The sequence below is a fragment of the Pedobacter sp. ASV1-7 genome (assembly GCF_040203335.1).
Taxonomy (GTDB): domain Bacteria; phylum Bacteroidota; class Bacteroidia; order Sphingobacteriales; family Sphingobacteriaceae; genus Pedobacter.
On the sequence record NZ_JBEHBV010000004.1, the window covers coordinates 1 to 115,343 of the forward strand.

Below are 115,343 nucleotides of genomic sequence, written 5' to 3' on the forward strand. Positions count from 1 at the left end.
ATTTAGTCCCGTAGCTCAGTTGGTTAGAGCACTACACTGATAATGTAGGGGTCAGCAGTTCAAATCTGCTCGGGACTACATTAAGGTATAATCTTAAGGGGGATTAGCTCAGCTGGCTAGAGCGCCTGCCTTGCACGCAGGAGGTCAACGGTTCGACTCCGTTATTCTCCACCATCACCGGTGCTTAATACAAAAGGCACAGAAATAGGGAACAAACCTGTATAGGAATGTACTCCGGGATAGAACAGTTCTTTGACATATTGGAAGAAGTTAAAAAAGAAGAGCAAACAACAATAGAGACGTTGTTTGGTCGAAGGAAAGAATGCAGTAAGCAATTACTACAAACTGACTGACGATTTAACAACAATCAAAAAAGCATTTCCATATGCGCAAAAGGGTATGGAGAGAAGAAAGTAATTAAGAGCACACAGGGGATGCCTTGGCTCTCAGAGGCGATGAAAGACGTGATAAGCTGCGATAAGCTTCGGGGATTAGCAAATATGAATTGATCCGAAGATTTCTGAATGGGGAAACCTGGCTAGTTGAAGACTAGTCGTACAATGTACGCAAACCTGCCGAACTGAAACATCTAAGTAAGCAGAGGAAGAGAAAATAATAATGATTTCCTAAGTAGTGGCGAGCGAACGGGAAAGAGCCCAAACCATATTTGTTACGGCAAATGTGGGGTTGTAGGACTACGATAAGATTATAATGCAATGAAGTGGAACAGGATGGGAAGCCTGGCGATAAAGAGTGATAGCCTCGTACACGTAAGTACCATTAGTCTAGTAGTATCCTGAGTACTGCGAGGTCGGAGACGCCTTGTAGGAATCTGCCGGCACCATCCGGTAAGGCTAAATACTCCTGAGAGACCGATAGTGAACCAGTACCGTGAGGGAAAGGTGAAAAGAACCCCGAACAGGGGAGTGAAATAGAACCTGAAACTGTGTGCTTACAAGCGGTCGGAGCGTCCAGGTGGCGTGACGGCGTGCCTTTTGCATAATGAGCCTACGAGTTACTCTTCTCTGGCAAGGTTAAGTGTTTCAGACACGGATCCGAAGCGAAAGCGAGTCTGAATAGGGCGTATAGTCAGGGGAGGTAGACGCGAAACCTTGTGATCTACCCATGGACAGGTTGAAGGTGCGGTAACACGTACTGGAGGACCGAACCGATAAACGTTGAAAAGTTTCCGGATGATCTGTGGGTAGGGGTGAAAGGCTAATCAAACTGGGAAATAGCTCGTACTCCCCGAAATGTTTTTAGGAACAGCGTCGTGGTGAAGTTAAATAGAGGTAGAGCTACTGATTGGGTGCGGGGGAGTCAAATCCTACCAAATCCAGACAAACTCCGAATGCTATTTAATATACACGGCAGTGAGGCGCGGGGTGCTAAGGTCACGCGCCGAGAGGGAAAGAACCCAGACCATCAGCTAAGGTCCCCAAGTTACAGTTAAGTTGAACTAACGAGGTCCGATTGCATAGACAGCTAGGATGTTGGCTTGGAAGCAGCCATTCATTTAAAGAGTGCGTAACAGCTCACTAGTCGAGCGATCGGGCATGGATAATAAACGGGCATAAAATTGTACACCGAAGCTATGGGTAATGTGTAAATATTACGGTAGGGGAGCATTCCAGCGGCAGCGAAGGTATGACGTAAGTTTTGCTGGAGCTTCTGGAAAAGCAAATGTAGGCATAAGTAACGATAAGGCAGGCGAGAAACCTGCCCGCCGAAAGGATAAGGTTTCCTGATCAACGCTAATCGGATCAGGGTTAGTCGGGGCCTAAGGAGAACCCGAAAGGGATATTCGATGGACAACGGGTTAATATTCCCGTACTTTTTATAACTGCGATGTGGGGACGGAGTAGTGACACTGCCGCGATCTGACGGAATAGATCGTTGAAGGCTGTAGGTATAGGACTGGTAGGCAAATCCGCCGGTCTTGCTGAAGGCCGATAGTACCGCAAACCTTCGGGGGCGTGGATAGTGCAGGTAATCAGACTTCCAAGAAAAACCGCTAAGCTTCAGGTTATAAAAACCCGTACCGCAAACCGACACAGGTATCCGGGAAGAGAATTCTAAGGCGCTCGAGTGATTCATGGCTAAGGAACTCGGCAAAATGGCCCTGTAACTTCGGGAGAAGGGGCGCTGGTAGCAATATCAGCCGCAGTGAAATGGCCCAGGCGACTGTTTAACAAAAACACATGGCTTTGCAAAATCGAAAGATGAAGTATAAGGCCTGACACCTGCCCGGTGCTGGAAGGTTAAGAGGGGATGTCATCCTCACGGAGAAGCATTGAATCGAAGCCCCAGTAAACGGCGGCCGTAACTATAACGGTCCTAAGGTAGCGAAATTCCTTGTCGGGTAAGTTCCGACCTGCACGAATGGTGTAACGATCTGGGCGCTGTCTCAGCCATGAGCTCGGTGAAATTGTGGTCCCGGTGAAGACGCCGGGTACCCGCAACGGGACGGAAAGACCCCATGCACCTTCACTACAATTTAACATTGACATTGGATGCAGGATGTGTAGGATAGGTGGGAGACTGTGAAGTGGCGTCGCTAGGCGTCATGGAGTCAACGTTGAAATACCACCCTTTCTGTATTCGATGTCTAACTTCACTTAGTGAAGGACATTGTTTGATGGGTAGTTTGACTGGGGTGGTCGCCTCCAAAAAGGTAACGGAGGCTTTCAAAGGTAAGCTCAATACGCTTGGTAACCGTATGAGGAGTGCAATAGCATAAGCTTGCTTGACTGTGAGGCAAACAAGCCGAGCAGGGTCGAAAGACGGATATAGTGATCCGGTGGTTCTGCATGGAAGGGCCATCGCTCAAAGGATAAAAGGTACGCTGGGGATAACAGGCTGATCTCCCCCAAGAGCTCATATCGACGGGGAGGTTTGGCACCTCGATGTCGGCTCGTCACATCCTGGGGCTGGAGAAGGTCCCAAGGGTTCGGCTGTTCGCCGATTAAAGTGGCACGCGAGCTGGGTTCAGAACGTCGCGAGACAGTTCGGTCCCTATCTGTTGTGGGCGTAGGAATTTTGAGTGGGGCTGACCTTAGTACGAGAGGACCGGGTTGGACTAGCCTCTAGTGAATCTGTTGTTCCGCCAGGGGCATTGCAGAGTAGCTACGCTGGGAATAGATAAGCGCTGAAAGCATCTAAGTGCGAAACTAGCCACGAGATGAGAATTCCATATAGGACCGTAGCAGACTACTACGTTGATAGGTTACAGATGTAAAGATGGTGACATCAAAGTCGAGTAATACTAATCATCCGAAGCTTTCAAGAGCAGTAAACTGTTGTTTGTTCTTCCTAACTTAACTTCTTTCAATAATATGTCACTTGTTTAGTAACAATAGCCATAATATACCGCAAGGATATTATGAGATATATCACTAAATATTTAAAAATATTTAGGTGCCTATATCGGTGGTGTCCACCTCTTCCCATTCCGAACAGAGAAGTTAAGCCCACCAGAGCCGATGGTACTGCGGTAACACGTGGGAGAGTAGGTCGGTGCCAAATCTTAAAGAAAGCCTTTCAGTTTACTGAAAGGCTTTTCTTGTTAATGGCAATTTTTAATCGCATGATTTTTTTAAGTTTTTTTCATGATATCAACACCTTCATTTTTGTTGACTACTTTGATTATCGAGTATGGGTTTAAAGACATTTTTTCTGTTCTCTTAAACTAAGCTGTTTCGATCTGTCATATCCAAACCAATTCTTTGACTTATTTTTTGTAATTATATAGTACTAAATTGTGAATTAGTGATACTCATCACAGATTTTGTGCATTTTTTGGTTATCTTTGATACAAAATTAAATTATAAAATAATGAGTTTTTTCGCAGAGAAAAGAGGGGAAGTGATGGTACACATTGAAGGTTATATGCTGGAAATGATGGATACATACTTAAAACCGATTGATACAAATTGGCAGCCATCTGATTTTTTGCCTGATTCGACTAGCGATACATTTTTCCAGGATATAAAAGCACTACGTGAGAAAGCAAATGATCTTTCTTATGATCTAGTAGCTGTTTTAATTGGAGATACAATCACCGAAGAAGCCTTGCCAACGTATGAATCATGGTTAGCCATGGTAGAAGGTGTAAGCCGTAGGGAAGATGGTGGATGGATGAGATGGAATCGTCACTGGACTGCAGAAGAGAATAGACATGGTGATTTATTAAACAAATACCTTTACCTTTCTGGTAGAGTTGATATGCGTCAAATGGAAATTTCTACGCAATATTTAATTGCTGATGGATTTGATATAGGTACTGGTCATGATCCTTATAGAAATTTTATTTATACTAGTTTCCAGGAATTGGCAACTAATATATCGCATAGACGAGTAGCATCATTAGCTAAAAAAGATGGTGATACATTATTGTCTAAAATGTGTGGTGTGATAGCTTCTGATGAAGCGCGTCATGCAAAAGCTTATAAGGATTTTATGACTCAGATTTTTAAAGTAGATCCGAATGAAGCTATGGTTGCTTTTGAAGATATGATGCGTCAGAAGATTGTTATGCCTGCTCATTTTCTTCGTGAAATGGGAATGAAAATAGGTCAAACTTTTGGACATTTTACTGATGCTGCACAACGACTAGGTGTTTACACTGCTATTGACTATGTAGAGATTATGCAGCAGTTGATTGAAGAGTGGAAATTGGATAGTATGAGAGATTTAAATGATGCTGGTGAAAAAGCACGTGATTACATCATGGCACTTCCAGCACGTTTGTTACGTGTTGCTGAACGTATGAAAGCACCAACTATGGATTATAAGTTTAGCTGGATACATGCTTAACAAAATATAGATATAAAAAGAAAGCCCGGATATTTACATCCGGGCTTTCTTTTTATTGTAGTATTCCTTTACATATTCCTGCGGTATTGTCCACCTACCTCATATAAGGCATTGGAGATTTGTCCTAAAGAACATATTTTACATACCTCCATAAGCTGCTCAAAGATATTATCTCCGGCAATAGCTGATTTTTGTAAGTTCTTTAGGGCAGTTTCAGATTTGTCTGCATTTCTATCCTGGAATAGTTTTAATGCTGTTATCTGGTATTCTTTTTCTTCTTCGGTTGCACGGATTACTTCTCCCGGAACTATTGTCGGTGAGCCATTTTTATTCAGGAATGTATTTACGCCAACTATTGGATATTGGCCAGTGTGTTTTAAAGTTTCGTAATAAAGACTTTCTTCCTGGATTTTACCACGTTGATACATAGTTTCCATTGCACCCAGAACACCACCTCTGTCATTTATTCGCTTAAATTCAAGCAATACAGCTTCTTCTACAAGATCTGTAAGGTCTTCGATGATAAAAGCACCTTGCAATGGGTTTTCGTTCTTAGCAAGCCCTAATTCACGATTTATGATGAGTTGTATAGCCATAGCTCTACGTACAGATTCTTCGGTAGGTGTAGTAATGGCTTCATCATAAGCATTGGTATGAAGTGAATTACAATTGTCGTATATTGCATATAAAGCCTGTAATGTAGTACGTATATCATTAAAGTCAATTTCCTGAGCATGTAATGAACGTCCGGAAGTTTGGATATGATATTTTAGTTTCTGAGATCTGTCGTTCCCTTTATACTTGTTTTTAATCGCTTTAGCCCATATACGACGCGCTACCCGGCCAATTACTGAATACTCTGGATCTATGCCATTAGAGAAGAAAAAAGATAGGTTAGGAGCAAAATCATCAATGTTCATCCCCCTGCTTAAATAATATTCAACAAAGGTGAAACCATTACTTAAGGTAAAAGCAAGTTGAGATATAGGATTTGCACCTGCTTCTGCAATATGATATCCAGAGATGGATACAGAATAGAAGTTGCGAACTTTTTGTTTAATGAAATAGCTTTGAATATCGCCCATCATCCTCAGTGCAAATTCTGTGGAAAATATGCATGTGTTTTGAGCCTGATCTTCTTTTAATATATCAGCCTGTACCGTTCCACGAACTGTGCTGATGGCATATGCTGCAATTTTCGAATATACATCAGGAGGCAATACCTGGTCACCAGTAATACCCAATAGCATTAGACCTAATCCGTTATTACCTTCTGGTAAATTGCCATTATAGGTAGGTCTTTTCTGACCTTTTGCCTTATAAATCTTGTTTATTTTTTCATCTACCTCTTTTTCAAGCCCATTTTCTATAATATATTTTTCACATTGCTGATCTATAGCAGCATTCATGAAAAAGCCCAATAGCATAGGAGCTGGACCATTTATGGTCATGGAAACAGATGTTGATGCTGCACAAAGATCAAAACCTGAGTATAGCTTTTTAGCATCATCAATCGTAGCGATACTTACACCAGAGTTACCTATTTTTCCATAGATATCTGGTCTGATGTGAGGATCTTCACCATAAAGCGTAACTGAGTCGAATGCGGTAGATAAACGGTGTGCTGGCTGACCTAAGGACACATAATGAAATCTCTTGTTGGTTCTTTCAGGACCTCCTTCTCCAGCAAACATTCTTGTAGGATCTTCACCATCACGTTTTAATGGGAATACACCAGCTGCATATGGAAATTCTCCGGGAACATTTTCAGTTAAAAGCCAGCGTAAGATATCTCCCCAATCTTCATAACGGGGAAGCGATACTTTAGGTATCTGTAATTTAGATAATGATTCATAAAATAAAGGTTGTTTGATTTCTTTATCACGCACTTTATAAATGAAATGTTCTTGTTTGTATTTGATTTTAGTTTCAGGCCATTGTCTAAGTAAGCGTTTACAATCACCGTCCAATTGTTCTTCAATGTGATTGTAAATATCCTCAAGAGGTTTGGTGAGTGTATTTCCCACTTGCAAATCTTTAGTCGCTTTCTCGTCTCTTGATAAATCAATAATCCCTTGAAGCTGGTAAAGTTTGCGGGCAATACTACTTTGTTTTTCGACCCATTCGTTATATGTCTGACTAGATTCTGCAATTTCTGCGAGGTATCTGATCCTGTCAGGTGGAATAATATAGATTTTCTCTGACTGCTCTGTAGTGAGTTCCATTTGCGCATCGAACTTAACACCTGTTTTTTCTTCGATCTTATCCATTAATGCGCTGAAAAGATTATTCATGCCAGGATCATTGAACTGCGAAGCCATAGTACCAAATACAGGAATGTTTTCGTCTTTGGCATCAAATAAATTGTGGTTGCGTTTATATTGCTTACGCACATCTCTTAACGCATCTAAAGCACCTCTTTTATCGAATTTGTTGATGGCTACCAGATCGGCAAAATCCAGCATATCTATTTTTTCCAATTGTGTAGCTGCACCGAATTCTGGAGTCATAACATATAGAGAAACATCACAGTGTTCTGTGATTTCAGTATCAGATTGTCCAATTCCTGATGTTTCTACAATGATGAGGTCATATCCGGCCGCTTTACAGATATCAATGCTTTCCTGTACGTTTTTAGACAAAGCAAGATTGGCCTGTCTTGTGGCCAGTGATCTCATGTACACCCTATTGTTGTTAATCGCGTTCATGCGAATACGATCCCCTAATAATGCCCCTCCAGTTTTACGTTTGGATGGGTCTACAGATATAATCGCAAGCGTTTTATCTTTAACTTCTATTAAAAAGCGTCTGACCAATTCATCTACAAGAGATGATTTACCAGACCCACCAGTTCCGGTAATACCTAAAACAGGTGCCTGATTGCTTAATGTTAGTTCTTTTAATTTATCAACAAACTGTTGTGCAGCTTCTGGGTCATTTTCTGCTACTGTAATGGCCGAAGCAATGCTTTTAATATTTTTTTCTGGTATTGATTTCAGTTCCCCATTAAGAGATTTAACCGTAATATAGTCAGTTTGCTCCAGCATATTATTAATCATACCTTGCAAACCCATTTTTCGACCATCATCTGGAGAATATATTCTTGTAATACCATAATCGTGTAGTTCAGCGATTTCTGAAGGAAGTATTACACCACCACCGCCACCAAATATTTTGATATGTGTAGCGCCGCGTTCCTTTAACAAGTCGTACATATACTTAAAATATTCGATGTGCCCACCTTGATAGGATGTCATTGCTATGCCCTGTACATCTTCCTGAATTGCACAGTTTACAACCTCATCAACCGATCTGTTATGCCCTAAGTGTATCACTTCGGCTCCCGATGATTGAAGGATACGGCGCATAATGTTTATTGTTGCATCATGCCCATCAAAAAGTGCAGCAGCTGTAACAAAACGGATTTTATGTTTGGGTTTATAGATTTGAATTTGCTCCATAGTAGGTTTTATAATCGGTATACAAAGGTAACAAAAACTGAGAGGAGGGAGGTAAAAATGGGCTTTACAATTACAAGCACTATAAAACAAAAAGCTGCTCTGGTTTTTGTTTCAGAACAGCCTTTGTATAGGGTTAAACTATTATTTTACTGATGTGTAAGTTCTGTAATGGGTTCGCCAATACAGCCGCTCGGCATTTGTATGTGTAACATAGCTGCTAGTGTTGCTGCTATATCGGTCATGTAATGTTGCTTATTTGTTTTTCCAGGTTTAACATTCCAGCCCATAAACACGCATGGAATATGTGAATCATACGGTGCCCAAGCACCATGAGTAGTTCCAGTTTTGCCTCCACTATAATAGTTGGATTTCAAAATATAATAAACATCACCACTTCTTCCCTGGTAATATCCATAAGTCAGTGATTTCTTAATCTGTTCAGGTAAAGTTGTTGTAGCTAGTTTACTTAAATCTACTGCATCAAAAACCTCATCCTGTTCTCTTAAAAGGTCTATAGCTAATGCTTTTATTGCATCAAAATCAGCTTTAGCTGCTTTTATAGCATTGCGATCAAAATATAGCTGACCATTACCAGAAGATTCAACTGCTTTTTTGATATTAAATTCTTTCTCAATTGCTGTATTTATACGTTTAATTACCGGGCCTTCACTAAATGGACCTCCAGGTAATTTGTTTTCCGTCATGAAACCAGCGACATGAGCTGCACCATGATCAGCAGAAAGGAAAAACAAGTAATTGCCTTTACCGAATTTACTGTCCAGATAATTAAAAAAACTTTCCAGCTCTTTGTCCAGTCTAAGGTAAGTATCTTCTGCCTCAACAGAGTTTGGACCATATTGATGCCCCACATAGTCTGTTGATGAGCAGCTTACTGCTAAAAAGTCAGTTGCATTACCTTGCCCCATTTTTTCTGCTGAAATAGCTAGCTTGGCCAGATCAAGAGTCATTGTATTTCCGTGAGGAGTACTTTTAATGATTTCATAGTTTTTACCTGCATAAAGTTTTAAAGGATGGGGAAAAGTTGGCGTCTCTTCTCCTCTTGTTTTCCTTTCGTAAGGCTTATTATCGGCTGTACTTTGTGTATAACTATCAATAGGATATAGGGTATTCCAGTTTTGTGCATAAAACTTGTCGGCAGGTTTTTGTTTGTTATAATCCTGAAGCCATGCAGGTAGTTCTTTCATATAATATGTACTGGAAATCCAGTCTCCAGTTTGTCCATCAAACCAATAAGCGGCATTAGCTGAATGTCCTGCAGGTAAAATAGATCCGCGATCTTTAAGAGAAACGCCTATTACTTTACTTTTAAAATTCGTAGCTAAGCGAAGCTGATCTGTAATGGTTGTGGTCAGCATGTTTTTTGGGGACATTACACCTGCTCTTGTACTGCTCCCAACTGATGTAACGGTGGAATCTTCAGCACAATACATATTTCTTTTTAATTTCCTGTCATACCATTCGTTTGCTATTATTCCGTTGATGCCAGGTGTTGCGCCAGTATAAATACTAGAGTGCCCACATGCTGTGATAGTTGGTGTATAAGGGATTAAGGTATTCTCAGCAGAAAAGCCCTCATTGACTAATCTTTTAAAACCTCCAGTCGAATATCTATCTGCATATCTATAAAGATAATCCCATCTCATTTGATCTATGATCAATCCTACTACAATTTTTGGTCTTTTTACTCCCTCAGAGGATACTTTTGCTTTAGTTGTTTTTTGTTGCGCAACAGATACCTGGCCGACCAGGATTAGTGCGGCAAATACTAAATAAATTTTTCTCATTGTGTGTTGTTCTGTGTTTAGATAAGCTAATTTATTGTTTTTTATAAGCTTATGAAACTTTCAGCTTTATTTTTTGTAAGAAAATTTAAGAAACTATAAGTAACGTTTGTTATCTTTTAGCTACTATAAAGCTTCAGCAACTACAAATGTGCTTCCCCCAATAAAGATCAGGTCATCTTTTGTCGCATTTTCTTTTGCTGCCTGAATAGCCAGACCAACTGAGTCGAAAAACTGTCCATTTAAACGATGTTCTTTGGCTTTTTGTGCTAACTCTGATGCTGGTAAGGCTCTTTCTAATTGCGGCTGGCAAAAGTAGTAAGTTGCATTTTTTGGCAGAAGTGCGAGGACGCCACTTATATCTTTATCTTTTACCATTCCAATAACCAAATGAAGTTGATTATGCTCGGTTTTGTGGATGTTTTGCATTACCTCTGTGATGCCGGAAATATTGTGCCCGGTGTCACAAATGATAAGCGGCTGTTCGCTTAATTTTTGCCACCTGCCTTGTAAACCTGTTAGTACTTTAACATTTTTTAAGGCGGCATAGATATGGTCATCAGATATTGAATAGCCTTTACTTTGTAAAAGGAATACAGACTCTAATACCGTAAGTACATTCTTTAACTGATAAAAGCCATTGAGATCAAGTTCAAGGTTATTATAAAGTATAGTTGGCCCTTTATATATAGAAGTGTTCAGATATTCTTTATTTCTTATGGAATGATCGGTATGTAATTTCTGGTCAGCAAAAGTAATCTGGCTATTTTTCTCTTTGGCTTTTTCAATGAAAATAGCTGCAACTTCCTCTTGTTTTTCGCCAATTACAACAGGTATTCCGGATTTAATAATTCCTGCTTTCTCCGTAGCAATCTCAGCAAGTGTATCTCCTAATATATTGGTATGATCCAAACTGATATTGGTAATTACAGATAACTCAGGAATAATGATGTTAGTAGAATCGAGTCGACCACCTAAACCAACTTCTATAATAGCAATGTCCACTTTTTCTTCGGCAAAGAAAGAAAAAGCCATGGCAACAGTAGCTTCAAAGAAAGATGGACTAACTTCTTCAATGATTGTTCGCTGTTGATTTATAAAATCAGTAACGAAGGTTTTGGAGATCATTTCTCCGTTTATACGGATACGTTCTCTAAAATCTTTAAGGTGAGGAGAAGTATATAGGCCTGTTTTATATCCCGCTTCCTGAAAAATGGCGGCCAGCATATGAGATGTTGATCCTTTGCCATTTGTACCACCAACATGGATAGATTTAAATTTGTTCTGCGGATTTCCAAGGTTTTCGCACAAGGCGATTGTATTGTGCAGATCTTTTTTAAAAGCAACAGCGCCAATGCGTGTAAACATTGGCAGCTTGCTGTATAAGTAATCTATGGATTCGTTGTAATTCAATTATTTCACTTTAAAGTTGAAAACCACTACACCTATCTGAACATCAGGGGCCGATTCCGATTGTGTTAATCTGGCTCCCATTACAGCATCTTTACATTTTTGCCATAATTCGCGGTCACTTAATGTAGTCCCTTTTACACCTGGAGTGGCATCAATAACAATACCGTTTTTATTAATCTTTATTCTTACTGCTATTCTACCTCTTTGTTGGCCATCGTCTTGTGGGATAACTAAGTTCGTAAACTTCCTTAAAGCGATTGGTGTTTCTCCAAAACCAGAACCACCTTCACCATAATTATTAGCAAGTGGATCTCCGTTAACGCTTCCCTGATTACCCGGTGTTGTACCTGTGCCATCACCACCACCAGTACCTTTATTTGCCTTACCTTTATATAAAGCATTTTGGTTGATAGCCGGTTTGGCTGGCTTGGTTTCTGTTGCTGTGGCAACAGGAGTAGATGTGCTTTTTGTAGATTTTGTTTTGACACTTACGGCATCTTCGGTGCTTTGTGTTACAATTTCCTTATCACTGCTTTGCGCTGTAGATGTTTGTGGAGTAGGTTCTTCTACCACAACTTTATCCGGAGCTTGTTTGTTCGCATTTGGATCAGCTGAAGGTTCCTCGATACTGGTATAATCAGTTCCCATACCTTCAACAGAAGTTCCATAGTTAACCACCATACCACCCATACCAGCTTCAACTTCTGGTTTAAAAGTACCGATAGCAATGAAAAAACTAAGAGCCAGCAACGCGGCCATAATTCCGGTTGATATGGCTAAGGCCTTTGGATAATTATTTTCTTCTTTTGGATAGGTCATTATTTCTTAGGTTCTACAGCTAGTACAACTTTCAGTTTTAATTTATTTGCTACATCAAATACCTGCATGGTGTTTTCAATAGAAACACCTCTTGCTACATAAAGTACGATAGTCAGATCTGGAGATGCTTTCTGGTAACTTTCCACTGTTGCTTGCATCTGATCAAGTGTAACCTTTTGTTTATCTACAAAATAATTTAATTTCTCATCTATAGATACTGTAACGGTTTTTTGTGCTGAAGATTGCTGTCCTGACTCAGATCTGGGTAGTAACAATTTCACTACTTGTGGGTTAACTACGGCAGAAGCCAACAGGAAAAACAGCAGCAGAAAGAACATGATGTCATTCAGGGCAGAGGTATGAACCTCTACTGTTCCTTTTTTTCTTTTGCGTAGATTCATTATTTACCCGGCTCCTCTAATAAATCAATAAATTCAATTGAATCAGTTTCCATTCTTAAAATGATACGCTCTACCATCATATTAAGGATATGGTACAATACATAAGCAATGATACCTATGATTAGTCCGGTTGCAGAAGTGATCATTTTGGTATATAGACCACCTGATATTGTTCCGATTTCGATAGCTCCTTTAATAGAAACATCGTGAAAAATAGCAATAACTCCAATAATCGTTCCTACGAAACCAAGCATTGGTGCGATACCCGCGATGATACCAAGTATGCCAATGTTTTTTTCAAGCTTAGATACTTCTAGTTTACCATTATTTTCAATTGCAGCTTCAATATCTTTAATTGGACGACCAATACGTTTCAGCCCTTTTTCCAACATTCTGGCTAAAGGGGAGTTGTTATTTCTGCATAGTGCAATAGCATTTTCTAATCTTCCTTCATGTATATATTGTTTGATCTGAAGCATCAGGTTAGATTCAGTTTTTGAAACTTTTCTGATAGTCAGGTATCTTTCTACAAAAATTACAAGTCCAAGGAAAGCTAAAAATGCAAGTGGAAGCATAACCCAGCCTCCTTTTAATAACAGGTCTATAAAATGTAATTCAGGAGGGGCTGTTGTAACACCTGGATTTAAGGCATTGGCGGTATCAGTAAGCTGGGTAATGGTATCAGTGGCACTTTGAATTAATGCGATCATAATTATTTAGGATTGTTTGTGTGTCTAACTTTTATTACATAAATGCCCGGAATTCTAGTTGTTTTCTTCAGGACCTCAAGTTCTTTTTTTGCTGCTTCCTCATTTGTAAAAGAGCCGATCGTTATTTTAACTCTTCTACCTGGCATATCAGCAACCTTTGCAGGAATACCTCTGGCTTTCATATCAGCAAGGAATTTATCTCCTTCCTTTTGATCGCGTAGGGAAGCTGCTATAATTTCGTAAGTGAATGTTGGTTCAGTAGTCACTACTGTCGCAGGTTTAACATTAGCCATTGAATCTCTTGCAGAATCAGCAGCAAGAATAGCTTTTTCATTACTTATTCTTAGACTATCTGCTTGTGCTATAGAATCTAATCTGGCTTGTTCAACATTTTCAATAACTGGTTTGCTATCAGGAACAATAACAGGCTGCTGTGTTGCTGTTGATTTCTTAAATAGACTATCAAAAATATCTGGTTTCGCCAAATATAAAACTGCAGCAAGTACAGCCAGGATAACTAATGCCAAAATTACTTTTAAATAAGAGGGCATTCCTGTTTTTTCTGAACTGGTATAATCAAGTGAAAAATGAACTTCCTCTGGCTTGTCAATGTCTTCAACAGGTTGTGCAATTGGAGACTCAATAACATCTTCGACAATATTCTCTGTTTTTTCTACAACAGGAAGCGATGGTGCTGTTGTTATAGGAGGAAGTCCTACTTCAGTTATTTCTTCATATACAGGCTGTTCATCATTTGCATTAAGATCTTCCGTCCCATCACTTAAATCTGCATTGTTGTTCTCAAGTTCAAGTTGTTCTTCTGTTACATGCGAGCCTTCTTCTATCGGAACTTCCACCGTTTCTGGCGTCTCTGTTCTTTCTGGTACCTCTTCAACCACCTCCAATTCCTCAGACTTAACCACTTCTGCTTCTTCCTGCACAGGTTCTTCAAGAACTTTCACCTTATCGGTATCAGGCTCGGCCTTTAATTGAGGCAGACCATAAAAATCAAAGCCCAGGTTACTATCTTGTTTTGGTATAAAAGTAAGACTACCTGAAGCAGTAGAGAATGTCCCCAGATCACCAAAATCAGATTCCTGATGACCTGAAAGTTCATCAAGAATATTTTGAGAAAACTGCTCTACAAAGTATGTAGAAGCATCAATTGAAATATTTTTATTCTTACTGATGAATTCGCTTAATAAGCTCTGCTCCTTTAAATCTGAAGTAAAGCTTAAAATATAACTTGGAGGCAAAAAAGAATGCGTATTAATATCATATCGCCCCGGAGATTTCTTTTTATAAATAGTACCCAATCCGGGAATTCCCACTTCTTTATGGGTTTTTATAAGTGTAGTCAGGTATGATAAGATATCCATTCTGGTAAAAATAAATTTTAATTCCGTACCAAGCAATTATTAATTGAAAAGCATTAGAATGAGTAAGCTACTCCTCCAAAAACATTTGTTCCAATTGCGTCATAGTATAAATATTTGCTGTATTTTTTACCCAGCAAGTTATTAGCTCTAATAAAGGCTGAAAACTTATTATTGATTTTATAACTTGCACCAGCACCAAGATCTACAAAACCTTTAACAGTAACTACCTGTTCATTTGCTAAATCAGGTAAAAGATAAGGATTAGCTGGTGCAGCAGTATAAATCTTAGCCTTGCTGTCGTCTTGAATAGCTACTGCAGCATTTAAAGTAATTTGTTTGGTTATAGCATACATAAAATCAGAGCTGACACGTAGTTTTGGTTTAAACCAGCTTTGCGTTTCAGCTGCAGGTTTATAGTCCTCAATGTTCAGCTTACCTGTCCACTTCAATGCGTCACTAACCTGTACAGAAATTTCACCTTCTAAACCGGTTAATTTCATAGTACCAAAATCGTAAATCACATCAAATTTGTTAAAATCAACAAAGTTGTTTACAAATAATGGCATGTTTTCAATTTGTTTGTGATAAAATCTTGCTTTATAGCCAAAACCAGGTCCACCAGTGCCTTTAATACCACCACTGATGCTTAGTTTCTCAATAGCATTCTGGATGTCAATATTGCTGTTTAAGAATTGATTTTCATCTGTCAGTAACTTTAATGAGTTACGGTTTACATCACCTTTAACTTCTCCAAAAATCTGCAGGTAATCAGGTATTAATGTAAAGTCAGCAGTTACAGCAGGGAAAATCCTGCTCGATGAGAATGCCCCAAACTCCTGAACAAAGTTTATTCCTGCATTAATTTTAATGCCATTTGTTTGTAGTCTGATATAAGGATTCAGTTTAAAAAGATTATTGCCGAAGCTAGTCAGTTCATCTTTGGTCTTTCCAAATTCAACCGAGCCCGCCAGTCCCAGATTTAAACTACTGATACGTTTATTAAGATAGGCATTTAGTACTATTGAACTCTCTTTTGCCTTATACTGATCATTCCAGAGATAACCATTCAATTTAGCTGCATAACTTAATGCATCCGGATCTTCTGTGAATTTATTTACAATCTCACCCTCAGCCTCAATAAAGCTCAATGCTTGTCGTGCCGGATCTGTATTAAATGTAGGCCTGGTTTTATCTATCCCATAGAAGTAAAAACCTTGTCTTTGAAAGTTTAATTTTCCCGAAAGGGTTACCTGGTCGCCTATACTTCTACCAAAAGCACTCAGTTGCTGTTGATTATAGTTTTGTTTATTCAGGCTTCCTGATTGACCGAAATGCTTAAAAAAGGCTCCTGCTTGTAAAGCTTCATCTCTGCCAATATTAACATATGCTTCCGCTAAAATTGTACTTGCAGAACCCAAAGCACCTTTAACATAATTGTTAACCAACTCTTCTTCTTTTTGAGCAGCCAGTTGCTGTGCCTTTAATTTATTGATATCTGAGTTAAGCTCAAGTTTTCTATCTGTCAGTTTATAATTGAATTTTGCTTTGTATGTTTTTACATCATTCAAATCCGGACTTCTCCTAAGCTTTACTGCTTCTGCCAAAACAGGTTTGTAAGGTCTTACTACTTCAATCTCTTCTGTAACCGCTTTTTCTTCTGCTTTTTTCTCTGTTGTTTTCTGATCTTGCGCAAAGGTACTTAGTGTCCCTGCTGCAATAAAAAATAGGGTTGTATATAATAATCTGGTCGATCTCATTTCACGGTCTTATTTAATTTTTTCCAATTTAGCTTTAGCAGTAGGGACAATATCATCCTTGCCTTCATAGTTATCTATAATACTTAATAGCGTGCTCTTAGCCTGTAAATTGTCTTTCAAAGCAACGTAATTATCGGCCAGTAATATAAATGCTTTAGCTACCCAATAATCATAAGATGGCATATTGTTGATCAGGTCAAAACAAGTTTTTGTTGATGTTTTATACTCATGTTGTCCATATTGGATCAAAGCAATATTATATTTTGCCTCTGCAGCAGCTAGTGTTTTAGTTTTACTAACTACACTGTTAAACGCTTTTAAAGCTTGAGGAGTATCTTCTTTTGCCAGGTAAGCCTTTCCAGCATACAGATCTGAGCTATTTTTCTCTTCTTCTGAAGCTTTATCAGATTCTTTGATCAATTGCACATATTTTAAAACATCATCTGGCATATTCAATTCACTATATGCTTTCAAAAGGTTGTTTAGTGCATAGGTGTAGTGTACTTTATAATCTGCTGTCGTTTCCAGGCGTTTTAGGTATACAATTGCTTCGTTATACTTTTTCTGATCCAGGAATAATTTGGAGATGCTTACCAATGAGCGTTCAGTATAGTCACTTGTCCAATCGTTAAGGATGTATTCATAATCAGCAACAGCTTCATCTGGTCGACCAAGTTTTACCAATGATTCAGCTCTGATAAACTTTGCTTCTTTATCATGGATAGCTTTAGGGAATTTATCAAAATAAGCATTTACAGCTTCAAACGCTCCCTTAGCATCACCTTTCAGGTAAAGATTATTAGCACCCTGGAAAATAATATTGTCTTGTTCTGCAGCAGAATAATTACCAAGTGGAGTAGTAGTGGCGTAATTGATAAACCCTTGCGAATCACCTCTGTCGACATAAATGTTTTTGATAGATTCTAATGCTTGTTTTGCTTCTTCAGTACTCGCATATTCCCTGATCACTTTTTTAAATGATTCTAGTGCAGCATCATCCTGATCCTGGTTGTATTGTACCAAACCTATAGTAACAAGTGCACGTGGTACATAGCTACTATTAGGATACTGGCTTACCAAACTAATCAAGTCTGATTTCGATTGATCAAGTTCTCCTTTGTTGAAATAAGTATAAGCCCTTTCAAAACCAGCATCATCTGCATAATTGGACGTTGGGAATTGTTTAAGCAGACTTTCCATGGTAGCGATTTTTGCATCATTCTGATTTTCCAATCCCTGAATCATACCACGTTGGAACAATGCATAGTCCTCACCTGTTGACCTATTGCCTATAATCTTATTATAATTTGCAAGTGCATTACCATAGCTTTTATTAACGAAATAGGAATCAGCTAATCTAATGGTTGCATCGTTTATGGTTTTCTGATCTTTATCATTACCCCTTAAAAAGCGTTCAAAATAATTAGCAGCTTTACTATACCGCTCATCTTCAAATGCGGAATATGCAAGGGCATAATTAGCAAAGTTATATACACCCGTTTTACTTGCGCCTGGCATATCAAGGAAAGTTTCAAAATGCTTTACTGCCTCACCAAATTTTCTAAGCTCATAACTTGCTTCTGCTTTCCAATAGGTGTTTAAAGCAAGGATTTCTTCATCCTGAGGGAATTTTTCAGATCTCAGGAACATGGATAACGCATTTGGAAATGCTCTTTCATTATAGAATTCCAAGCCTCTGAAATAAGTTACTTTCTGATAGGCCTCTTTAGCTTCTTCAGATTTGTTCTGTATAGGTTCTAAAATGTCAATTGCCGCCTGATAGTTTTTACTGGTTAACAGGATTTCACCAAGGAGTGTTTTAGCTTCGTTCACTTTACGTGATGATGGAAACTGCTTTAAGAAATTTTGTGTAGCTTCAAGTGCCTGTTGATTAAACTCAAGTTCGTAACTTAATCGTGCATAGTTAATCCAGGCTTCTTCTTGTACTGTTTTGTCGAAGTCAAGTCTGGATGCTCTGAAAAATGCGCTTCTTGCTTTCTCTTTATTTTTTAATTGAAGGAAAGAACGTCCAAGGGTATACATACCACTTTGCAGATAAACATCATCGGTATCCAGTTTTTCAAGTATACTAACAGACTCACTGTATTTTTTTAATTCAAATAATGAATATCCATATTGGTAAATAAACAAATTGTTTTTATTGTTTGATTTATCCTTTGCATAAAAATCCCTGAAATACTTTTCAGCATTTATATAATCAGATTTTGCAAAATATGAAGCTGCAATAAGACTAAGCATTTCTGCTTCATATTGCTGTTTTGATGTTTTTAAGATTGGAATAGCATAGTTAAGGACATCATCGTAACGCTCATCCAGGTAATACATTGAAGTAATGTAGTATGGATAACTGGCTTCGTAAGTAGGAGAACCTTTTAGTTTTTCGAAGTTGTTCAGTGCTGTTTTATATTCCTTGTTCAGGTAATTGATATAGGCAAAATAGTAAATTGCACTTTCCTGAAATGGAGACTTTTCTTTCTTTACGGTTTCAAATAAAGGTTCAGCTTTTTCAATATCCCCAAGATCAAAATAAGCATATCCCTGTTTAAATTGGTACTCTAAACGTTGTTTTCCGGAAAGGGTAGAGGGGTCTGTTTTTTCAAACCATTCCAATGCTTTCTTGTAGTTTTTTTGATCAAAATAAGATTTACCTACATGGAAGTAAGCAAGTTTTGTATTTGGATTTAAAGGGTAATCTTTGATAAAGTTTTGAAACAGGCTTTCTGCGTCTCTATTGCCCAATTCCAAGGCACATACAGCAGCATAGAACTTAGCATTTTCCTTAAGCATAGATAGTTCTGCATTGCTCTCAGATTGTGTGCCTGGTTTTTGTCTCAACTGCTCAACCAGTCTGAATTGTTGTGCTGCTGCAACATATTTCTCATTATCCAGTAGTTCCAAACCGGTTTGGTAATTCTTGTTCAGGTTAACTAGTACACTTGTTTGGGCATGTGCAGCTGTAAAGCCACCTGCTAACAGTAGCGGAATAAAAAGGTGTTTTTTTGACATCTGATTTCAAATATGGTTGGTACTAATATAAATATAGTATTGGGTCTTATTAACATAAGAAATTAACATGTGTTGATAACACAGGTTTAACGGATATAAAAGAAAGTTCGTATTGATCCTTAAAAAATATTTATAGACATATTAAGGGTCGACCGGTTTGCAGTTCTTAATCGTTTTGTGAAGCCAGTAAGTATAATACTGCCATACGTACAGCTACACCATTTTCTACCTGGTCAAGAATGATAGATTGTTTACTATCGGCCACATCACTTGTAATCTCTACTCCACGGTTTATTGGGCCAGGGTGCATGACAATGATTTCCTTATTGAGGTTGTCTAAAATCTGTTTATTCAACCCGTACATCATAGCATATTCTCTTAAAGAAGGGAAATATTTAATGTCCTGACGTTCCATTTGTATGCGTAGCATATTAGCTACATCACACCAGTTCAATGCTTTGATTAGATTGTGTTCTACTTTTACTCCTAAGCTTTCAATATGTTTAGGAATTAAGGTTGTTGGGCCGCATACCATCACTTCAGCACCAAGTTTTTGCAAACAAAGGATATTAGAAATAGCAACTCTTGAATGTAGAATGTCACCCACAATTACAACCTTTTTGCCTGCTACATCGCCAAGCTTTTCACGGATAGAAAAAGCGTCTAGTAATGCTTGTGTAGGGTGTTCATGGGCCCCATCTCCTGCATTTACAATTTGGGCTTTAATGTGTTTACTTAAAAATTGTCCGGCACCAGCATATGGATGACGCATAACCACCATGTCTACTTTCATAGCCAGGATATTGTTTACGGTATCGATTAGTGTTTCGCCCTTACTTACAGATGAAGATGATGCTGCAAAATTAATTATATCTGCAGAAAGTCGTTTCTCCGCCAGTTCAAAAGATAGTTTAGTACGGGTTGAATTTTCGAAAAATATATTGGCAATGGTGATGTCTCTTAATGATGGGACCTTTTTTATAGGTCTGTTAATTACATCTTTAAAATTATCTGCAGTTTCGAAGATAAGTTCGATATCATTCCGGTTAATATCTTTGATGCCTAAAAGATGTCGGGTTGATAATGTTTCTACTGCCATATTATTTATTGCTTTCTGATATTAAGATAACTTTGTCTTCTCCTTCTGTCTCTTTCCAGCTTACCCTCACTTGTTGAGAATCTAGTGTGTCAACTTGTTGCCCGATATAATCTGGTTCAATAGGTACATGTCTTGAAAAACGCCTGTCAATAAGTACCATTAGTTCTACTTTTGCAGGTCTGCCATAAGCCTGTAATGCATCTAGTGCCGCTCGGATTGTCCGACCAGTCCATAGTACATCATCAATTAAGATTACGTTTTTACCCTCAATAATAAAATCTATGGTGTTGCTGTTTGCTGATACGATGCCATCTTTCCGTCTGAAATCATCTCTGAAAAATGTAATATCTAAATTACCTTTTTGTATAGTGCTGTTGTTCAAGACTTGAGAAAGCTCATGTTTTACACGATCGGCAAAATAACTGCCACGTGGCTGTATACCAATTAAAACAGCATTAGAAAAATCGTTGTGATTCTCAATTAATTGTTGACAAAGTCGCTTAATTGTGATCTGGAATTTTTGACCGTCTAGCAGTGTTCGTTTTTGCATGGACTAAAAGATTATGCAAATATAGCCAAAATTTGTAACCCTAAATACATAAAAACGCTTTTAAATTTAAAAGCTGTAAAATGTATATGTAGTGCCTTGTGCTTAAATGCTTTATATTTAAATGAGATTATGAATATTAATTAGGGGTATAAATTGTTCAGGTAGCGTTTACTATAATTAATTCCCATTAGATCGTGACGCTTAAATTGGGTCTTTAGCCTTTTCTGAAAATCTGTATAGTTGCGTTTTTCTTTAGGGCTCCAAAGTACTTCACTGAGCGCGTCCAAACGAGGAAACAGCATATATTCTACTTTTGCTGGATTGGCAATGTATTCAGTCCATAAATTGGCTTGTCCGCCCCAAATGTATTTTGCTTCATTTGCAGTTAATATAGTAGGAACAGGATCATAATCATAAACATTTTTTAGTGGTAGATACTTAGCGGCTGTAAGTGAATCATCTTTTAAAAACTGGCTATGGTTAAAATACATCGTGTTTTCCGGTGTCATAATTACCTTGTGTTTCTGTTTTGCAGCGGCTATTCCTCCTTTTTCGCCTCTCCAACTCATTACTATCGCATTCGGTGCGAGACCGCCATCCAAAATCTCATCCCATCCAATAATGGTTTTACCTTTACTGTTCACAAATTTTTCAATCCGGTGTATAAAGTAGCTCTGCAGTGCACTTTCATCTTTCAGCTTGTTATCTTTCATGAATTTTTGTGAAACGGTTGATTGCTTCCACCAAAGTTTGGAAGCTTCGTCTCCACCAATATGAATGTAAGGAGAGGGAAAGAGTGCGATCATCTCTGTCAGTACGTCTTCCAGAAATTTGAAAGTAGGTTCAGTAGGCTGAAATACATTGTTAAGTCTGTTGAAAATTCCCCAGGTCTGTGCAACCTCATATTTTTTTGTAGGTTCAGTCCCAAACTCAGGATAAGCAGCTAGCACTGCCATACTATGCGCAGGTACTTCAATCTCAGGAATGATATTAATGTAGCGGTCTGCCGCATATTTAATAACTTCTTTTACTTCTTCCTGAGTGTAATAGCCACCATATCTTAAGCCGTCGTTCCCGGTTCCCGGATACAATCCTATAATTGTACCGTTTCTCCATGCACTGATGGCTGTAAGTTTTGGATGCTTTTTAATCTCAATTCTCCAGCCCTGATCATCTGTAAGGTGCCAGTGAAAGTTGTTGAGTTTATGTAGCGCCAGGTAATCAATGTATTTTTTTATAAATGTTATATCAAAGAAGTGTCTGCTTACATCCAGATGCATACCACGATAGGCAAATCGAGGGTAATCTATGATGTCGACGGAAGGAATCATAATTACCGAGGATGCAATAGGTGGATTTACAGGTAAAAGTTGTATAATGGTTTGTACTGCATAAAATATACCTTGTGGAGAGGCAGCTCCTGCATTGAGTTGATTCTTCAATACAGAAACAAAATATTTATCTGTATTTGTATATAGTTTTTGATTAACAACCAGGTTGATTGAGTTGCTACTTTTTACATAGTCCAGATTGCTGACTATTTTAAGGTTTAGTTTATAATATTTAAGAATATAGTCGGCAAGGAAAGTCGCAGATGGCTTTAACGTATTGTTTGAAATCAAGATAACTGTTTGTTTATCGATTTTAAATTTATCTTGAGGATATGTTCCAGCTCTTAGTTCCACTGGTTGTGGAATGATGGCAGGTAATTGAGCACTTACAATATTCGTAAATAGTATAATAAGTACAGATAGCAACAATGATTTCTTCATGATGCAAATTAATGAAAAAGAGGGGCAAAAAAAAAGCATCCCCTAACAGGGATGCTTTTAATATATAAGTATTAAAGATTACTCGCCTTTTTTAGCTTTGTTTTCTTCACCTTCCATTTGTTGTTTTAATTGTGCAAGCACACCTAAATCACCTAATGTAGATTTTTCAACTGAATCTTTAACTTTTTTCACTGCACTGCTAGAAGCTTTAGCTTCTTTTTTCTTAGCGTTACGCTCTTCTGCAACAGCTTCAGCTTTAGCCTCTTCCCAGATACGGGCGTGAGAAACAACGATACGTTTAGCATCTTTGTTAAACTCAATGATTTTGAAGTCATTAGTTTCTTCTGCTTTGATAGCACTACCATCTTCTTTAGCCATGTGTTTAGTAGGTACGAAACCTTCCACACCGTAAGGTAAAGCAATAACAGCACCTTTATCAGTTACTTTAACAACAGTTCCCTGGTGGATTGAATCTAAAGTGAAGATAGTTTCAAAAGTATCCCAAGGGTTTTCTTCTAATTGTTTGTGACCTAAGCTTAATTTGCGGCTTTCAACGTCTAATTCTAAAACAACTACGTCTAATGTATCACCAACTTTAGTGAATTCGTTAGGGTGGTTAACTTTTTTAGACCATGAAAGATCGGAGATATGGATTAATCCGTCGATACCTTCTTCGATTTCTACAAATACTCCGAAGTTAGTCATGTTTTTAACTACAGCAGTATGTTTGCTTCCGATAGGATATCTTTCAGCAACATTTTGCCAAGGATCTTGAGTTAATTGTTTGATACCTAGGCTCATTTTGCGATCGTCTCTGTCCAAAGTTAAAACTTCAGCTTCGATTTCGTCACCAACTTTCAAGAACTCTTGTGGGCTGCGTAAGTTTTGTGACCACGACATTTCTGAAACGTGGATTAAACCTTCAACGCCTGGAATGATTTCTAAGAAAGCACCGTAATCAGCTACAGTAACAATTTTACCTTTAACTTTAGAACCAACAGCTAAATTAGCATCTAAAGATTCCCAAGGGTGTGGAGTCAATTGTTTTAAACCTAAAGCAATACGTTTTTTCTCGTCATCAAAGTCAAGAACTACAACATTGATTTTCTCATCTAAGCTCAATACTTCTTTCGGATGCTCTATGCGGCCCCAAGAAATATCAGTAATGTGAAGTAATCCGTCTACGCCACCTAAATCGATGAATACACCGAAGTCTGTGATGTTTTTAACAGTACCTTCCAATACCTGACCTTTTTCAAGTTTAGATACGATTTCAACTTTTTGGCTTTCTAAGTCATCCTCGATAAGGATTTTATGAGATACAACTACGTTTTTAAATTCGTGGTTAATCTTAACAACTTTGAATTCCATTGTTTTGCCCACGTATACATCGTAATCGCGGATAGGTTTGATGTCAATTTGAGAACCAGGTAAGAAAGCTTCAACACCCATGATGTCAACGATAAGACCACCTTTAGTACGGCTTTTAACAAATCCGTTGATGATTCTGTCATTGTCAAGAGCCTCATTAATAGACTCCCATGATCTTTGGGTTTTAGCTCTTTTACGAGATAAAATTAACTGGCCGTTAGCATCTTCAGGGGCTTCCACGAAAACGTCAACTTTGTCGCCAACTTTCAAGTCAGGTGTATCACGGAACTCTGAAGTAGAAACTAAACCGTCAGACTTAAATCCTACGTTTAATACTACGTCTTTGTTGTTGATTGACACAACAGTACCACTGATGATTTCACCTTGGTTGATTTGATTGAAAGTATCGGTATACATTTCTTCAAACTTCTTACGGTCTGCATCACTGTAATTTCCGAATGCTTTGTCGTCTGCATCCCAGTCAAAATCTTGATCTGGAGTTGCTAATGATGATTTGATCTGTTCGATCGACACTGAATCAGCTTCTGACTCAATGGTTTCTTTCTCAGCCAGACGAGCGTCTGCGCCTTGTAATTCGGCTGTTTTAGCCTCTAGTTCTTTTTCTGCTACTTGTTTTTTAGCCATTAAAATTAAATCTCCTTTTCCCGTGAGGGACGGCAAAGATAGAAATAATTCTATTTACAGCAAAGAAATTTTAGATAAATCTTGTTGATTTAGAACAGATTGTAATGAAAAGCAATGAATTCAGCTTATGCCGTAATAAAAAATAAACAAATCTCAGGATCAAAGATTAGCAACGACATTTTAATTCTGGTTGGAAGATAGCCAAAATATTTTTTAAAGGCACTGGTGAAATGTGTAGCATGTTTATAGCCTATTTTACTTGAAACTTCTGAGATTTTTGAATCGCCCTCTAAAAGCATCACTTTCGCCTGTTCCATTTTATATTGATTAAAATAACCGTAAACAGTAGTACCAAAAGCTGCCTTAAAGTTTTTTTTCAAGTTGAACTCATTGGTGCCAACCATATGGGCAAGCGTACGTAAAGAAAACTGGCTGTCTATATTATTAATTAGTATTTCTTTTACTTCGTGCATCTTGTCCAGATCTTCTTTTGTTAACCTGTTCATAGGTTCATCACTTTCTGCTTGTTCAAACTGACTTAGCTGTAAAGCCAGTAGCTCTATAACTTTCGATTCTAAAAAAAGCCGCTTACAGAAACCGGTGTGTGCTGAGTTCTCAATACTATTTAATATGACACTGATTTCGGGACTAAGGTGAAGTATGCGATTACAAAAAAGAACAGGTTTATTAAGGGGAGAACCCTGGACGATTTTAAATGCCGGATGTGTTGAAGGTAAATATCTTGATAGGAAAAATGTACTGATGTTAATATAGACGATTTCATAAGCAACAGTCGGGTCTACAGGTTTTAAGGTTACGCCATCAGGTATGGCAATTAAACTGTGTTGCTGACTATTAATGGTCAGGACACTCTTTTGTTCTTTACCAACCAGGCAAAGAACATCCCCTTTTATAGCAAAGACCATTAGGAAATTAAACAAACTTGTTGGTTCAATAGAGAGCTGAACAGTGTTGTCCGCGTCCATATGCCTGATAAAGTTCACACTTATCTGTGATTCAGGGAGGAAACCCTGCGAGATAAACTCTCCCTGAACCGTTAATTGTTCTCCCTTTTCCGTCATTAGTCAATGATATCTTTGCCGCGAAGTTATGATTATTAAGACTACTTCTAAATTAATTTGTAAAAAGAATACGAGAATGATTAAAAAAGTTACAACTCTTATACTAGCCATCTTTACTTCTGCTGTTACATTCGCTCAGATAAAAACCATTTCTGGTAAAGTAATTGATCAGGAATCAGGTCTTGCTTTACCTGGTGCAACTATTATCAAAGATAAAGGGAATGTCTCTTCTGCCGCCGATGGCACATTTTTAATAAAAGCAAAAACGGGTGAGCGATTAACTGTTTCTTATACTGGATTTGTAACTAAAGAAGTAGTAGTTGGCAGCAATTTAAACTTGTTGATTGGCTTAACTGAAGACCCTAAAAGTCTTTCTGAAGTTGTCGTAACAGGAGCTTTAGGAATTAAAAGATCAGCTCGGGAATTGGGTTCTAGTGCTCAATTGTTTAGTAACGAGAGTTTAAATCAGGGGAAGACTGTTAATCCATTATTCGGATTGAGTAGTAAAGTTGCCGGACTTCGTATTAATATGTATGATAGTAAGGTAGACCCAGTTGCACAGATCACACTTCGTGGAACACGTTCATTAAGCCGTTCAACTGGTATTGATGGTAGAAATACAAATGCTCCAATTTATGTAGTAGATGGTATGCCGGTTCCTAATATCAATAGGCTTAATCCAAATGATATTGAGAGTATTACTGTTCTAAAGGGGGCAAATGCTGCTGCACTTTACGGCTCTGAAGGTGTAAATGGGGCTTTAATGATCACGACAAAGAATGGAGTTCGTGGTAGTAATGTTGTTAATGTAAGTAATACCACCACTTTTTCTAACGCCTTTTTGTTGCCCAATGCACAAACTACCTTTGGACAAGGTGTGAATGGTGTTTACGATCCAGTACAATATGCTTCATGGGGACCTAAATTTGATGGTTCAATGAAAGATATTGGTTTGCCTTTACCAGATGGAACACAACCTCAGCTTTTATATGCCGCCCCTGGAAAGGATAATAGGTTGGGCTTATTTCAAACAGGTGTTAATGTACAAAATGATGTTTCCTTTTCTGGAGGAGATCAGAATAGTACTTATTTCTTATCTGCACAATATGTAACACAAACAGGTATCATCCCTAAAGATAAAAATGATAGGATAGGGTTGAGGTTTAACGGAAGCCGTAACTTTAATAAATTAAAAACTTCTTATAACATCAACTATATTCATAATAAGAAGTCGATTACACCTGATGGTCCTTGGATAGGTGCATATTCTATGCCTGCAAACCTTGATTTTAGCAGGTTGAAGAATTGGGAAGATGTAAACTCAATGGCTAGTCCACATAATTATTTTACTCCTGAAACAGGAAACTTGCGTAATCCATATTTCCAGATAGATAATATTCGCGATAATAGTACTCAGCAGATTCTGAATGGTAAAATTGATTTGGATTATGAATTCACACCATGGTTTAGTGCATTATATCGTATAGGTATATATTCAATTTCTGATGAAATACGTACATCAACAAACAAATTTGAGGCTGCTGGAACCAGAAACGTTCAGGGCTCGGTAAATGACGCTAACAATAACTATAGAAGGTTAAATAGTGACCTGATCCTGAATTTCAAAAAGGAATTTGGAGATTTTACTACTAAACTTTTATTAGGACAAAATACACGTACTGATTATAAAAAGGAAAATAACATCAGTGCAAACAACTTATTGTATACAGACCTTTTAAATCCCGGAAGTCGCCAGGGAGAGCTTGGAGGTGCGGTAGCAATTACGCAACAGCGTTCAATGGCTGTATACGGAGAGTTTGTTGCCGGTTATAAAAACTACCTGTTTCTAACATTTACAGGAAGAAACGACTGGGTATCCACTTTAAGTAAAGAGAATCGTTCATTCTTCTATCCGGGTGTAAGTACTTCATTCATTGCCAGTGATGCAATCCAGAGCATTAAGAATAGCAATACTATCTCATTTGCTAAAGTATACGCTTCATGGAACAGAACTGGTAACGTGACGCTACAGCCATACTCACTTGAAAATGCTTATACACAATCTAATGGGTTTCCTTTTGGCAATTCTGTTGGTTATTTACCAAGTCTTAGTGTAACAGCTCCTGGAATTCAACCAGAGTTTGTTTCTTCTTATGAAGCAGGGATTCAGTTTGGGTTATTCAATAACCGTTTAAACTTTGATGGTGCTTATGTTTATTCAGACTCTGACGGACAGATATTTAATTCTACTGCATCCAGAGCAACTGGATATAATGTAAAAGTTATTAATGCAGGTCGATTGGTGAACAATATTTTTGAGCTTAGTCTTAATGGAGATATCATTAGAAGCAATGACGTGAAATGGAACATGGGGATTAATTTTACCTATATCAAAAATACAGTTAAAGACCTTTCAGAAGGATTAACTAATATCAATAATTTCCGCCAGTCATATGCTGTAAAAGGAGAGCAATATCCTAGTTTACTGGTAAGTGATTATGCAAAAGATCCTCAAGGTAGAGTGATTATCGATGCGAACGGAGAGCCAATGAAAGCTCAGGGGACTACCAATCTTGGTTCACTTATTCCACCGTATTTAATGGGATTAAGTACTGGTGTTAGTTATAAAGGATTCAGTTTAAATGCACAGTTGGACTGGAGAATGGGTGGCTGGTTATATTCTGAGATTGTACCTCGTATGTACAGTGCAGGTACTCATCCTGCAACTGTTCAATATGACAGACAACCATTTGTTTGGCCGAACTCTGTAATTGAAACGGCGCCGGGTGTTTATGTGGAAAATACAAATCGCTTATCAAAAGGAGATCAGGCTTTTTGGACAAAACAAGGGGAGATTCAAATTAATACAGCTGCAAAATCAGACTTCCTTAAGTTGAGAGAGTTGAGTCTGAACTATGCTGTTCCCGCTAAGTTTCTTGCTGGTCAAAAAGTGATCAGACAGGCAAGTCTTGGTTTAGTTGCAAACAATGTATTTATCATTCGCCATAAGGACAATGACATGGGCGATCCTGAATATCTATACAACAATACCGATGGATACATCAGCTTCCGCCAGGTACCACCAATGAGAACGTTTGGATTTAATGTAAACCTTACTTTCTAAAACATATTACTTATACCTTATTTATAATACGATGAATAGAATTGCTAAAATATTTACACTTGGGTTAATCACTGTGACTGGACTTAGCTCATGTGAAAAATTTCTGGATGTAAACACTAATCCAAATGCTCCGGGCAAAGAAACCATATCATTGAGTGCCAAATTCCCTGCTGCATTAGTCGCAACCGTAAATCAGGAGCAGGGACAAATTAACCAGATAGGTGCTTTCTGGGGTGGTTATTGGGGGACTACAAACCAGGCTGTTAACTCTTTTGTCGATCTGAAGTCTTATAATGGATTGGCCATAATGCACCAGAGAGACGGTATACCTGTATGGGAAACTGCTTATAACAATCTCTATTATTTAGAGCTGATAAAAAGAGAAGCTCTTGATGAAAAAGCTTTGTTTCATGCTGGTGCGGCTAAAATTATGCAAGGATGGTTGTTTTTACGTCTTGTTGATATGTATAATAATATCCCTTTTGATGAAGCATTGAGAGGTTTTGAAATTGCTACACCAAAATATGAGCCTGGTAAAACGGTGTATGAAAAAGCAATCAACCTGATAACTTCAGGTATTCAGGATATTAAAAATCATAAAGATGGTCCGGGTATTTCTAAAATGGGTGCGGATGATGTTATGTTTAAGGGTGTTCCGGCATTGTGGTATAAGTTTGGAAATACCGTAAAGTTAAGAGCTTTAATCCGTCAGAGTGAAGCAGGAAATCAAGCATATATTGATGCTGAGATTGCTAAGATTGGGGCTGAAGGTAGTGGGTATTTAAATGCTACAGAAAATGCATTTATCCAACCTGGATACCTTAATAGTTCAGGTAAGTTAAACCCTTTCTGGGAAAATTATTATAAAACGGTAGCAGGTAAGGTTACAGTTAATTATGCTGCAATCAGACCAACTACTTATGTTATTAATCAATATTCAGCACTAAATGATCCACGTCTTGCCAATCTTTATGTAGCAGTTGGGGGGACTTATAAAGGTGTACTGTTTGGCAATCCAAGTTCAAGTGATCCTCAATATAGCCAGGCAAATACTTCCGCATTTAAAGGTCCGGCAGAAAATAATAATAATCCAGCCGCATTGTTTAAAAGCTTTTCTCAGCCTTCAGTGCTTATGAGTTCATTTGAAAGTTTGTTTTTACAAGCAGAAGCAGCTCAAAGAGGATGGATTGCTGGTACAGCACAGCAATATTATGAAGAAGCGATAAAACAATCATTCAAATATATGGAAGTTCCAGCTGGTGATTTTACTGCTTATAATCAGCAAGCAGGAGTATCTTTCACTGCAGCGCCTGCAAAGATTGAAAGAATTATTGAGCAAAAATGGCTGGCATTAAACAGCATTAGCAGTATTGAAGCATGGAATGATTACCGCAGACTGGGGTTGCCAAATATTCCTAATTCATTAGATGCACCATCGCCAACAGCTCGTCCACTTCGTTTGATGTATCCCGAAACTGAAAGAATGACGAATAATGAAGAAGCTTCTAAGCAGGGAAATGATGACATTACTACTGCGAAGATTTGGTGGATGAAATAATTTATTATTTTTTAATATTAAATTTAGACTGTATCTAAATAATTGTATTTTAGCGACCTTAAAAATAAATAATGCCAACAGAGACAATTTGTTGGCATTATAAATAAACAAACACTTTATCATTTCAAAAATGACAGCTCAAAAAACTAAATCAACCTGGCAAAAAATTCGCAAGTTTTTTAATGATGTTCACTTATGGATTGGCCTGGCCAGCGGTATTATTGTTATTTTGATTTGTTTGAGTGGAACATTATACGTATTTAATACAGAATTACGTGAAATGGCATCGCCTGAATTGTATAATGTTAAATATGAAAAGGGAGCTAAACCTATTGCTGTAGAAGAGCTTATTGTCAAAGTGAAAGAAAGTACAGGAGGAAAAGTGGCTTCAGTGAAGATACCGTCAGATCCTGGCCGTTCGTATCAGTTTATGGTTCGTTTAAAAGACAAAGAAGAGGGCGGAAAAGACAAGTCCGGAAGTAAGGATAAAGGAGAAGCAACAAAAGATAAAGGAGCAAATAAATCAGGTAAAGGCGATAAAAAAGAAGGAAAAGGTAAAGAAGGTCCGGGTGGAGGGAAACGCCCATCGGCATTTGCGGTAAATCAATATACAGGTGAAGTATTAGGTAATATATCTGCCTCTAAAACAGCTACCGCATCTTTTATGCAAACCATGTTTAGCTTACACCGTTGGTTGTTGTTAGATAAAATTGAGAAACCATTAATCGGAGAATTAGAAAACCGAAAATTGGGTAGTTATATCTCAGGTACAGCTACTATATTGTTTACTCTTGGCGTAATTACCGGAATGGTAATCTGGTTTCCTCAAAAGATCAGAGCCTGGAAACAAGGATTTAAAATCAAATGGAGTGGAAGCTGGAAAAGGAAAAATCATGACCTGCATAATAGTTTAGGCCTATATTCATGTATATTCCTGTTTTTAATGGGAATAACAGGCCCACAGTGGTCTTTCCCATGGTATCGTGAAGCTTTAAGAAAAACTCTGGGAACCCATGTGCCGGAAGGGGCAGAACTTCCAAAAGACCCTATTTCACAGCTTAATTCAGCAGGTATAAAGCCTTTAAATATCGCTGATTATATTGCATCAGTAGATAAAGCATTCCCTTATACAGGTGATTACAGTATTACCATGCCTAAAGATTCAACAGCGGCTGTAGCAATTACTAAAAATAAAACAGGCTTCTTTGCTCCATCGGCGGGTGATAAGATATTACTTGACCAGTATAATGCTGCTGTATTAAAAATGGAAGTTTTTAAAGATAAGCCTTTTAATGAGCGTGTATCAGGTTCCATAAAAGCATTGCACCTGGGCGATGTTTATGGGTTGTTCACCAAAATTATTTATTTCTTCGCCTGTTTAATAGCTACCAGCTTACCTATAACCGGAACTATTATATGGTTAAATAAGCTTAAAAAGAAAAACAAGAGCAAAAAGAAAAGCATGGTTAAGCAACCCGTGCTTTAAACTTATCGCGGTAATCTTTTGGAGTCATACCAGAGCTTTTCTTAAAAAGTTGTCTGAAAGCTTTAAGGTCATTATACCCTGAATTCAGCATAATTTCGAGAATGCTCTGATTGGTTTGTTCCAACAGCTTTTTTGCAACTTCTATTCTGGTTTTCTGTAAATACTCTATCATGGTATTTCCAGTTGCCATTTTAAATCTGCGTTCAATATTTCTTCTACTGGCGGGAATTTGTTGTAAGATGTCGTCTACTGTGGATACCTTATTGTATAGATTTTCAATAGACAATTGTGTTTTCGCAACCAGATCATCTCCATGATCACGCGTAGGAATAAAGGTGCCAAAATAGCTTTGCTGACCACGGTTCATATCAATGGCAAATACTTTTGCCATTCTTACTGCAATTTCTCTATTTCCATAGTTATGAATTAATCTTAGCAACAAATGAAAGGTGCTGGTTGCTCCTCCACTGGTATAAATACCGTGATCGTAAGTAACTACCTCATTGGGTCTTAAAAATACATCCGGATAGCTCTCTGCGAAGGAAGTGCTGGCGTGGATATGAGTAGTTGCACTCTTCCCATTTAATAAACCAGTTGCACCAAGTAAAAAAGCACCAGTACAAAAAGAGGCAATTTCAACCCCATCATCATGTTGATTGCACAGCCATGGTATGAAATCACGATTCTCTTGAATTGCAGCTTTTAAATCAAAGGTACTAAAGGCGGGAATAAGAATTAAATCATGTTTACCCGCTGATTTTAAAGGTTGTGGTTTGTGACTATTAAATGCTGGGATCTCATTTTTGCTGTTTTCAGCATATAGTACATTTAGCTTGAAAAGAGGTTCTTCGTCTTTAGTCTTGTAATAGCTGTTTACAGTATCAAATACATCTAATATCGCTGCTACACTAAGCAGTCGGTATTGATTGGTCAGTAATAATGCTACCTGTGTCATTACTTTTTGGTTAGGAGAATGCAAAATAGAAAAAATAAACAATTTGCTTATACATGAACGTTATTCAATTTAAATAATTATACTTTTTCTATAAAATGCCCTGTAAACAATAGACCTGGTATTATTTCTTTTTCTTACCGCGCCAGATAATAAACCCTGTAATGGGAAGGCTGGCTGCCACTAAACTAGCCAGAAAGGCCATTATTTTACCTGGTAAACCAGCAATTGCGCCAATATGGATATCATAATTCATTCTCATGATCTTATCAGCTATACTCGCGTTTGCTAATTTCCCATAGCTATGTTGTACTTCCATTTCTTTTAAGGTGTACTGATCATAGTAAAGGTAATTGGCTTTCCAATAAGTCTCTGTGTCTGGATTGATAGCCACTTCTATTGCAGATTTGGCATTTTCAGGAACATGCACTTCAATACCTCCTTTAAAGCCTGGTAAACCATTTAATGTTTTCGCCCATAGTATATCAATCGCGGGCTTTTTACCTATTGATGAATTGATAAGCGTAGTATCAGAATAGCTTTCCTCAAATTGTTTCATTTCTGCTCCACCGGATGAAACCCAATAAACCGATTTGGCAAACCATTGGAAACCCATAACCAGGCCGGTTACAGCAATGAAAATAAGAATCCATGTCATGTAAAAACCCAGTACATTATGTAAGTCGTAGTTTACACGTTTCCATTTCGCATTCCATTTAATGCTAAACCTCTTTTTACTGGCAGCTTTATTTTTGGGCCACCACAGCATTAATCCGGATATTAGTAGACAAAGAAACATCAAGGTGGCTGTCGCTAATATTGGCTGGCCGATATGAGGGGGAAGCCAAAGGTAGTAATGTCCCATAATTACGATTCTGAAAAAATCATCCTCCATATTTTTAACCTTTAGTACTTCTCCTGTATAAGGGTTTAAAAATACGATCCAGTAGTAGGAGGGACTTTCAGCAAAATAGACCACCTGTGCAGCTTTTCCAGTTTGATAGCCAACACTATGTGCATGTTTTTCGGGTAAAGCTTTATCCGCAATTTTCTTTAGCGAAGAAGGAGGCATCAAAGCACGTTGTTCAGCCTTAGCAAAACGGTAAGGTTGCGTGATATTTTCAATTTCACGTTCAAAAGCTAGTATACATCCGGTGATGCCTAAAAAACATACAAATAGCCCGGATATTAATCCGAGCCATAAGTGTAATTGTCTTATCCAATATTTGAACCTTTTCTTCTTATTGTCCAACATAGGTTTTTACTAAAACTTGTAAGCAATACTTAACCTGTAATTTCTTGGAGCTTCACTTTGCCAATAATAGTAATCTCCATAAGAGGCTCCACTATAGAGATAATCATCAAGAATATTAAAGGCATTTGCAGTTAAGCGAATTTTGTCTTTTTCCCAGAAAATTCCTCCATCTAACTTAAAGTAGCTAGGCATTTCCTGTGTTCCGGCACCGCCCCATGACCAAGAGCTGCGATCTGCCTGATAACTGAATCCTCCAGATATACCAGCTCCTTTTAATGTACCAGCCTGAATTTTGTAACTCAACCAGGCATTCGCGTTATGCTTTGCATAACCTGTTATTTTGGTGCCTGCAGGGATTACTTCGCCATAAACTTCAGTCGCTTTACTCACTCTTGAATCTGTTAGCGCATAATTGGCAATCAGATTTAAGCCAGGTAAAATTTGTCCACGTAAATCAAACTCAATTCCTTTTGTTGTGCTTTGTCCAAGTTGCAAAGAAAATGGAGCTGCCGGAGTACTTGTTGGATCTGGTGATAATTCGTTGTTTTTAAGTATACGATATGCAGCTAATGTGGTATTCCAACGGCCATCAAACCAATCTCTTTTTATACCAAATTCTATGTTGTTCCCGGTAATAGGTTTAGGCTGTTCCCCACTTTTAATCGAACCGGTTTGAGGAATGAATGTTTGGTCAAATAAACCATAAACTGAAGTCTGAGGTTCAATAGAAACACTTAAACCTACCCTTGGAGTAAACTTTTTGTCCTTTGTATCTTCATTATATTCCGATTGTTTTACATAAGTAAACCTTCCTGCTAATGTTAAACGGACCTTATTTTCTATAAAACCAAGTTCATCTTGCAGGTATAAGCTTCCATAATACTGGTTAACACGATTATTAGCACCCCTTTCTTTCAAGCTTTTGCTGCGGTCAAATTCAGGTATTCCATTTATAGGAGCACCATATACGGGATTATAAATATTAAATGGTTTAGACAGATCATCAAGTGGTGATGTTTGTCCCCAATCGTAATAACGTCCTTTATCACCGGCATCAATACCTGCCAGAATACGGTGACTAACTTTTCCTGTAGTGGCTTTACCATTTAAAAATACCTGTCCGAATTTATAATTTAAGGCTGCATCAAAAATATACAAATCACGTATGACATCGCCATTTGGAGCAACTGATGATGGCCAAATATCACTGGATTCCTGATTAAAGCCTACATAAGCCAATTGGGCCGTTAATTTCCAATTGGTATTGAAATGGTGCTGCATATTTAAAAATACACTATGCTCTTTTGCTGTATTTGGTTTTAGATCTGGTTCCGACATAGTAAAGTTTCTCGGTAGAGTAGCAAAACCATCTGGTGCGAAAACATAGGCGGAACCAAGGTCTGATAACTTAACGTGCTGGTAGTTGTATTCAGCAGTTAATAATGTTTTGTCACTGATCTGATAGCTGATAACAGGTGCAATACTATAACGGTCATTAAATTCGTATGCCCGATGTGAGTTTTTCATCTGTCTCATTAGGTTTAGTCTGTATAATAACTTACCAGACTTATTTAATTTACCATCCAGATCAACTGTACCGCGATACATATCATAACTGCCTATTGTAAATGAGGCTTCACCATTGAAGTCTTTTCCTGTAGGTTTCTTGGTAACCACGTTGTAAATACCGCTAGGTTCACCATTCGACATCATAAAACCTGATGGACCTTTTACAAATTCAATATGGTCAACAAAACTCATATCTTCAGTAAGTGGTCCCCAGTCTGATGTTAAATTTATACCATTTCTAAAAGCTGCCGCTCTTGCCCCACGGGTATTAACACGCGTGTAAATATCGCCCCAATGTTCTAACCTGGTTACCCCACTTACATTTCTGATCACACCATCACTCATACTTGTAATTTGCTGATCAGCAAGTGTAGCGGTAGAAATGATTTGAATATTCTGTGGAGTTTCTAAAAGAGGAGCATCTAATCGCAATGAAGAAGAAGGTGCATCGATTTTATATTTCTTCTTATTTCCAGATACCACAACCTCTTTTAATTGATCTGCACTTTCAGATAAGCTAAAATTTATATTAACAGTCTGGTTACCGGAAACAATAATACTTTTTTCTGCTGTTTTTAAACCTATAGCAGAAACTCTGATGATATAACTACCATCTTTTATTTTTTCAAAACGATATTCTCCGTCGTTATCTGTAGTTACAGCAATACCTTTTCCCTTTAAGCCTACACTGACATTTGCTGCAGCATGCCCATCAGCTGTCAGTACTTTTCCTTTTATACTGTTGTTTTGTTGGCAAAGTGCTGGAATTGAGAATAGTGAGAGTATTAATACATTTAGAAGTCGAAGTGTATTCATTTTTCTTGTTTAGATTAATTCTAATTAATGCGCAAATATTGCATCTATTTTGTTACAATCAAAATTTATTTAGAATTATTCTATATAGAATGGAAAAGCTGCCTGATATAAAAACAGGCAGCTTTAATATAAACTTAGGGAGATACTATTTACCAGCTTTTTTGGCTTCTACTGGTTTAACCTCTGCTTTAACAGCTGCTTTTTTAGCTTTTTTGTGATGTTTTGGTTTTGCAGTTTCTGTAGTTGTTGCAGTTTTAGCTGCTGGAGTTGTGTTTTGTGCAAATGCACCTAAAGTTGTTGCTACTAAAGCAAGTGCTAAGATTGTTCTTTTCATGTTTATAATTATTTAGTGTTTTTTGTTATATCAAATTTGCAAACGCTAAATGAAGATTTGATGAAGAAGAGTTCAGGATGGAAAAATGACCCGTATTGAAGTGCCAATGCCTTTTTCTGAGTGGATAGTCAAAGTCATATTATGAAATGAAGCAATACTTCTGACAATAGCAAGTCCCAGACCATAGCTGTCTGCCTGTTCTGAATGTAGTTTCTCAAAGCGGACAAAAGCTTGTTCTACAAATTCCGGATCCATACCAATTCCAGTATCAGCAATTACAAGAGTATAGTCTGAATCTGTTTGTTCGGTATAAATATTTACTGATCCTGACGGCTTGTTGTATTTTATGGCATTGTTAACCAGATTCATAATCAGGGTATGAAACAGAGATTTGTTTCCTGTAAAAGAATAAGGAGCAGACAAATGAATATTGATTTTTAGATTCATCATTAACAACCTATGTTCTAATTCCTCGTATACTTCATTTACGGTATCCTGAACAGAAATAAGGTCTGATTTATCATATTGATTATTTTCAACTCTCGAAATTAAAAGAAGACTATTTATAATTGCTTTTAACCTGTTTAATGTCTTTAATGAGGCAAATATTTTGTTTTCTCCTTCTGCACTTAGCTTTTCATCATTCAACAGGTTCTCTAATCTGGTACTTAATACGGAAATAGGGGTTAGTAATTCATGCGATACATTGGCAATAAATTCTTTTTCCGTAAGAAATAGGGTTGCAATTTTATTCATCAAGGTATTAATACTTTGATCAAGTACCCTAAAATCAGCTGTGGTTGTTTTTATTGGCTCGTAGTTAAAGTTAATCGGATCATTTACCTTATTCAGTTTCTTATCAATAATCTGGTAGAAAGGAGTGAGCAGGAATTGCATAAATCCCAGATCTATAATTAAAGTAAGGGTTACAGCTGCGATCAATATTCCGAAAGTAAATATAGAGATGGTATGTTCTAACTGGGTTAGGGTCGACATCGTTTCTCCAAGTTCCAATCTATAGCTTTTCCCTTTGTAATTGAAATCGGTAGTTAGAATCTGAAACTCCTCCTGATTTCCCTCAATGCTTCTTAGCTCTCTTACAAAGCGTTGTTTTATTGGTTTCTCCTCTTTCTTTATCTCTTTGAGGATAATATATTCTTCTCGTAACAGATTATAATCTGTAAAAGTCTTTTGTAGTAGAAGGTCATTTACTTCAACATTAGAAAGGTTGGCAATCAGCCTCGTTACGAAGGTTTTTAACATGTACATCCACAAAGTTCGAATCAGAGTTGACCTCCAAAATGTCTCCCCAAACATGCTCTGTTAAATTTACCCTGGATATTACCCTGTTTTTATTGAGTACTAGGTAATTAAAGATTTCGAATTCTTTATTAGTTAAAGCTATGCGTTGCTTACCAAAGCTTAGCTTATGATTTTTAATGTCCAGAATAAAGTTGTGGATATTAACTTCATTCATAACCAGTTTATGCTTGCGTCTAATAATAGCATGCATTCTAGCAAGCAATTCAGTTAATGAAAAAGGTTTGGCGAGGTAATCATCTGCACCAGACTCTAATCCTTTAATTTTGTCGTCAACCTCACCACGGGCAGTAAGTATAATTACTGCATCTTCCCGTCCAGGCATCTGTTTCAATTGATTAAGCAAATCTAAACCATCCCCGCCAGGTAAGCCAAGATCTAAAAGAATAAAGTCGTAAGTATTTACAAAGATTTTTTCTTCTGCTGAAGACTGTTTCCAGGCATGCTCAATCGTATAACCTTCCTTTCCCAGAAATTCAGCCATTTCCAGTCCTAGAGTTTTCTCGTCTTCAACAATGAGGATATTCATTGCTCTAATTTACAAGAAAAATGATGTGCTCAATGCACATCATTTTTTATTTCCATCCACCCCCAAGGGCTTTGTATAAATTCACAACAGATTGTAGTTTTTGCAAGCGGTCGTTAATACTGTTTAGCTGTGCAGCAAGTAAACTTTGTTCAGAAGTAAGAACATCTGTATAATTTGTTGCAGAACTATAACGTAGCAATTCTTTTGTATAATCTACAGCTTTGGTTAAAGATGCAACCTGCATTGCTCTTGTTTTTTCTTTTTCTTCAGCAGTTTGATATGCATAAAGTGCATTTGAAACTTCCTGACCACTTGTTAAAAGAGTCTGCTGGAAGTTATAGAAAGCAATTTGTTGTTGTGCTTCAGCAGTTCTTAAACGTGCTTTGTTTTGTCCCTTATTAAAAATAGGTTGTGTAAGCCCACCAATCAGACTGTAAAAAATAGAGTTGTCAAAAAAGTTTTTAAGGGTTAAGCTTGATAAACCTGCATTAGCTGTTAAAGTTAAAGCTGGATAAAAAGAAGCTCTTGCCACATTTTTATTCTCAAAAGCAGCTCTGAAAGCAAATTCAGCAGCCTGTACATCAGGCCTGTTCTGTAATAACTGTGCAGACACACCAGTTTGCAAATTACTATATGCCGTTTGCTGATCAAGTGTTGAACGATCAATTTTTCCAGGTCCTTTTCCTAAAAGGATGCTGAGTGCATTTTCTGTTTCTCTGATGCTTCTCTTTAAATCAGGTAGAGTAACTTGTGCAGCATATAAATTCGCTTCACTTTGTACTACAGCAGCACCATTAACGACTGCACCTTCTTTTAACGATTTCATCGTTTCAACATCAGCTTGCCTTATTTTAATAGTTTGTTCTGTTATCGACAATTGTTTATCCAATGCGAGCAAGTTATAGTATGCGTTGGCAATATTAGCAATAAGTTGAGTCTGTACCGCCCTTTTCGCAGCATCAGTTTGCAATAATGAAGCATAAGCAGATCTTTTTGCACTACTTAATCTACCCCAGATATCTGCCTCCCAACTGGTGCTCAATTGGGCTTTATACAATTGAGTTTCTGTATTGATATTGATTCCCGGAGGGAAATTTAATGCTGCTACTGATTGCTTATTATCTGTAACAGATAAGTCGCCGATTAAGCTAGGTAATAAAGCAGCTCTGCTTTGTAAAAGAGTAGCTTCAGCAACTTTAATCCTCTCAATTGCTTGTTTCAAATCAAAGTTTCCATTAATTCCCTGTTCTATTAACAACTGCAAACCCTGATCAGCGAACAATGTTTTCCACTGAAGGTTTGCAATGCTAGTTGTATCTGTTGTCGTGTTTTCACGGTATAAATCGTTACTGTTTACAGCAGGGCGTTGATATTTTTTAGTTACGCAAGCTGATAAAGTCAGTATCGAGAAACCGATAAGAAAATAGGATTTATAATATCTGGTGTTCATGTTTTTTAAATTAGTGTTCACGTGTATCAACTTCAGGGAACTCAATAGCTTGTTGTTCAGGAGTATATCCATCTATAAATGGTGATTTGTTACTTACCTTTTCTTGAAGACTCTGGAATACGATGAATAGGGCTGGGATCACAAAAACCCCAAAAATGGTTCCTATTAACATCCCTCCAACGGCACCAGTACCGATCGACTTATTACCTGAAGCACCAACACCTGTTGATAGCATTAAAGGTAACAGGCCCAATATAAAGGCAAATGAAGTCATCAGAATAGGACGCAGACGGGCAGTTGCACCACTAATAGCTGCACTTACAATACTCATTCCTTTTCTTCGTCTGTCTACAGCAAATTCTACAATCAAAATCGCATTTTTTGCTAACAAACCAATCAACATGATCAGGGTAATCTGGGTATATATATTATTGTCAACACCAAATATCTTATCGAAGATAAATACGCCTGCCAATCCTACTGGTAAAGAGATCAATACCGCTAATGGAAGAATATAACTCTCATATTGAGCACACAGTAAAAAGTATACAAAGATTAAGCAAAGCAGGAAGATAAATATGGTTTGACTGCCTCCAGCCATTTCTTCACGTGAAAGTCCCGAAAACTCATAACCATAACCTGCTGGCAAATGGATTGCAGCTTCTTCCTGAACAGCTTTTAATGCATCACCAGAACTGAACCCAGCTTTAGGACTACCTGTAACAGAAATGGAAGTAAACAAGTTGAAACGGGATATTGCCTGTGGCCCATATACTTTTTCAAGTGTAATAAAATTACTGATAGGGGCCATTTCACCTTTTGCATTTCTAACATAAATGTTGTTCAGTGTTGCTTGATTTGCGCGATATGGTGCATCTGCCTGATACATTACGCGGTACTGTTTGCCGTATTTGTTAAAGTTAGAAGCATAAACACCACCATAATAGCCCTGCAAAACATTCAATACATCACTTACGGTTAAACCTGCCTGTTTAACTGTAGCTACATTTACATCAATTTGATATTGAGGGAAATTAGGGTTAAACGAAGTGGAAGCATATTGAATTTCAGGTCTTTTACTTAAAGCTGCTAAAAACTCGTTTCCTATAGTGTTAAATTTATTGATGTCGCCACCAGTTTTATCCTGTAACTGAAATTCGAAACCACCGCTGGTTCCAAAACCCTGGATGGTAGGAGGAGCAAAAAAGATTACTCTTGCCCCTTTAATATTGGCTGTTTTGGCAAATAATTCACCAATTATTGCCTTAACATCACGTTTACGTTCGTTCCACGGAAGTAATTTTCCAATCACCATTCCATAAGAACTACCCGAACCACTGATCATACTACGGCCAACTACTGTTAATGAGTTTTTAATCTCAGGAATCGTATGCGCTATACTGTCAATTTGTTTAATTACTATTGCTGTTTGCTCCAAAGAAGTTGCTGGTGGCAATGAAATATCAGACATGATAGTTCCCAAATCCTCATTAGGCACAAATCCTTTTGGTGTAGTGTTCATAGCCCAGATCAGTACTCCTGTAAAAAGTAGTATGCCTAAACCTGCTATCCATTTTCTTCTGGCCAAAAAGGTTACCGAATGCTTATACTTCATAGTCATCGCATCAAACGAGGTATTAAATGCAGTATAAAAACGTTGCATGAAATTCTTCTTCTTACCATGATCGTCGGCATGTGGCTTCAATAACAAGGCACATAAAGCCGGACTTAAAGTCAATGCATTTATCGCAGAAAGGATAATGGCAATTGCCAATGTTAATCCGAACTGCTTATAAAATACTCCTGACGAGCCCTGGATAAAACTTACCGGAACAAATACTGCAGCCATAACCAATGTGATGGAAATGATGGCACCTGTAATGTCTTCCATAGCATCGAATGTTGCTTTCTTTGCGGATTTATACCCCTGATCGAGCTTGGCATGGACAGCTTCTACCACCACAATAGCATCATCCACCACAATACCTATGGCCAGTACCAAAGCAAAGAGGGTAAGTAAGTTTATTGTAAATCCAAATAAGCTTAAAAAGAAGAAGGTACCAATAATTGCTACAGGAACACTAATCGCCGGAATTAAGGTAGATCTGAAATCCTGAAGGAAAATAAATACAACAAGGAATACCAGGATAAAGGCTTCAATCAATGTGTGTATTACTTTTTCAATTGAAGCATCCAGGAAGTCGTTAACGTTTACTAAAGAAGTATAGCTTATACCTTCAGGGAAGCTTTTAGAAGCTTCTTCAAGTACTTTTAACGAACCTTCAATTACTTCTTTTGCATTAGAACCAGCAGTTTGGTTAATTGCTACACCTAATGCAGGTTTACCATTAAATCTTACAGTACTTGCATAGCTTTGTGCTCCAAGTTCAATTCTTGCAATATCTTTTAAACGTAATATCTGTCCATTTTGAGCAACTTTGATAATGATGTTGCTAAATTCAACTTCATTTTTTAAACGGCCAGAATATTTTAATGTATATTGAAATGATTGCTCACCTTGTTCACCAAACTGGCCTGGTGCAGCTTCAATATTCTGTTCTGCAAGTGCAACGCTTACGTCATTAGGAATTAAACCATAGGTTGCCATTACATCTGGTTTAAGCCAGATACGCATACTATAATCCATTAAACCAAAAGCCGTTGCATCACCAACCCCATTAATACGTTTTATCTGGGGAACAAGATTGATATTAGCATAATTCTGTAAAAATTTCTGGTCATACGAATCGCTTTCACTATAAATACCAAAAATCAACACATTACTTGCCTGACGTTTTGCTGTGATTACACCGGATCTGGTTACCTCTGCTGGTAATAAACTAGTGGCTCGTGCAACCCTGTTCTGTACGTTAACCGCAGCCAGATCTGGATCAGTGCCAAGTTTAAAGTTGATGGTAATGGTAGCAGTACCGTCGTTACTTGCTGATGAAGTCATGTAAGTCATGTCTTCCACACCATTAATTTGTTCTTCCAATGGAATAACAACACTGTTCATAACCACGTCGGCATTTGCGCCCTGGTATGAAGCTGAAACCTGTACCGTTGGTGGTGCAATTTCAGGATATTGAGATACAGGGAGGGTAATAAGACCCAGTATACCAAGTATCACAATGATAATGGATATTACCGTTGATAATACTGGTCTTTCTATAAATTTCTTAAACATATATTCGATTTCAACAGGTTACGAAAACCAGGTTATTTATTGTTTAGGTCAGCGTAAACTGAATCTGTATTTTTCTCTTCGGGTTTAATCTCAAGACCATCTTTTAAAGATTGGAAACCTTCCAGAACAATTTTGTCACCTTCTTTTAATCCTTTAGTCACCACATAGTAATTGCCTTTGGTGATTTCCATAATCTCAATTTCTGTGTTTTTAACCAGACCTTTATCCCCCAAGACATACACAAACTTTTTGCCTTGTAAATCAATCGTTGATTTTTGAGGAATGAGGATTACATTTTCTAAATGCTGAGGAATACGTACAGACGCACTGGCACCACTTCTTAACAGGTTCTGGGTGTTAGGAAAAGTAGCTCTTAAACTAGCTGAACCTGTTCCTGTATTGATCAGGCCATTTATAGATTCAATTTTTCCTTTTTCCTGATAAGGTGTACCGTCAGCCAAAACTAAAGAAACAGATGGGATATTCTTCATTTTAGCCTCAATAGTAGCACCTTTATAGTTACGTGAAAAATCCAAAAGCTGTTTCTCATTCAATGAGAAATAAGCATAAACCTTTGAAATGTTTGAAACAGTTGTTAATGGGCTTGTGCTACTACCGCTCACTAGACTTCCTGTTTTAAAAGGGATGCTGCCTATAACTCCATCAACCGGACTGGTAATATGAGTATAACCTAAATTTACTTTAGCATTTACAAGCTCAGCTTTAGCTTGTGCCAGGGCCGCTTTTCTGCTTTGAAGTGTTAGCAATGCTGCATCCAGATCATATTTACTGATGATATCTTTCTCTACCAGTGGTTTAGTTTTATTCACCTGTAATTGAGCAGCATTCACTTCGGCTTCTGCACTGCTAATAGCTGCATTTGCAGTTCTAACCTGTTGTTCGTACTGAGGTGCATTAATTGTAAAAAGAGGCTGCCCTTTTTTAACGGTTGCCCCCTCATCTACATATATTTTTTCAATAAAACCATCAACCTTTGGTCTGATGTCAATATTTTGAATTCCCTCTAACGTTGCAGGGTAATCAGTTTCTAAAGAAGTAGATTGAGTCTTTAAAGCAACCACAGGGTAGGATTGTACTTGAGCTGGCGGCGGACCACCTGCTTTTTTCTGATCTGAGTTTCCGCATGAGGTGATGATTAACAATGCTGGAAGCAATAAGTAGAGGGATTTGGTTCTAGTTCTCATTTACGTAATTATGTGTTTTATTAGAGATGCGATTTGTATACTACTGAATTTAAGGGAATATGGTTTCAAAAATTAATTTTTTTCTCTCCTCCAACAATTCGGAGTATTCGTCATCATTCATGCCAAACAATATCTTATTAAGAGGAGCGGTAACTAAGGGGTATGCCATTAGAGAAAAAAGATTCAAAGTAAAATGTCTTGGATTCATCTTTTTAATCGTCCCTTTGTCCATCTCAAATTCTATTTGCTTTAAAAAAGCATTTACTTTTTTTGCCCTTGCTTTTTTTGAATCGATTACATCCTTTCTATTCATCTCAGTAATGATAAATAACTCGCGATACGGATATTGCATGGACTCTTTAAGGAAAACTGAAATCAGGTTTTCTATCTTTTGTTTGAAAGGCATATCAGACTCTATAACCTCGTCAAGCGTTATTAATAAAGCTTCTTGGGCCTCATTAAATACCTGATCAAATAAGGAATCTCTTGAACGAAAGTAATAGTTTACAAGTGTGCGATTCACACCAGCAGCATCCGCAATCTCTTGTGTAGTAGCATGTAACTTGCCTTCAGCAAAGAAAAGATGTTTAGCTGTATTTTTAATTAACTGTTCAGTTCCAGTGTCTCTTGTAGTCATTTACTTGAGTTTGACAAAATTGTTAAACAAAAGTATTAGTCTCATGTTTTAGTTAAAACATAGAAATGTAATGTTTAGATAAAACTATTATTGTAACCAAATAATTGCAAAGCTGATTTGGTATTAGAAGAAATCTGGTTAAGAAAATTGGCTAAAAAAATATACTAAGGCAAATGTTGATGTACCATATTTAGAGCGAAATCAAGTTGCTCTTTTTCAGTTAATTCGGTGTTATCCAGTATGATGGCGTCTTCAGCACGCGTTAATGGACTTTCCTCTCTAGTGGTGTCTGCATAATCACGATGGGCAAGGTTTTCAAAAACTTCTTCTAAAGTGGTAGTTTTATCTCCTTTACTTTGTAATTCTTTATATCTGCGTTCAGCTCTGATTTTAGGATCTGCTGTCATAAAGAATTTAACTTGTGCGTCCTCAAAAACAGTTGTTCCAATGTCTCGCCCATCCATCACGATATTTTTGGATTTGCCCATACGCTGTTGCTGTTTGACCATTTCTTTGCGAACCAATTTATTCGCTGAAACCTCACTTACATTTTCTGAAACCGGCATCTGCCTGATCTCTTCAGAAACCTCTTCACCATTTAGTGTAATATGTGATTCATAATCACGTGAGTGAAAATTAAGCTCTATGTTATGAAGTGCTTCAGATACTGCTATAGGATCGTTTATATTGATGTGATTACGGATGAAATATAAAGTGACTGCACGATACATAGAGCCACTGTCAATGTATATAAATCCTAATTTTTTTGCTAGTGCTTTGGCAAGTGTGCTTTTTCCACATGATGAATAGCCATCAATTGCTACAACGAGGTTTTTTCTCATAGGTAAGCAAAGTTAAGCTTTTTGTATCTTTAAATCATATTCCTTTATCAAAGCTTCTGAAGGAATTTTCAATAGTTCACTAAACTTTCTGATCATGGTTAAAGAAAGTGCCTGCTTATAATTGAGTACTTTACTGACAGTTCCTTTATCCCCGTAAATCTCTGCAAGATCAGAAGGCTTATAGCCAAACTCTTTCATTCTGATTTTAATAAGTTCAATAGGGTCAACTTCAGGTAAAGTACTATGCGCTTTATCATGTTCTGAAATGAGATGTGCTAGCAATAGCTTTTCTTTATGATCCTCAGAACCTTTTTTTGCATGTTTAATAGCTTGATATCTGTTGATGGCCTGATGATAATCATGCTCTGATTCAATTAAATACCATTGTGTTTGTAAGTCCATTTATTTCTTTTAAAACATCGGCACTTTTTATCCAGCTTGCTTGTTCTGTTACCGTTTTCCAAACTCTTAAGCTTTTATCAACGTCTGCATGTTTATGAGCAAACCGATCCAGGCTGCGTGAATAGATAATTTTCATACTTCAATTAAAATATACTAATAGTTGGCAGATTGCCAACTATTATTTAATAATTAGTTTACTATTGTTAGCTTAATGGTTAACAATAGTGTAAGTCTATATAGATTTAGCATTATGTTGGTTTTTTAATTTCATATTTTTGGGGTATGGTACCTGGAAAAGATGATATATTAAAAGCTGTAACCTTTAAAACTTCAAGAAGTGGGGGGAAGGGTGGACAAAATGTTAATAAGGTTTCCAGTAAGGTTGAGCTTATTTTTAACTTGTCTTCAGCAAGTTTTTTAACGGATGATGAGCGAATGCTAATAATTGAACGCCTGGCCGGGCGTTTAGATCAGGAGGGTAATATTCATGTAGTTTCACAAGAAGACCGAAGTCAGCTGCTAAATAAGGAAAAGACAATTGCTAAACTTATTGCCTTATTGAAGTCAGCGATGCATGTACAGAAGAAAAGGAAACCTACTAAGACTCCTAAATCGGTAATCAGAAAAAGGCTGGCCGATAAACAAGCTGTGGCTCATAAAAAAGAATCGAGAAAACGACCTCAACTAGATTAAGTAATAATAAACAGGTCTGTTTTTTAATTAAATCTGTAAAACATACTTATAGAACCGTATTGATGTGCTTTAGCTGTGCTTTTAACTTCTTTGGTTTTAAAGATCATTCCAAAATCAAATGTAAAGCGTTGTGAACTATAATTGAAGCCAATTTGTTGGGCAAAGACTAATGGTTTTGCTCCAAAAGTGATCGGGTCATTATCATTAAACATATTACCCTGTATAGTCGCATCATAAGCAACAAGGTTGATTTGAGGTTTAGCATAAAAGAAAACTTCTCTTTTTACCAGGGCTTTCGTTTTTGGGTTATTGCCAATTACAGCATTTGTATATGCGGAATTAAAAAGTTGGTTTAGGCCACCTGCTCTGAAAAGAATGCCGGCTCCAGCACCACTAAATGTTGTTCCTACATTGGCATATCCCTCAAAAGAGAAATCTATCGCCTTATTAGAGGCGCGGTGCAATAGCCTGGTATATTGGGCCGATAAATTTATAGCTAAAGCATTTTTTATCTGGTAATCCCAGCCTTCAAGGGTATAAAAACCTACAGTATTATGTAATAATTCCTGGCCATCTTCAGCAAGTGAATTTGGACCAGTAGTACCTATTTCTACACTTGTTTTTAAAATGCTTTCATTGGAGTAAAACCAACTTAATGCTCCACCTGCATATAAATAGCCTGCAAATGGACGATCCTGTTTTGCAGGATCTGGAGCATACCCTGAATAAGCATTATATATTTCCTGTCCTACAGTAATTTCATAAGTCTTTTTTTCCAAACCTTCTTTTAAATCCTGCTGATTTAACGCTCTTCTAAAATGAATAAATAAACCATTAGTATAATACCTGTCAGAACCCTGTGCCAGATAGGAATCATTATCACTTCGGAAGCCAAATTCATTTTTATAAGTCTGGCTAAAAGCACTGATGCTGAATGTAGAGAATAATAAGGCAATGAGTAGGTGTTTCATCCGTTTTTAGGTTTGCAGTAAAGTTATTAGAATTAGAATAAGTTTAAAAGAAAAAGGAGGCTATATCGTGATAGAGCCTCCTTTTTAACATCATTCGTATGATAATTGGTTAAACAGCCTTAGCTGGATTTAATTTAATGCTTAGATTCTGAGGGTTTTTTACTTTTTCTTTCGTTAAAGCAAGTTCTATTACCTCTTTCATTTCAGAAACATAATGGAAATTAAGATCCTTGATATAGCTTTCCTTGATTTCCAGAATATCCTTACGATTTGATTTACATAAAATAATATCTTTTATGTTGGCACGTTTGGCAGCCAGAATTTTCTCTTTTATTCCGCCTACTGGTAATACTTTACCTCTAAGTGTAATCTCACCCGTCATAGCCAGGTTAGATTTTACTTTACGTTGCGTGAATGCTGAAGTTAAAGCCGTAAGCATAGTTATACCCGCTGAAGGTCCATCCTTAGGAGTGGCGCCTGCCGGAACATGCACATGTACATCAAATTGATCAAACAGTTCATACGCAATGCCAAAAATGTCAGCGTGTGCACGTAAATAAGCCAGGGCTATAATCGCAGATTCTTTCATAACCTCACCCAGATTTCCTGTAAGGGTTAACTTTCCTTTACCCGGGCTTAGACTAGCTTCAATAAAAAGAATATCCCCGCCAACTTGTGTCCAGGCTAATCCGGTTACTACACCAGCAACTTCATTTCCCTCGTACAAATCCTTATCGTAGATTGGTGCACCTAAAATACGTTCAACATCCTCTGAGTTAAGATTTGGATCATAACTTTCCTCCATTGCAATTTTAGTAGCTACTCCGCGGACTAATGAACCAATCTTCTTCTCCAGTCCACGTACGCCAGATTCCCTGGTATAATCTTCAATTACTTTTTCAATCAGCGAACTTTTAAGATTAATGTCCTTTGTTTTTATACCATGTTGCTCTTTTTGTCTTGGCAACAAGTACTTTTTAGCAATTTCTATTTTCTCCTCTATGGTGTAACCATTTACTTCAATAATCTCCATACGGTCTAATAATGCCGGATGTATAGAGCTTAGGGAGTTTGCTGTAGCAATAAATAAAACATTAGAAAGGTTATAATCGGCCTCTACATAGTGATCATTAAAAGCATTGTTTTGCTCAGGATCAAGTACTTCAAGCAAAGCAGAAGAAGGATCTCCCCTAAAATCAGAACCCACCTTGTCAATTTCATCCAGAACAAATACAGGATTAGCTGCACCTGCTTTTTTAATGGATTGAATGATGCGGCCCGGCATAGCACCTATATATGTTTTTCGATGCCCACGGATTTCCGCTTCATCTTTAATACCCCCTAAAGCCATCCTAACATATTTGCGGTTAAGCGCTTTTGCAATAGATTTACCAAGTGATGTTTTTCCCACCCCTGGAGGGCCTACAAGACAAAGGATAGGCGCTTTCATATCTCGTTTAAGCTTCAGTACAGCAAGATATTCTATAATACGCTGTTTAACTTTTTCCAGGCCAAAATGATCTTTATCTAATACACGTTGCGCACGTTTCAGGTCAAAGTTGTCTTTTGTAAACTCATTCCATGGTAAATCCAGTAACAGTTCCAGGTAATTAATCTGTACAGAATAATCAGGAGCTGCGGGATTCATGCGACCTAGCTTTTCCAGTTCTTTGTTAAAATGTTCTGCAACCCGAACATCCCATTTTTTCTTTTTAGAACGAGTATCCAAAGCCTCATACTCCAGGTCAGAAGAGTTACCACCTAATTCTTCCTGAATTGTTTTTAGCTGTTGGTTTAAGAAATAGTCTCTTTGTTGCTTGTCCAGATCTACGCGAACCTTAGATTGAATCTGGTTTTTAAGTTCCAGCATCTGTAGTTCAAGAGTAAGCAGTTCCATAACCATCATGGCACGCTCTCTAAGATTGGTCATTTCCAGCATCTTTTGCTTATCCGCAACATCAGCATTCATGTTAGAAGAGATGAAGTTGATTAAAAAAGAAGTGCTTTCTATATTTTTAAGTGCAATACCTGCTTCACTTGGAATATTTGGCGACAATTGAATGATCTGGCTCGACATTTCCTTAATAGAAGCTACTAAGGCCTTAAATTCTTTGTCAATCTTATGTTTTGATTCCTCAAACTTGCTAATAGTTACCTTAATGTACGGCTCAGACTGTACCTCTTCCAATAAACGGAAACGCTGCTTGCCCTGAATAATTACCGTAGTATTGCCATCAGGCATTTGTAACATCTTTATAATGTGAGCAACAGTACCAACACTGTTCAATTCATCAAAAGTGGGATCTTCTATAGAGACATCACGTTGTGAAACTACACCAATAATACGGTCTCCCTTGTATGCTTCTTTTATCAGTTTTATTGATTTATCTCTTCCAACTGTAATTGGGATTACTACTCCCGGAAATAATACAGTGTTCCTTAACGGTAGAATTGGTAAAATCTCTGGCGTGTCCTCATTATTCATTTCATCTTCATCTTGCTGGGACATTAATGGAAAGAATTCAGTGTCTTCGTTTATGATAGGTAGTGCGTTGCTAAAATCGAATTGATCTCGTTTACTCATTAAATAAGTCTTTCTAAAATAAAAAACGACACTTTGACAGCATGTCGCTTAAAAATTATTAATTGTGTTATATACTGGTATTTTCAACTCCTGTGCCAAAAAGGAAATGACTGCTTTTCTCTGTAAAAAAGTCATGCGTCAATAATTAATTAATTTAAAAATCATAATTTGTATTATTTGACGTTTTAGTTAGATATTTGCATATGGTACGATAGTTGCCTATATCAAACCTTTTAAATATATTTATTTTAAATAGAAATTAATGAACTATTTCAAGCAAACGATCTTATTGTTATTTGTTTTTTCTGCCAGCGCTACTTTTGCTCAAAATAGCGGGTATGATAAACTTGGCATGCAAGCGATGATGAAGGGCGATTATAAAGGTGCTGTAAATCAGCTTGAAAAGGCAGATACTAAAAATCCTAATAATGCCAATGTGTTGAAAATGTTAGGATATTCATATTTTCAATGTGGTGATTTCGAAAATTCTATAGATGCATATAGCCGATTAATTGTCTTAAAACCCTCTGATTACTCTGCTTATTATTACAGAGGTAAGGCCAGACAAAATGTAGCTAACGATCCAAAGGAATCTTTAAATAATATGCGTGATAATTTTTATCAGGCAGCAATTAAAGACTTTAACAAAGCAATTGAGATCAATGGAGAAGAGGATACTCAATTGTTACAAAACCGAGCATTGGCATATAAAGATTATGCGATCTATAAATCTTATAAAATAAAAACGAAATCAGAAAAAGCTGCTTGTATTGCTTTGTTTAATAACTCCATCGCAGATTTTCAAAAAGTGTTAGTTGTTCAACCACAACGTAAAGATATACTTTCATTAATCGATTATGTTAAAGCTCAGATCACAAGTCTGAAATAAAAATGAATCGATTGGACTTTTAAGCACTCATTATTAATTAATGTTAATATTGGGTGTTTTTTTTAAAAGGGTATATTAGCCAGACAATAACTGTTCTATGAAAAACCCTGTGCTTTATTAGGTCGCCCAATTATTATTAACGCAGGCTTAATATTAAGGGTATATATTTGCACTGTTAATGGTCGCAGCTATGCCCAAAAGTTTTTTTTTATATATTGGACATTTTTAAGTTACAGTTCTTCACTGTAATTCAGTTAAGCATGGAAACATATTCAAAATTTACTGATGCCGAATTGGTTTCCCTTTTACAAAAAGGATGTCATAAGGCTTATACAGAAATATACCATAGATATAAAGGTGTACTGTACAAGCATGCATTAAGAGTATTGAATAATACAGAAGAAGTTAATGATATTATTCATGAGCTATTTCTTAATTTATGGATTAAAAGAGAGAAAATATTAATAACAGATAAGCTTTCCTCTTATTTGTATAGTTCGGTACGAAATAGAATATTAGACCATATTGCACGCAATAAATTTGTAACAAATTATATAGCATCAATTCAGGAATATATTCAGGCAGCTGTACCTCATACAGAACAGCAAGTAAGGTTAAATGAATTGACAAGATTGATCGAACGAGAAGTGTCTGCTCTGCCAAAAAAAATGAAAGAGATATTTGAAATGAGTCGCAATCAGGAACTGACTCATCGCGAAATAGCTGAACAGCTTAATATTTCTGACCATACTGTTAAAAAACAAATCAATAATGCGCTAAAAATCCTGCGACCTAAAATCACTACTCTTCTGGCCGGAATTCCATTCTTTTAAAAAAAAGTATTTTAATCTTATACCAGGTTCAATTTCATTCGTCTTACCATTAGAAAGTAATCTATTGGCAATGATGAAAAGTAAAGAAGCAATTATACTGCTTGAAAAATATGAAAATGGTACGATTACTAAAGAGGAATTAGCTCTTTTGGAAAGCTGGTATAATCATGAGGCATCTATTGGTAAAGCTGAAATCACGGATGAGGAATTGGAAGCAAACCTTGCAGGTATTTGGAATGCCCTTCCTCAGGCCCCGGAAGAAAGTAAGCGTTTAAGATTATGGCCATTGATTACCGTAGCCGCCTCTCTATTTGCTGTGCTGTCAATTGGTTTTTATTTTTACAACCTTAATAAAACTCAGAAAAATGATACAATGGCTCTCTTGTCCAATGAAATTACACCTGGAGGAAATAAAGCATATCTTACATTGGCAAATGGCAAACGGATTTCTTTAACAGAAGCAGAAAATGGAACACTTGCAAAACAAGAAGGAGTTACCATAACAAAAACTGATGATGGACAATTAATTTATAAGGTTGCAAATTCAGGGATAAATGGAGGCGTTTCTGCTTTTAATACTATTGAAACCCCTAATGGGGGACAATATCAAGTCCTTTTGCCTGATGGAACTAAAGTGTGGTTAAATGCAGCTTCAATGCTTACATATCCTGTAAACTTTGGGAAAAACGAGCGTAGAGTAGAACTTAGTGGGGAGGGGTATTTTGAAGTTGCAAAAAATAAATTGAAACCATTCAGGATAAAAACAGACCGACAAGAGGTTACTGTATTGGGTACTCATTTTAATGTTAATAATTATAAGGATGAAACTAAAGCCTCTACCACCTTATTAACTGGGTCTGTTAGCATATTAAACCTTAAATCTTCAGAAAGGGCAATTCTGAAACCTGATGAACAAGGTATCTTGAATGAAAAATCACTAAGTGTACAGCAGGTTAATGCAGAAGATGCTATAGCGTGGAAAAATGGAGAGTTTTTATTTAATGATGAACCATTGGAAAGCATCATGCGACAAATCTCCAGATGGTATGATGTTGATGTAGAGTATAGAGGAGTTAATCGGGCAGACCGTTTTGGAGGATCTGTTTCCAGATTTGAAAATGTATCGAAAGTACTTGAAAAATTAGAGCTTACAGGTGGCATACATTTCAAAATTCAGCATAGAACAATTATTGTGACCAACTGATCATTGTAACTAAACAAATCATTTTATAACCAAATTTAAAAAAACCGAAAATTAAAATTATATGAGCGCAGAGAAATTTACATAGCCCCTCCCAATCAAAAAGGGTCAAAAACAAACGCGTCCTGATTCGCAGTCAGGACACGTAAATTGTTTGAGTTAACCCTAATCCTAACGGATTGAATTATTGATGAATATAATGATGTATTAACCCAAACTTGGTTCAAAGTTATGAAAAATTATACTTTTAACTTAGGCTGTCTGCATATGCGGCTGCCGAACAAAATGCTATTGGTTATGAAAATAACAACCATTTTGCTTTTAACACTGATTATGCAGGTAAGTGCAAGCACTTATGCGCAAAAGATAAGCCTGCAAAAAGACAATATAAGTCTTAAGGAGCTATTTAAAGAGATAAAAAAACAAACCGGATATAATGTGGTCTGGAAATCTCAACAGCTGGAGAATACAACTCCTGTTGATGTGAATTTTAAAAATGCAGAACTGAGAACTGTATTGGCACAAGTACTTAATAAACAACGTCTAAACTTTACAGTCAAAGATAATACGGTAGTTATTAGGAAAGTAGAACAGAGTTTAGTGCATAATGTACTTAATAAAGCTACTATAACAATAACAGGTAGGGTAACCGATGAAAATAATGGTCCTCTTCCCGGAGCAAGTATTAAAGTTAAAGGAAGCACCAGAGTGACATCAACCAATTCAGATGGTAATTATACCCTTACTGATGTTCCGGAAAATGCCATGTTACAGATTTCTTTCATTGGTTATATTGCAGTTGAAGAGCCTGTTAAAGGTCGCAAAACCATAAATGTTAAATTAACGCCTGAGCTGCAACAACTGGAACAGCTTGTAGTTGTTGGTTATGGTGTACAAAAGAAAGTAAATCTTACCGGAGCAATTGACCAGGTAGGAGCAGAGGTATTTGAAAACAGACCGATGCCCAATGTAACAAGAGGATTGCAAGGAACAATTCCTAATCTTAATATCCGTATGGCGGATGGTAAACCAACAAGAGGTGCTACTTTTAATGTTCGTGGAACAACAACAATTAGCAATGAAACGGACCGTAGTGGTGGTGGTGCCTTGATATTAATTGATGGAATTCCAGGGGATCCGGATTTGTTAAACCCTAATGATATTGAAAATGTAACTGTCCTTAAAGATGCGGCCTCTGCAGCTATATACGGCGCCAGGGGAGCTTTTGGAGTTGTTTTAATTACTACAAAATCATCTAAAGAAGGTAAAGTAAAGATTCGTTTCAATAGCAGCTATACCCTCAATCAGCAAACGGCAAAACCCGAGATGGTTTGGGATGGTTATACCTGGGCAAAAATGTTCCTGGAATCATTTCAAGCCTACAATGATTATACCTCAACGCCAACTGGTGTAAATAATGCATTTCCATTTAATTTAGATTATCTGGATGATTTTCGCAAGAGAACTGAAAATCCTGAACTCGGACTACCAGAAATAGATATTAACCCATCTAATGGAAGATATCGTTATTTTGGAAGCACCAATTGGTTAAATGAGCTTTACAGAAATACATCTCCGGGCACAGAACAAAACATCAGTTTGTCTAGCGGAACTGAAAAACTCAACTATTATATCTCGGGACGCTATTTTAAGCAAAATGGGATTTATAGATATAATCCGGATGATTTTAATAAATACAACTTTAGAGCGAAAGTGGATGTTAAGATCAACAATTGGTTGAAACTGACCAATAACCTTGATTTTTCTGCTTTTGATTATAAAGAGCCTAGAAATTCAATTTATAACAATCATATTTTAAGAAATTTAGCGGATCAGGGTTTTCCTATGGCTGTCATGTATAACCCTGACGGAAGCTTAACTCAGCATGCTGCATTTACAGTGGGTGACTTTAAAACCGGTAACAGCAACAAAAAAGAAGGTGAGAATATGTTGAGGAATACTGTTGGATTAAAAGCAAACCTGCTGGATAATAACTTAAATATCAATGCAGATTTTACTTTCATGAAGCGTAACAATAAACAACAGACACAGCTTTATCCTGTTGCTTATAGTAACTCTCCTGGTGTTATCGAAACAGCAGGTAACAATTATCTGGAGAAATACCGTGTTGATGAGCAGTATTATTCTAATAATGTATATGTTGATTATAAAAAGGAAATCAACAAACATTATATCAAAGGGATGATTGGCTATAATGTCGAATATTCATCAACCAGAAATAACCGTTTACGACGCGATGGTCTATTGAATCCTGAACTTCCGGACTTTAGTTTAATGGATGGACTAAATTATACAACGACAGGTGGAGGTAGAGACTGGGGTATCTTCGGTGCTTTCTACAGGTTCAATTACATTTACGACAATAGGTATTTATTTGAGTTTAATGGACGTTATGACGGTTCATCCCGTTTCCCTGCTGATCAACGTTTTGGATTCTTCCCTTCTGCTTCTGCAGGTTGGAGAGTTTCTGAAGAAGCTTTTATGAAGCCATTAAAAAATTGGGTAGATAACTTCAAAGTAAGAGCTTCTTATGGAAGTCTTGCCAATGGAGATATCAGAGATTATTTGTTCTTAACGACTATGGGGACATCTAAATCAGGTATGATTCTGGATGGTGTATTTCCTTCACAAATTGGCCAGCCAGATGTATTGCCGACGACATTAACCTGGGAAACCTCAACAACACTGGATCTTGGTGTAGATTTAAATCTATTTAAAAATCGCTTCACGTTTGTATTTGACTGGTATAGCAGACAAACTACAGATATGTTTACGCCTCTACAACCATTGCCAAGGACTTTTGGTGCTACAGTCCCTAAAGGTAATAATGCAGATCTGGAAACAAAAGGATGGGAACTTACGCTGGGTTGGGCTGATAAGATCAATACCAGTAAGCCAATAGGATATAATCTTCGTTTTGTATTGTCTGATCAGTCGTCTTATATCACAAAATTCAATAACCCTACAATGAGTCTGGGAGGTGAAGGTTATTATAAGGGAATGAGATTAGGCGAAATATGGGGATATACTACAGAAGGACTTTTTCAAAATATAGAGGATATCAGGAACCATGCTAATCAAAGCTATATCAGAACTTCTCAAGGAAACAATTACTTGCCAGGAGATATCAAGTTTTTAGATCGTAATGGAGATGGAGTTATTAATGATGGGAAGAATACTGTAACTGATCCAGGCGATAGGTCGATTATTGGAAACGATCAGGCCAGGTATACTTATGGTGTAAATCTGGGCTTAACCTGGAACAACTTTTCATTTGATGCGTTTGTTCAGGGAGTTGGTAAAAGAGATTGGTGGCCAAGTACTGAAGCTGGTTATTTCTGGGGACAGTATAACCGTCCATATGGATTTCTTCCGCAACATATAATAGGCAACTACTGGACACCAGATAATCCGGATGCTTATTACCCGAGATACAGAGGATACCTTGCACAAAATACAAATGGTACTCTGCGCAATACTCAAACCAGATATTTACAGGATGCCAGCTATGTCAGACTTAAAAACGTAACTATTGCTTATAACTTACCAAAAGCATGGCTTGCAAAAGCAAGTATCTCCGGTGCCAGAGTTTTTGTGAATGGTCAGAATTTATGGACTTACTCTCCAATGTATAAAATCACTAAAAACTTTGACCCTGAGGTTATAGAAAAAGCAGACCCAGATATTAATGCAAATAATGGCGACGGATACCGTTATCCGATGCTTAAAAATTTCACATTCGGAATCGATATAACTCTATAGTAATAACCATAAAATCAAAACATGATGAAAAAAATATATATGCTTTTCCTCTTGCTTCCTTGTTTATGGGGTTGTAAGAAAATATTTGACCTTAAGCCGGTCGACAAAATGACTCCTGAAACAGTTTTCAACACAGAAAAGGGTTTAGAGTTATATACCAACTCATTTTACAACGCTTCACAAATATTTCCACAGGCAGATCAGATTTATAAACACGATTTTACAAGTGATAATCTTTCTGATTTAGGAGCAGTAAATAATGTGTCTACTTATCTGCAAAGTGGTTTCGATTCAAATCAAGCTTCGGGATGGGACTGGGGACCCTTAAGAAATATTAATTATTTCCTTGAAAATTATAACAATCCATCTATCAGTCAGGAAGCAAGAAATCATTACGGAGGTTTAGCTCGTCTTTTTAGAGCCTGGTTCTATTACAATATGGTTAAAAAGTTCGGGGATGTGCCTTGGTACAGCAAAACATTAAGTGATACAGATCCTGACCTTTATAAAGCTCGTGATCCTCGCAAATTAGTGATGGACTCTGTTCTTGCTGATCTCAATTTTGCTTGTACGAATATTCGTGTTGCTAAAAATACTTCTTCATCACGTATTACAAGGAATGTTGCTCTGGCATTGAAATCAAGGATATGTTTGTTTGAGGGAACTATGAGAAGATACCATCCTCAACTTCAACTTAGTAGTACTGCGAATGACTTTTTAAGGGAAGCAGCTGATGCGGCAGATAAAGTAATGATTAGTGGTATGTACAAGGTTTATAATACCAATAATCCTGCTAAGGATTACAGAACACTATTTGTTAGTGAAAATCCAGTTACGGATGAAGTAATGCTTGCTGTAGTTTATAACAATACTTTAAGAAGATGGCATTCCTCAAACTGGTGGTTTACGAGTGCTACATATGGTTCAAGATGGAGTCTGACGAAAGATTTTATTAACTCTTATCAGATGCTGAATGGTGGAAGATTTACCGAACAACCAGGATATGCAACTATGAACTTTATGCAGGAAACACAGAATAGAGACAGAAGACTGGAACAAACGATCAGAATGGGTAACTATGCCAGAAGTAATGGTACACTTGCTGCTACTGATTTTGGTTATTCTTATACAGGTTATCAACCTATAAAATATACTCTGGATGATTCTGGTCTGGATGGAAAGGCAGAAAGCTATAACTCAATTCCTGTGATACGTTATGCAGAGGTGTTGCTGAATTATGCTGAGGCAAAAGCAGAGTTGGGTGAATTTACATCTGCTGAATGGGATAAGAGTATTCGTTTACTCCGTCAGCGTGGTGGGATTACCAATGCTGTTATGCCAGCGAGTATGGATACTTATTATCAGCAGGAGTTTTTTCCGGGTATCACTAATTCAGCAATTATTGAAATCCGCAAGGAACGTGCAATTGAATTAGTTGCTGAAGGTTTCAGGTACTACGATTTGATTCGTTGGAAAGCAGGAAACTTATTACAAAAACCATTTAAAGGAATGTATGTGCCAGCAATGAATACTACTATGGATCTTAATAGTGATGGAAAACCAGATGTTTCATTTGTAACAGCAAGACCATCAAACCCTGTTTCAGGTGTTGTTTACTACATCATTAACGGAGGCTCATCACAATTGACTGAAGGAACAAAAGGTAATTTGTTATGGCTAAGTAATGTAACTAAGGTATTTGACGAAAGAAGATATTTTTATCCTATTCCTTTAGACCAGGTAGTGTTAAGTGGAGAAAACGTTAAACAAAACCCAGGCTGGTTGCCATTAACTCCTTAATCAAAAAATTATGAAACGGAAATTATTTAGAATATACACATTGCTATTGTTTTCAATAGTAATGTTCAGCTCCTGTAAAAAGGTCTACGAAAAACAAGAGAAAAAATCGCTGGTACCTTTTTATTATGCCACCTACAATGTACGGACGGACACAGATACTGATGTTGACAACCCATGGACGGCAAGGCGTGAGCTAATTGCCGATATGGTGGTTAAGCATGGTTTTGAACTTTTTGGAATTCAAGAGGGGAAGGATAATCAGGTGGCAGATCTGGCAGCTCGTTTACCTCAGTTTAAACACTTTGGAGCAGGTAGAAATAATGGGTTGACAGGTGAGCATGTCGAAATCTTTTATCGCACCGACCTATTTGAAGTTTTGGAAACCGGCGACTTCTGGCTTTCTCCCAGACCAGAAAGTCCGGGGCCTGGATGGGATGCCTCTTTAAATAGAATTTGTACTTGGGGTAGGTTTAAACAATTAAGTACAGGAACTGAATTTTATGTTTTCAATACCCATATAGATCATCAGGGAGCGCAGGCCCAAAGAGAAAGTACAAAATTGTTGCTTAATATGATTCCCAAAATAGCAGGTAATTATCCTGCATTGTTGAGTGGTGATTTTAACTATGATCAGAATGGAGATAATTATAGAACACTTAATACGTCTTCAATTTTAAGGGACTGTTATACGAGAGCAGAAAATCCTAATGCTCCGAACGGAACATTAAATCTATTTGATATCACTCGCAAAACTAAAGCGCGGATAGATCATGTGTTCATTACGCCACAATTTAATGTAGAACAGTATGACATTCTGATCGATACCTATAATGGTAAAATACCTTCGGATCATTACCCTGTACGAGTAAAACTAAGTATGTAATCAATTAAACAGACAAGAACATGTTAAACAAAAATATATTTATAGGAATTATTGCACTGGCATCAACAGTTGCATTTGGTTGTAAAAAGATTTATCAGATAGAAGAAGTTCACACTTATGAAACTGTAGAAGAAAAGCCTGGTGGTGGTAATGCAGGAGGCAATGATAATGAAATCAGGGTAATGTCATATGACATTAATTATACTAACAGGGCTTTCAAAGGAACTAATACAGGTGTTTTAGATATCGAAGCTGTAGCCGATGTAATAAATAGTAATAAGGCAGACGTGGTATGCATGCGGCAGGTTGATAAGTTTACTACCCGCGGACAAATGGATATTGATCAGGCTGCGGTTTTGGCAAATCTTACTGGCATGAAGTATTTTTATGCACCTGCTCGTACAGTAAGTGGCGGGGAAACTGGGAATGCGGTATTAAGTCGCTATCCAATCCTCGAGTCTGAAAACATGAAGCTGTTTACAGAAGGTAATGATGAGGCTCGTTGTGCCGCAATTGTTGTTTTAGATCTTGGTAATGGAAAAAAAGTCAGAGTTGTTTCAACTCAACTAGAGTTTTCTAAGGAAGCAAGCAGACTTAAAGAAATAGAGGAACTGAAAATTAAAATTAAGACTGACGATATGCCGTCAATTCTGGCTGGAAATATGACGGCCAACGTCGGTACAACATCTTTTAATAAATTAACTGAAGCATTTGTACTCTATACAACAGAAACACCTCTTGCTACATTCTCTTATCCAAATCCAACGACTGTAAGTGATTATATTTTTTATTCATCTGCTGCACATTTTAAAGTTGCAAATTTCTATATCGCTGGATATACACCGAATAGACATGTGCCATTGATTGTAGATTTTGAATTGAAATAGAAATAGTTTATCCAAAATTGATATGCCCCATAGTTCTTTAAACTTATGGGGCATTTTATTTGTATTTGAGCTTTATCTTAAAACTTACCTGTTATAGTGTAGTTTTTTTCTGAAAGTAGTCTGATCTCCTGCTTTTTCTTGATTTGATAAAGACTGTCAGGGTAATAGGATAGGGTATCTGCAGAGCTGTAAAGCATGTTGCTCGTCCTGATAAGAATCTTGATACCTTGTACTTTTTCACCTGTTTTTGTAATCAATACTTCTTTTACGGGAACTTTTTTATCATCTGAGGTGTAAACTTCCTGTTCCTTATTTTTTTCAATATAAAATAGCCCTTTCCATGCACTGCGGTTTATATCAGCCTCAGAAAATACAGAAAGCTCTTTTTCCCAATCTCGTATTTGAATCTTCTTTGTTTCTGAACTTTCATTTACCATCACTGTTTTAGTAAATACAGGATTGCTTTTATTAAGTCGCAGAGACTCTTTTTCAAAATAACCTTTGAGGTCAAAATAACTTAAATCGTTCTTTTGGTTTTTGTCAGCCGGATTACAGCCTGAAAAAACCAAAAGAATGACAGGTAACAATAGAGTTCTTCTCATTAAACCAGGCTATTTCCAGTCATAATTGCTGGCTTAGGAATATCCATTATACTTAAAATAGTAGGAGCAATATCGCCAAGTTTGCCATCTGCAATGGACTTATAATCTTTATCAATCAAAATACAAGGAACAAGGTTTGTAGTATGAGCAGTATTTACAGAACCATCACTATTCACCATATATTCAGAATTACCATGATCTGCAAGGATAATGAATGAATAACCATGCTCAAGTCCTTTTTTTACTACAATTTCTGCACAGCTATCAGCCGTTTCAACTGCTTTAACAACAGCTTCAAAAACACCTGTGTGCCCAACCATATCCGGATTGGCGAAGTTTAAGCATACAAAATCTGGCCATCCGCTTTCCAGCTCTTTACAGATTGCCTCAGTAATACCTGCAGCACTCATTTCCGGTTGTAAATCGTAAGTAGCCACTTTCGGAGAAGGAATCATAATTCGTTTTTCTTCTTTAAATTCCTGCTCTCGGCCTCCAGAAAAGAAGAATGTAACATGTGGGTATTTTTCTGTTTCTGCAATGCGGATTTGTTTTTTATGATACTTTTCAAGCACTTCACCCAACGTTTCAGAAAGATCGTCTTTAGTAAACATCACCTTTACATCTTCGAAATTCTCATCGTATGTGGTCATGGTTACATAATAAAGAGGTAGCTTGTGCATACCAAAATCAGGATAATCATTCTGAGTTAATACTGCAGTAATTTCACGTCCACGATCCGTTCTGTAGTTAAAACAAATAACTACATCTCCAGGCTGTATTGTGGCTACAGGTTGTCCGTTTTCCTGAGTTACAACAAGTGGTTTAATAAATTCGTCAGTTATTCCATCTTTATAAGATTGCTCAATAGCTGTTGCCGGATCACTTGTAGGCTGTCCTATTCCGTTTGTCAATAGGTCGTAGGCCAGTTTTACACGTTCCCAGCGACTATCTCTGTCCATTGCATAATAACGGCCAATTAAGCTGGCAATTTTTGCAGTAGTATGTTCTAAATGATGATCAAGGTCTTTGATGAAATTCAGGCCCGAATTAGGATCTGTATCTCTGCCATCCATAAAAGCATGTACAAAAACATCCTTTAAGCCCTGTTCTGTTGCGGCATCACATAACGCTTTTAAATGATTAATATGAGCATGAACACCACCATCAGAAGTTAATCCGATAAAGTGAACAGATTTGTCGTTATTTTTAGCATAATTAAAAGCATCAATCAATGTAGGATTTTGGAAAAGACTTCTGTCACTTATTGCTTTATTTATTCTTCCCAATTCCTGATACACAATTCTGCCTGCACCAAGATTCATATGGCCTACTTCAGAGTTGCCCATTTGACCGTCAGGTAAACCTACTGCTTCACCAGATGCTTCTAGTTTTGAATTAGGGTAATTTTGAATTGCAGCATCAAAAAATGGGGTATTGGCAGCATAAGCTGCATCAGAGTTATCTTGTTTCCCGTATCCCCAGCCGTCAAGAATTAATAGTACTACTTTTTTGTTGTTCATCCGTGGTTCGCTTTGTTTTAATGTGTCATTGAACAATAGCAAATATAAGTCTAATCAATCTTTTTTTTGAACCAAAAACTGTTTCGTTATCATTTTATGATCTATTAATGGCATAATTTGTGTGAAGTTCTTATATTAGCTGTACAGAGATGATAAAGCCCTTACTATTTTTATTCGTATTTTTAACGCATTCCTCCTCCTCTTATACGCTTCAAGGCGATATTATAGACAATTTGTCTGTACAGTTTAAAGCCGGTAATGCAAAAGAGATCGCAGCCAGTTTCTCTTCCAGTGTAGAGTTAATCATCATCGATGATGAAGATGTATATTCTAAAGCACAGGCAGAACAGATCTTAAGAAACTTTTTTACTAAATATCCTCCTGTTAAATCAACAGTGATTCACCTGATTAATACCAATCCTAATTTCAGGTTTGGAATACTTTCCCTACATACAAAAAATGGAAAATTCAGGGTTTCGATAACAATGAAAAAATCGAGCAATGCTTTTTTTATAACAGAATTAAGAATAGAACCTGATAAATAATAGTAAAAATACTATTTTTGGGTTTAAATATTAATTTTGGATAAACTAATCATAAATCAATTCATAAAAAATGCTATCGCTGAAGATCTCGGTGATGGTGACCACACTTCACTTTCAACTATTCCAGCTAATGCACAAGGTAAAGCCAAACTGCTGATTAAGGAAGACGGAATTATTGCAGGTGTGGAACTGGCACAGGAAATCTTTAAACAGGTTGATGCTAATCTTAAAATAGAGGTACTGATCAATGATGGTGCCGCTGTAAAATATGGAGATATTGCTTTAACTGTGGCTGGAAACTCTCAATCTATTCTTCTTGCAGAACGTTTGGTGTTAAATTGCATGCAGCGTATGAGTGGCATTGCTACTAAAACAAATCATATTGTTAAATTGCTTTCTGGATACCATACTCAGTTATTAGATACGCGTAAAACTACACCGGGATTAAGATATCTGGAAAAATGGGCAGTACGTATTGGTGGTGGGGTTAACCATAGGATTGGTCTGTATGATATGATTCTGATCAAGGATAATCATGTAGACTATGCTGGTGGTATCGCAAATGCGATATATGCAGCGAATCAATATTTAAAGGAAAAAAACAAGCAATTAGAAATTGAGATTGAAGTAAGAAATCTTTCTGAGCTTGGAGAGGTCCTTGATTCTGGTAATGTGAACAGGATTATGCTCGATAACTTCAGTTTTGCTGATTTAAAAGAAGCTGTTCGTTTGATCGATAAAAAATATATCACAGAAGCCTCAGGAGGTATCATAGAAGAAAATGTAGCTGAATATGCAGCCTGTGGAGTAGATTACATATCAATGGGAGCATTAACACATTCAGTTAAAAGTTTAGACATGAGTTTAAAAGCCGTTTAGGTTATGATTTCTATCTATTCTATTTCGGCAGTACTTCTGGCCTACTTGTTTGGCTCTATACCAACTGCAGTTTGGTTGGGACAGGCATTTTATGGCGTTGATGTAAGGGAATACGGCAGTGGAAATGCTGGTGCAACCAATACTTTCAGGGTATTGGGTAAAAAGGCAGGTATTGCTGTAATGACTATTGACATTGCAAAAGGTTATACAGCAACCAAATTAGCCTACTTTATAGGACTATCTGTTACAGGGCCTCAGCATTCAGCCCAATTTGTAAATTACGAGCTTGCACTGGGTGTTACCGCAGTTATGGGGCATTTGTTCCCAATATTTGCAGGCTTTAGGGGTGGAAAAGGGGTGGCAACACTTTTTGGAATGATTTTGGCAGTTAACTTTCCGGCAGCAATGCTTTGTGTTCTGGTATTTATAACCGTATTATTACTTACAAAATATGTTTCATTAAGCTCAATATGCGCAGGTTTTACATTTCCTTTAAGTATTGTGTTTGTGTTACATTCTTCTATAAAGTCGGAAGTCTTATATGGAATGTGTGTATGTGTACTGATTTTAGTTACGCATCAAAAAAATATAGAGCGATTATTAAAGGGCAGAGAATCCAAAGTGTACCTGTTTAAAAAGAAAACTAATTAAACTTAAATCATGAAGCGAATATTAATTGTAGGCGTAACCGCTATTGGGTTAGCCTTATCGTCTTGTTCAACTGTTCCACTAACAGGAAGAAGCAGGTTAAACCTGGTTAGTGATGATCAGGTTTTGCCGATGGCATTTCAGGCATACAATGAATTCCTCACCGAAAATAAGGGGGCTGTATTATCTGCATCTAATGCTGAAGCATCAAGAGTGAAAATGGTAGGTAACAAACTGATTGCCTCTGTTAAAACTTATATGAATAACAACAATTACGGAGATCTGATTAAAGATTATAAGTGGGAAGTAAATGTTGTACAAAGTAAAGAATTGAATGCCTGGTGTATGCCAGGTGGAAAGATTGTTGTCTACACAGGGATTTTACCTGTTACTAAAGACGATGCAGGTTTGGCTACTGTAATGGGACATGAGATTGCCCATGCTATTGCTGGTCATAGTGCAGAACGTATGTCGCAGGAAATGGTTTCTCAGGGAATCGGAGCAGCAGGTAGTGTAGCTTTGTCCAAGAACCCTAAATCGCAATCTTTGTTCAATACCTTGTATGGTGTTGGGACACCTTTAATGATGCTGAAGTACTCACGTAATCAGGAGTTAGAAGCCGATAAGTTAGGATTGATCTTTATGGCAATGGCAGGTTATAATCCTCAAAATGCTGTGGCCTTCTGGCAAAGGATGTCTGCTGCTTCTGCAGGAAGTCAGAAACCGGCTGAGTTTTTAAGTACTCACCCAAGTGATGCTACGCGTATAGCTCAAATACAAAGGGCCATACCTGAAGCTCAAAAGTATTTGAAAAAATAATTCCTTTTAAATAAGAATAATGGAAGGCTGCCTGAGGGTGGCCTTTTTAGATTTTAAGAACCAAGAGTTTGAATGATGGCCGATGCTTTAAGCATGCACTCTTCATACTCTGAATTTGCATCAGCAGCAAAAGTTATTGCACCACCTACCTGAAATGATAAGTATTCTTTTTCAGCATTGTACATCATGCTGCGGATAATAACGTTAAAATCAAAATCAGACTCAGGACTAATGTAACCAAATGCACCTGAATAACTACCTCGCTTGCTTAATTCATACTCTTCTATCAGTTGCATCGCTTTTACCTTAGGTGCCCCTGTCATGGAACCCATTGGAAAAGTGTGTTTAATCGCATCTATGAAATGTACATTTGGGTTTAGTTCACAACTAATCGTTGAAATCATCTGGTAGACCTGTGGAAAACCATAAATTCCAAATAGCTCATCTACTTTTACACTTCCACTTAAGGCTACTTTGGTCAGGTCATTCCGAACAAGGTCTACTATCATCACATTTTCAGCCTGTTCTTTGGTATTTTCCCTTAGTGCCGTTCTGATTTGTAAATCTATCTTAGGGTCTGCATTGCGCTTTGCAGTACCTTTTATTGGCTGGGAGATTACACGGTTTTCTCTTTTGCATAAATACCTCTCCGGACTTGCAGAAAGGATGTACTGATCTCTGATTTTAAAGAATCCGGCAAATGGGGTAGGAGAGATCTGACACAAACGTTGGTAAATCTCAACCGGATTAATAACCGCATGTTCAGCAAAGAATTCCTGGCAAAAGTTTACCTCATAAATGTCACCACGAACAATATGTTGTTGTAGAGCCCGGACCGTTTCAGTATAAGCCGTTTTTGAAATCCTGCTTTGTACATTGATAGGTGAATGGTTTTCGTTAATAGAACTACTATGTTGATTTATTATATCAATTACTTCTGGACTGCCTATTGATACTTCTACTTCATCTGCTTTAACAATAATAAGGTGCTGGGGGACAAAGAAAAATAATTCAGGAAAGTTGAGTTGATCTGAATTTGTTGATTCTAATTGCTCTATTTCATTTTTTAAGTCATAACCGAATAAGCCAAACATCCAGGTTTTATGTAACTCATAAAAGGCTTTCAGCTCATCAAATTTAGATGCGGACTGGGCATTAAGTTCTGCTTTAGCACCAACGGCAAGTAGCAAATCATATTTGCCATAACGATCCGTATAATCATTGGAGTCTAGGATGCAACATACTTCAAAAGTAGCAGCCCATTGCAGCGCTTTTTGTTTAAATGAGGGTAGGTCCTGAACTTTCATTTTAATCTGCGCAAATGTAGCGCATTTATAGTAAACAAGGTAGGAGCAAAATGAAATGGTACTTGTTTTAATTACAAATTAAATCTATATTACATTATAATTCCAATGAATTACCCATTATTACCAAAGGTAAAGGTCGTTTTTTTGTAAGTCTATTCCTAAAAAGACGGAAATGGAAAAAACCATTAAAGCATAAAAAACAAACAAAATTTTCGGACTGTTATCGGGCTTAGGAGAGCGCTCGATCGGCCTTAAAGGTTAGGTCGAATCTAAGAGGTACCTCCTTCGTGTCTCGTTCGTGTTTGTTCGATAAAATATCAATCAATATTGGTCGCAATTAGCTACAATACTAAAGGTTAATACGACTATACTATTCGACTCAATCAGCATCCCATAAAAATTTTATTTTAGACAAAAAAAAAGGCGGTATTCTGTTTAGAACACCGCCCTTTTGGAGTATGATATTTGAATTTTAAATCAATTCTAATGTTTGAACTCTGTCTGGACCTACAGAAAGGTATTTAACAGGTACTTCAAGTTCTTTCTCTAAGAAAGAAATATAGTTGCTAAGTGCAGCTGGTATTTCTTCAACCTTGTTTACTTTGGTCACATCAGTTTTCCAACCTTCAATTGCTTTCAATACAGGCTTTGGTTGAACAGAGATGATATCATACGGCATATAGTCGATTGTTTCACCATTGTGCTCATAATGTGTACATACATAAATGGTATCAAAACCATCCAATACGTCAGCCTTCATCATGATCAGTTCAGTAACCCCATTTAGCATAATAGCATATTTCAATGCCGGAAGGTCAATCCATCCGCAACGACGTGCACGTCCGGTAGTTGCACCAAACTCATGTCCAACCTGGCGTAAAGTTTCACCAACTTCATCGTCAAGTTCCGTAGGGAATGGTCCACCGCCAACACGAGTACAATAAGCTTTAAAAATGCCGTATACATTACCCACTTTATTTGGAGCGATACCTAATCCAGTACAAGCACCCGCAGTAGTTGTATTAGATGAAGTTACAAAAGGATAAGAGCCAAAGTCTACATCTAATAATGTTCCTTGTGCACCTTCAGCAAGTACAGTCTTACCTTCCTTTAAATAACCATTTACAAAATGTTCACTATCTACATGAGGAATATTTTTGATGAATTCAATTGCTTCGAAGAAAGCAGCCTCCTTTTCAGTCAGATCATATTCAAACTCATAATGAGAAAGTATTTCTTTGTGTTTCTCTACCAATTTGTTGTAACGTTCTTTAAAGTCTGGTAATGTAGTATCACCAACTCTAAGTCCATTACGTCCGGTTTTGTCCATATAAGTAGGACCAATTCCTTTTAAGGTAGAGCCAATTTTATTATTACCCATTTTTTGTTCATTTGCTGCATCCAGCAATTGGTGGGTAGGTAGAATAAGGTGAGCTTTACGGGCAATTACCAGTTTGCCTTTAGCAATTGGATCATGACCAGCTTTTTTCAGGTTATCCAGTTCCCTTTTTAAAATGATTGGATCAATTACCACACCATTTCCAATAAGGTTCATTGTTTTTTCATTAAAGATACCAGATGGAATAGTGTTTAAAACGAACTTTTTGCCATCAAATTCTAAAGTATGTCCGGCATTCGGACCGCCTTGAAAACGAGCTATCAAATCATATTGCGGACTAAGTACGTCAACAATTTTTCCCTTGCCTTCATCGCCCCATTGCAGGCCCAGAAGCACGTCTACTTGCGTCATTATTTTAATTTAAAAATGGAAATATTATAATTGTTTAACTTGCATGTTTAATGTCAGAGTTCTGATTGTTCATAGCTGTTTTAGCAGAACAATCGAAACAAACGCCATAAAGATTTAAAGAGTGGTGTTTGATTTCAAATTTCAACAGTTCACCAACCATACTTTGTATCTGGTGAATGCGTGGGTCGCAGAATTCAACAACTTTTCCACAATCAATACAGATGATGTGGTCATGTTGGTGGTAACCATAAGATTTTTCAAACTGAGCCATGTTTTTACCAAACTGGTGTTTGGTAACCAGGTCACATGAAACCAATAGCTCTAAAGTATTGTATACCGTAGCCCTGCTCACACGGTATTTTTGATTTTTCATGTGGATATAAAGCGTTTCTACATCAAAATGGTCATCTCTTGAGTATATTTCTTCTAAGATGGCAAAACGCTCAGGTGTTTTTCTCAGACTTTTATTTTCGAGGTAGGCTTCAAATATTTTCCTAACTAACTCGCTGTTGTGGTTTGTCGACATAGTTTTTAAACTCCTTTCAAAGGTACCAATTTTTTATATAAACGGTATGATTTATTGTTTTTTTTAGGCATCAAAGCGGGTAACTCCTGTAACACCTTTTACTTCTAACAGATTTTTAATCAGGTTATCCAGGTGCTCCTTGTCATTTACAAACACCATAATGGAGCCATCGAAAATCCCATTATCTGTATCTATAGTTAATGAACGCATATTTACCTTGAAATCGTTTGATATAACCTTTGTAATATTATTGATCAATCCGACATCATCAATACCAATAATGTGAAGTCCGGTTAAGAAGGTAAGTTCTTTTTGACGGTTCCATTTTGCTTTTACAATGCGATATCCATAATTGGCCATCAGTTGTGCTGCATTCGGACAATTGGTACGGTGTATTTTTATGCCTTCATTTACAGTAACAAAGCCAAAAACATCGTCGCCAGGTATGGGATTACAGCATGCTGCCAGCGTATAATCTATTTTTTGTAAATCTTCACCAATTAAAAGAATATCAGATTCAGGGCCTTTAATTTTATTTAATAAAGCATCAATCTGCTGATTATCATTTTTCTCCGCTCCGCGATTTTCAATTTCTTTTTCACTCGCCAGGTAATCCTTTAAATCTTTTAACTCAATCTTTCCTTTTGCAACTGCAATAAAGAGGTCTTGTGTAGATTGTAGTTTAAAGAAGTAGCTGATCTTATTTAAGTTATCGGTATTGTAAGTGATTTTTAGCGATTTCATTTTGCGTTCCAGGGTTTCTTTACCCATTTCTGCAATCTTTCTTTTCTCTTCTTTTAAAGAAGATTTGATTTTTGATTTCGCTTTGGCGGTTACAACGATATTCAGCCAGTCTTCTTTAGGCGACTGCTTGCTCGAAGTGATAATCTCGACCTGATCACCGTTTTGCAGCTTGTGCGATAAAGGAACCAGTTTGTGATTTACTTTAGCTCCAATACATTTGGCACCTACGTCGGTATGAATTTCGAATGCAAAATCTAATGCAGTAGCCCCTAATGGTAATTGTAATAATGCACCTTTGGGTGTAAAAATGAAGATCTCGTCAGAGAACAGGTTCATTTTAAAATCGTCAAGGAAATCAAGGGCATTTGCTTCCGGATTATTTAGCATCTCACGTACTTTCATAATCCATTGGTCAAGACCATTGTCATTGCTGGCCTCTTTGTATTTCCAATGTGCAGCAAATCCTTTCTCAGCGATCTCATTCATACGCTGTGTACGGATTTGTACTTCCACCCACTGTCCTTTAGGCCCCATTACTGTGGTATGCAGTGATTCATATCCGTTCCCTTTTGGTGAAGAAACCCAGTCACGTAAACGGTCAGGGTTAGGACGATACAGGTCTGTCACAATAGAATAAGCTTTCCAACAATCTGCTTTTTCATTTTCAGGCGCACTATCAAGTATAATTCTGATCGCAAAAAGGTCATAAACTTCGTCAAACGGAATATTTTTGCTTTTCATCTTGTTCCATATGGAATGGATAGATTTTGGCCGTCCGTAAATATCCGCAGTTAAACCCTGTTCCGCCAATATTTCATTTATTGGTTCAACAAATCTTTTGATAAAGAGGGTTCTTTCTGCTTTCTTTTCATTAAGTTGTGTCGCAATGTATTTATAGGTATCTGGCTCCAGATATTTCATGGAAAGGTCTTCCAGTTCGGATTTGATTGCATATAAACCTAAACGATGCGCAAGTGGTGCATAGAGATAAATGGTTTCAGAAGCGATTTTCAGTTGCTTTTGTCTGGGCATAAAGTCCATAGTCCGCATATTGTGCAATCTGTCCGCCAGCTTGATCAGAATAACCCTGACATCGTCAGCAAGGGTCAGCAACATTTTTCTGAAGTTTTCTGCTTGCAGGGAACTATTGTAATCAAAAACACCAGATATTTTGGTTAACCCATCAATAATTTTGGCAGACTTTTTACCAAATTCACGTTCAATATCTTCTAAGGTGATGTCTGTATCTTCTACTACATCGTGTAATAAAGCACATACGATTGAAGTTGTACCTAAGCCAATTTCTTCTGCGGCAATCTGTGCTACTGCAATAGGATGATAAATATAAGGTTCGCCAGATTTTCTTCGCATGTTTTTATGGCTTTCCAATGCCATATCAAATGCCTTTCTTATCTCTTTTTTATCACCACGTTGTAAGGTAGGCTTACAGGCACGCAAAAGAGCACGGTATCTTTTCAGTATCTCTTGTTTTTCCGCTTCTAAATCTATCACTAATGCGTTCTTCATTCTAGTATCCTCGTTTTATTCTGTTCTGGTTAGATTTGTCTAATTTTGTGACTCCCTTAATATAAATCTTTTTACAAAGATTAGAACTATTACGGACAATAATTCTACCAAATGAATGTTTGTCATGTACCGGTATTTGTTGTCTAAAGCTATTGTATTATTTACATAAAAAATATACCTATTTATGTCGAAAAAGGTATATTAGATTGTTATTGGAGCAAAAATATAAAATTAGCCCTAACTTTGCTGGACTTATAAAATTATGAATTTTTACAGGTTGTTTATTCCTTTAATTGTCATTATTACAAGTACTTCTGCTGAAGCACAGGAGGCAACTGTGCCTGTCAAAATGCCTGTGTTGGGAAAAAACGATACGATCAGAGTGGCAGGGACTAATGATAATGGAGAAATGATACCCTGGATTTCATTAAAAGAGGTCGTGATTTATGGTGTAAGAACCTTTAAGTCTCCAGCAGACCAGGCTGCTTATAACCGTTTACGTTATAATGTGATGAAGGTAATGCCTTATGCATTGTTTGCGAAAAGGAGGTATGAACAACTGGAAAGGGAGCTTGCTGTTACAGCTGATAAAAAGGAGCAGAAAAGACTGGTTAAACAATGTGATAAGGAAATTAAAGAGATGTTTAATCGGGAAATTAAAGAACTTACCATTAGTCAGGGACAAATTTTAACAAAATTAATAGACAGGGAAATAGGACGTACAACCTTTGAGATTATTAAGGAGACTAAAGGGGGAGTTACTGCTTTTTTATATCAATCTGTAGCACGCGTAGTAGGACATAATCTGAAAAGTACCTATAGTGCAGAAGAAGATAGGGATATTGAATCTATTATTATTTCCTCAGGATTTTACCATTAATACTATGTTTGACGAATCTAAAAGCGTACACCAGTTTAAGGTGAAACAAATCAATGGAACAGAAAGAAACCTTTCTGATTATAAAAATAAAGTATTACTTATCGTTAATATAGCATCAGGCTGTGGTTTTGCTCCTCAGTTGAAAGAATTGCAACAGTTACAGGAAGAAATGGGTGCAGAGAATTTCGAAATCCTTGGCTTTCCATCAAATGATTTTGGCCGGCAGGAGCCATTGGAAGGTCAGGCAATTACAACGTTTTGTGAAATAAATCATGGCGTGAAGTTCCCTGTATTTTCAAAAATAATGGTTAGAGGTGAACAAGCACACCCATTATTTAAATTCCTTACGCAAAAGTCTACACCACGCTGGAATTTTCATAAATACCTGATCAATAAAGATGGAGAAGTGGTCGACTACTTTTTCCCCTTTACAAAGCCGCTGTCCTCAAAAATAAAAAAGAAGATTCAGCGTCTGATTTAATTATTAAAAGCACACTATGAAGTTAGATATATTGGTACTTGCCGTCCACCCGGACGATGCGGAGCTTGGTTGCTCCGGAACGATTTTAAAGCATATTGAATTAGGGAAAAAAGTTGGAATAATAGATTTTACCAGGGGAGAACTTGGGACCAGGGGATCAGCTGAGATCAGGGATGTTGAGGCTGCTGATTCTGCGAAGATTATGGGACTTCATGCGCGTGAGAATCTTGGGTTAAGAGATGGATTCTTTGAGAATAATGAAGCTCATCAGTTAGAAGTAATCAAGATGATCCGTAAATATCAACCTGAAATTGTGCTGACTAATGCCTTACACGACAGACATCCTGATCATGGACGTGCTGGTGACCTGGCTAATGATGCGTGTTTTTTAGCAGGCCTGGCAAAAATAGAGACAGAATTGGATGGGGAGAAACAATTGGCCTGGAGACCTAATCTGGTATTACAATATATTCAGGATCGTTATATAAAACCAGATATCATTATTGATATTACCCCTCATTTTGAAACTAAAATAGCTGCAATTAAGGCTTTTAAGACTCAGTTCTTTAATCCTGAACTGGATGAACCTGATACTTATATCTCTTCTCCAGAGTTTTTTGAAAGTGTCATTGGTCGTGCCCGTGAATTTGGTAAAGCTGTTGGTGCAACTTACGGAGAAGGCTTTACATCACGTAAACTTCTAGGTGTAGACAATCTGTTTAACCTGAGATAGTTATTTCTTTATATTAAGCTGATTACAACAAAAGTCATAGTATATTGTTTAAATTAAAACAGTATACTATGGCTAATATCTTTTCTTCTTTAAAAAACGCATATACACTTTTTAAAACTGTAGACTTCCAGAAACTTGAAGCATTATCAAAAAAGGTAGACCTTGCCAAAATGATGGATTCGGTTTCTAATCTTGATGAGACCCAGTTGCAGGGACTGATGAAAATGATGGGGACTCCTCATAAAAAGAAAGAACTTCCTGAAATTGAGGGAGATTTTTATCATCTGGGAGAAGAAGCTTTAAAAGATGAAGACAGAGCATTACAACTCTATGTAAGATCATTTCTGGAAAGGGAAGTCAAACCACTGGTTAACAAATACTGGCTAAAAGCAGAATTTCCTTTTGAGCTGATCCCAAAAATTGCAGAATTAAATATTTGCGGATTGACCTATCAGGGATATGGTTGTCCGGGTAAAACCAATTTGATGGAAGGAATGCTAGCTATGGAAATGGCAAGGGTTGATACTTCTATGTCTACTTTTTTTGGTGTACAGAGCGGCCTGGCTATGGGTTCTATTTATTTACTTGGTTCAGAGGCTCAGAAGCAGCAATGGTTACCTGATATGCAAAAGATGAAAATTATTGGAGCTTTTGGTTTAACAGAGCCAGAAGTAGGGTCCGGAGTTGCTGGTGGTTTAACTACTACTGCAAAAAGACAGGGCAATAAATGGGTATTAAACGGACAGAAGAAATGGATTGGTAATTCGACATTTTCAGATGTTACGATTATCTGGGCCCGTGATCTTGATGATAATCAGGTGAAAGGTTTTCTGGTTAGAAAGGGGACAAAAGGTTTTGCTGTCGAAAAGATGCAGGATAAAATGGCCTTGCGAATTGTTCAGAATGGTTTGATCACTTTAACCAACTGTGAGGTTGATGAAGAAGATCGTTTACAAAATGCAAATTCATTCAAAGATACGGCTAAGGTCTTGAAAATGACCAGGGCAGGAGTGGCCTGGCAGGCTGTAGGCTGTGCCAGGGGGGCGTATGAGAGTGCATTAGACTATACACGCAAAAGGAAGCAGTTTGGTAAGCCTATCGCTTCTTATCAGCTTATACAAAACCATCTGGTTGAAATGTTGTCTAATCTTACAGCCATGCAAACCATGTGTTTCCGTCTTTCTCAGTTACAGGATCAGGGTTTGTTAACCGATGAACATGCTTCGTTGGCTAAGGTATTCTGTTCCATGCGGACAAGAGATGTCGTAAGCAGAGCAAGAGAGGTAATGGGCGGTAATGGTATTTTGTTAGAGTATGATGTGGCCCGGTTTGTGGCGGATGCAGAAGCCATCTATTCTTATGAAGGTACAAAAGAAATCAATACGTTAATTGTAGGGAGAGCTATTACTGGTTTCTCTGCATTTGTTTAAACATCTCAACACTTGCATTGCCCATTGCTGTTTTTTCATACAGTGCGATGCAATACTGATTAAACCGGGGATCAAAGTTAACCTTGCCGGCATAAAGGTTTTCCGGTACCGGAAAACCTTCTAAAAAGAAATAAACTTTTGTATTGCCTCCTTTATGGTGAGGCATAAAATTTCCATAAGTTTCCAATTCTGCAGCCGAGGCATCTTTTATGGTAACTGCAAAAACATGCTGTATTGGTCCGGTATTGTTTTCGTTGCGATAATGCGCAATCTCTTTAAAGCCGCCTTTCAAATCATTTACTCCAGGCTGCATAAAGGTTCCTTTTACCATCCATACGACTAACACAAGAATGAGTATTGCCAGGAATGTATTAAACTTTTTATTGCCCATTATAATGTTGGTAATATACGGTCCATCACGGCCATTCCTTCATCTATATGCTTTTTCTCGATGCACAGTGCTGGTCTGAAGCGTATAGTCTGGTTGCCACAGCCTAAAAACATGACATTGTTTTCAAGGCCTTTTTTTATAAACGAATCACGCATTTCTTTGCTTGCAAAGTCGAAAGCACAGAGTAAACCTTTTCCGCGAACATTGCTCATGATGTTATATTTGCTGGCAAGTTTATGAAGTTCATCTTGTAAATACTGGCCAACAACTGCTGCATTCTCACAAAGGTTGTCTTCAGCTATAATCTGGAGAATCTGTGAAGATCTAACCATATCTACAAGATTACCACCCCAGGTTGAGTTGATTCTTGAAGAAACTTTAAATACATTTTGTGGTATCTGATCCACCTTATTGCCTACTAATATCCCACAAACCTGCATTTTCTTACCAAAGGCAAGGATGTCCGGTCTGGCTTTTTCACTAAAATTCTGGTGGCACCAGAACTTTCCGGTAAGTCCTACACCTGTCTGTACTTCATCATAAATCAGAAATGCATCATTTTCATCGGCAATGGCTTTCAGTTGAATTAAAAATTCTTCCCGCAAGTGGTTGTCGCCACCCTCTGATTGCACAGGTTCTACAATGATTGCACAAATATCATCTTTATGATCAGCAAATGCTTGTTTTACCTTAGCTATTGATGTGGTTTCAGTTTCAATGGCTATTTTTAAATTCTCGTCCTGCAATGGAAATTTCACAATAGGAACAGGTATTCTTGGCCAGTCAAATTTTGCAAACCATTTTGTTTTATCAGGTAATGTATTGGTCAGACTTAAGGTATATCCCGTGCGACCATGAAAAGCTTTTTCAAAGTGAAGCACTTTAAATCCTCTTTCTTCTTTATATCCTTTGGCAAAGTTTTTCTGAACTTTCCAGTCCATAGCTACTTTAATAGCATTTTCTACGGCTAAGCCCCCTCCGGCAATAAAGAAAGCATGAGGTAGGTAATCTGGGATGCCATGTTTTGAGAATGTATCTACAAACTGGGCATATTGCTGGGTATAAACATCCGAATTTGAAGGATTCGCCAATGCAGCCTGTAACAAGTTTTTCTTGAATACTTCATCATTGATCATCTTAGGATGATTATAGCCTAAAGGTACAGAGGCAAAACAAGTGAAAAAATCGAGTAAATTCCGATTATTCTTTGAATCATAAATATAAGCGCCCTGACTTTTCTCCATGTCATAAGTCAAATCAAACCCATCGGCTAAGATGTGTTTGCCAAGTGTCTCGTTTACCTGCTCTGGAGTGATTGTTAGTTCATACATAGACTGAGTTTTTGGTATGCTCCAAATGTAATAAAAACCGCCAAATTAACAAATGCGGGCACTTTTTTGAATGTTTAAGCAAAATATAGCTTTAAACGATTTAAAGTATGTTTTTGAAATGAAATGGATTTTGGTCTGCTAAAAGTGATACAAATTTGTGACTTAACACAGACTTGTTTTTTCATCCTTTACTACAAACTATTTATAAAAATGGCTGTTAATAAGAAATGACCACTAAAAAATCTATTGAACAAGAGGGCATAAATACAGTCCGTACATTATCTATTGATGCAGTTCAGAAAGCAAATTCAGGACATCCGGGTACACCCATGGGACTTGCTCCGATTGGACATGTTTTATGGACAGAGAGTATGAATTACAATCCTCAGGATCCGGAATGGATGAATCGTGATCGTTTCATTTTGTCGGCTGGACATGCCTGTATGCTACAATACAGCTTTTTATATTTAACAGGTTACGATGTTAGTTTAAATGATTTAAAGGAATTCAGGCAACTGCATAGCAGAACTGCGGGCCACCCGGAGTATGGTTTATTACCAGGCATTGAAGTCACAACGGGGCCTTTAGGTCAGGGCTTTGCAAATGGGGTCGGCTTTGCTATTGCAGAGCAAAATCTTGCTGCGCGTTTTAATAAACCCGGGTTTGATATTTTTAATTACAAAATATATGCGATTTGCAGTGATGGAGATCTGATGGAAGGCATTACTTCTGAAGCAGCATCCATTGCAGGGCATCTTCAATTGGGTAATTTAATCTATTTATATGATGATAATCAAATCACTATAGAAGGTAGAACTGACCTTACCTTTAATGAAGATGTGGTACAACGTTTTGAAGCATACGGTTGGCACGTACAGGTTGTGGGAGATGGCAACGATATAGAAGCGTTATCTTTAGCTATAAAAAATGCGCAAAAAGAGAACATCCGACCATCTTTAATTAAAGTGCGTACACATATTGGATATGGTAGTCCAAATAAGGTGGATACCGCCGCTGCTCATGGATCCCCATTGGGGGCGGATGAGATCCGACTGGTAAAAGAGAAATTTGGTTTTGATCCTGATAAAAGTTTCGAGGTTTCAGCTGAAGTCCTTAAATATTATAGAGCGGCTGGTAAAAGGGGTGAAAAAACTGAATCAGAATGGAATGAGTTATATAAACGATATAAAAAGGAGTACCCTGAATTGGCCAAAGCATATAATTTGACAAGCAGCGGTAAACTCCCGGATGGCTGGGATAAAAATCTACCTGTTTACAAAGGCGAAGAAAAAGTAGCTACTCGTAAGGCTTCCGGTAAAGTATTGAATGCGATTGCTGATAAGCTACCATATTTATTAGGGGGGGCTGCAGATCTTTCACCTTCGACAGATACAGATCTTAAAGGTTATCAGTCCTTTTCTGCAACGAATCGTGAGGGGCGTATTTTTCATTTTGGCATCCGGGAACATGCAATGGGAGCAATTTTGAATGGCATGGCACTTAATAAATGTGTTATTCCATTTGGTGCAACTTTTCTTATATTTTATGATTACATGAGGCCTGCGGTAAGGTTGGCGGCAATCATGAAGATCAAACCTATTTTCATATATACACATGATAGCATTGGCCTGGGTGAAGATGGTACTACCCATCAGCCTGTTGAACAGTTGTTTGGCTTGAGATCTGTTCCTAATCTGGTGATGATCCGGCCAGCCGATGCAAATGAGACAGTAGCCGCATGGCGCGCAGCGCTTGAACATATTGGTGGTCCAGTGGCATTGATCTTAACCAGGCAGGAATTGCCTGTTATCGATCAGGAAAAATATACTAAAGCCAGGGAACTAGAAAAAGGAGCTTACATACTCTCAGAATCACATAAAACACCGCAAGTCATATTAGTTGGAACAGGTTCGGAGGTTCATTTACTGCTGGAAGCACAAAAGGAATTGAAAGCAAAGAATGTAGCCGCACGTGTAGTTAGTATGCCGTCCTGGGAGTTGTTTGAAAAACAGTCCGCAATTTATAAAGAAAAAGTATTCCCTAAAAAATTAAGGAAGCGACTTGCTGTAGAAGCTGGTTCTCCATTAGGTTGGCATAAATATGTTACAGATGAGGGCGATATCATTGGCATTAATAAATTTGGTGAATCTGCTCCGGGTGAAGAAGTATTTAATGAATACGGTTTTTCTGTAAAAAATGTAGTAAAAAAAGCAATGGCATTGATATGAATAATAAAAAAATAAAGGTAGTCTTTTCAGATGTTGGTGGCGTATTATTAAACAATGGTTGGGGACATGAATCAAGACAGGCGGCGGCCCGCAAGTTTGCACTCAATCACGAAGAAATGGAGGTTTTACATGGGTTTATTTTTAATGTGTACGAGATCGGTAAGATAACATTAGATGAATATCTTGATACTGTAGTATTTAATCATCCCAGGGATTTTACAAAAGAAGATTTTAAATCATTCATGTTTGAACAGTCAGTAGAATTGCCAGGTTTGCTGCAATGGCTAAAGGATTGGAAAAAAAGCTGTGGTGTAAGGATAATCTCTATTAATAATGAGGGGCGGGAACTTAATAATCATCGCATCAAGAAGTTTGGCTTGCACGACTGCTTTGATGCTTTTATTTCATCCTGTGAAGTCGGAATGAGGAAACCTGATCCTGGTATTTTTAAACTTGCTATGGGGATTGCACAGGTTACTCCTGAGGAGTGCATTTATTTTGATGATCGCTTAATGCTGGTGCAGGCAGCACAAAAACAGGGTATACGTAGTTATCATCATCAAGACTTTTTACCCACCAGAAGTATACTGGAACAAATCAAATCTTAATCTAAATACCTATTTATGAGTATACATGACCTTAAAAATACGGCGCAACGGTTAATGGATGAAGGCAAAGGCTTGCTTGCAATGGATGAGAGCCTTGGTACTTGTAATAAACGTTTTAAAGCCCTTGGCATTCCTCAAACTGAAGAATACCGACGGAAATATAGAGAGCTGATTGTAACCACTCCAAATCTGGAAGACTTTATTAGCGGAACTATTCTTTTTGAAGAAACAATCTATCAAAAGACTGATGCAGGGATTCCATTTTTAACATTGCTTAAGGAAAAGGGAATTATTCCCGGGATAAAGGTGGATCAGGGAACAGTCCCATTAGCAGGGTTTCCTAATGAAAAAATCACTGAAGGACTGGACGGTTTACGTGGTCGGCTGGCAAGTTATTATGAAATGGGATTACGGTTTGCCAAATGGCGTGCAGTGATCAATATTGATTCCGAAAGTCCTACCAGGGTAGGGATAAAAGCAAATGCATCTACACTTGCAAGTTATGCAGCTCTGTGTCAGGAAGCAGGAATTGTACCGATTGTAGAGCCCGAAGTATTAATGGATGGAAATCATACACTTCAGAAATGTGCATCAGTGACTCAGGATGTTTTAAAGGAAGTTTTTAATGCTCTTTATGATCAGCAGGTTTCACTGGGGGGTATGATCTTAAAACCCAATATGGTTTTGCCTGGAATAGATTGTACAGATCAGGAGGATACAGAAACTATTGCCGAGAAAACGATTTCCTGCTTTTTAAAAGTTGTTCCTGCTGCGGTAGGTGGTGTCGCATTTCTTTCTGGAGGACAACCTTTTGTGCTGGCTTCTGAACGTTTAAATGTAATGCAACTCCGATTTGGACAGATCATGCCCTGGCCACTGACTTTTTCATTTTCTAGAGCCATACAAGAGCCGGCTCTGGAGATGTGGAAAGGTGAGGACCGCAATAAAGAAATCGCACAAAAGGAACTTTATCATCGTGCGAAATGCAATAGTGCGGCCCGCAATGGAACATATTCAGTCGAAATGGAAGAGACTAAACGTGTTTAATCTAAACTACGCCTTGTGCAATCATTGCATCAGCAACTTTCACGAAGCCTGCAATGTTAGCACCTTTTCCATAATTGATATAACCATCTTTTTCTTTACCGTATTTTACACAAGCAAGGTGAATCTGTTCTATAATCAGTTTTAACTTGTCATCTATTTTTTCACGTTTCCATGAATAACGAAGTGAGTTCTGAGACATTTCCAATCCTGAAACAGCAACACCGCCTGCGTTGGCAGCTTTGCCCGGAGCATATAATATTTTAGCTTTTTCAAATACATGTATAGCAGCAGGTGTAGAAGGCATATTTGCACCTTCAGCGACGCAAAAACAACCATTCTGCGTTAGTAATAAAGCATCGGCTTCGTCAAGCTCATTTTGGGTAGCATTAGGAAATGCAATGTCGCATTTTACACCCCAAGGTTTCTGACCTGGGAAGAACTCGCAGTTATAGCGATCAGCATATTCTTTTATCCTGCCTCTGCGGTTATTTTTAAGATCCATAATAAAGGCCAGTTTAGCTTTATCAATACCTGCCGGGTCATACACATAGCCTTCAGAGTCTGATATTGTTAAAACCTTTGCACCTACAGATATACATTTTTCAACTGTGTACTGTGCTACGTTTCCTGATCCTGAAATGATTACGTTTTTCCCCTTCAGTGAGTCGCCACGTAGTTTAAGCATTTCTTCTACAAAATAAACTACTCCATAGCCTGTAGCCTCAGGTCTGATTAAACTACCACCCCACTCAGGCCCTTTACCTGTTAACACGCCAGTAAATTCGCCTCTTATACGTTTGTATTGACCAAATAAGTAGCCGATTTCACGTGCACCTACACCAATATCACCTGCTGGGACATCGATGTCTGCACCAACGTATTTATATAGCTCAGTCATGAAACTCTGGCAAAATTTCATCACTTCAGCATCTGATTTCCCTTTAGGATCAAAGTCGGAACCACCTTTTCCCCCACCCATTGGTAAACCTGTAAGACTATTTTTAAAAACTTGTTCAAAAGCAAGGAATTTCAAAACGCTTAGATTTACAGAAGGGTGAAAGCGCAAACCACCTTTATACGGACCAATCGCACTATTCATTTGTACCCTGAAGCCCCGGTTTACTTCAACCTCGCCTTTATCGTTTAACCAAGGTACTCTGAATATGACTACGCGCTCTGGCTCAGCTATACGCTCTAATATTTTATGGATTTTGTATTTCTGATTTTCTTCACTAAAAGGAATAATTGATTCTGCAACTTCATATACTGCTTGCAAAAATTCTGGTTCATGCGCATCACGGAATTCAAGTTTTTTCATGAACTCACTAATCAAATTATTCATTGTTTTTTAGTTTTAGGTTTTTTTTATTATCTGTCCGCTAAAAATAGCTTTTTTTTAAAATATAGATGAATAAAAAACAATTTTTATAATGAAAACTTGAAAATAGTGTGAAATTCTTATTCTCTAATCTTGAAATGAATTGTAAATGTTGTGCCTACATTAACCTCGCTATCCAGCGTTACTTTGCCTCCCATAGCTTCAATCTGGTTTTTAGTGATAAACAAACCTATTCCTCTGGCATCATTGTTGGCATGAAAAGTTTTATACATGCCAAATATTTTGTCTTGATTTAATGCTAAGTCAATACCCATACCATTGTCCTGTATGCTTAAAGTTACTTTGTTAGCCTCTGTTTCTGCTTTAAGTACAATGCTTAGGGTTCTGTCAGGGGATCTATATTTAATCGCATTTGTTAAAAAGTTAAGCAGAATGCTATCGAGGTAGGCAGGAACAGCATCAATAATTACATCCTCTTTTACTTCATTCTTACAGATTGCATCCGCAGCTTTTAATAAAGCCTCGACATTCCCAATAGCACAATTGATAGCCTCGTAAAGGTTAATGCGGCTCAGATTCTCAATGGTTGTGTTAACTGCCACAACTTCATTGAGATGTCCCACTGTTTCCTGAAGATTGGATGTCGCATGACGAAACATTTTAAAAAGCTCTTGTCTGGACTCTTCATTGGTATCTGTTTCCATAAAGTTTAGAAGCATGGAGAGATTGCCGGAATGAGAGCGGAGATTGTGTGATACAATATGAGCGAAGTTGAGCAGACGACGGTTCTGATCATTAGTAACCTCCATCATAGATTGTATTTCAAGTTCAGTGGCTTTAACTTTACTAATGTCAGTAAGCTGTGAGATAAAATGTAAAGGTTCACCATTGCTGTTTTTTACAATTGATACTGTTAAAATAACCCAAACGATATGACCTTCTTTATGTAAATACCTTTTTTCCATCTGGTAAGAATCTCTTTTTCTCTCCAAAATTTCATTTAAAAGATTAAGGTCTTTGTCCAGATCTTCCGGATGGGTGATGTCCTGAAAAGTAAGTCTTAATAATTCTGATGGACGATAACCAAGTATATTGAAGAGACTGCGATTAACGCGTAACCATTTGCCTTCTAAACTGACAATGGCCATGCCTATTGCAGCATGTTGAAAAGCAAGTCTAAATCTTTCTTCACTTAATTTTAACTTTTCGTTTAAATTTTCCTTTGACAATCCATTCGTATGCACATGTTGGTGCTGTAAATTTTCACTAGCCTGATGATATTGTTTAATTGCGATAAGCAAAGCAGCTGCTCGTCCTTCAGAATCTTTTTGAAGGGCTCCGGTACAAATGGTTTTTAAAATTGATCCGTTCTGATGCTTATAATCGATGAGGTAATGAGCAGAAGGATTAAAATCTTTTCCTTGTAAATCATTAACGATTAAATCTAACTGGTCTTTTAAAAGAAAGTCTTCGGTAACCCAACTTTGCTGTGTAGATTCATAGCCTAAAACCTGTCTCCATTCGGGGTTAATCCATGTTTCTTTATTCGCCAAATGGCAATAACAAAGTCCTTTGGGTGATGCTTCGAGAATGAAATCAAAAAGATCCTCATTCATTTTTATCAATTGATAAAAACCGTTTTTTAGCGAGTCCATAAAATTGTACAATCTCTTGCACTGCTAATAGGGGAAGCAATGAGTTCTAGTCAAGATACGGAATAATCAAGAATTAAATGATGTATTTTTTATTTTTTAGCGAAACTTTTCTTTCATTCCCATCAGACCTAACAGGCCTCCGGTGTGTAATGCTACTATTTTATCATTTGGTTTAAAGTAGTCTACTGAAACCAAATGATCCAGTGCATAAAACATCTTACCTGTATAAACAGGGTCAATCAGCATGCCTTCTGTTGTGATAAATTGTTTAATAAAAGAAATTAGTCCGGGTGTGGTTTTGGCATAGCCTCCAAAATGGTACCCTGTATGTAGTGTAAGCTGTTCGGTATTACCTATATATCTGTTTATTTCATCAGCAATAAAATCACCGCCTTTCAAAACAGGGATAACATGAAGCTGGGTTTTTAACTTTCGTTGTTGTATACCAATCAGTAGTCCGGCTGCGGTTGTGCCAGTACCAGCTGCACAAAATATATGGTCTACATCGTTTGGAAGTTCTGCTATAATCTCAGCACATCCTTTAACGGCTTCTAGACCAGCTCCACCTTCATCCACAAATAATGCTGATGTATTGTTGCCGAATTGATTATCGAATAAAGCAGCTTTGTTTTTGTAACTTAATCTGTCCGTAAAAATAAACTGCATACCAAAAAGACGGCATAACATGAGCATCTCATTGTTCGCACATTCATTCTCACTACCTCTTACAAATGCTGTACTGTTTAATCCTTTTCTGGCACAAGCTGCTGCAGTTGCTACCAAATGATTAGAGTAGGCACCTCCAAAGGTTACCAAATGCGTTTTTTGTTGAATATCAGCTTCCTCTAAAATATATTTTAGCTTACGCCATTTGTTCCCTGATATATAAGGGTCAATTAAATCATCTCTTTTTACCAGAATCTGATGGGAGGGGAAACTTTTTAACCTTTGTAGTGGACTATCTATATCTGTAAACATTCATACAAATATAGATGGCTTTATTTATCATTATTGTTTAAAATAAATCTTTTTTAGCAGGTAAGGAAAGAAGTTAAGTATGATTTTAACATTTTGACTAAAGTTTTTCATGCTTTTCAATTTTTGTTTTTCATTAATAATGAAGTCATTACCTTGTTTTCTTTCTGTAAAAGCAGATCATTTTGGAATGATTTCATTGTTGATTAATAATTGGTAGGCAGCTAAGCATATCAAAAAGCAGACCAATTGTTTGTAGATATGTAATTGTTAAAGATTAGTTTTGCAGTATGGAAGCCGCAAAAAGTATGGAAAACAGTAATTCGTTGGTAGAGCTAGAGGATCAGGACTTATATGAGCATTTTAATATTGTTGTAGATAAAGGGCAATCTTTGCTGCGCGTAGATAAATTTTTGATGCACCGTCTGGAAAATGCATCACGTAACCGCATACAGAATGCGATAGATGCAGGGAACGTACTGGTTAATCAGAAAACCATTAAGTCCAGCTACAAGGTAAAACCTCTTGATGAGATTTCAATCGTATTTCCGCATCCTCCAAGGGATACTGAAGTTTATCCAGAAGATATTCCTTTGGATATTGTATATGAAGATGAAGACCTGCTGGTTGTGAATAAGGCAGCTGGAATGGTGGTCCACCCAGGATTTAATAATTATACCGGAACATTGGTAAATGCATTAGCTTTTCATTTTGAATCACTGCCTCAATTGCCAGGTAATGACGGTCGGCCAGGATTGGTACATCGTATTGATAAAGATACATCAGGTCTTTTACTGATCAGTAAGAATGAAATCACTATGACTAAACTGGCAAAGCAGTTTTTTGATCATACGATTACAAGAAAATATGTTGCACTTGCCTGGGGTGATATTGAGCAGGATGGTACTGTAACTGGCTATATTGGGCGGAGTGCAAAGAACCGTATTATTATGGATGTGTATGATGATGAAGAAAAAGGTAAGTGGTCAGTAACACATTATAAGGTGTTAGAGCGTTTAGGTTATGTAACCTTAATAACTTGCCAGCTTGAAACTGGTCGTACACATCAAATCAGAGCACATATGCAGCACATAGGACACCCTTTATTTAATGATGCCAATTATGGTGGGGACAAAATTTTAAAAGGAACAACCTTTACTAAATACAAGCAATTTGTTCAAAATTGCTTCGAACTGTTGCCTCGCCAGGCCTTACATGCACAGACTTTAGGATTTATTCATCCAAGAACTAAAAAGTATATGGAATTTGAGGCACCTTTGCCTGAGGATTTCGATTCGGCCTTGAATAAATGGAGAAACTATATAGTCCAATCATCCTAACGTTTTGGTAAGAAATAAATGCAACACGAATATATTTTACATAATGATGAATTTGTCATTATAAATCACCCGATCCTTACGGCGGCTAACCGTGGATTTAGATATGGTGACGGACTCTTTGAGACGATGCGCATGTGTAACGGCAAGTTAAAATTTGCTGAGCTGCATGCGGACCGGTTGCGAGCCGGAATGAAAGCTCTTAAAATAGATGGCAGCATATTGCTTGATGAATATTTTTTGAAGCAGAAAACTGCTGAGCTTTGCAAGAAGAATAAATTAAAAGATAACGTCCGTTTCAGGCTTTCGGTTTACCGGGCCGGAGATGGCTTGTATACTCCAAATAGCAATAAGTTTGGATATGTGATGGAGGCCTCGGCTCTTCATGAAGATAATTATGAACTGAATAAAAAAGGTTTGATTATCGATGTGTTCGACGAGTTGACCAAGCCTGTAAACAGTTTGTCGAACTGTAAAACAAGTAATTCCCTGTTATATGTAATGGCCGGTTTATATAAAAAGCAACATCGCCTTGATGATGCGTTTATTCTAAACCAGCATGGCTTTTTATGTGAGAGTATAAGCTCGAACATTTTTGTAGTTTATGATAAGCAGATTTATACTCCTGCCTTATCAGAAGGATGTGTTGCCGGTGTAATGAGAAATGTAGTCATGGGAATGGCGAGGGCACATGACATTGCTGTTATAGAAGCACAGATTAACCCAGAGATATTAAAAGCTGCTGAAGAAGTATTTATTACCAATGCAATCAGTGGGATCAGGTGGGTAATGGGCTATGGACGGAAGCGTTATTTTAACGAGATCACGAAGCTGTTAAGTGCTAAGCTGAATACACTGTAATTTGAGATGGAGGTATGCGTTTTACAAACGCATACCTCTGAGAAATTCATCAACCTGCATACGTTTTTTACCTTCGTATTGTAGATCGGTAAGCTTAATAAATCCGTCTTTAGTTGCGAATTTTAAATAGGTTTTACCATCTGATAAAAAAGCACCTGGAGCCAGACCAGTTTCTTTCTCCTCCAGTTCTGCTTTAAAAACTTTCAGCGTTTTATCATTCAGTTTGGTAAAGGCGGTAGGGTATGGACTTAAGCCTCGAATCAGGTTGTAGATGGATTGACCTGGCTGGTTCCAGTCTATTAAACAATGTTCTTTAAATATTTTAGGGGCATGTTTCAACTCATCACTTTGCAGTTGCGGTTGTTCTGTATAATTACCATCAGCAATAGCTTGTACAGTCTTTACCAGTAAACCTGCTCCAACATTCATTAATTTATCATGCAGGTCACCAGCAGTATCTTCAGAGGTGATGGTTACTTTTTCTGAAAATATAACATCACCTGTATCTATTTCATGTTTTAAAAAGAAGGTAGTAACGCCACTTTCTCTTTCACCATTAATAATTGCATGATTAATAGGAGCGGCCCCACGATATTGAGGTAATAAGGACGCGTGCAAGTTTATTGTTCCTTTAGGAGGCATATTCCAAACCATTTCTGGTAGCATCCTGAAAGCTACAACTACTTGTAAATCGGCCCTTAAAGATTTTAACTCTTCAATAAATTCCGGGTCCTTAAGTTTTAACGGTTGTAATACTTTTAAGCCCTTAGCTACAGCATATTGTTTTACGGCACTTTCCTGAAGTTTTTGTCCGCGTCCTGCAGGTTTATCAGCAGCGGTTACAACACCAACTACATCAAATCCTGCCTCTACAAGTGCATTTAAAGAAGCTACAGCAAAATCGGGCGTGCCCATGAAAACTAATCTCATCATCCTTTATTTTAGATCGCAAAATAACTAAAAATTTAGTGGATCTTATATCAAGATAGCTTCTTATCCAGATAAGAATAGTATCAGACGCATTAATTACTTTGTTTATGTTTTTAATGTTTAAGATTTTTTTATAAAGTTTTTATATATGTAATTTAATTTTAGTTATTTTCGCTGCTTAAATTTAAATTAAACGCATGTTAAAAAACGCTAAATTAGGTGTTGTTGTGATATTCGCAGCAATCAGTCTAAGTTCTTGTTATTCTTACACAAGTGTAGTAGGAAAAGGACCTCAAAAGAACCAATCTGTAACAAAATGGAATCATTATGTAATTGCTGGACTTGCACCGGTAGGGGTTTCTGATTCTAAACAAATGGCAGCTGGTGCTGCAGATTATTCTGTAACTACAAAACAAACATTTGTAAACGGATTGATTTCTGCACTTACCTTTGGTATTTATACACCAACTACCACTACTGTTGAAAAGTAAAATTAAAGGCCGTATGGGAATACGGCCTTTTTGCTTTATTTAGGCGCCTTTTTTACGGGGTGAACAGGCTGTTCACTTTCTTCCCTTTTCTTAGCAGGATTTTTAAAATTCGCATTTTCGCGGTTGTAATCTTTGTCTTCCGGTTTTTTTACAGCTTTATCTCCCGCAGGAACTTTATCCTTTGGGATTTCTTCCCTGTAATTACTTCCAGGATTTTCGCTTTTCTTTTTAGGTTCGCTGTTCATCATCTTTATCCTTAGTTTATAATGTATGTCCTAAAGCGAATCAGCCTATAGACACTATGGATATAACAAATATTTTTTGCGCATTGTTTTATACTTACTTAACCCGGGCTCCCAGCTCGCTCTGATTTCCTTCTCAGAAACACCTGCAATAATTTGTTTCCTGAAATCTCCTACACCAATTAGTTTTTCAATTGTTCCCATTTGTTTGCTCAGACTTGAATTAAAGAAATCGGCTTTATTTGGTGAATTTTTATAAAGTTCAATGATCCATGCCAGGTTAATCTGTTTTGTTTTCCTGAAGATATTGGTGTCGTAATTTCTAAGATCTATACCGTAGCAAACCTGGTTCATAAATAAAGGACTCTCCGACATGCCTTTCAAACTAACAGGAGTAAAAGAAAAACTGTATTTACCTTTTAATGCTGGTGCACCCACAATTGTGAAAGGAAATTGAGTACCACGACCATAGTTTAAATAAGTTCCCTCAAACAAGCAAGTGGTAGGATACAACAATATTGATTGTGGAGTATTTAGGTTTGGCGATGGGTTTACAGGTAATTCATACGGTGTGTCATGAGTATAGTTCGCAACCTTAATGATCTTGATTTTACACTTTAACTTATTATCAAGCCAGTTTTCTCCATTTAACATTTGTGCATATTCGCCAACTGTTAAGCCGTGTACTGCTGGTATTGGTTTTAAGCCTATCCCTGATTTATACTTAGGGTCTAATACTGGCCCATCAATATAAAAACCATTAGGATTTGGCCTGTCCAGAATCAGTACTTCTTTGTTATTGGCTGCACAAGCTTCCATTACATGCTGTAAGGTATTGATATAAGTATAAAAACGTACACCAACATCCTGTATGTCGAATATCATAATATCAACATCCGCCAAATGGGCTTTGGTAGGTATAGAATTTTTGCCATAAAGAGAAATTACTTTGATTCCTGTTTTAGCGTCTACTTCATCATCAACATGTGTTCCATTACTTGCATTACCTCTAAAACCATGTTCAGGTCCAAATATTTTAACAATGTTTACACCTAGTTTCAATAAGCTGTCGATTGTAGTTTCTTTACCAATGATAGAAGTCTGGTTCACGACCATGCCAACACGCTTTCCTTTGAGGTAAGGAACATATAGGTCTACCTGTTCTGCTCCAGTGAGTAATTTATCTTTAACAGGCTTGTCGAAATCTTCTGCCTTAACTTTATAAGGGTTAGGTACAGCCGGATTAAAAGCTACAGTTGTCGATGAGCCACAAGCTTGAAGCAGGATAGCTAGTACAACAGTATTCAGAATTTTAGTTATAGATTGTGACATAAGAACCTTTTTACTTTAATATATTAAATATACTTATGATAAAGGTAGGAAAAACATAAAAGTTTTTGTTTACTCTTTTTAAAATGAGCATTTTTGCTGAGGTACAATTACTGCAAAAGGTTGAATACAGAATATTTCATAGCGAGGCGTATAGCCATAAAATCCGAACGTACTTTTTCAAAGCTTATTGTTAGAATAGCAATAGCAGGAGTGATGCTCAGCCTTTCGGTTATGATGCTTTCTGTAGCCATTATTAAAGGTTTTAAAACCGAGATACAGGAAAAGGTACGAGGATACATTGGTGATGTCAGGATATTTAAGTATGGTCTGAACAACTCTTTTGAACTTACGCCTTTTGTAGCAGGAAAGGAAACGTTGGAAAAACTTAAAAACAATCCTGATATTGAGTTTTTTCAACCTTATGCAACTAAACCCGCTATTATTTCAGCTAACAATGAGGTAGAAGGGATCAATTTTAAGGGTATTGATAAGACCTTTAACTGGGATTATATCCGTAAGCACCTGGTGAGTGGTACAGTAATGGATTTTACGGATAGTACTAAGGCTACCCGACAAATTCTGATCTCTCAGTTCACTGCGAACAGGTTGAAATTGAAAGTTGGTGATGACTTTATCATGTATTTCGTTCAAAATCCCCCACGTAAGCGCCCCTTTAAGATTGTTGGTATTTATGATATAGGTGTTGAAGAAATTGATAAGGGTTTTGTAATTGGTGATTTGAATATTATCAGGCGATTGAACAATTGGAAACCAGATGAAATAGGAGGTATTGAAATCAGAATTAAAGATTTTGCTAATTTAAAAGTAGCTTCTGAAGGTATCTATGAAGGACTGGGACTGGATTTAAAATCAGAATCAGTTGCTGATTATTTCCCGGCTATCTTTACCTGGCTTTCGCTGCTAGATGTTAATACTAAAGTATTGCTCGTATTGATGATGATTGTAGGCGTGATTAATATGATTACTGCATTGCTGATCATGATTCTTGAGCGTACAAACATGATTGGTATACTGAAAGCTTTTGGCATGTCGGATTACAGCGTCATGAAGATATTCCTGTATAATGCTGCTTACCTTGTTGGATTTGGGTTATTATTAGGTAATATACTGGGCCTCGGATTAGGCTTTTTACAGCAATATACTCATGTTTTTAAGTTAGATCAGGCTTCTTATTATTTATCTTATGTACCGATAGAAATACATTTTGTGGATGTGCTGATTTTGAATCTGGCTACAATGGTTATTTGTGTATTGGTTTTAATTCTCCCATCAATGCTTGTGAGCAGAATTAGTCCGTTAAAGGCGATCAGGTTTAAATAAATTCTGCTATTTAGGGTAAACGTTTCATTGACTACTTTTCACAGATGAGTAGGTTTGATTGCCCAAGACGCTGAGAGCCTCTGCTTGCTGGAACTGCAACATCTCCTACAGGTAGGAAGGAAATTGATCCTACTTTTTTAGGCACATAAATTACTACTTCAGTTTTTGAATAAGAATGAGGCAGGTATTTGATATAATACCCATCAGGATGCATACTCCATACTCCATTAGGGAAATCTTTGTTTGGAGGTGCCACTCCATTAAGCATAGCCAGGCTTTCAATTTCATTATAAGATGAATTTTCCTGATACATCATCCCTCTGATCTTATTTTCAATTTCAATTACTGTTTTTGCGGGCTCAGGTAAATTGCTGGTTAGTTTAGACATCGCTTCTCCCGAGATATAATCTACAACAGCACTACTTAATGAAGATATATCATTTTTATCAAGCAATTTTGCTGCTACTAATTGTAGTTCGGGAGATAATTTGCTAAAATTAGTTTTTGCAACTATTGCCCATAACAGCAGCTGTACCTGGTACTGCTCGATCTCTGGATGTTGTTCCCAATTAGCTATCAAAGTCCTGGCTATTTTCTCTTTCGGGCCGGCTAAAGGAGCAAACAGGTAGCCATTACCTTTATCAGGGCCATAGGTTCCGGCCTGTAAACAAAAGCTTTTAAAGGTTCCGGTATAAAAGCCGGGTTTCAATTGAAAACCTCCTGTTGTAGTGTAATTAGCTTTTAACAGACATAAACGCTTCTTTACAGAATCGGCACCAAAATCCGGTGGTAGAATATCTTCTTTATTACAGTCGTCGAAATTGGTAGTAATGGGTTGATTTTGTAATAGCTTCAGTTGTTTGTTATTGAGAAGAGAAGCTGCTCCATTATTTAAGGCATCTTTTAGTTTGCCAAATTGCGCATTTGTAGTCATAGAGCAAATACACAATAACAGGATTAGATGATTTTTTTTCATGGCAGGGAGTATTGCGATCATATTTTATTGCATTCAAATTTAATACTGTTTTTCTGAAAAGAGAAAAAAATATGATCGCTGTATTACCCGTTAATAATTAAAAATAAATGCTTCGCCCTAACTTCTGGTTACATATGGGTATTAAAACTAATCATCCATTGGGTGCCGAATTTATCGGCCGTTATTCCAAAATAGTCGCCCCAAAACATATCTGCCATTGGCATTTCTACTTTGCCATTTTCGGAGAGTTTGGTAAACAATCTATCTGCTTCAGCTCTATTTTCTGCACTGATCGATAGATAGAAGTTGTTCCCTGTAATTAATTTCTGACCTAAAGATTCCAGAACATCTGTGGCCATTAATAGCGTTCCATTCGGGAGCTGTAATGAGATATGACAAATTTTATCTTTTTCATTTTCCGGAGTTTTGTCATCCGGCATATCCCTGAAACGCATAATCATGGTGATGTCTCCGCCAAATACTTCTTTATAGAAATTAAAGGCTGCTTCGCTGGTTCCTGCAAAGTTTAAATAAGGGTTAATGGTTGTCATAGTGTTGAATGTTAAAAGGTTAATGCTGATTGTTTGTTCAAATTTACCGGGAATAACCAGATTTGTCAGGGTGTCAGTACGGCAATATCAGGGGTAACATGCGACATAATTGTTCCTCAATAACCAATATTTCCATCTTTTACATATAGGAAGCGATAGTACATGGTAAAATCAGTAAATTTGCAGCTTCATTAATCAATAAAAAGATACTGTGTCGTTAGATAAATTAAAACTAAGTAAGTCGCTGGTAGCGGCAATGACTGATGCCGGATACATCTCTGCAAAGGAAATTCAGGCAAGAACTATGTCGCGTATTATAGGTGGACAGGACATCATTGCCATTGGGCCAGAGGGCTGCGGTAAGACTACTACCTATGTATTAGGTGTTTTAATGAAGCTAAAATACAGCACAGATGAAGCCCCTAAAGTTTTGATTCTTGTGCCTGATGGTGAACGAGTTGAAGCTGTAATAGCTGAGTTTTTGCTATTAAGTAAGAACAGGAACTTACGTATTAAAGGTTTGTATGGCACAGGTGGGATGGATGATGATATCAATGAGCTATTAGATGGAATTGATATTGTGGTGGCTACTCCTACACGAGCACGTGCCATTTATCTGAAATTGGGTTTAAATCTAAACAGGTTGCAAACTTTAATCGTTGATGATGCAGAGGTAATTGTAAAACAAGGTATGCAGCTACCAGTGGCTGAATTGGCCAGAAGTGCAGGCAAAGTGCAACATCTTATCTTTACAACTGTAATGCATGATAAACTGAATTTGTTAATTGATCAGTTTATGGAGTTTCCAGTTACTATTGAAGTAGAAGACCTGGGCGAAACACAAGCTGAAACGCATGACCTTCTGTTATATCAAGTACCTAATTTTAAAACAAAGATTAACCTGCTGAATTACCTGTTAAGAGATGATGAAGTATTTGATAAGGTCGTGGTGTTTGTGAATAGTCGTTTAACAGCACAAAAATTATCAAAGAATCTACATTCTGCTAAACCAGGAGCTATATCAGTATTAAACCCTTTATTTTTTGATGAGGAGGGTTTTGATCATATTGATGATTTTAAGGATACACCTGAAGCGCGAGTATTGATTATCGCAAATGAGGGCTTCTCTGGCTTAGATCTTTCCGGGATAAACTTTATGTTCCACTTTGAAGTTCCGGAGGAGAAAGAGACATTCCTGAGCAGGGTAGTGAAAGGTGATTCAGAAGAGGTAGTTGCGATTACTTTTGCGACTGACCTGGAACTTGGTGAAATAAGGAAGATTGAACAATCTATGGGTAAAAAGATTGAAGTAATGGATTTACCTGATGATCTTGTAATTGATAAAAGTGTTAAAACCGCTACTGTTAAGGTTAAAAAAGAAGTTGATGATAATCCTAGAGGTGGTGGTGCTTTTCATGATAAAAAAGAAAGCAATGCTAAGACTCATAATTATGGGATAGGGCAGAAAGCTAAAATGAATATGAAGAAAAAGCACGGGTAAAAAAATAACCATTCTTTTCAGAGCCTGGCATCTTCCCGATGAAGAATCGGGAAGCGCCTAAGGTCTCCTCAAAGAAGGTGATTTTTTATATTTTAGAAACTGTCACTTGGCAAATGAAGATGGTTTTTATTGCTTTTTTAAAAAATATATGAACAATAAGTTGTGTTAATTTAAAAAAAATATTTGCTTTTGTAATTCCTGAACTTTATCTTCAGTTAATATTTATTAATTAATCTAAAAACGCTTCTCAAAATCGTATAGATGTGGTTGGATAGTGATGTTTTAAGAAGCAGTTTTAATGCTGCTTAAAATGAAATTAACACAAGTTCTTTTATCCCTTAATAATTCTTTTGCTTTTGCTGTTTTTTTAGGTGGGCCTTGTATAGCCAATGCTACTTCCGCTCAGGAAAAGCCCCTGGTGAAATCTATTGATTCTGTTGGCCGCCAGGCAATCAAGTCTGTCGTTGAGAACAAGAAGAACGATTTTAAAAACAAGATAAAGGAACAGACCTCCCAATTCACCGATACAGCAAAAAGAAAATCAGCTGTGCAGACCTATAGTAGTAAGCAGCTAGTTGATCTCAGAAGTAGAAAACAAGGTATATTCAAAATTATTATAATATAAATAAGGCTTATCCCCCAGGGAGCTTTGGTCATCCTGGTATAGTAAAATAAAAAATATGCAATTAATAGTAAGTAGTTTTTTCAGCGAGGTAGGAATAGATTTTAAGATTTCGCATAAGGTCAATTTATATATTAGAAATAAGTTTATTGAGAATGTCATGAAGACTTATGGGCTAGATAAGGATAATCCTAATAGGAGTTTGAATTTAAATGTTACAACTACTGCAAAGACAACTGTTGTAGATGTAAAAGGGCCTGTTTTTGACAAAAGGAATGATTTTGTAAGTTATGGATTGTGGCTGCCGTATAAAAATATTGTGAATGCAAAGTATCCTCTACAAGCTTATCTGAAGTATTATTTTGATGCTTGTGTAGAAGTGTTTAAAAAATATAATGTATCCTAAAATATAATTAGAGATATTCAGTCTATAGTTGAAAAAGAGGTGTTAAATAATCCTAATTATGAGTATAAGGAAGAGTATTTACCTCCTCCGGATTTGTCAGATTTAGGTTTATAGTGTGTGTAAACTCAGAAGGAAATAATAAATTGTTATGGTGTTAATTATTATCAAATAAGTATTATGTAATGGTGTTAGTTGTAATGATATTTTTTGTTTTTAATGGTGTTGTTTCTTCTTGTGAAGATAAACGAAATTCTCCAAAGCAAACTTGTTTGATGATAGTTGAAAACAAAAAGAATATCTATTACGAGGTTGATAAACCACCAGTTTATAAAGATGGTATCTCGGATGTTTTAACATTTTTTGCAAGGAATGTTAAACCTGTTCCAATTTCATTATCACAAAATCGTATTGATTTGCAATTTATTGTATCGTCTGATGGAAAGGTGTATAGTGGGGGAATTTATAACAAAAAGGAATTAGATTATTCACCAGTTGAAAAAGAATATCTAAGGGCATTATCTACTATGCCAAGATGGGAAGCGGGAAAGTGTGGTGGCAAAAAAGTAGATGTTAAAATGAGACTACCTATTCTATTAGAGTTAAATATGTAAAGTGGAAGTAGGCTGTCAAGCTGGACATTCAGATTGTGAGATAACTTTTTTTAATGATTATAAAAGAAGAGATCGAAAATGGCTTGGAGAGAATTATATAGTTGAAGGGGCTTCTTGAAGATATTGTTAAATAAATGGAAACTAAATACTTTAAAATATCATTAATATTATCCTTAATGATTGTATGCTCTTGTAATAATTCAATTCAAAAGGGCGTAGAAGGTTTTTGGACAATTGATAAAATTGTTTACAAAAAGAAGGATTTTTTTTTTGATGTACTCAGTAATATAATAATATTCAAAAATAAAGACTGTACTTTGCCTATTTTAGATTTAAAAGATGCCGAGAATTTAGGGGTTCTAGCTTGTGATAAAAAAGGAAGATGGAAGGTGTTTACTCTTAAAAGTAATAACAGTATAATAGAGTTTGATACAGAGAATGAAATGTTTAGAGGTAAGCATAATATCAGATTTATTAAAGATGAGCATAATAAATTATTAAAGATGGAAATTACTTCCCCTAATCTTTACATTTTATGTACAAAGGGGCTTGTTAATTATGATTCGCAAAATAATATGATTGAAGAATTAGTTCAAGAAACTAATTAGGTACCCATCCAAAAAAGTATGGCCCAGAGCAGAAGAGAGCGTATCATGACCTAAATATAGATAAATTAACCTCCAACCTTAATCTCCCTGCTAATTCACCCGCTTGTCAACCCTACATATCCATTATGCCTATCCACCCTGCTTGACAAAAAAAATTACCTTCTTTGAGGAGGCCTGAGGCGCTTTTGCTTTTTCAGCAAAAGGTGCCAGACTCCGAAAAGAACGGTTATTTTTTCTTTGCTTCATTCCAATAAACATCCATTTCCGCCAGCGTCATATCCTGCAAAGCTTTTCCATTCTCTTTTGCTTTTTCTTCCAGATATTGAAAACGCTTTATGAATTTTTTATTCGTTTTTTCAAGTGCATTTTCCGGATTAATATTGATGAACCTTGCATAATTGATTAATGAAAATAATAGATCCCCAAACTCAGCTTCAGCCTTTTCAACATCAATCGCTTCATTATCCACTACGTTGAATTCATCTTTAAACTCTTGCATTTCCTCTTCCACTTTTTCCCAAACCTGAGATTTATCTTCCCAATCAAAGCCGACACCACGGGCTTTTTCCTGTATACGACTAGCTTTAACTAATGAAGGAAGACCAGCGGGTACACCGGCTAAAACCGATTTATTACCCTCTTTTAGTTTAAGCTTTTCCCAGTTACGCTTTATATCATGTTCATCTTGTACCTCTACATCACCATAAATATGCGGGTGGCGACTAATGAGTTTATCACATACACTATTCAGTACATCTACAATAGTAAAGTCGTTGGTTTCTGAAGCAATTCTAGCATAAAATACCAGATGCATCATAACATCCCCAAGTTCTTTTTTAACCTCTTCCAGATCACCTTCTAAAATAGCATCAGATAGTTCGTAGGTTTCTTCAATGGTAAGGTGTCTTAAAGTTTCCATAGTCTGTTTCTTGTCCCAGGGACATTCTGTACGTAGTGTGTCTAAAACAGTTAACAGACGAAGAAAAGCAGAAGATGGTTCTGAAGCAGTAACAGGAGGTATATTATTAGGCATTGAGTATTTTATTTTATGACGTTAAAGGTAACAATCATTGAAGTTATTCCTGCTCTTCGAGTTTTATTTTCTTTGTGATACGATATACCTTTCGTTTTTTTGCAGGTTTTTCTTCACCACCAAGTAATATGCCCCATGGTTTCAGCTGGTCTACTTTATCGAAGATAATCTTAAGCACCGCCAGATAAGGGATGCACAGGAACATACCTGAGATGCCCCAGATCATTTCACCAACTACTATGCCGATAAAGGCAAACAAAGCATTGATTTTAACTTTTGAGCCCACTACCAGCGGCATTAAAACGTTGCCGTCAAGTGCATGGATACTTACAAAGGCAATCACCACCAGCAATACCTTTGCTGCACCGGCAGTGGCAAAAGTGATCAGTACACTGATCAGCAATGCTGTAAAAATACCGAGATAAGGAACAATATTAAAAATACCCGAGATCAGTCCCAGCAATACCGCATATTTTACGTTCAGTATCCATAGCGTGAATATCATCAGTACAGTAACGATAAACATTTGTAAAAATAGTCCAGTGATATATTTTTTGATGATGTATTGTACCTGACGAACTATTTCTCCTACTTTTTGTTTGTGCTTTTCTTCGAATACAGAGGTCAGAAAGTTAAAAAGTACACCTCGGTAATTCAGAATAAAAAAGGTAAATAATAATAAGAAAGACAGAAACAGTAAGGTCGATGATAATGTAAGAAGAGTGGCGCCAAGAACTGTTGCGCTTGTCGCTATTGCACTGCTGGCACTGTCTTTAAGATAATCTATCTGCTTTTGAGTATTGACATTAAAGGTTCTTGAAACCCAGTGTTGAATATCGTGAAAGGAGGTTTCGGCCTGGTGTCTCAATAGTGGCCAGTCTTTCCAGAGATCAGTAAGCTGATTGGCTAAGAAGAATAGAATGGAAGATATAACAACAATCATCAAAACTACAGAAATGATTGAGGCTATACTTCTTTTAAACCTCCATTTTTTCTCCATATAATTTGCCATGGGTAACAACAGAAGGGCAAGTAAAAAGGAGGTAAGTAATGGAGCCAGAATAGTTTGCCCTTGAATAGCCAGGTAACCAAGACTGATAATGGAAAATAAAACCATTGCCAGCTTGGTGTAAAATGGTAGGGAGATGTCTTTCATTTGTTGAGGGGCTTTAAGATGTAAATTAACAAAAAACAAATGCCCTGCCAAAATCTTTTATTCCCAGGCACTGGCATCATCAAGTATGGCAATGTCTTCCGTGTTTAGGTGTAGGTTTGCTGCTTTTATCAAGTCTTCAAGTTGAGCAATTGTCGTTACACTGGCAATGGGAGCTGTAACTGATGGTCTTGCAATAAGCCAGGCTAAGGCTATACTTGCCGGATTCGCATTATATTGTTCGGAAACCTGATCAAGTGCATTTAAGATTTTAATGCCGCGGGTGTTAAGATACTTTTTAATGCCCGCACCACGCTGACTTTTATTAAGGTCAGCCTCCGACCTGTATTTTCCACTTAAAAATCCACTGGCTAAAGCATAGTAGTTAATTACCCCCAGCTGATTGTCAACGATTACCTTTTCAAGCTCTTTCTCATATCTTTCACGTTCGTATAGATTATATTCGGGCTGGAAGGTTTGGTATAAAGGCAGGTTCAATCTTTTTGCTGTTTCCAGTGATTCAGTTAAGCGTGCGGCAGAGAAATTGGAAGCACCTATCCAACGTACTTTTCCAGATTTTATAAGTTTGTCGTAAACTTCAAGGGTATCTTCGATTGGTGTTTCCGGATCATCATAGTGCGACTGATATAAATCTATATAATCAGTTTTTAATCTTTTTAAAGAGGCATCTATAGATTTAAGGATATAGTCTTTTGCAAGGCTTTTTTTAGGAGTTCCGGGTATAGAGCCAACTTTGGTAGCAATGATAATCTGTTGCCTGTTTTTGCGTTGTTCCATCCAGTTTCCAATAATGGTTTCTGATTCTCCACCTTTATTGCCAGGTGCCCAGTGTGAGTATGAATCTGCTGTGTCTATAAAGTTGAACCCTGCATTAGTAAAACCATCTAATATTTCAAATGATTGCTTTTCGTCAATAGTCCATCCAAATACATTTCCGCCAAAAGTGATGGGATAAACGAATAAGTCTGAGTTACCTAATTTTCTTTTCTCCATTGTTCCTTTCTGTTTTATAATTTTCATGCTTTAAATGTTCCTGTTGCAGTTGTTGCTGCAAGGTTTTCACGACTTGCGGGATGAAGCATGTTATATGTTTAACAAAAATAGCCGAATGGAGTTTGCTTATAGTCCTTGATTTGTAATTTCCTTAACCTTTTATCGCTCTTAACATTTCTCTTTTACCTGGTGCTCCTGGTAATTTCTCTATGCTAAAACCAATGCTTTTTAGGGCGCGTTTTAATTTCCCTGTAATGGCGTAGGTTACAAAAATACCACCTGGTTTAAGAAACTGGCAAACATGGGCAATGATTTCGTCTGTCCACATTTCTGGCTGATGTTGCACTGAAAAGGCATCATAATAAATCAGATCAAACTGTTGGCTTGTTTCATAACGGTGCAGATGGCTATGTACAATTCTCAAATGTTGTCCTGGAACAATTTGGACAGTTTGTTGTAATGCTTTACCATAATTGTTAACTAATCCTTCCCAAATGTCCTTAGGGACATAATTGTTGTATCCTGTTGATTCTAATTCTTCAATCTGTAAGGGGAATGCCTCTAACGAAGTATAGTTTAACTCAATCTTGTTTTCCTGTCCGTAGGCTGCACTATGTAAAAAGTTTAACCCTGTTCCAAAACCGACTTCCAGGATGTTGATTTGCTGATCAGGGAATGAACTGATGGCGTGTTTTAATCCTGCATCAATAAATACATGGATACTTTCCTGCACAGCACCATGTTTGGAATGATAATGTTCACCAATGGTTTCGTTATAAAAAGTATTGGAGCCGTCTGCAGTTAAAGTGATCTTATTCATTGCTGCAAACTTAGAGAAAATAGTTTTTAACTTTAGGACTTATTAATCGATCGTTATGGATATTGAATCGTTAAGAGACTATTGTCTTAGTTTGAATGGGACTACAGAAGGAATGAAATGGGACCATCTCTGTTTCATGATTGAAGAAAAGATTTTTGTATTGGTATCTCTGGATGATGGACATCTTTGCATGAAGTGTGATCAGGAAGATTTCGATGCTTTAACAGCCAGACCGGGGATTAAGCAAGCACCTCATTTCGCGAGGCGACAATGGGTAGTTCTTGAGGGTTTAGATGCCCTATCTTCTTCAGAACTACAAAGTCGGATTGCTGAATCAAGAAAACTGGTTTTAAGTAAGCTGCCTAAAAAAGTTCAGGCCAAATACCAATAGAAATGCTATTTATTAAACCAGTAATAGATTTTGGTTAATCCAAGTCTTCTGAGGATAGTACCAGTAAAGGAAAATACATTTATCGTCTTCATCTCTTCTTTTTTTATATCTATTTAACATATTTTAACATAAAATATTGTGTTGGAGCTAAAATTTATGTTATAGACCTGTTGTCTGGAGAAGATGATTTAAACTCCTAACTTTTTGCGTTGACCAATGTACAAGCCTGTTACTACCAACAGTGTTCCGGCAATAGTGTAGATTGTTATTGGTTCATCTAAAAGCCACCAGGCATAAAAGAATCCAAACAGCGGACAAAGGAACAGCCATAATGAGGCCTTTACTGTATCTATTTTTAACAGGTAAAACCAACAGATTAAGCCCACTACAGAAACAGCGAGACTGAGCCATAAAACTGAATAAACTAATCGGTTATCAAACTGTATGATACTAAAATCACTCATTATAACGGTAAAAGGGAGTAAAAAGATTCCCCCAAGTGCGACCTGCCAGCCATTGATCAGCAGGTTGGGTAAGGTCCATTTTACCCTTGCATAATATACACTAGCAAAGGAAACAGCAATCATACTGATCATCAATACTGTTACCCCTAATATACTGGTGTTGCTACTTTTTAGTAATGGGTAAGTTGCCAGGCCAATACCTGTCATACCAATGATGATACTGAAAATCTCAGCTTTTGCCGGCTTGCGCCCCATAAGCCATGAAGAAAGCAAGACAATTATTAAGGGATTAGTGGAGGTTGCCAGACTGCCAATTCCTGCCGCAGTATACTTCATAGCATATACGTACAAGCCTAAATACACTGTGGTGTTAAGGAACCCAAAAATAGAGAGCTGCTTCCATTCTGAGGAAGTTGGCATTCTGTATTGTTTATCTCTACTAATGAGGTAGCAAAAACCTAATAAAACAAAGCCTGCGATAAAGAAACGCAGATTTCCAAGTACTAATGGTGGAGCGGATAATATACCAAACTTTGTGGCAACCGAAGCGGAAGCCCATAACATGGCAAAGAGTAAGCCGGTAAGTATCGTTTTCATTACGACAAAGGTACATTATGAAGTAATGTTTTTTGCGCCATTTTATATAAGTTTGTCAAAACTAATTTTTTATAAGAATGAAGAAACTGATTCTGCTGTCGTACCTGATAGCAATTGCTTTTTGTGGTTCTGCCCAAAATAAACAATTGACCATGCAGGATGCGATGAGCAATGCACGTACAACACTTGCACCAGAGAACTTATCTCAAATCCAATTTATTTATGGAACAGAGGAATACATTTATGCAAAACGTGTTGGTAATAGTCCGGTATGGTTTAGTGGTAATGCAAAATCTGCTGTCGATAAACCCTTCCTTACGCTAGCACAATTAAATCAAAAGTTAGCAACTGCTCAAAAAGATACGTTAAAAATGATGCCGATGATTCAGTTCAATCGTGGGCCAGAGTGGATTGTCTATGCTGGTGGTAGCAAGCTAGCTCTTGATCCGGTTAAAAACACTGCAACTGTGTTGGTAGACAAATCATTGATGGGTAAATCTGTTGTGGAAGAAAGTAAGGCTGGTTATGTGGCTTACCTGGATAACTTTAATTTGTTCGTAGCTAAAGGTGGAGATCAGAAGCAGGTAACTACGGATGGTTCAGCAAATATTGTTTACGCTTCTACTGTTCACAGAGAAGAGTTCGGGATTACTAAAGGAACATTCTGGAGTAATAATGGGAAGACACTTGCTTTTTACAGAATGGACCAGAGTATGGTTACTGATTATCCTATCATAGACTGGACAACCAGACCTGCAAAAAACGTAAATATTAAATATCCGATGGCTGACGATAAAAGTCACCATGTAACTGTAGGTGTTTATAATGCCGAGAATAAAACTGTAGTTTATTTAAAAACTGGTGAGCCTGTAGAGCAGTTCTTAACGAATATTGCCTGGAGTCCTGATGATAAATATGTTTATATAGCGGTATTGAACCGTGGACAAAATCACATGAAACTGAATCAGTATGATGCAACAACAGGTGATTTTGTAAAAACTTTATTTGAAGAGAAGGATGATAAATATGTAGAGCCATTGGTACCTATGTTGTTCCTTCAGAATGATCCCTCTAAATTTATCTGGCAAAGCAATAGGGATGGTTGGAATCATTTGTACCTATATGATTTAAAAGGTAAAGTGTTAAAACAGCTGACTAAAGGCCCATGGGAAGTATTAGATGTTAAAGGCTTTGATGCTAAAGGTGATCAGTTGTTTTATGTTTCGACAGAAGAATCTCCGATTACGAGAAATTTATATGTATTGAATGTGAAGTCTGGTAAGTCGCGCAGAATTACGCAGGGTTTTGCAGTGCACAATACTCAGGTCAGTACTTCTGGAAATACCATAATAGATAATTATAGTACACCTGATGCACCAAGGGTAATTCAATTGGTAGAGACTGCTAATGCTAAAGCCAAAATATTGTTAAAAGCTGCTAATCCTTTAGCAAGTTATGCGACTCAGAATTCTTCTATATTTACAATCAAGAGTAAATCTGGTGATGACTTGTACATGAACTTGTATAAGCCGGTAAATTATGATGCAAGTAAAAAATATCCGGTAGTGGTTTACTGGTATGGTGGTCCTCATGCGCAATTGATTACCAACGGCTGGAATGCAGGTGCTGGAGATTACTGGTCTAGGTACATGGCACAAAACGGATATGTTGTATTAACAGTTGATGTTAGAGGTAGTGATAACAGAGGTAAGGCTTTTGAACAGTCAATGTTCCGTCGTGCTGGTGAGGTACAAATGGAAGATATGATGAATGCAGTAGATTACCTGAAAAGTCAGTCTTACGTTGATGCCGATAATATGGGCTTATTTGGATGGAGCTTTGGTGGTTTTGCGACTACCGATTTCATGCTTACACATCCAGGAGTATTTAAAGCTGCAGTTGCGGGTGGACCGGTAATTAACTGGGCTTTTTATGAGATCATGTATACTGAACGTTATATGGATACCCCTCAGGAAAACCCTGAAGGATATGCTGCGACTTATTTGAGTAATAGAGTTGATCAGTTGAAAGGTAAATTGTTGTTAATTCACGGTCAGCAGGATCCGGTTGTTGTACAGCAACATTCAGTTGATTTTGTGAAACATGCAGTTGATAAAGGTGTACAAGTTGATTATATGATATATCCTGGTCATGAACACAATGTGATGGGTAAAGACAGAATTCATTTGTATCAGAAAGTAACGGATTATTTTGACCTTTATTTAAAAGGGGGAAAAAAATAACCGTTCTCTTCAATCGCTGGAATCTTTTCCTGAAGAAGGAAAATTTTCCTATGCGCTTTCAGAGAAGGTAATTTTTTGTTCACAGGGAGCAGAAAGGAATGTGAAGTTTTTTAATTGCCAGGGTATTAAATAAGAACAAATGAGTATACTGATCTTAATTAATTCGTGTGTTTTTTTCTTGTTGAGTCTTTTACATGTGTACTGGGCAATTGGTGGAAAATGGGGAATAAATGTTGCTGTTCCAGTACAAAAGGATGGTCAGAATGTTTTTCAACCTGGTAGGATTGCAACTTTGATAGTGGCTGTGGGATTGTTTTTGTTTAGTATAATAGTTGCAGGTAATCTCGGCTTGTGGAATTCTCAAATCGACTCAAGGTTAATTACAGTAGGGACTTTCATTATTGGAGGGGTTTTTCTGATCAGGGTAATTGGCGACTTTAAATATGTGGGAATTACGAAACATGTTAAAAATACCCGATTTGCTGAATCTGATAATAGGATATTTATTCCTTTGTGTCTTTTTGTAAGCCTTTCTTGTATTATCATTGGTATCTGGGTTTAATTTTTTGGTCACAAGGAGCAGAAAGAAAGGGGGGAGTTCAGCACTCCCCCCTTTCTCTTTTCAAAAAAAATACAGTGCTGTGAGCTGACATGCAAAGATTTTGCTCTTCTGCCAAAGGTTTGAGGAAGCGAATGTCTTTCTTTCTCTTTTCAAAAAAAATACAGTGCTGTGAGCTGACATGCAAAGATTTTGCTCTTCCGCAAAAGATTTGTGGAAGCGAACAGCATCTGTATTTTTTTCCTTATTTTTACGCCTTCAAAATCTGATACTTTCAAAATAATGAGCATTTCTACAAAATACGATCCGGCGGCGACGGAAGACAAATGGTATAGTTACTGGCTTTCAAAGAAGTTTTTTCACTCTGAACCAGATGAGCGGGAGCCTTACACAATTGTAATTCCTCCACCAAACGTCACCGGTGTGCTGCACATGGGCCACATGCTGAATAACACTATTCAGGACGTATTGATTCGTAAGGCACGTATGCAAGGCAAAAATGCATGCTGGGTACCTGGAACTGACCATGCTTCAATTGCTACTGAAGCAAAGGTGGTTGCTATGCTTAAAGAAAGAGGCATTAATAAAGCAGACATTACCAGGGAAGAGTTTTTAAAGTACGCCTGGGAATGGAAAGAAAAATACGGAGGGATCATTCTTGATCAGTTGAAAAAGCTTGGTGCCAGTTGCGACTGGGATCGTACGCGTTTTACGATGGAAGATGATTTGTCTGACGCTGTTATTGATAGCTTTATCCACTTGTATAAAAAAGGTTGGATATATCGTGGTATCCGTATGGTGAACTGGGATCCGGCAGGTAAAACTGCTATTTCTGATGAGGAGGTAATTCGTAAGGAGGTAAACCAGAAGTTGTATTACATCAAATATACCATTTCGGGATCGGATGATTTTATTACCATTGCAACTACACGTCCGGAAACCATTATGGCTGATGCAGCAATATGTATCAACCCTAATGATGAACGTTATACACACTTAAAAGGTAAAAAGGTATTTATTCCATTGATTAACCGTGAAATTCCGGTAATTGAAGATGAATATGTAACGATGGATTTTGGTACTGGCTGTTTAAAAGTTACACCTGCACATGATCTGAACGATTATGAATTGGGTGTTAAACATAAACTGCCTGTTATAGATATTTTAAATGACGACGGTACACTCAATGAGCTTGCTGTAGTTCTGGTTGGTGAAGATCGTTTTATCGCCAGAAAGAAGATAGCTAAGTTGTTAGATGAGGCAGGTCATTTAGAGAAAGTTGAAGATTATAAATCGCAGGTAGGTTTCTCTGAACGTACTGATGCAGCTATTGAACCTAAATTGTCGTTACAGTGGTTCTGTAAAATGGATCAGATGGCAAAGCCGGCACTGGAAGATGTGTTGAACGGTGATGTGAAGCTGATTCCTGAGAAGTTTGTGAACACTTACCGTCACTGGATGGAAAATGTACGTGACTGGAATATTAGTCGCCAGTTATGGTGGGGACAACAGATTCCGGCATGGTATGACAATCAAGGGAATTGGGTTGTTGCTAAAACCAAAGAGGAGGCATTGGATGAGTTCTTAAAACTCAAAGATCCTGATGGGAACTTCACAGTTGATGAGGCTGCGGGTTGTAAAAGCCAGCTTGCCCCATTTGTAAAACAGGATCCTGATGTAATGGATACCTGGTTCTCTTCATGGTTATGGCCTATCTCTGTATTTGACGGATTTAAAAATCCAGATAATCCTGATATCAATTACTATTATCCAACAAATGATCTGGTTACTGCACCTGAAATTCTTTTCTTCTGGGTAGCCAGAATGATTATGGCAGGTCACGAATTCAGAGGACAAAAGCCGTTTACTAATGTATATCTGACAGGTATTGTTAGGGATAAGTTAGGACGTAAGATGTCTAAATCTTTAGGTAATTCTCCTGACCCGATTGGCCTGATTGAAAAATATGGTGCCGACGGCGTGAGGGTAGGGATGCTATTGTGTTCTCCTGCAGGTAACGACCTGATGTTTGATGAAAGCTACTGTGAGCAGGGACGTAATTTTGCCAATAAAATCTGGAACGCATTCCGACTTGTAAAAGGATGGGAAGTAGATGAAAACCTTGAAAATCCAAATCAGCAAGCCATATTGTGGTTCGAGAATCGTTTTAACGAAGCTTTAGCTGAAATAGAAGATAACTTTAAACAGTACCGCTTGTCGGAAGCTTTAATGGCTACCTACAAATTGGTTTGGGATGATTTCTGTGCCTGGTACCTGGAAATGGTTAAACCTGCTTATCAGCAACCAGTAGATGCAGAAACTTTAAAAGCTACTGCTGGCTTCTTCGAGAAAGTATTAACCTTACTTCACCCATTCATGCCTTTCATTACTGAAGAATTATGGCATGATGAATTGTTTGGCGAAAAAGGGGAAATGGATTGCTGTATCGTTGCCAGCTATCCTGTTGTTGGAACTGCTGATGCTATCTTGCTTAAGGAAGTAGAAGTGATCAAAACACTGGTTGCTGAATTAAGAAATGTAAGAAATACAAAACAGATTTCTCCAAAAGAGGCATTACCATTAGCTATAAAAGTTAACTCTGGATTAGATTATGAAAAATGGTTAAATATTGTTTTCAAGCTGGCTAACATTAGTCAGGTTGAATTGGTAAATGACAAGATTCCGGGAGCAGTAAGTTTCATGGTAGGCAAAGATGAGTTCTTTATTCACTTAAATGAAGCGATTGATGCTGATGCAGAAAGAGAACGTCTGAATGCTGAATTGGTGTATCTGCAAGGCTTTTTAAAGTCAGTAAATGCCAAACTTAGCAATGAACGTTTTGTGCAGAATGCAAAAGCTGAAATCATTCAGAATGAAAGAAATAAACAGGCAGATGCGGAAGGTAAAATCAAGATAATTGAAGAAAGTTTAGCTGCTTTAGCTTAAGGGAAAAAATTACCATTCTCCTCAATCGCTGGAATCTTTTTCCTGAAGAAGGAAAAAGTTCCTATGCGCTTTCAGAGAAGGTAGATTTTTTCTAAAGCATGATGCTTAAGCAAAATGGTTAATAAACTTACAAACAAAGAGGCAAGGATGTCACATCCCTGCCTCTTTAATTTTATGCACCATGCTGATCTTATATCATATTGATTATACATCAGGTAATACACCATGTCGGCTATGCACCATGCTTGACACAAAAAATACCTTCTCTGAGGCGGCCTGAGGCGCTTTTTCCCTTCGGGAAAAGATGCCAGACGCAGAAGAGAATGGTTATTTTTGACCTTTATAAGGAGTTTCGAAGAATCACTTTTGCCGGATCCCTCATCATGATCGTTTTTTTCGTTAGGATTGCCTTAGCCGCTTCTTCACCCATTTTGTTAAAGTCAGTACTGATTACAGTGATTCCGTTCTCCAGTATTTCTTTAACTGCCGTATCATTGTAAGAAATAAGGCCAATATCCTTACCCAATGTCCATTTGTTTTTCCTTGCCAGTTTAATGATCGATACGTCATCCTGATCATATCTGCTAAATGTGATATAAGCATCACCTTTTTTGCAAGAGTTCTCGTCTACAGTATTGTAAATAATATGATTTTTATTATTCAGTTTACAGAAAGTCTCGAATCCATTAATTACTTCCCTGGCATGAAATGCTTCAAGTGGTGCGATCAGTACCAGTCTGGAATACTTGTCCAGTTGTGGGGCCAGTTCAGTCAGTGATTCCTGGATATCCGTTTTATAATCCTGATAAATGCAGGTATAATCTCCACTCAGATTCTTTTCCTCATAATCCAGAATGATTCTCTTTTGAGCTGGAATACGATTAATTACTTCTGTGGTATTGCCATGCAGAAAGGTTGTAATCACAAAATGAGTATAGTTTGATAAGTTCTCATTTATCAGCTTTTCAAATACTTTAAAATTATGGTGATGGAAGTAAACATCAACTACACCCTTATCTTTGATTGTTTTAAGGAAGGAATCATATACCCTGTCTCTTAAAACATTCATCTTATCCAGAATCATGCATATACGATAAGGCTGATACTGTTTTTTCTTTTTTACATAATAGCCTTTCCGGTATTCAGACTCAATAATTCCTTTTTCCGATAAGTAGTTAAGCCCTTTTAATGCCGTCTCTTTACTGATTTTTAACTTTTCAATTAATTGATTTAAAGAAGGAAGTCTGTCATTGATTTTGAGTTCTTCTATTTCAATGAGGTGGTTGATGTATTCCGCCAATTGCAGATACTTCATTCTGTGCACAGAAGCCGGAGCTGTTTCATTCTCTGCGATTTTCTTTCCAGTTTTATGTTTTGAAGTTGAGGGCATATGTTTTTATTCCATTGCAAAACTAAACATATTTTTGAAAAAAGCAACCCATACCATACCAAACCAAAATGAAATAATTTTTTATAGTCTTTGTTATATTAATTAATTGATTTTCAGTTGTTTGTTTTGTTTGTTTTGTTTCGTAACAGGGATGTTGTGATAATAAAATTTAAATTTTGTTTGAAAATTAAGATTAATTTCTACTTTTGTTATGTCGGTTAAAACCAAACCAGACCAAACCAAATATGAGCAACGTATTTTTAACCCAAAAAACGAGCGTTACATCTTTTTGTACAACGTCTCCACCTGTCAAGAAGCACATCTTTCAAGAAGTCCTTTTCACTTTTCTATAAGCCAAATTATAAACTAATCAATGTATGTAATGAAATTTTACTTTGTATTTATCTGTTCAGTTTTGAGTGTTTTATCCGTTCGGGCGGCTAATTATTCAGAACACAATTTTGCGCTAAGTAAGAAGTCTTCCAGTATTAAGACTAATTATTCAGGCCATAATGAAATGGCACTTCTAAAAAGTGCTGCTGTTTATGTTTCGGGAGTAGTAAGGGATGACAATGGTGATGTTTTACCGGGCGTAAGCATCAGATTAAAAGGCTCAAACGCAGTTACCCAAACAAATGGTAACGGAGCTTTTAAATTTTCGATTCCTGAATTAAAGGGTACTTTAGTTTTCTCCTATACAGGATTTGTAACTAAGGAAGTGCCGATTACTACTGCCACGGTATATAATGTAAAACTTGAATCAAGTACAAGTACGCTGGACGACGTAATTGTGGTAGGTTATGGTACAAGTACTAAACGTGATTTAACAGGTGCTGTTGGTTCTGTTAATGTGGTAGACTTACAAAAGGCTCCTGTAGCCTCCTTTGAAGAAGCCTTGGCAGGGAGACTTGCAGGCGTTCAGGTATCAGCTTCAGATGGTCAGCCAGGTGCACCTTTACAGATCACGATCAGAGGAAATAATTCGGTAACACAAAGTAATTCCCCTTTGTATGTAATAGATGGTTTCCCAATGGAAGATCCAGAAAATAATACTCTAAACCCGGCTGAAATTGAATCTATGGAAGTATTGAAAGATGCTTCTGCTACAGCTATTTACGGTGCCAGAGGTGCAAATGGTGTTTTTATCATTACGACTAAGAAAGGTAAAATCGGGACTCCAACAATCAGTTACCAGAATTACTTCGGTATTCAGGAAAACATCAGACAACAGAAAATGATGAGTCCTTATGAATTTGTAAAGTACCAGATAGAATTTAACCCATCGGTATATACACCTATTTATTTAAAAAATGGGAGAGACCTGGACTATTATAAAGGAGTAGAAGGGATAAACTGGCAAGATAAAATTTACAGAACTGGTAATGTACAAAACCATTTTTTATCGTTAAATGGTGGTACCGATAAAACCAGGTATTCCATTTCTGGTTCCATATTAGATCAGCAAGGAATTATAATAAATAGTGGTTTCCGTCGCTACCAAGGTCGGGTTGTATTAGATCAAACTGTTACACCTAAACTGAGAGTTGGTATAAATGCGAATTATACAAATACAAAAACATACGGAACAATAGCTACAGAACAGAATGGGAGTGCCACTGCAAGTTTAATGTATAGTGTTTGGGGCTATAGACCTGTAACAGGTGATCCTTTAATGGATGAGCAACTTTTAGAAGAGCCTTTTGATCCCGAGATTGATCCTACTGCAGAATATCGTATTAACCCGTTCATCTCTACTACAAATGAATACAATCCTTCATTTGTAAATGCTTTGAGCGTTAATACCTATGCCGAGTATAAGTTCGGACAAAACCTGACTTTCAGAACCACTGGAAGTATTGTAAATAGAAATACTAGAAAAGAAATATTTAACAATTCAAATACTCGCGCTGGTAATCCGCTTTCTAGCGTAAATGGTGTGAATGGTTCAATTTTGCATTATGATGTGACAAATTTGTTGAATGAAAATACATTGACATACAAAAAGAGCTTAAATAAGGTTCATAATGTAAATGCGGTAGCTGGATTTACACTGCAGGAAATATCTAATTCAAATTCTGGATTCGGCGCAAGCATGTTACCGAATGAGTCATTGGGTATTAGTGGTATAGAAGAAGGGATTCCTTTTAGATTACTATCCGGTAGTTCTAAATCAGCATTGATGTCATTCCTGACAAGGGTTAATTACAGTTATAAGTCGAGGTATTTACTAACTGCTAGTTTCAGAGCAGATGGATCTTCAAAATTTGCTCCTCAAAACAGGTGGGCATACTTTCCTTCTGGATCTGCGGCATGGTTAATAAGTGAGGAAAGTTTTATGAAAAATATTTCATTTATATCAAATGCTAAAGTGCGTGCCAGTTATGGTTTAACCGGAAACAATAGGGTGTCAGATTATGCAAGTATGCTGGCCATGCAGATTAACAATGGCTCTGGCTATAACTTTAATAATTCTGCAATGAACGGCATTGTGCCATTCACTTTAGGAAATAAAGATTTGAAATGGGAAACTACCAGTCAGGCCGATATAGGTATTGATTTAGGCTTGTTTAAAAATAAGGTTACCATTACTGCTGATTATTACAGTAAGAAAACTTATGATTTATTGCTAAATTCTTCTTTGGCGCCTTCACAAGGTTACCTTAATGGTTTGAGAAACGTTGGTAAAGTGGGTAACAAAGGGTTTGAGTTTACTATAAATACGATAAACATAAAAAACAAAAATTTCTCATGGAATACGAATTTCAATATTTCATTTAACAGAAATAAAGTGTTAGCACTTACTGAGGAAGATCCTTCTATTTTATCCAGAATAACATGGGGTAACTTTAATAATGCGTATCCGTACATTGCAATCCCAGGGAAACCAATTGCATTGTTGTATGGATATGTTTGGGATGGCGTATATCAGTATAGTGATTTCAATCAGCTCTCTAATGGTAACTATATGCTGAAAGATAATATTCCTAACAATGGTCAATCCCGTGCCACTGTTCAACCTGGATTTATAAAATACAAAGACCTTAATGGTGATGGAGTAGTTGATGGTTTTGATCAGACAATTATAGGAAATCCTAACCCAACTCATACAGGTGGATTTTCAAACAACTTTACCTATAAAGGATTTGATTTAAATGTGTTTTTTCAATGGTCTTATGGTAATGATTTACTGAACGCTAACAGAATAGTATTTGAAGGCGGTGAGAACCGTAACTCTCTGAATATGTTTGCTTCTTATGCTAACCGTTGGACACCGGAAAATCAAACCAATGAGCTTTATAAGGTTTATGGACAGGGGCCTTTAGTATACTCTTCAAGAACAATTGAAGATGGTTCCTACCTTAGGTTAAAAACAGTTGCGCTAGGATATACCTTTATCAATGCCTTGCTTAAGAGCATAAAGGTTAAGACATTAAGAGTTTATGCTTCCGGACAAAATCTTTATACCTGGACAAATTATACTGGCTTAGATCCAGAGGTATCTACTTTTGCATCAGCACTTACACCCGGGTTCGACTGGTCCGCTTATCCAAAGGCTAGAACTGTAACTTTTGGAATTAACCTAACATTATAATTCTAATCAATTTTATATGAAAAGTTTTATTTATTTATTTAGCATACTGCTCATATCCTCCTTTACATCATGTTCAAAGTTTCTGGATTTAGAGCCAACGGATTTTAAAACACCTGAAAATTATTTCAATACTGAAAGTGAAATGAATATTGCTCTGGCAGGGGTATATAATAAGCTTACTGATGAAAGAACTTACAGAAGAGGTTTATTTACTTATTTGTCAATAAGCGACGAGTTTTTTTATAGAAATGTTTCAACAAGCTCAATCTTTGTATTAGATTTTGATGCTGCTCATGTTGATGTAGGGAGATTTTGGGAAGCTTGCTACCAGGGGATAGATCGGGCAAATTTGTTACTCGAAAATATTAACAAGCCTGAGATGAGCGATGAAAAAAGAGCCGCTATTCATGGTGAAGCATTGTTTTTGAGAGGGTATTATTATTTTCTTCTGGCTGATAATTTCGGAGCTGTTCCATTGAAATTAGTTTCCAGCAAAAATCCTGTTGAAAAAGCATTACCAAGATCACCTGTAAAAGATGTTTATGATCAGATCTTAAAGGACATGACTGAGGCTTATCCATTAGTGATGGATATTAAAAAAGATGGTGTAAGTGGTGGACTTGAATATACTGAACGCATTACTAAATCTGCAGTAGCTGGCATATTAGCTAAGGTTTGTTTAACCATGGCAGGTCAGCAGTTAAATGACAATTCAAAGTATGCAGAAGCATTAAAATGGTCGGAACTGGTGATCAACTCTGGCAGACATGCATTAAACCCTGATTTCAAACAGATATTTATTAATGCAGCTAAAGATATTGCTGATCCTAAAGAATGCATTTGGGAGATAGGTTTTTATGGGAACAATACGGGGAACATTATGCAAGGTGGTACATTGGGTATTAGTAATGGCATTACCAGTACAGATATGAATAATCCTGGATATTCAACAGGGCCTATCAATGTTACAGCGAGGTTATATAACTTGTATAATGCAAATGATGTTCGTCGAGATTGGTCTATTGCGCCATTTAAATACACGACTACCGATAACGTGACTACTGAAACATATTGGACAAGTACTCAGATTTACGACCGTAATATTGGTAAATGGCGTCGCCAATATGAAACTGTAGCTCCAAAAACAAAGAGTTTTAACTCTGTTAACTTTCCGGTATTGCGTTACTCTGATGTGTTATTGATGTATGCCGAGGCTTATAATGAAGTTTACGGTGCTCCCAACTTACAGGCCGAGACTTATGTGAATATGGTTAGAAGAAGAGGGTATAATAAACCAGTAGACCAACCAGCTCCTACAGTTGATATTGCTACAAACTTGTCGAAGGTCAAGTTTCTTGAGGCCATTCAGGATGAGCGGGCAAGGGAATTTGCTTTTGAGGGTATGAGGCAACATGATTTAAAACGTTGGGGTATTTATGTTTCGAAAATGGCTTCACTGGTTACAGAAACTGCCACTGCACCATCTAATTGGAGATACTCAGGTTCTGCAGGTAAAAATGTAACTGTAAGAAATTTGCTTTTACCTATACCTAATTCAGAAATAGTGCTTAACCCGAACATAGGTGTTCACGATCAAAATCCAGGATGGTAAGCTGTTTTAAAATAAATACTAGAAAAATGAAATATCAAACTTTCGTCATCGGTACGCTATTTATTTTACTTTCTTCATGTTCAAAAGAGAAAGTGGAAGAACCAAAATTTAATGTCTCTGCATCTTCATTAACTGCTAAGGTAGGAGAGGAAATTGCATTTCAATTCTCCGGAAACCCTGATAATATTACTTTCTATTCTGGTGAGGATGGGAAAAAGTATGAATATCGTAATCGTACAAGCTTGCCAGGTAAGCTGCAAATTCAGTTTACATCACTTGTGCAATGGGGAACACGCAGTAACCTGTCTTTATTTGTAACTACAGATATCGCTGGAAAAATAGATGCCAGTACAGTTGAAAATGCCGAATGGACAGATATTACTAATCGCGCAGTATTTTCGACGGGGATAGACAATACGCCATCAGGTGTAATTGACCTTTCAGAATTCTCTGATCTGGGAA

At 37.2% G+C, this 115,343-nt stretch carries 90 protein-coding genes, 2 tRNA genes and 2 rRNA genes (1 of these 94 running past the window's edge); 43 read left to right on the plus strand and 51 right to left on the minus strand.

The window, feature by feature from the left end; genetic code table 11:
* Positions 1 to 4 precede the first annotated feature (4 nt).
* The 5 genes from ABDJ41_RS10400 (at position 5) to ABDJ41_RS10420 (ending at position 4,815) form a co-directional block, all read left to right on the plus strand.
* Positions 5 to 78 (plus strand) — tRNA-Ile (locus tag ABDJ41_RS10400).
* Between the two features lie 19 nt (positions 79 to 97).
* Positions 98 to 174, plus strand: a tRNA-Ala gene (locus tag ABDJ41_RS10405).
* A 233-nt stretch (positions 175 to 407) separates the two neighbouring features.
* A 23S ribosomal RNA gene (locus ABDJ41_RS10410) occupies positions 408 to 3,288 on the plus strand.
* A gap of 125 nt (positions 3,289 to 3,413) precedes the next feature.
* Positions 3,414 to 3,525: ribosomal RNA gene (rrf, locus tag ABDJ41_RS10415) — 5S ribosomal RNA — on the plus strand.
* A 309-nt stretch (positions 3,526 to 3,834) separates the two neighbouring features.
* Positions 3,835 to 4,815, plus strand: coding sequence for an acyl-ACP desaturase (locus ABDJ41_RS10420; RefSeq protein WP_349785938.1), 981 nt, complete (start codon positions 3,835 to 3,837; stop codon positions 4,813 to 4,815).
* Between the two features lie 68 nt (positions 4,816 to 4,883).
* Here ABDJ41_RS10420 and ABDJ41_RS10425 read toward each other — a convergent pair whose 3' ends face one another.
* The 14 genes from ABDJ41_RS10425 to ABDJ41_RS10490 form a co-directional block, all read right to left on the minus strand.
* Positions 4,884 to 8,276, minus strand: a complete 3,393-nt coding sequence (locus ABDJ41_RS10425; protein WP_349785939.1) for a methylmalonyl-CoA mutase family protein — start codon at positions 8,274 to 8,276, stop codon at positions 4,884 to 4,886.
* A 146-nt stretch (positions 8,277 to 8,422) separates the two neighbouring features.
* Positions 8,423 to 10,081 (minus strand): alkaline phosphatase PafA, encoded by a 1,659-nt coding sequence (pafA, locus tag ABDJ41_RS10430; RefSeq protein ID WP_349785940.1) that lies wholly within the window; start codon positions 10,079 to 10,081, stop codon positions 8,423 to 8,425.
* A 123-nt stretch (positions 10,082 to 10,204) separates the two neighbouring features.
* Positions 10,205 to 11,491: a bifunctional folylpolyglutamate synthase/dihydrofolate synthase gene (locus ABDJ41_RS10435; protein ID WP_349785941.1), complete on the minus strand. Its 1,287-nt coding sequence runs from the start codon at positions 11,489 to 11,491 to the stop codon at positions 10,205 to 10,207.
* Positions 11,492 to 12,310: an energy transducer TonB gene (locus tag ABDJ41_RS10440; protein ID WP_349785942.1), complete on the minus strand. Its 819-nt coding sequence runs from the start codon at positions 12,308 to 12,310 to the stop codon at positions 11,492 to 11,494.
* Positions 12,310 to 12,711, minus strand: coding sequence for an ExbD/TolR family protein (locus ABDJ41_RS10445; protein ID WP_349785943.1), 402 nt, complete (start codon positions 12,709 to 12,711; stop codon positions 12,310 to 12,312). Before ABDJ41_RS10445 ends, ABDJ41_RS10440 begins: the two co-directional genes overlap by 1 nt.
* Positions 12,711 to 13,421, minus strand: coding sequence for a MotA/TolQ/ExbB proton channel family protein (locus ABDJ41_RS10450; RefSeq protein ID WP_349785944.1), 711 nt, complete (start codon positions 13,419 to 13,421; stop codon positions 12,711 to 12,713). Before ABDJ41_RS10450 ends, ABDJ41_RS10445 begins: the two co-directional genes overlap by 1 nt.
* Before the next feature lie 2 nt (positions 13,422 to 13,423).
* Positions 13,424 to 14,800 carry an HU domain-containing protein gene (locus tag ABDJ41_RS10455; RefSeq protein WP_349785945.1) on the minus strand — a complete coding sequence of 459 codons (1,377 nt, stop codon included), beginning with the start codon at positions 14,798 to 14,800 and terminating at the stop codon, positions 13,424 to 13,426.
* 53 nt (positions 14,801 to 14,853) lie between these two features.
* The gene (locus ABDJ41_RS10460; RefSeq protein WP_349785946.1) at positions 14,854 to 16,557 is read right to left on the minus strand and encodes a TonB-dependent receptor; all 1,704 of its coding nucleotides are present in this window, start codon (positions 16,555 to 16,557) and stop codon (positions 14,854 to 14,856) included.
* Positions 16,558 to 16,566: 9 nt separating this feature from the next.
* The gene (locus ABDJ41_RS10465) at positions 16,567 to 19,584 is read right to left on the minus strand and encodes a tetratricopeptide repeat protein (RefSeq protein ID WP_349785947.1); all 3,018 of its coding nucleotides are present in this window, start codon (positions 19,582 to 19,584) and stop codon (positions 16,567 to 16,569) included.
* Positions 19,585 to 19,750: 166 nt separating this feature from the next.
* The gene (locus tag ABDJ41_RS10470; protein ID WP_349785948.1) at positions 19,751 to 20,683 is read right to left on the minus strand and encodes an aspartate carbamoyltransferase catalytic subunit; all 933 of its coding nucleotides are present in this window, start codon (positions 20,681 to 20,683) and stop codon (positions 19,751 to 19,753) included.
* A gap of 1 nt (position 20,684) precedes the next feature.
* Complete coding sequence (gene pyrR, locus ABDJ41_RS10475; protein WP_349785949.1) at positions 20,685 to 21,233, minus strand: bifunctional pyr operon transcriptional regulator/uracil phosphoribosyltransferase PyrR; 549 nt, start codon at positions 21,231 to 21,233, stop codon at positions 20,685 to 20,687.
* A gap of 140 nt (positions 21,234 to 21,373) precedes the next feature.
* Positions 21,374 to 23,005, minus strand: a complete 1,632-nt coding sequence (locus ABDJ41_RS10480) for a beta-N-acetylhexosaminidase (protein ID WP_349785950.1) — start codon at positions 23,003 to 23,005, stop codon at positions 21,374 to 21,376.
* A 78-nt stretch (positions 23,006 to 23,083) separates the two neighbouring features.
* Positions 23,084 to 25,021, minus strand: coding sequence for a 30S ribosomal protein S1 (rpsA, locus tag ABDJ41_RS10485; RefSeq protein ID WP_349785951.1), 1,938 nt, complete (start codon positions 25,019 to 25,021; stop codon positions 23,084 to 23,086).
* A gap of 125 nt (positions 25,022 to 25,146) precedes the next feature.
* A complete protein-coding gene (locus ABDJ41_RS10490; protein ID WP_349785952.1) occupies positions 25,147 to 26,103 on the minus strand; it encodes a helix-turn-helix domain-containing protein in 957 nt (318 codons plus the stop codon).
* A 76-nt stretch (positions 26,104 to 26,179) separates the two neighbouring features.
* On the opposite strand from ABDJ41_RS10490, the gene ABDJ41_RS10495 reads away from it, so the two are divergent.
* From ABDJ41_RS10495 to ABDJ41_RS10505, 3 genes are all read left to right on the plus strand, one after another.
* Positions 26,180 to 29,227 carry a SusC/RagA family TonB-linked outer membrane protein gene (locus ABDJ41_RS10495; RefSeq protein ID WP_349785953.1) on the plus strand — a complete coding sequence of 1,016 codons (3,048 nt, stop codon included), beginning with the start codon at positions 26,180 to 26,182 and terminating at the stop codon, positions 29,225 to 29,227.
* Between the two features lie 31 nt (positions 29,228 to 29,258).
* Entirely contained in the window at positions 29,259 to 30,785 is a 1,527-nt protein-coding gene (locus tag ABDJ41_RS10500; protein ID WP_349785954.1) for a SusD/RagB family nutrient-binding outer membrane lipoprotein, read from the plus strand.
* Between the two features lie 130 nt (positions 30,786 to 30,915).
* Positions 30,916 to 32,271 (plus strand): PepSY-associated TM helix domain-containing protein, encoded by a 1,356-nt coding sequence (locus tag ABDJ41_RS10505; protein ID WP_349785955.1) that lies wholly within the window; start codon positions 30,916 to 30,918, stop codon positions 32,269 to 32,271.
* Here ABDJ41_RS10505 and ABDJ41_RS10510 read toward each other — a convergent pair.
* The 13 genes from ABDJ41_RS10510 to ABDJ41_RS10570 all read right to left on the minus strand — a co-directional run bounded on the left by ABDJ41_RS10510 (position 32,252) and on the right by ABDJ41_RS10570 (position 46,905).
* On the minus strand, positions 32,252 to 33,226 hold the full coding sequence (locus tag ABDJ41_RS10510; RefSeq protein ID WP_349785956.1) for a GlxA family transcriptional regulator: 975 nt from the start codon (positions 33,224 to 33,226) through the stop codon (positions 32,252 to 32,254). The two genes, ABDJ41_RS10505 and ABDJ41_RS10510, sit on opposite strands and share 20 nt — an antisense overlap.
* Before the next feature lie 121 nt (positions 33,227 to 33,347).
* Positions 33,348 to 34,478, minus strand: a complete 1,131-nt coding sequence (locus ABDJ41_RS10515; protein WP_349785957.1) for a PepSY-associated TM helix domain-containing protein — start codon at positions 34,476 to 34,478, stop codon at positions 33,348 to 33,350.
* A 9-nt stretch (positions 34,479 to 34,487) separates the two neighbouring features.
* Complete coding sequence (locus ABDJ41_RS10520; protein WP_349785958.1) at positions 34,488 to 36,863, minus strand: TonB-dependent siderophore receptor; 2,376 nt, start codon at positions 36,861 to 36,863, stop codon at positions 34,488 to 34,490.
* Between the two features lie 145 nt (positions 36,864 to 37,008).
* Positions 37,009 to 37,197, minus strand: a complete 189-nt coding sequence (locus ABDJ41_RS10525; protein ID WP_349785959.1) for a hypothetical protein — start codon at positions 37,195 to 37,197, stop codon at positions 37,009 to 37,011.
* A 72-nt stretch (positions 37,198 to 37,269) separates the two neighbouring features.
* A complete protein-coding gene (locus tag ABDJ41_RS10530; protein WP_349785960.1) occupies positions 37,270 to 38,460 on the minus strand; it encodes a sensor histidine kinase in 1,191 nt (396 codons plus the stop codon).
* On the minus strand, positions 38,417 to 39,046 hold the full coding sequence (locus ABDJ41_RS10535; RefSeq protein ID WP_349785961.1) for a response regulator transcription factor: 630 nt from the start codon (positions 39,044 to 39,046) through the stop codon (positions 38,417 to 38,419). Before ABDJ41_RS10535 ends, ABDJ41_RS10530 begins: the two co-directional genes overlap by 44 nt.
* A gap of 46 nt (positions 39,047 to 39,092) precedes the next feature.
* The gene (locus tag ABDJ41_RS10540) at positions 39,093 to 40,496 is read right to left on the minus strand and encodes an efflux transporter outer membrane subunit (RefSeq protein ID WP_349785962.1); all 1,404 of its coding nucleotides are present in this window, start codon (positions 40,494 to 40,496) and stop codon (positions 39,093 to 39,095) included.
* Between the two features lie 10 nt (positions 40,497 to 40,506).
* The gene (locus ABDJ41_RS10545) at positions 40,507 to 43,683 is read right to left on the minus strand and encodes an efflux RND transporter permease subunit (protein ID WP_349785963.1); all 3,177 of its coding nucleotides are present in this window, start codon (positions 43,681 to 43,683) and stop codon (positions 40,507 to 40,509) included.
* A gap of 32 nt (positions 43,684 to 43,715) precedes the next feature.
* Entirely contained in the window at positions 43,716 to 44,888 is a 1,173-nt protein-coding gene (locus ABDJ41_RS10550) for an efflux RND transporter periplasmic adaptor subunit (protein WP_349785964.1), read from the minus strand.
* Between the two features lie 49 nt (positions 44,889 to 44,937).
* Entirely contained in the window at positions 44,938 to 45,525 is a 588-nt protein-coding gene (locus ABDJ41_RS10555) for a TetR/AcrR family transcriptional regulator (RefSeq protein ID WP_349785965.1), read from the minus strand.
* 164 nt (positions 45,526 to 45,689) lie between these two features.
* A complete protein-coding gene (cmk, locus tag ABDJ41_RS10560) occupies positions 45,690 to 46,367 on the minus strand; it encodes a (d)CMP kinase (RefSeq protein WP_349785966.1) in 678 nt (225 codons plus the stop codon).
* A gap of 12 nt (positions 46,368 to 46,379) precedes the next feature.
* Positions 46,380 to 46,769, minus strand: a complete 390-nt coding sequence (locus tag ABDJ41_RS10565) for a helix-turn-helix domain-containing protein (RefSeq protein ID WP_349785967.1) — start codon at positions 46,767 to 46,769, stop codon at positions 46,380 to 46,382.
* Positions 46,738 to 46,905 carry a type II toxin-antitoxin system HigB family toxin gene (locus tag ABDJ41_RS10570; RefSeq protein ID WP_349785968.1) on the minus strand — a complete coding sequence of 56 codons (168 nt, stop codon included), beginning with the start codon at positions 46,903 to 46,905 and terminating at the stop codon, positions 46,738 to 46,740. The genes ABDJ41_RS10565 and ABDJ41_RS10570 overlap by 32 nt, the downstream gene beginning before the upstream one ends.
* A 146-nt stretch (positions 46,906 to 47,051) precedes the next feature.
* On the opposite strand from ABDJ41_RS10570, the gene arfB reads away from it, so the two are divergent.
* On the plus strand, positions 47,052 to 47,462 hold the full coding sequence (gene arfB / locus ABDJ41_RS10575; RefSeq protein ID WP_349785969.1) for an alternative ribosome rescue aminoacyl-tRNA hydrolase ArfB: 411 nt from the start codon (positions 47,052 to 47,054) through the stop codon (positions 47,460 to 47,462).
* Between the two features lie 23 nt (positions 47,463 to 47,485).
* Here the strand turns inward: arfB and ABDJ41_RS10580 are convergent, their stop codons facing one another.
* Entirely contained in the window at positions 47,486 to 48,433 is a 948-nt protein-coding gene (locus ABDJ41_RS10580) for a lipid A deacylase LpxR family protein (protein ID WP_349785970.1), read from the minus strand.
* A 109-nt stretch (positions 48,434 to 48,542) separates the two neighbouring features.
* Positions 48,543 to 51,017: an endopeptidase La gene (gene lon, locus ABDJ41_RS10585; RefSeq protein WP_349785971.1), complete on the minus strand. Its 2,475-nt coding sequence runs from the start codon at positions 51,015 to 51,017 to the stop codon at positions 48,543 to 48,545.
* A gap of 262 nt (positions 51,018 to 51,279) precedes the next feature.
* On the opposite strand from lon, the gene ABDJ41_RS10590 reads away from it, so the two are divergent.
* From ABDJ41_RS10590 to ABDJ41_RS10620, 7 genes are all read left to right on the plus strand, one after another.
* Entirely contained in the window at positions 51,280 to 51,906 is a 627-nt protein-coding gene (locus ABDJ41_RS10590; RefSeq protein WP_349785972.1) for a tetratricopeptide repeat protein, read from the plus strand.
* A 260-nt stretch (positions 51,907 to 52,166) separates the two neighbouring features.
* On the plus strand, positions 52,167 to 52,739 hold the full coding sequence (locus tag ABDJ41_RS10595) for an RNA polymerase sigma factor (RefSeq protein WP_349785973.1): 573 nt from the start codon (positions 52,167 to 52,169) through the stop codon (positions 52,737 to 52,739).
* 70 nt (positions 52,740 to 52,809) lie between these two features.
* Entirely contained in the window at positions 52,810 to 53,943 is a 1,134-nt protein-coding gene (locus ABDJ41_RS10600) for a FecR family protein (RefSeq protein WP_349785974.1), read from the plus strand.
* A 294-nt stretch (positions 53,944 to 54,237) separates the two neighbouring features.
* A complete protein-coding gene (locus ABDJ41_RS10605; RefSeq protein WP_349785975.1) occupies positions 54,238 to 57,723 on the plus strand; it encodes a TonB-dependent receptor in 3,486 nt (1,161 codons plus the stop codon).
* A gap of 21 nt (positions 57,724 to 57,744) precedes the next feature.
* Complete coding sequence (locus ABDJ41_RS10610; protein ID WP_349785976.1) at positions 57,745 to 59,523, plus strand: RagB/SusD family nutrient uptake outer membrane protein; 1,779 nt, start codon at positions 57,745 to 57,747, stop codon at positions 59,521 to 59,523.
* Positions 59,524 to 59,533: 10 nt separating this feature from the next.
* Positions 59,534 to 60,406 carry an endonuclease/exonuclease/phosphatase family protein gene (locus ABDJ41_RS10615; protein WP_349785977.1) on the plus strand — a complete coding sequence of 291 codons (873 nt, stop codon included), beginning with the start codon at positions 59,534 to 59,536 and terminating at the stop codon, positions 60,404 to 60,406.
* Positions 60,407 to 60,426: 20 nt separating this feature from the next.
* Entirely contained in the window at positions 60,427 to 61,293 is an 867-nt protein-coding gene (locus ABDJ41_RS10620) for an endonuclease/exonuclease/phosphatase family protein (RefSeq protein WP_349785978.1), read from the plus strand.
* 77 nt (positions 61,294 to 61,370) lie between these two features.
* On the opposite strand, the gene ABDJ41_RS10625 is transcribed toward ABDJ41_RS10620, so the two are convergent.
* Both ABDJ41_RS10625 and gpmI read right to left on the minus strand, forming a co-directional pair.
* Entirely contained in the window at positions 61,371 to 61,895 is a 525-nt protein-coding gene (locus ABDJ41_RS10625) for a hypothetical protein (RefSeq protein WP_349785979.1), read from the minus strand.
* The gene (gpmI, locus tag ABDJ41_RS10630) at positions 61,895 to 63,415 is read right to left on the minus strand and encodes a 2,3-bisphosphoglycerate-independent phosphoglycerate mutase (protein ID WP_349785980.1); all 1,521 of its coding nucleotides are present in this window, start codon (positions 63,413 to 63,415) and stop codon (positions 61,895 to 61,897) included. Before gpmI ends, ABDJ41_RS10625 begins: the two co-directional genes overlap by 1 nt.
* A 149-nt stretch (positions 63,416 to 63,564) precedes the next feature.
* Here gpmI and ABDJ41_RS10635 point away from each other — a divergent pair, with 149 nt between their 5' ends.
* The 4 genes from ABDJ41_RS10635 to ABDJ41_RS10650 are packed head-to-tail and all read left to right on the plus strand — an operon-like array spanning position 63,565 to position 66,306.
* Positions 63,565 to 63,960: a DUF4783 domain-containing protein gene (locus ABDJ41_RS10635; RefSeq protein WP_349785982.1), complete on the plus strand. Its 396-nt coding sequence runs from the start codon at positions 63,565 to 63,567 to the stop codon at positions 63,958 to 63,960.
* 36 nt (positions 63,961 to 63,996) lie between these two features.
* Positions 63,997 to 64,839: a carboxylating nicotinate-nucleotide diphosphorylase gene (nadC, locus tag ABDJ41_RS10640; protein WP_349785983.1), complete on the plus strand. Its 843-nt coding sequence runs from the start codon at positions 63,997 to 63,999 to the stop codon at positions 64,837 to 64,839.
* Positions 64,840 to 64,842: 3 nt separating this feature from the next.
* A complete protein-coding gene (plsY, locus tag ABDJ41_RS10645; RefSeq protein ID WP_349785984.1) occupies positions 64,843 to 65,490 on the plus strand; it encodes a glycerol-3-phosphate 1-O-acyltransferase PlsY in 648 nt (215 codons plus the stop codon).
* 9 nt (positions 65,491 to 65,499) lie between these two features.
* Positions 65,500 to 66,306, plus strand: a complete 807-nt coding sequence (locus tag ABDJ41_RS10650) for a M48 family metallopeptidase (RefSeq protein ID WP_349785985.1) — start codon at positions 65,500 to 65,502, stop codon at positions 66,304 to 66,306.
* 53 nt (positions 66,307 to 66,359) lie between these two features.
* Here the strand turns inward: ABDJ41_RS10650 and ABDJ41_RS10655 are convergent, their stop codons facing one another.
* The 4 genes from ABDJ41_RS10655 to ABDJ41_RS10670 form a co-directional block, all read right to left on the minus strand.
* On the minus strand, positions 66,360 to 67,613 hold the full coding sequence (locus ABDJ41_RS10655) for an anthranilate synthase component I family protein (RefSeq protein WP_349785986.1): 1,254 nt from the start codon (positions 67,611 to 67,613) through the stop codon (positions 66,360 to 66,362).
* Positions 67,614 to 68,085: 472 nt separating this feature from the next.
* The gene (locus ABDJ41_RS10660; RefSeq protein WP_349785987.1) at positions 68,086 to 69,363 is read right to left on the minus strand and encodes an adenylosuccinate synthase; all 1,278 of its coding nucleotides are present in this window, start codon (positions 69,361 to 69,363) and stop codon (positions 68,086 to 68,088) included.
* Between the two features lie 34 nt (positions 69,364 to 69,397).
* Positions 69,398 to 69,889, minus strand: coding sequence for a Fur family transcriptional regulator (locus tag ABDJ41_RS10665; protein ID WP_349785988.1), 492 nt, complete (start codon positions 69,887 to 69,889; stop codon positions 69,398 to 69,400).
* 63 nt (positions 69,890 to 69,952) lie between these two features.
* Positions 69,953 to 72,160 carry a RelA/SpoT family protein gene (locus ABDJ41_RS10670; RefSeq protein WP_349785989.1) on the minus strand — a complete coding sequence of 736 codons (2,208 nt, stop codon included), beginning with the start codon at positions 72,158 to 72,160 and terminating at the stop codon, positions 69,953 to 69,955.
* Positions 72,161 to 72,422: 262 nt separating this feature from the next.
* Here ABDJ41_RS10670 and ABDJ41_RS10675 point away from each other — a divergent pair, with 262 nt between their 5' ends.
* The 4 genes from ABDJ41_RS10675 to ABDJ41_RS10690 all read left to right on the plus strand — a co-directional run bounded on the left by ABDJ41_RS10675 (position 72,423) and on the right by ABDJ41_RS10690 (position 75,684).
* Positions 72,423 to 73,040 carry a DUF4294 domain-containing protein gene (locus tag ABDJ41_RS10675; protein WP_349785990.1) on the plus strand — a complete coding sequence of 206 codons (618 nt, stop codon included), beginning with the start codon at positions 72,423 to 72,425 and terminating at the stop codon, positions 73,038 to 73,040.
* A gap of 4 nt (positions 73,041 to 73,044) precedes the next feature.
* The gene (locus tag ABDJ41_RS10680) at positions 73,045 to 73,521 is read left to right on the plus strand and encodes a glutathione peroxidase (RefSeq protein ID WP_349785992.1); all 477 of its coding nucleotides are present in this window, start codon (positions 73,045 to 73,047) and stop codon (positions 73,519 to 73,521) included.
* Between the two features lie 16 nt (positions 73,522 to 73,537).
* Positions 73,538 to 74,254 (plus strand): bacillithiol biosynthesis deacetylase BshB1, encoded by a 717-nt coding sequence (bshB1, locus tag ABDJ41_RS10685; protein WP_349785993.1) that lies wholly within the window; start codon positions 73,538 to 73,540, stop codon positions 74,252 to 74,254.
* A gap of 68 nt (positions 74,255 to 74,322) precedes the next feature.
* Complete coding sequence (locus ABDJ41_RS10690) at positions 74,323 to 75,684, plus strand: acyl-CoA dehydrogenase family protein (protein WP_349785994.1); 1,362 nt, start codon at positions 74,323 to 74,325, stop codon at positions 75,682 to 75,684.
* Here ABDJ41_RS10690 and ABDJ41_RS10695 read toward each other — a convergent pair.
* Together ABDJ41_RS10695 and lat are read right to left on the minus strand one after the other, a co-directional pair.
* Positions 75,659 to 76,075: a hypothetical protein gene (locus tag ABDJ41_RS10695; RefSeq protein WP_349785996.1), complete on the minus strand. Its 417-nt coding sequence runs from the start codon at positions 76,073 to 76,075 to the stop codon at positions 75,659 to 75,661. The two genes, ABDJ41_RS10690 and ABDJ41_RS10695, sit on opposite strands and share 26 nt — an antisense overlap.
* Positions 76,075 to 77,406: an L-lysine 6-transaminase gene (gene lat, locus ABDJ41_RS10700; RefSeq protein WP_349785997.1), complete on the minus strand. Its 1,332-nt coding sequence runs from the start codon at positions 77,404 to 77,406 to the stop codon at positions 76,075 to 76,077. Before lat ends, ABDJ41_RS10695 begins: the two co-directional genes overlap by 1 nt.
* Positions 77,407 to 77,633: 227 nt before the next feature.
* Between lat and tkt the strand changes: the two genes are divergently transcribed.
* The 3 genes from tkt to ABDJ41_RS10715 are packed head-to-tail and all read left to right on the plus strand — an operon-like array spanning position 77,634 to position 81,289.
* A complete protein-coding gene (tkt, locus tag ABDJ41_RS10705) occupies positions 77,634 to 79,634 on the plus strand; it encodes a transketolase (protein ID WP_349785998.1) in 2,001 nt (666 codons plus the stop codon).
* Positions 79,631 to 80,242: an HAD family hydrolase gene (locus tag ABDJ41_RS10710; protein ID WP_349785999.1), complete on the plus strand. Its 612-nt coding sequence runs from the start codon at positions 79,631 to 79,633 to the stop codon at positions 80,240 to 80,242. Before tkt ends, ABDJ41_RS10710 begins: the two co-directional genes overlap by 4 nt.
* 15 nt (positions 80,243 to 80,257) lie before the next feature.
* Complete coding sequence (locus ABDJ41_RS10715; protein WP_349786000.1) at positions 80,258 to 81,289, plus strand: class I fructose-bisphosphate aldolase; 1,032 nt, start codon at positions 80,258 to 80,260, stop codon at positions 81,287 to 81,289.
* A gap of 1 nt (position 81,290) precedes the next feature.
* Here ABDJ41_RS10715 and gdhA read toward each other — a convergent pair whose 3' ends face one another.
* The 3 genes from gdhA to ABDJ41_RS10730 form a co-directional block, all read right to left on the minus strand.
* Complete coding sequence (gdhA, locus tag ABDJ41_RS10720; RefSeq protein WP_349786001.1) at positions 81,291 to 82,631, minus strand: NADP-specific glutamate dehydrogenase; 1,341 nt, start codon at positions 82,629 to 82,631, stop codon at positions 81,291 to 81,293.
* Between the two features lie 116 nt (positions 82,632 to 82,747).
* Entirely contained in the window at positions 82,748 to 84,244 is a 1,497-nt protein-coding gene (locus ABDJ41_RS10725) for a sensor histidine kinase (protein WP_349786002.1), read from the minus strand.
* A gap of 135 nt (positions 84,245 to 84,379) precedes the next feature.
* A complete protein-coding gene (locus ABDJ41_RS10730) occupies positions 84,380 to 85,261 on the minus strand; it encodes a 1-aminocyclopropane-1-carboxylate deaminase/D-cysteine desulfhydrase (protein ID WP_349786003.1) in 882 nt (293 codons plus the stop codon).
* A gap of 305 nt (positions 85,262 to 85,566) precedes the next feature.
* On the opposite strand from ABDJ41_RS10730, the gene ABDJ41_RS10735 reads away from it, so the two are divergent.
* Both ABDJ41_RS10735 and ABDJ41_RS10740 read left to right on the plus strand, forming a co-directional pair.
* Entirely contained in the window at positions 85,567 to 86,598 is a 1,032-nt protein-coding gene (locus tag ABDJ41_RS10735; protein WP_349786373.1) for an RluA family pseudouridine synthase, read from the plus strand.
* An 18-nt stretch (positions 86,599 to 86,616) separates the two neighbouring features.
* Entirely contained in the window at positions 86,617 to 87,456 is an 840-nt protein-coding gene (locus ABDJ41_RS10740; protein ID WP_349786004.1) for an aminotransferase class IV, read from the plus strand.
* A 21-nt stretch (positions 87,457 to 87,477) separates the two neighbouring features.
* Here ABDJ41_RS10740 and fmt read toward each other — a convergent pair whose 3' ends face one another.
* Entirely contained in the window at positions 87,478 to 88,386 is a 909-nt protein-coding gene (gene fmt, locus ABDJ41_RS10745) for a methionyl-tRNA formyltransferase (RefSeq protein ID WP_349786374.1), read from the minus strand.
* 197 nt (positions 88,387 to 88,583) lie between these two features.
* Between fmt and ABDJ41_RS10750 the strand changes: the two genes are divergently transcribed.
* Complete coding sequence (locus ABDJ41_RS10750; RefSeq protein WP_349786005.1) at positions 88,584 to 88,877, plus strand: Bor family protein; 294 nt, start codon at positions 88,584 to 88,586, stop codon at positions 88,875 to 88,877.
* A 35-nt stretch (positions 88,878 to 88,912) separates the two neighbouring features.
* On the opposite strand, the gene ABDJ41_RS10755 is transcribed toward ABDJ41_RS10750, so the two are convergent.
* Both ABDJ41_RS10755 and ABDJ41_RS10760 read right to left on the minus strand, forming a co-directional pair.
* On the minus strand, positions 88,913 to 89,125 hold the full coding sequence (locus tag ABDJ41_RS10755; RefSeq protein WP_349786006.1) for a hypothetical protein: 213 nt from the start codon (positions 89,123 to 89,125) through the stop codon (positions 88,913 to 88,915).
* A 51-nt stretch (positions 89,126 to 89,176) separates the two neighbouring features.
* Positions 89,177 to 90,451: an exo-beta-N-acetylmuramidase NamZ family protein gene (locus tag ABDJ41_RS10760; RefSeq protein WP_349786007.1), complete on the minus strand. Its 1,275-nt coding sequence runs from the start codon at positions 90,449 to 90,451 to the stop codon at positions 89,177 to 89,179.
* A gap of 120 nt (positions 90,452 to 90,571) precedes the next feature.
* Here ABDJ41_RS10760 and ABDJ41_RS10765 point away from each other — a divergent pair, with 120 nt between their 5' ends.
* The gene (locus ABDJ41_RS10765; RefSeq protein WP_349786008.1) at positions 90,572 to 91,792 is read left to right on the plus strand and encodes an ABC transporter permease; all 1,221 of its coding nucleotides are present in this window, start codon (positions 90,572 to 90,574) and stop codon (positions 91,790 to 91,792) included.
* 31 nt (positions 91,793 to 91,823) lie between these two features.
* Here ABDJ41_RS10765 and ABDJ41_RS10770 read toward each other — a convergent pair whose 3' ends face one another.
* The gene (locus ABDJ41_RS10770; RefSeq protein WP_349786009.1) at positions 91,824 to 92,768 is read right to left on the minus strand and encodes a hypothetical protein; all 945 of its coding nucleotides are present in this window, start codon (positions 92,766 to 92,768) and stop codon (positions 91,824 to 91,826) included.
* Positions 92,769 to 92,896: 128 nt separating this feature from the next.
* A complete protein-coding gene (locus tag ABDJ41_RS10775; protein ID WP_349786010.1) occupies positions 92,897 to 93,319 on the minus strand; it encodes a VOC family protein in 423 nt (140 codons plus the stop codon).
* Between the two features lie 211 nt (positions 93,320 to 93,530).
* Between ABDJ41_RS10775 and ABDJ41_RS10780 the strand changes: the two genes are divergently transcribed.
* The 5 genes from ABDJ41_RS10780 (at position 93,531) to ABDJ41_RS10800 (ending at position 97,067) form a co-directional block, all read left to right on the plus strand.
* Positions 93,531 to 94,820: a DEAD/DEAH box helicase gene (locus ABDJ41_RS10780; RefSeq protein ID WP_349786011.1), complete on the plus strand. Its 1,290-nt coding sequence runs from the start codon at positions 93,531 to 93,533 to the stop codon at positions 94,818 to 94,820.
* Positions 94,821 to 95,130: 310 nt separating this feature from the next.
* On the plus strand, positions 95,131 to 95,445 hold the full coding sequence (locus ABDJ41_RS10785) for a hypothetical protein (protein ID WP_349786012.1): 315 nt from the start codon (positions 95,131 to 95,133) through the stop codon (positions 95,443 to 95,445).
* Positions 95,446 to 95,500: 55 nt separating this feature from the next.
* The gene (locus tag ABDJ41_RS10790) at positions 95,501 to 95,848 is read left to right on the plus strand and encodes a hypothetical protein (protein WP_349786013.1); all 348 of its coding nucleotides are present in this window, start codon (positions 95,501 to 95,503) and stop codon (positions 95,846 to 95,848) included.
* A gap of 269 nt (positions 95,849 to 96,117) precedes the next feature.
* Positions 96,118 to 96,459, plus strand: coding sequence for a hypothetical protein (locus tag ABDJ41_RS10795; protein ID WP_349786014.1), 342 nt, complete (start codon positions 96,118 to 96,120; stop codon positions 96,457 to 96,459).
* 134 nt (positions 96,460 to 96,593) lie between these two features.
* Positions 96,594 to 97,067, plus strand: coding sequence for a hypothetical protein (locus tag ABDJ41_RS10800; protein WP_349786015.1), 474 nt, complete (start codon positions 96,594 to 96,596; stop codon positions 97,065 to 97,067).
* 226 nt (positions 97,068 to 97,293) lie between these two features.
* On the opposite strand, the gene mazG is transcribed toward ABDJ41_RS10800, so the two are convergent.
* The 4 genes from mazG to mnmC2 all read right to left on the minus strand — a co-directional run bounded on the left by mazG (position 97,294) and on the right by mnmC2 (position 101,087).
* Positions 97,294 to 98,100 carry a nucleoside triphosphate pyrophosphohydrolase gene (gene mazG, locus ABDJ41_RS10805; protein WP_349786016.1) on the minus strand — a complete coding sequence of 269 codons (807 nt, stop codon included), beginning with the start codon at positions 98,098 to 98,100 and terminating at the stop codon, positions 97,294 to 97,296.
* Between the two features lie 43 nt (positions 98,101 to 98,143).
* Entirely contained in the window at positions 98,144 to 99,256 is a 1,113-nt protein-coding gene (locus ABDJ41_RS10810) for an AI-2E family transporter (protein WP_349786017.1), read from the minus strand.
* A 57-nt stretch (positions 99,257 to 99,313) separates the two neighbouring features.
* Positions 99,314 to 100,267, minus strand: coding sequence for an aldo/keto reductase (locus tag ABDJ41_RS10815; RefSeq protein WP_349786375.1), 954 nt, complete (start codon positions 100,265 to 100,267; stop codon positions 99,314 to 99,316).
* A 151-nt stretch (positions 100,268 to 100,418) separates the two neighbouring features.
* Positions 100,419 to 101,087, minus strand: coding sequence for a tRNA (5-methylaminomethyl-2-thiouridine)(34)-methyltransferase MnmC2 (mnmC2, locus tag ABDJ41_RS10820; protein ID WP_349786018.1), 669 nt, complete (start codon positions 101,085 to 101,087; stop codon positions 100,419 to 100,421).
* Between the two features lie 55 nt (positions 101,088 to 101,142).
* Here mnmC2 and ABDJ41_RS10825 point away from each other — a divergent pair, with 55 nt between their 5' ends.
* On the plus strand, positions 101,143 to 101,478 hold the full coding sequence (locus ABDJ41_RS10825; protein WP_349786019.1) for an MmcQ/YjbR family DNA-binding protein: 336 nt from the start codon (positions 101,143 to 101,145) through the stop codon (positions 101,476 to 101,478).
* 188 nt (positions 101,479 to 101,666) lie between these two features.
* Here ABDJ41_RS10825 and ABDJ41_RS10830 read toward each other — a convergent pair whose 3' ends face one another.
* Entirely contained in the window at positions 101,667 to 102,539 is an 873-nt protein-coding gene (locus tag ABDJ41_RS10830; protein ID WP_349786020.1) for a DMT family transporter, read from the minus strand.
* Positions 102,540 to 102,616: 77 nt separating this feature from the next.
* Between ABDJ41_RS10830 and ABDJ41_RS10835 the strand changes: the two genes are divergently transcribed.
* The 3 genes from ABDJ41_RS10835 (at position 102,617) to ABDJ41_RS10845 (ending at position 108,287) form a co-directional block, all read left to right on the plus strand.
* Positions 102,617 to 104,782 (plus strand): S9 family peptidase, encoded by a 2,166-nt coding sequence (locus ABDJ41_RS10835; protein WP_349786021.1) that lies wholly within the window; start codon positions 102,617 to 102,619, stop codon positions 104,780 to 104,782.
* 139 nt (positions 104,783 to 104,921) lie between these two features.
* Positions 104,922 to 105,344, plus strand: coding sequence for a DUF3995 domain-containing protein (locus ABDJ41_RS10840; RefSeq protein WP_349786022.1), 423 nt, complete (start codon positions 104,922 to 104,924; stop codon positions 105,342 to 105,344).
* A 279-nt stretch (positions 105,345 to 105,623) separates the two neighbouring features.
* Complete coding sequence (locus ABDJ41_RS10845) at positions 105,624 to 108,287, plus strand: valine--tRNA ligase (protein ID WP_349786023.1); 2,664 nt, start codon at positions 105,624 to 105,626, stop codon at positions 108,285 to 108,287.
* Between the two features lie 340 nt (positions 108,288 to 108,627).
* Here ABDJ41_RS10845 and ABDJ41_RS10850 read toward each other — a convergent pair whose 3' ends face one another.
* On the minus strand, positions 108,628 to 109,677 hold the full coding sequence (locus ABDJ41_RS10850; protein ID WP_349786025.1) for a GntR family transcriptional regulator: 1,050 nt from the start codon (positions 109,675 to 109,677) through the stop codon (positions 108,628 to 108,630).
* 382 nt (positions 109,678 to 110,059) lie between these two features.
* On the opposite strand from ABDJ41_RS10850, the gene ABDJ41_RS10855 reads away from it, so the two are divergent.
* The 3 genes in view from ABDJ41_RS10855 to ABDJ41_RS10865 are tightly spaced (at most 26 nt apart) and all read left to right on the plus strand, a layout consistent with a single transcriptional unit that may run on beyond the window.
* Complete coding sequence (locus tag ABDJ41_RS10855; protein WP_349786026.1) at positions 110,060 to 113,269, plus strand: SusC/RagA family TonB-linked outer membrane protein; 3,210 nt, start codon at positions 110,060 to 110,062, stop codon at positions 113,267 to 113,269.
* Positions 113,270 to 113,285: 16 nt separating this feature from the next.
* Positions 113,286 to 114,881 carry a RagB/SusD family nutrient uptake outer membrane protein gene (locus ABDJ41_RS10860; protein ID WP_349786027.1) on the plus strand — a complete coding sequence of 532 codons (1,596 nt, stop codon included), beginning with the start codon at positions 113,286 to 113,288 and terminating at the stop codon, positions 114,879 to 114,881.
* Positions 114,882 to 114,907: 26 nt separating this feature from the next.
* Positions 114,908 to 115,343: the 5' portion of a DUF5017 domain-containing protein gene (locus ABDJ41_RS10865; protein ID WP_349786028.1), read on the plus strand. The gene runs 446 nt beyond the window's last position; only the first 436 of its 882 coding nucleotides appear in the window; its start codon is at positions 114,908 to 114,910; its stop codon lies beyond the right edge, outside the window.

Bases quoted from the DNA above. Each gene is read 5' to 3' on its own strand.
- ABDJ41_RS10420 (WP_349785938.1), top strand. From the start codon at position 3,835: ATGAGTTTTTTCGCAGAGAAAAGAGGGGAAGTGATGGTACACATTGAA.
- ABDJ41_RS10425 (WP_349785939.1), bottom strand. From the start codon at position 8,276: ATGGAGCAAATTCAAATCTATAAACCCAAACATAAAATCCGTTTTGTT.
- pafA (WP_349785940.1), bottom strand. From the start codon at position 10,081: ATGAGAAAAATTTATTTAGTATTTGCCGCACTAATCCTGGTCGGCCAG.
- ABDJ41_RS10440 (WP_349785942.1), bottom strand. From the start codon at position 12,310: ATGACCTATCCAAAAGAAGAAAATAATTATCCAAAGGCCTTAGCCATA.
- ABDJ41_RS10445 (WP_349785943.1), bottom strand. From the start codon at position 12,711: ATGAATCTACGCAAAAGAAAAAAAGGAACAGTAGAGGTTCATACCTCT.
- ABDJ41_RS10450 (WP_349785944.1), bottom strand. From the start codon at position 13,421: ATGATCGCATTAATTCAAAGTGCCACTGATACCATTACCCAGCTTACT.
- ABDJ41_RS10455 (WP_349785945.1), bottom strand. From the start codon at position 14,800: ATGGATATCTTATCATACCTGACTACACTTATAAAAACCCATAAAGAA.
- ABDJ41_RS10460 (WP_349785946.1), bottom strand. From the start codon at position 16,557: ATGAGATCGACCAGATTATTATATACAACCCTATTTTTTATTGCAGCA.
- ABDJ41_RS10465 (WP_349785947.1), bottom strand. From the start codon at position 19,584: ATGTCAAAAAAACACCTTTTTATTCCGCTACTGTTAGCAGGTGGCTTT.
- ABDJ41_RS10470 (WP_349785948.1), bottom strand. From the start codon at position 20,683: ATGGCAGTAGAAACATTATCAACCCGACATCTTTTAGGCATCAAAGAT.
- pyrR (WP_349785949.1), bottom strand. From the start codon at position 21,233: ATGCAAAAACGAACACTGCTAGACGGTCAAAAATTCCAGATCACAATT.
- ABDJ41_RS10480 (WP_349785950.1), bottom strand. From the start codon at position 23,005: ATGAAGAAATCATTGTTGCTATCTGTACTTATTATACTATTTACGAAT.
- rpsA (WP_349785951.1), bottom strand. From the start codon at position 25,021: ATGGCTAAAAAACAAGTAGCAGAAAAAGAACTAGAGGCTAAAACAGCC.
- ABDJ41_RS10490 (WP_349785952.1), bottom strand. From the start codon at position 26,103: ATGACGGAAAAGGGAGAACAATTAACGGTTCAGGGAGAGTTTATCTCG.
- ABDJ41_RS10495 (WP_349785953.1), top strand. From the start codon at position 26,180: ATGATTAAAAAAGTTACAACTCTTATACTAGCCATCTTTACTTCTGCT.
- ABDJ41_RS10500 (WP_349785954.1), top strand. From the start codon at position 29,259: ATGAATAGAATTGCTAAAATATTTACACTTGGGTTAATCACTGTGACT.
- ABDJ41_RS10505 (WP_349785955.1), top strand. From the start codon at position 30,916: ATGACAGCTCAAAAAACTAAATCAACCTGGCAAAAAATTCGCAAGTTT.
- ABDJ41_RS10510 (WP_349785956.1), bottom strand. From the start codon at position 33,226: ATGACACAGGTAGCATTATTACTGACCAATCAATACCGACTGCTTAGT.
- ABDJ41_RS10515 (WP_349785957.1), bottom strand. From the start codon at position 34,478: ATGTTGGACAATAAGAAGAAAAGGTTCAAATATTGGATAAGACAATTA.
- ABDJ41_RS10520 (WP_349785958.1), bottom strand. From the start codon at position 36,863: ATGAATACACTTCGACTTCTAAATGTATTAATACTCTCACTATTCTCA.
- ABDJ41_RS10525 (WP_349785959.1), bottom strand. From the start codon at position 37,197: ATGAAAAGAACAATCTTAGCACTTGCTTTAGTAGCAACAACTTTAGGT.
- ABDJ41_RS10530 (WP_349785960.1), bottom strand. From the start codon at position 38,460: ATGTTAAAAACCTTCGTAACGAGGCTGATTGCCAACCTTTCTAATGTT.
- ABDJ41_RS10535 (WP_349785961.1), bottom strand. From the start codon at position 39,046: ATGAATATCCTCATTGTTGAAGACGAGAAAACTCTAGGACTGGAAATG.
- ABDJ41_RS10540 (WP_349785962.1), bottom strand. From the start codon at position 40,496: ATGAACACCAGATATTATAAATCCTATTTTCTTATCGGTTTCTCGATA.
- ABDJ41_RS10545 (WP_349785963.1), bottom strand. From the start codon at position 43,683: ATGTTTAAGAAATTTATAGAAAGACCAGTATTATCAACGGTAATATCC.
- ABDJ41_RS10550 (WP_349785964.1), bottom strand. From the start codon at position 44,888: ATGAGAACTAGAACCAAATCCCTCTACTTATTGCTTCCAGCATTGTTA.
- ABDJ41_RS10555 (WP_349785965.1), bottom strand. From the start codon at position 45,525: ATGACTACAAGAGACACTGGAACTGAACAGTTAATTAAAAATACAGCT.
- cmk (WP_349785966.1), bottom strand. From the start codon at position 46,367: ATGAGAAAAAACCTCGTTGTAGCAATTGATGGCTATTCATCATGTGGA.
- ABDJ41_RS10565 (WP_349785967.1), bottom strand. From the start codon at position 46,769: ATGGACTTACAAACACAATGGTATTTAATTGAATCAGAGCATGATTAT.
- ABDJ41_RS10570 (WP_349785968.1), bottom strand. From the start codon at position 46,905: ATGAAAATTATCTATTCACGCAGCCTGGATCGGTTTGCTCATAAACAT.
- arfB (WP_349785969.1), top strand. From the start codon at position 47,052: ATGGTACCTGGAAAAGATGATATATTAAAAGCTGTAACCTTTAAAACT.
- ABDJ41_RS10580 (WP_349785970.1), bottom strand. From the start codon at position 48,433: ATGAAACACCTACTCATTGCCTTATTATTCTCTACATTCAGCATCAGT.
- lon (WP_349785971.1), bottom strand. From the start codon at position 51,017: ATGAGTAAACGAGATCAATTCGATTTTAGCAACGCACTACCTATCATA.
- ABDJ41_RS10590 (WP_349785972.1), top strand. From the start codon at position 51,280: ATGAACTATTTCAAGCAAACGATCTTATTGTTATTTGTTTTTTCTGCC.
- ABDJ41_RS10595 (WP_349785973.1), top strand. From the start codon at position 52,167: ATGGAAACATATTCAAAATTTACTGATGCCGAATTGGTTTCCCTTTTA.
- ABDJ41_RS10600 (WP_349785974.1), top strand. From the start codon at position 52,810: ATGATGAAAAGTAAAGAAGCAATTATACTGCTTGAAAAATATGAAAAT.
- ABDJ41_RS10605 (WP_349785975.1), top strand. From the start codon at position 54,238: ATGAAAATAACAACCATTTTGCTTTTAACACTGATTATGCAGGTAAGT.
- ABDJ41_RS10610 (WP_349785976.1), top strand. From the start codon at position 57,745: ATGATGAAAAAAATATATATGCTTTTCCTCTTGCTTCCTTGTTTATGG.
- ABDJ41_RS10615 (WP_349785977.1), top strand. From the start codon at position 59,534: ATGAAACGGAAATTATTTAGAATATACACATTGCTATTGTTTTCAATA.
- ABDJ41_RS10620 (WP_349785978.1), top strand. From the start codon at position 60,427: ATGTTAAACAAAAATATATTTATAGGAATTATTGCACTGGCATCAACA.
- ABDJ41_RS10625 (WP_349785979.1), bottom strand. From the start codon at position 61,895: ATGAGAAGAACTCTATTGTTACCTGTCATTCTTTTGGTTTTTTCAGGC.
- gpmI (WP_349785980.1), bottom strand. From the start codon at position 63,415: ATGAACAACAAAAAAGTAGTACTATTAATTCTTGACGGCTGGGGATAC.
- ABDJ41_RS10635 (WP_349785982.1), top strand. From the start codon at position 63,565: ATGATAAAGCCCTTACTATTTTTATTCGTATTTTTAACGCATTCCTCC.
- plsY (WP_349785984.1), top strand. From the start codon at position 64,843: ATGATTTCTATCTATTCTATTTCGGCAGTACTTCTGGCCTACTTGTTT.
- ABDJ41_RS10650 (WP_349785985.1), top strand. From the start codon at position 65,500: ATGAAGCGAATATTAATTGTAGGCGTAACCGCTATTGGGTTAGCCTTA.
- ABDJ41_RS10655 (WP_349785986.1), bottom strand. From the start codon at position 67,613: ATGAAAGTTCAGGACCTACCCTCATTTAAACAAAAAGCGCTGCAATGG.
- ABDJ41_RS10660 (WP_349785987.1), bottom strand. From the start codon at position 69,363: ATGACGCAAGTAGACGTGCTTCTGGGCCTGCAATGGGGCGATGAAGGC.
- ABDJ41_RS10665 (WP_349785988.1), bottom strand. From the start codon at position 69,889: ATGTCGACAAACCACAACAGCGAGTTAGTTAGGAAAATATTTGAAGCC.
- ABDJ41_RS10670 (WP_349785989.1), bottom strand. From the start codon at position 72,160: ATGAAGAACGCATTAGTGATAGATTTAGAAGCGGAAAAACAAGAGATA.
- ABDJ41_RS10675 (WP_349785990.1), top strand. From the start codon at position 72,423: ATGAATTTTTACAGGTTGTTTATTCCTTTAATTGTCATTATTACAAGT.
- ABDJ41_RS10680 (WP_349785992.1), top strand. From the start codon at position 73,045: ATGTTTGACGAATCTAAAAGCGTACACCAGTTTAAGGTGAAACAAATC.
- bshB1 (WP_349785993.1), top strand. From the start codon at position 73,538: ATGAAGTTAGATATATTGGTACTTGCCGTCCACCCGGACGATGCGGAG.
- ABDJ41_RS10690 (WP_349785994.1), top strand. From the start codon at position 74,323: ATGGCTAATATCTTTTCTTCTTTAAAAAACGCATATACACTTTTTAAA.
- ABDJ41_RS10695 (WP_349785996.1), bottom strand. From the start codon at position 76,075: ATGGGCAATAAAAAGTTTAATACATTCCTGGCAATACTCATTCTTGTG.
- lat (WP_349785997.1), bottom strand. From the start codon at position 77,406: ATGTATGAACTAACAATCACTCCAGAGCAGGTAAACGAGACACTTGGC.
- tkt (WP_349785998.1), top strand. From the start codon at position 77,634: ATGACCACTAAAAAATCTATTGAACAAGAGGGCATAAATACAGTCCGT.
- ABDJ41_RS10710 (WP_349785999.1), top strand. From the start codon at position 79,631: ATGAATAATAAAAAAATAAAGGTAGTCTTTTCAGATGTTGGTGGCGTA.
- ABDJ41_RS10715 (WP_349786000.1), top strand. From the start codon at position 80,258: ATGAGTATACATGACCTTAAAAATACGGCGCAACGGTTAATGGATGAA.
- gdhA (WP_349786001.1), bottom strand. From the start codon at position 82,631: ATGAATAATTTGATTAGTGAGTTCATGAAAAAACTTGAATTCCGTGAT.
- ABDJ41_RS10725 (WP_349786002.1), bottom strand. From the start codon at position 84,244: ATGAATGAGGATCTTTTTGATTTCATTCTCGAAGCATCACCCAAAGGA.
- ABDJ41_RS10730 (WP_349786003.1), bottom strand. From the start codon at position 85,261: ATGTTTACAGATATAGATAGTCCACTACAAAGGTTAAAAAGTTTCCCC.
- ABDJ41_RS10735 (WP_349786373.1), top strand. From the start codon at position 85,567: ATGGAAAACAGTAATTCGTTGGTAGAGCTAGAGGATCAGGACTTATAT.
- ABDJ41_RS10740 (WP_349786004.1), top strand. From the start codon at position 86,617: ATGCAACACGAATATATTTTACATAATGATGAATTTGTCATTATAAAT.
- fmt (WP_349786374.1), bottom strand. From the start codon at position 88,386: ATGAGATTAGTTTTCATGGGCACGCCCGATTTTGCTGTAGCTTCTTTA.
- ABDJ41_RS10750 (WP_349786005.1), top strand. From the start codon at position 88,584: ATGTTAAAAAACGCTAAATTAGGTGTTGTTGTGATATTCGCAGCAATC.
- ABDJ41_RS10755 (WP_349786006.1), bottom strand. From the start codon at position 89,125: ATGATGAACAGCGAACCTAAAAAGAAAAGCGAAAATCCTGGAAGTAAT.
- ABDJ41_RS10760 (WP_349786007.1), bottom strand. From the start codon at position 90,451: ATGTCACAATCTATAACTAAAATTCTGAATACTGTTGTACTAGCTATC.
- ABDJ41_RS10770 (WP_349786009.1), bottom strand. From the start codon at position 92,768: ATGAAAAAAAATCATCTAATCCTGTTATTGTGTATTTGCTCTATGACT.
- ABDJ41_RS10775 (WP_349786010.1), bottom strand. From the start codon at position 93,319: ATGACAACCATTAACCCTTATTTAAACTTTGCAGGAACCAGCGAAGCA.
- ABDJ41_RS10785 (WP_349786012.1), top strand. From the start codon at position 95,131: ATGAAATTAACACAAGTTCTTTTATCCCTTAATAATTCTTTTGCTTTT.
- ABDJ41_RS10790 (WP_349786013.1), top strand. From the start codon at position 95,501: ATGCAATTAATAGTAAGTAGTTTTTTCAGCGAGGTAGGAATAGATTTT.
- ABDJ41_RS10800 (WP_349786015.1), top strand. From the start codon at position 96,594: ATGGAAACTAAATACTTTAAAATATCATTAATATTATCCTTAATGATT.
- mazG (WP_349786016.1), bottom strand. From the start codon at position 98,100: ATGCCTAATAATATACCTCCTGTTACTGCTTCAGAACCATCTTCTGCT.
- ABDJ41_RS10810 (WP_349786017.1), bottom strand. From the start codon at position 99,256: ATGAAAGACATCTCCCTACCATTTTACACCAAGCTGGCAATGGTTTTA.
- ABDJ41_RS10815 (WP_349786375.1), bottom strand. From the start codon at position 100,267: ATGGAGAAAAGAAAATTAGGTAACTCAGACTTATTCGTTTATCCCATC.
- mnmC2 (WP_349786018.1), bottom strand. From the start codon at position 101,087: ATGAATAAGATCACTTTAACTGCAGACGGCTCCAATACTTTTTATAAC.
- ABDJ41_RS10825 (WP_349786019.1), top strand. From the start codon at position 101,143: ATGGATATTGAATCGTTAAGAGACTATTGTCTTAGTTTGAATGGGACT.
- ABDJ41_RS10830 (WP_349786020.1), bottom strand. From the start codon at position 102,539: ATGAAAACGATACTTACCGGCTTACTCTTTGCCATGTTATGGGCTTCC.
- ABDJ41_RS10835 (WP_349786021.1), top strand. From the start codon at position 102,617: ATGAAGAAACTGATTCTGCTGTCGTACCTGATAGCAATTGCTTTTTGT.
- ABDJ41_RS10840 (WP_349786022.1), top strand. From the start codon at position 104,922: ATGAGTATACTGATCTTAATTAATTCGTGTGTTTTTTTCTTGTTGAGT.
- ABDJ41_RS10845 (WP_349786023.1), top strand. From the start codon at position 105,624: ATGAGCATTTCTACAAAATACGATCCGGCGGCGACGGAAGACAAATGG.
- ABDJ41_RS10850 (WP_349786025.1), bottom strand. From the start codon at position 109,677: ATGCCCTCAACTTCAAAACATAAAACTGGAAAGAAAATCGCAGAGAAT.
- ABDJ41_RS10855 (WP_349786026.1), top strand. From the start codon at position 110,060: ATGAAATTTTACTTTGTATTTATCTGTTCAGTTTTGAGTGTTTTATCC.
- ABDJ41_RS10860 (WP_349786027.1), top strand. From the start codon at position 113,286: ATGAAAAGTTTTATTTATTTATTTAGCATACTGCTCATATCCTCCTTT.